Origin of the sequence: Promicromonospora sp. CA-289599 (genome assembly GCF_050936155.1) — a bacterium.
GTDB lineage: Bacteria > Actinomycetota > Actinomycetes > Actinomycetales > Cellulomonadaceae > Promicromonospora.
Window position 1 is genome coordinate 3,475,675 of the sequence record NZ_JBNJNI010000001.1, and the last position, 114,126, is coordinate 3,589,800.

Sequence of the window (114,126 nt, forward strand, 5' to 3'; positions counted from 1 at the left end):
GAGACACCGACTACGCCACCAGCCACTCGCACAACGCGGTGTGGCGGGTGCACTGGGCGCTCGGCGGGCAGGGCGAGCAGGCGGTCGAGCAGTACGACGCCGCACCGACGGGCGAGCAAGGGCCGCGGGCACCGCTCGTCGAGGGCAAGCTCACCAGGATCACGCACGAGGGAACAGCGGAGGCGGCGGACCGCCGCTGGTGGCGCGTCGTGAACCCCGACGTGCTCAACGAGGACGGGCACGAGATCTCGTACCAGGTGGACCTCGGCGCGACGACGCCGTTCGAGCTCACCCAGGACCACCATCACGACGACGCCGACGATGCCGGGTACGCGATCGCGTTCACCGAGGCCGACGACTGCCAGCTGTTCGCCTCGGCGAACAAGGAGGGCACGTGCGGGTCCGGCGTGCTCGACTTCGCGCAGGACGAGGCGGAGCTGTCCGACGTCGTCACATGGGTCGCCGTCGGCTTCCACCACGTCGCGCGCGACGAGGACCAGAGCCCGATGGAGATGCACTGGCAGGGCTTCACCCTGACGCCGCGTGACCTGACGGCCCAGCGGATCGACCCGCCGTCGGCCCGCCAGGACGTGAACGGGAAGCCTGCCGAGTCGCACCACTGACCCGGTCAGGAGGCCACGTAGCGGTCCTCTGCCGCGTAGTCGAAGCGGCCGTCGAAGAACGGATGGTTCAGCGCGCGCTGCTCGTCGGCCGTGCGGACCAGCCAGTCGACCGCCTCGCGGACCGTCGTGGCATGGTCGCCCGCCGGCCGGTAGCCGAGCGACTCGGCCGCTGACATGTCGAGCACGATCGGGTTCGGTGCGCTCCAGGGTGTGCGTCCGAGGTCGGCCGGTCCGCCACCGTCTCGACGAGGCGGGCCAGGTTGGCAGCGGCCGTGGGGTGGTCGACGCCGCGACCGCCGTCGGCCAGGAGCAGTACCCGACGACGGTCGAGAACACGCCGCACGAAGACCCACTCCCGTGCCGGCACGGCACCTGCACCGTGGATCTTGGACGCACGGACCACTGTCACGGGGTGCCCGGAGTCGAGGAGCACCCGCTCGGCGGCGACCTTGTTCGCGCCGTATCCCTCGGCGGAGTCGTACGCGCCGCTCTCGTCGGGCGGCAGGGTGCGCTGTTCCTCCCGGACGGCCCCGTCGAACTTCGGCTTGACCGGCGAGTTGACGTGATTGCCGTCGCCGTCGATGTAGACGGCCTTGCTGGAGAGCATGACCACCGATCCGACGTCCGGCAGGACCGGAAGCAGGCCGCGAGCGTTCGCGGCCGTGAAGCAGAGGCAGTCCACGAGCAGGTCGGCACCGGAGCCGACGAGCCGTGCGGTCGCCTCGGCGTCGGACCGCTCGACCGGGTGGAACGATGCACCGGCAGCAGCCAGATCCTGGGGCATCCTGTTCGGGTCCCGCCCGGTCAGGTCGACCCGCCAACCTGCGTCAACGAGGCGACGCGTAACAGCCCGCCCCACCAGTCCGGTCCCACCGAGGATCACTGCTCTGCGCATCGGCCGATCCTAGACGTCTCCCCTCACGCCTTCCGTGCCTCGACCAGCGTGCGCCGGCTGTGGCAGACGAACGAGCCGCGTTCCGCGATGTGGTCGCGCAGTGCGCGCAGCCGCTCGTCATATTTCTCCACCGAGAAGTCGGGCACCGTCCACAGGACCTTGCGCAGGAAGTGCACCACCGCCGCCAGGTCGAAGAACTCGACCCGGGTGAGCGCGTCCTGGAGCCGCACCACGTCGAGCCCGACGGCGCCCACCTGCGCGCGCACGTCGTCCAGATACTCGGCGTCCCGGTTCTCCTGGGGACCCATCAGGAACTCGTACAGGGCCCGGTTGGAGCCCGCTCCGACCTCCTGGACCAGGACCGTGCCGCCCGGCGCCAGCACGCGGGCGGCCTCCGCATAGGGGAACGAGACCGGATGGCGGGCCGTGACCAGGCCGAACCTGGAGTCGTCGAAGGGGAGCGGGGCCGCTGAGTCCTCGACCAGGGTCACGACACCGTCGAACGGTTCGAGCCTGGCCGAGGCGAGCGCGTGGTTGGGCGCCCAGCCCTCGGTGGCCCGCACCGTGGCGGGCACGTGTTCCGCCAGCCCCAGCGCCTCCGCGAACACCTCGCCGCCGCCGGTGTCGACGTCGAGCACCGAGTCGACCCGGCCCAGCCGCTCGCCGCGGAGCCGCACGAAGCCCCAGCCGGGTCGCTCCTCGGTGGCCCGGCCCGCGAACCAGGAGAAGTCCCAGCCGTCGGTGGGTACGGCCAGCCCTTCGGCCAGCTCCTCGTCGAACGTCACACCGTCGCGCGTCATACCGGCGAACGTATCCCCGCGTATCCCCCGGCCACCAGCCGATATCCCCCGGTCGGGGGAGGGGGAGGGCACCTCGTGGACGGGAGTGTGAAGGCATACCGCACGACCGACCGGAAGGAACCGTCATGGAACGCCTGCCCCGCGCCACGCTCATCGGCGCCACCATCGCGAGCGGCGTCACCGCGCTGCTCGGCCTGTCCTGGCTGCTCGGCCTCTCGCCGAACGTCTACGCGGACCCCGCCACCGCGCTCCTGGCCCGGCTCGCCGGACAGGAAACCGCGACCATCGTGCACGTCGTCACGGCGCTGTCGGGTGTCGCGGGCGGGATCGCCGCGCTCGCCGGCGTCCTGGGCGTGCGTGGCCGGGTCTCGGCAGCAGTGCTGCAGCTCGTCGTGTTCGGCGTGGTGCTGCAGGGCGGCGGCCCGCTGTCCACGATGGGCTACCTCGTCGCGATGGCGATGCCGCTGGCCGTCGTGGTCCTGCTCGTCCAGGTGGTGCGCCGGTGCCGGGTCGCCCGCTGGACGGTCGGCGTACCAGGCCTGGCCCTGCTCGTCGTCGGCGGGTTCCTGGCACGGGACGCCCTCGCCGGGATCGTGCGCATGCTGGGCGCCGGCCTGTACGAGAACCGCGCAGGCCTCCTGCTCACCCTGCTGGTGCTCGCCGCCGGGACCCTGTGGGCCGCCGCCGGGGTGCAGGCCCTGGCGGGCACGCCGGTCCTGGAGCGCACCACGGACTGGGTGTTGCGGCACCGTAAGGCCATCACGATCGTCGCCGCCACCGGACCGCTCCCGTACGCCCTGGTGCGGCTCACCTGGCTCACCCCGTGGCCGCAGCTCGGGTTCGACCTGGACCTGTCCACACGGATCTGGGGGCTGGCGCTGTCCAGCGGCGCCTGGCTCGGCGTCTTCCTCACGCTCGGCCTGATCCGCCCCTGGGGCGAGGTGTTCCCCCGCTGGATGCCGGGCCTCGCAGGCCGTCGTGTACCGATCGCCGCGGCCGCAGTGCCCGGCGGGCTGATCGCGGTCACGCTGATCTTCTCGATCGTCCCCATGCTGGTCATGTTCGGCGGACAGACTCTGGTCCAGGGCATCGCCGGCGCGCTCACCTTCCCGTGCTGGTACTGGGGGCCGACCCTGGCGCTCGCCGTCTGGGGCTACGTGGCCCACCGGACCCGGTCCGAGCGCAGTACCCCGGCGCTCGACGCCGGGACGCCGGCCAGGGAACAGCTCCCGGCCGTCTGACGCGGCGCGTGGCCTGGCGGGCGGACCCGAGGACCGGAGAGGATGACGGCATGCAGGCGACGAGGCGGCAGCTCACCGGGGATCGTGCCCGGTATCGCGCCGGAGATCTCACGCGGTATCTCGCCCGGCGGTTCGCCTGGCAGATGCTGGGCGGGGCGATCGGGCTGGCCCTGGTGCTGCTCGTCTACAGCCTGCTGAACATCGTCGCCGAAGGGCTTCCCGCCTGGTTGGTGGCGGTCGCGACGGTCGCGGCCGCCATCGGGCTCGGGCTGGTGCCCGGCGCACGGGAGCTGGAGGTCACCGCGGCCCGCGCCCTGCTTGACGTGGACGACGAGCTGGTGGTCCCAGCCCGGCCCCGCGCCGCGCACCGGCTCCGGACGGCGGCCTGGGTGGCGGGACATCTCGCCTCGGGTCTGCTCGTGGCGGCCGGCCTGTTCGCGGGCATCCCGATGGCGGTACTGATCGGCGCTGAGGCCGTCGCCGGGGAGGCGTTGCGCTCAGGGGACTCGTTCTACACCGGGCTGCCCCTGCCGACCGGGCCGGTGTCGCTCGCACTGCGGCTGGTCCTGTGCGCCGCCCTCGCCCTGCTGGCGCTGATCGCTACCTGGCCGCTGGGCGCCGCCGCCGCGGCGCTCGCCGGCCGGGTGCTCGGGCCCACGCCGCACGACCGCATGGAGACGGCGCTCGCCCGGGCTCGCCGCGAGGCGGAGCACACCCGCCTGGCGCGCGAGCTGCACGACGGGATAGGCCATGCGCTGACCGTCGTCAGCGTCCAGGCGGCAGCCGGCCGTCGAGTGGTCGCGGTCAACCCCGACGCGGCGGCCGACGCCCTGGCCGCCATCGAGGAGACCGCACGGTCGGCGCTCGCCGAGCTCGACCAGCTGCTGGCGGTCCTCCGCGACGACGCCGACGACGACGCGCCGGTCGCGCTCACCCCCGCCCTGGACGACGTCGTGTCGGCGCACCGCCGTGCCGGGCTCGACCTGAGCGCTCACCTCGACCTGCCCGCCGGGCTGCCCGCCCTCCTCGGCCGGACCGTGCAGCGCATCGTCACGGAGGCGCTCACCAACGCCCACCGGCACGGTGCTCCCGGCCCTGTACTGCTCACCGTGGGGCACGGCGGTGACGAGGTGCGGATCGAGGTGGTGAACCCGGTTCGCCCCGGCTCGCGTCCCGGCAGGCGCTCGACCGGGGGGCGCGGCCTGTCGGGTATCCGGGAGCGCGTCGCCCTGTTCGGCGGAACCGTCCACGCGGGGCCGGACGGCGACCGGTGGACATTTCGTGCGACGCTGCCCTGCGCACCCCGGGCAGCCGCCGGGGCCGACCGGAAGGATCCAGATGCCTGACACCCAGGTCCGGGTGCTCGTCGCCGACGACGAACCGCTCGTCCGCAGCGGCCTGCGCCTCATCCTCGACGCCGAGCCCGACATCGAGGTCGTCGGCGAGGCCGGCGACGGCGCCCAGGCGGTCGAGCTGGCGCGTGCGCTGCGGCCCGACGTCGTCTGCATGGACGTACGGATGCCGGGTGTGGACGGGCTGCGCGCGACGGAGCTGGTGCTGCGGCTGCCGGAGCCGCCCCGCGTGCTCGTGGTGACGACGTTCGAGCACGACGGCTACGTGCTCGACGCGCTGACGGTCGGGGCGTCCGGGTTTCTGCTCAAGCGGGCGGGCGCCGACGAGATGGTGCAGGCGGTCCGGACGGTCGCCGTCGGGCAGAGCCTGCTGTATCCACAGGCACTCCGTGACCTGATCCGTACCCGTCCGCGTGCGACGGCCGGTGCGCCGGTGCTGACGCCGCGCGAGCGGGAGGTGCTGGGGCTGGTGGCGCAGGGCATGACGAACGCGGAGATCGCCGCCGCGCTGGTGGTCGGGGTCGAGACGGTGCGCACGCACGTGGCGTCGGTCCTCGCCAAGCTGCAGGCCCGGGACCGTACGCAGGCGGTGGTGCTCGGGTACCGAGCAGGGCTCGTCGACCTGTAGTCGTTCCTGAGGCCGTGCAACCGGTCCGGGAGTCAGCCCCGGGGGAGGGCCATCTCGACCTCGTCCGGGAACGGCGCGTACTCCGCCGCCTTGGTGCGTCCGGTACGGCGCCAGCCGAGGTGCTCGTAGAAGCCGATGGCCTGGTCGTTGTCGACGAGGCACCACAGGCGCGGGTCGCTCATCTCGGCGACCGCGGCGTCCATGGCCGCCCGCGCGAGCCCGGAGCCCCAGCGGGCCGGGTGCACCGCCAGGTGCCGCAGCAGCCGCCCGTCGTGGGCGACGAAGCAGGCCAGCCGGGAGCTGTCCACGTCGTCGTCCAGGACGAGCACGCGGACGCCGGGCTCGGCGAGCGCGGCCTCCCACTTGGCCCGCACCTCGTCGGACGGGAACGGGTACATGTGCGGCGGGAAGATGTGGCCCAGTGCCGCGATGCCGGCGGCGCGCTCGACGTCGAGGAGCCCCTGCGCGTCCTCGGGCGTGGCCTGCCGAAAGCGGGTCTGGTCCATGGCCAACAGCGTATGCCCCGCCTGAGCCGCGGGCACCACCGTCGAGATTTGCGGAGGGCCGCGATCGACCGGGCGGCCCACCTGGCTGAAAGATCGGCTGCAACATTTCCCGGAAGTGCTGTGACCTTCGCGCGGTTCGAGCGTCAAGGCTGCATGACAGATACAGCATTCAGTGCAGTGATGTCCCGCCTGACGGCGCTCGACACGCTCTCGCTACGAGTGAGTCAGGACTGGCTCGCGTTCGGCCTGGACCGGGTCGACGTGCTGGTCATCGACATCCTGACGGTCAGCGAGCTCACGGCCATGCCGCTGGTGAGCAAGCACAGGCTGATCGCCGAGGAGACCGACCCCGGAAGGGAGCTTGGCCTGACGAGGGTGTGGACCGGCTGGCTCGGCGACGCCTCGGACGTCGTTCCGGTCGCCATGCGGCTCACGCTCGCCCCCAGTGAGGACTGAGGAGAAGGGGGCCGCCGCCTCGGCGGCGGCCTCCTGAGCCTCAGCGCGGCAGGTGTGCCTCGATCTCGCCGACGATCGCCGGGTCGTCCGGCAGCGTCTTCGGCGAGTAGCGGCGCACGTCGCCACCGGGCAGGACCAGGAACTTCTCGAAGTTCCACCGGATCTTGCCCGAGTGTCCCTCGGCGTCCTCCGCCTTCTTGAGCTCGACGTACAGCGGGTGAGCGTTCCGCCCGTTCAGCCGGATCTTGTCGAGCACGGGGAACGTGACGCCGTACGTCATGGAGCAGAACTCGGCGATCTTGTCGTTCGAGCTCAGCTCCTGCAGGAACTGGTTGCTGGGGAAGCCCAGCACCGTGAAGCCCCGGTCCTGGTACTTCTTCTGCAGTTCCTCCAGGGTCGCGTACTGCGGCGCCAGACCGCATCGCGAGGCCACGTTCACGACCAGCACCACGTCGTTCTTGTGCTCGGCCAGCGAGATCTCGGTGCCGTCCATCGTGTGGAAGGGGATGTCGTAGAGGTCCATTCCCGCATCGTCCATCTTTGTTGCACTCACTGCAAGGTTTCAGGCGGGCTGGTTCGCCGGAGTCGCTGTGGTGTTGGACTCATCGGCGTCCGGCTCGTTCTCGTCGGCGGAGGCGTCGCTCTCCGCGACCGTCTTCCGCTCGTCGTAGACGTCGCGGTCGATCTCGCCGGAGGCGTTCGCGACGAGCATCGCGACGAGCGTGTCGCCGTTGACGTTGAGGAACGTCCGGAAGATGCCCGTGAACCAGTCCACCGCGATGAGCAGCCCCACTGCCTCGAACGGGAGGCCGAGCGACGTCGCGAGGAACATCGCGACCACCGGGAAGCCACCTGGGACCGTGATGGTGCCCATGTTGAGGAGCACGGCGAGCGCCATGCCGAGGACGAGCTGTCCCGGCGACAGGGTGACGTCGCCGGCCTGGGCGAGGAACATCACGACGATCATGTAGTTGAGGACGGCTCCGTAGGAGCCCATGGTCAGGCCTACCGACAGGGTGAAGCTCGCGACGCGCTTGCTGATGCCGACCTTCTCGACGGCGTTGCGCAGCACCGTCGGGTAGGTGACCGCGGAGCTCGTCGTCGTGACCGCTATCGCCGTCTGCTCCGCGAGCTTGCGCGGCAGGCGCCACGGGCTCAGCCGCGTGCGCAGCGAGACGACGGCGACGAACAGGACGAAGAGAACGACCACGCCGAGCAGCGTCGTGCCGAGGTAGCTCAGTGCGGTCGTCACGACGGCGAACCCGACGTCTCCCGCGAGCGCCGCGAGCAGGCAGAACACTCCGACGGGCGCGATGTACATGACGAATCGGATCATCGTGAGGACGATCTGCTGGAGCTGGTCGAAGAAGCCGAGCACGAGCCGGTTGCCGGTCCGGGCGATGTACGCGTTGAGGGCGGCGCCGAACAGGAGCGAGAAGACGATGATCGGCACCATGGTCGCCGTCGACATGGCCTCGAAGATGTTGGTCGAGACGAAGCCGAGGACGGTGTCCTGCCAGCTCGTCGGCTCGGGTGGGGTGAGTGCGGGGTCGAGCTTGCCGTCGAACACCATCCCGGCTCCGGGGCGCAGGAGGCCGCTCAGGCCCCAGGCGAGCAGTGCGGCGACGACGGAGAAGGAGATCATCCAGCCGAAGGTCCTGGCTGCGAGCCCGCCGGCGCCCTTGCCGCTCATGGATCCCGTCGCGACGATCACCGAGGCCATCACGAGCGGCACTATCGACATCTGGATGAGCCGGATGAAGAGGTCGCCGACGAACTTCAGGTTGCTCGCCCACTCGCCGGCGAGGAGCCCGAAGGCGATTCCGGCGACGGCGGCGATGCCGATCTGCAGGGCGGGGTGCTTCAGGGCCTTCACGGTTCCTCCGGTGTCATGTGCCGCACGACCGCGCGGCTCTGCTGCGAAACTAGGCGGGCGCCGTTAGGCCGGTGAGGACTGCGCGTTGCATTCCTGTTTCAACTTCGACGGGTTCTGGCACAAATGTTTCGGGATGATGACCGCAGGTCGTGCGGGGTTAGGTTGACGGCGTGAGCCACCCGCCCTCCGGCACCGGACGCAGGCCCGGACCCAGCAAGCACCGACCGCCGCTGCCGGTGCGGGACGGGCTCAACCCGACCCGGATCGTGCTGCCGCACGATCCGGAGGTGGTCGCGCGGTTCCCGTTCGCGCTCGACTACCTCCTGGACCGGTTCCGCGACGACGAGGTGCGCCTGCGCGAGAAGCTGGGCCTGGGCGAGATCGTCACCGGCAGCGGGGAGCCGCTCACCCCGACGACCCCGTACGCGCCGCGCGGCTTTCTCTACCTGTACCGCGACCCGCCCGCGCACGAGGACAAGATCCCCTTCGAGCCGGAGGTGCTGTACCGCGACGAGAACCTGCTCGTCGTCGACAAGCCCCACTTCCTCGCGACGATGCCGCGCGGGCGGTGGATCCGGGAGACCGCCCTGGTCCGGCTTCGGGTCGCCCTGGACCTGCCGGAGCTCTCGCCGGCGCACCGGCTCGACCGCGGCACCGCGGGCGTGCTGGTCCTCACCGTGCGGCCGGAGGTGCGCGGCCCGTACCAGGAGGCGTTCGCCCGCCGCGAGGTGCGCAAGGTCTACGAGGCGGTGGCACCGCTCGCTCCGTCGGACGGCGCTCCGCCCGACGCCGCACTGGTCGCCCGGGGTGAGCCCGTCACGCTGCGCAGCCGCATGGTGAAGCGGCGCGGCGTCACCAGGGCCGAGGAGGTGTCCGGCGAGCCGAACGCCGAGTCCCTGATCGCCCTCTCTGCGGCCTCCGATGCACGTGGCCTGGGTCTCTACCGCCTGGAGCCGCACACCGGCAAGACCCACCAGCTCAGGCTGCACATGGCGTCGCTCGGGCTGCCGATCCTGCACGACCCGTTCTGGCCCGAGCTCCGCGAGTCCGAACCCGATGACTTCGACCGGCCGCTGCAGCTCCTGTCCCGGTCGCTCGAGCTCACCGACCCGCTGTCCGGGCGGCTCCGCCGCTTCGAGTCGCGGCGCACGCTCAGCGAGTGGACCTGTCAGACACCCCCGGACGTGTCAGACGCTCAGGTCACCCGAGTGACCTGAGCGTCTGACACGTCCGGGGGCGTCTGACAGGTGCAAGAATCTTCTGGATGAGCACCGCCCCCGACCACCCCGCCCGCGCCGTCGTCGACCTGGACGCGATCCGCGACAACGTGCGCGCCCTGCGGACGACCGCCCCGACCGCGCAGGTCATGGCAGTCGTCAAGGCGGACGCGTACGGGCACGGGCTCGCGCCGGCGGCCCGTGCGGCACTCGCCGGCGGTGCCACCTGGCTCGGTACGGCACACGCCGCGGAGGCGCTGACGGTCCGCGCCGTCGTCGGACCCGGGGCGCGGATCCTCACCTGGCTCTACGCACCCGGCGCCCCGTTCGCGGACCTGATCAGGAACGACGTCGACATCGCTGTCGCCGCCGCCTGGGCACTGGACGAGGTGGCCGACGGCGCCCGCGCCACCGGCCGGACCGCGCGCGTTCACCTCAAGGTCGACACCGGGCTTGGCCGCAACGGGATCATGCCGGAGGACCTGCCGGCGGTGCTCGACCGGGCAGCGACGCTGCAGGCCGAGGGATCGCTCGCGATCATTGGGCTCATGTCGCACTTCGCGCTCGCGGACGAGCCCGACCACCCCTCGGTGAAGATGCAGACCCACGCCTTCGAGGACGCGATCAGGGCGGCCGAGGAGGCCGGGATGCCCATCGAGGTGCGGCACATCGCCAACTCCGCGGCGACCCTCACGAACCCGTCCGCCCACTACGACCTGGTGCGCGCGGGCATCGCCGTCTACGGGCTGTCGCCCGTGCCGCACCTCGGCGCGCCCGGCGACTACGGCCTGCGCCCGGCGATGACGCTCGAGGCCCGGCTCGCCACGGTCAAACGCGTGCCGGCGGGCCACGGCGTCTCGTACGGCCACTTCTACACCACCACGCAGGACACGGTGCTCGGCGTCGTCCCGCTCGGGTACGGAGACGGGATCCCCCGGCACGCCTCGGGCGGCTCGCTCGGCCCCGGCGGCCCCGTCCTGGTGGGCGGCGGCGTCGACGACGTCGCGGCACCCGACACCGGGCTCGGCACCGCCCGCGTGCTCCGGATCGCCGGCCGGGTGTGCATGGACCAGGTGCTCCTCGACCTCGGTCCCTACGCACCCGAACAGGCAGGGGACGTCGTCACCCTGTTCGGAGCCTCGGACGGGCTCGCCCGCGCCGGCGCACCCAACGCGGAGGACTGGGCACAGGCCGCCGGAACCATCAGCTACGAGATCGTCACGCGCCTCGGGGCGCGTGTGCCCCGCGTGTACGCGGGAACCGCAGGAAGGGAGACCGCGTGAGCGGGGCAACAGGAGGACAGAGCGACATCACGACGTCGGAGGCGGTGACGCTGGAGCTGCCCGACGCCGACTCGACACGGGCACTGGGCGCGGCCCTCGCCAGGCAGCTCCGCGCAGGGGACCTGGTGATCCTCACGGGCGACCTCGGCGCCGGGAAGACCACCCTCACCCAGGGGATCGGCGCCACCCTGCACGTACGCGGCCAGGTCGCCTCGCCCACGTTCATCGTGGCGCGTGAGCACCCGGCGCTGCCGCGGGAGGACGGGACGCGCGGCCCCGGCCTGGTGCACGTCGACGCCTACCGGCTCGGCGGGCTGAGCGAGCTCGACGCCCTCGACCTCGACTCGTCCCTCGGGGACTCCGTGACGGTGGTGGAGTGGGGGCGCGGCCTGGCCGAGGCGCTCGCGGACGACCGGCTCGAGATCGACCTGGAGCGCCCGCGCGGTGCGCCGTCGTTCGACCCCGGCGTGACCGCGGAGGAGGACCCGGAGGCGGGGACGCGCAAGGTGACGATCCGCGCCGTCGGGCAGCGCTGGGCCGGAATCGACCTGGGTGCCCTGCTGAGCTGACGCGCCCGGGTCGGTACCCTGGTCATGTGGCCGTTCTTGCTCTCGATACCTCAGCAGCCGTCGCCGTCTCCCTCGTCGATGAGGACGGCGCGCGCCTCGCGTCCCGGACCTCGGACGAGCGGCGGCGGCACGCCGAGTCGCTCGCGCCCCTGATCGAGGAGGTCCTCGCCGAGGCGGGGGTCGAGCCCAGCGGCCTGACCGCCGTCGTCGCAGGTACGGGGCCCGCTCCCTTCACCGGCCTGCGGGTCGGGCTGGTGACCGCGCGCACGCTCGCGCTGACCATCGGCGTTCCCGTGCTGGGCGTGCCCAGCCTCGACGCGCTGGCCGTGCAGGCCGTCAGCGACCTCGGGCTGCGGCCGGGCACGGAGATCCTCGCGACCTCCGACGCGCGCCGCAAGGAGGTCTACTGGGCCCGGTACCGCGTGATCTCGCACGAGGGCCCGCACGGGGTCCCGGTGGTGGAACGCCTGGCCGGGCCGGACGTCGACCGGGCGGGCTTCGTCGCACAGGCGCAGCTCGCCGCACCCGAGTCGGCGGACGGGCAGCTGCCCGTCGTGGTCGGCGAGGGGGCGATGCTCTACCCGGAGTTCCTGCCCGTGGCCGACGACGCGCCGCTCGTGCCCGACGCGACCGTCCTGGCCCGGCTGGCGCTCGTGCGCCGTGCGGCGGGCGAGGAGCAACCGTCCGAGCCCCTGTATCTCCGGCGTCCGGACGTGCACGAGCCGGCGCGGGTCTCGACAGGCTCGGCCATCGGTTCGGGCTCGACCGCAGAGGCGGCCACGGCCGCTGGCTCAGACGGGGGAGTCGCATGATCACCGAGGTGCGGCTCCGTCCGCTGCGGAACGCCGACTTCGACCGCGTGCTGGAGCTGGAGCGCCAGCTCTTCGGCCGGGGCGCCTGGACCTACGGGATGCTCGCCGACGAGCTCGCCGGCCTCGGCCGCTGGTACATCGTGGCCGAGCCGGAGCGGCTCGACCGGGCCGGGAACCAGCCCGTCGTCGGCTACGCGGGCCTGTGGTTCGACGGCGACGTCACGCAGGTCATGACCATCGGCGTCGACCCGGCCGTGCAGCGGCACGGGGTCGGCCGGCAGCTCCTGACCGCGCTGATCGAGCGCTCCCGCAAGGTCAAGGCCGGGGCGGTGCTGCTGGAGGTGCGGGTCGACAACGTGCCGGCCATCGAGATGTACCGGGAGTTCGGGTTCGAGGTCCTCGGCGTGCGCAAGCGCTACTACCAGCCCGAGGACATCGACGCGTACACGATGCGCCTGGACCTGGCGGCCCCCGCGGACGCGAACGCTCCTACGGACGCCCCGGTGGAGAGCCCCGCGGACGCCCCGGACGACAAGGCGGGGGACGCGGCCTGAGGCTGCCGTCGACCACGGAGCGCGGACGCCGCTGCCCGTCGTTCACGAGGCTGGCTCCCATTCAGCAGGCGCGAGACGGCCGTTATCAGGCGGGTTGTGGCTCTGCCTGCACCTGCTGAACGTGGGTCAGCTGCCAGCCGCTCTACCGGGTGGCAGTTCCGTCAGGGGTTTTGTAGGTTCTCGATCGCTTCTGCCTGGACAGCCGCGACGGCTCGATTCACATCCCGCAGGACGGGAGCGAGTGCCTCGAGCCGGTCGGCGAGCTCAGGAGCGACCTCTGCGTCGGGACCCTCGGTGAAGACGCGCAGCCCGGTGAGCTTGTCGGCCATGGCCGCGGTGACGCGTTCGAGGCTTTCGAGGATGATCCGAGCGGCTATGCCGTAGGAGTGCTCGATGTCGACGAGGCTCAACAGATGCAGGTCGGCGACCTGTCCGGCGACCTCCATCTGCTCGAACGGCCCGAGCTGCCCCAGCCAGGCCCGCAGGAAGCGTGACCCGGCGTCGCCGTGCTCGTCGAGGAAGTCCTCGTCCAGCGCCTCCAAGACGTCGCGCAACGGCAGCGACGACGCAGCACGCAAAGCGTCGGCCTGCGTCTGGGCCCCTGCGGTGACGAGTTCGCGCAGTTGGACGTGGACGCTACTTGACCCAGCCATTGGACACCTTCCCTGTGCTCTTCGAGTAAGTGACCTCGATTGTCTTGCCCTTGTGCTTCCACACCGCGACCATCGCCTTGCCGGATGACCCGTAGGCTTTGTGCGACCCTTCCGCCATCGCCCGGCCCATGAGGTCGGCGACCTGTTCACGGCTCTTGGCTCCGACCGAGCCCCACTTGTGCTTCGGCGCCATGATGTGCGTCCACTTGGCCTTGCTGATGCTGTTCAGCAGGTAGGACTTCACGGCCTTCTTAATCTGCTGCTTGCCGTACCACTTAATGATGTGCTTGATCCCGAACCGGGCCAAGATCCCGAGCAGGACGAGGACGGGCACAGCCTGCTGCTGCGCCATGGTCGTGTTGATCGTCAAGGTCTCACCGGTCTCCGCGACCCGCAAGGTGGCGACGAAGTCTTCGCCGCCCATGGGCATGAAGCTTTCGACGACGAGATCGGCCCGGTAGTGCTCGCCGTCGACATGGGTGTCGATCTCTACGACCGTGGGATGCACCGCACCGTCGGTGTCCTGTTCGACGGATACCTTGACCTTGCCGGTGACACCCGCAGCGTCCTCGATGGTGGTTTCGACGTCACCGTCGGCGAGGAGCCGTGACTCGACGCCTGCTTCGCTTTCGAAGGTGTCGACGAGTGTGGAAGTGGTCAGTTCGTCGTCCTGCAGGGCCGTATCGGAATCGGTAGCAGCCGCCGTCGTTGCGCCGAGGCCGAGCATGAGGGCGACGGTCACGGTTCCAGCGATGGCCGTTTCGATCCCGGCGCGGATCGGGGATGTCATCTATTTCTCTCCTTGTTGTGCGATAGGCACTCCAGGACGGGCACGGGCCCATCCGGGAAGGGCACTGAGGTTCTGGTACCCAGGTCTGTGTCGTCCTCCGGTACGAATGGGGTGCAGCAGCTAACGATCTGCCCTGCCGCGATGCCGGTAGCGATGGAGGTGCCGCTGACTGTCTCGTACCCGCCGCCGGACGATGGTGCGAGCACGTCCATTCCGTCAGCCGCGATATCCGCATCTCGCCCATTTGCCAGCGAGGCCGGGCTGCCCCGGCCGTCATGGCCGGTCACGCCGATGACGCGGTCGTAGGCGGCTGGGTACGCGTCGAAGGAGCCGATCCCATTGCCGGTTGCCGCGACAACGCGGACATCGTGCTCGATGGCCACTGCAACTGCCTGACGAAGTTCTACATCGTCGTGTTCGAGAGCCAGGGCGATCACCACGGTGTCCGCCTCCTGCTCGACCGACCAGTCGATCCCCTGTGCGATCGCCTGCGCGGTGGCATGCCCGTCCGCGTCTGCCACGACGACGTCCATCAGCTGCGCACCGGTTCCGGCTCCGCCGGGGAACTTACCGGTCTTGTGTCCGACGAGGACGCCGGCCACTTGTGTGCCGTGGGCAGCGTCGCCGGGAATGACCCCCGGAACCACCCACCGCTGCGAGACCGTTCCCTTTAGCGCTGGGTGGCTGTCGTCGATGCCGCCGTCCAGGACAGCGACCCGCACGTCGTCAAGCGGTGCGCACGCCGAAGGGGGCGTGAGCCGGGGAGGGGGAGAGCACGCCGAGAGGGCGATCGCGATGAACAATGGGACCGCGACACGCCATATCGGACGCGACAAGCGTCGCGTCACGGCCAGCGTGACCGGGGCTGAGAAGCGGCTCATTCTTGCAGGACCTCAAGCTGGACAAGGAAATTTTTCTGGTGTGGTAGTTCTGTTACACCTCATCCGGCGTAAGGGGCTCATCGTAGTAGAAATTTTGCACCCTCGCTGAAACCGTTTTTGTTGCTGTGCTCCTTGGAGTCGACTCTCGCTGAGTGTCGAACACTGTCGGTAGCACAGATTCAGGTTGACGACGAGGAGTTCCGGTTCGAGATCGTCGGGGTGCCCAAGCGGCACTTCCAACCGAAGAACGTGGACGGGCTCACGATGCGGCTCCGCCTCGCCGCGATCGAGGACGCTCCTGCGGAAGCCCCGGTGGAGAGTCCTGCGGATCGCCCGGTCGGCAGCCCCGTGGCGCGCTCCCGGCGGCAAGGCGGCGGTCTTGGCCTGAGGCTAGCGAAACTACTCGAACCTGCTAAACGTACTAATATGAGCCCTGGAATAGTACGTTTAGCAGGTTCGCTAGGAGGTTTTATGCGCTCGTTCATAGATCTTGACGAGCTTATAGGGCGCGTACCATTTGACATCGTCCACGACCTGAGGGTGATCGACACCGGCCGCGGAAGCGAGGCGCTGTATCGCGACAAGCTCCCCGCTCTGCTGACGAGCCTCGCGCAGCGTGCACGTGTGGCCAGCATCGAAGCCTCCTCTGCGATCGAAGGCATCGTGGTCGAGAGTCGCGAGCGTGCGGACGAGATCTTGAGCGGGGAGCCGATGGTTCTCCGGGATCGCAGCGAACAGGAGCTAGCTGGCTACCGGGCTGTGCTGGACTACCTCTACCAGGAGGATTGGCGTCCGCTGAACACGGGACTCGTCCTGCACCTGCACAGGCTCCTCTTCGCGTTCACGGACGTGCCCGGCGGCGGGTTCAAGACCTCGGAGAACGTCGTCGTCGACAGGCTTCCGGATGGAACCCAGGTGAAGAGATTCACCACGGTCGCCGCAGCGAGGACACCTCAGTTCGTGGACGAGCTCGTACGAAGGTACTCAGTGGCGATTCGGGAGGACCGACATCATCCCGTTCTCCTCGTGGGGCTCTTTGCGTTGGACCTGTTGACGATTCACCCCTTCCTCGACGGCAACGGACGGATTGCACGTGCTCTGACGAACGCCCTGCTGGAGGACAGCGGTTACGAGGTGACGCGCTACGTGTCGCTGGAGTCGTCGATCGCGGGATCCGCTGACCAGTACTACGACGCGCTTCAAGGTTCGACGAGGGGTTGGCACGAGGGCGACCATGAGCCGTGGCACTGGCTCCGGTATTTCGTGCGCGTAGTGCGAGGCACTTACAACGAGTTCCAGCGTGTGACGGACACAGCCCGCGTTGCGGGGAGCAAGAAGGAACGCGTTCAGCTGTACGTCCGGGACCACGCTCCGGCGTCGTTCAGGATGGCCGACATTCGGGCCTCGCTGCCGGGTGTCAGTGATGCAACGATCAGAAACGCGCTGGAGACACTGCGAGAGGACGGGATCGTCGAGGTCGACGGCACCGGACGCAACGCGGCCTGGAACCGGCTCGGCAGCCGACGATGAGAGGTATTGCAACATGAGGGAACGAGTTCTGGTCGACGCTGAGAGCCTGGCGGCCGACCTGCAGATCGGCGGGGGAACGGACCCGGTGGCGGGACGGCCGGTCGTGCTCGACGTCCGGTGGGCGCTCGGCATGGCCGACGGCCATGACCAGTACCGCGCCGGGCACATTCCCGGCGCCGTGTACGTGGACCTGGAGACCGAGCTGGCCGCGCACGCGTCGCCGGCCGCGGGACGGCACCCGCTGCCCTCCGCGTCGGGATTCCAGCAGGCCGCGCGCAGCTGGGGTGTCTCGGGCGGCTCGCGCGTCGTCGTCTACGACTCAGTGGGCGGGACGTCCGCGGCCCGTGCCTGGTGGCTGCTGCGCTACTTCGGCGTGGCCGGTGTACGCATCCTGGACGGCGGCCTCGCCGCCTGGACCGCGGAGGGCCTCGCCCTCGAACCGGGGGACGTGACCGCCGAGCCGGGCGACGTCGTCGTACGACCGGGTGGGATGCCCGTGCTGGACGCGGACGAGGCAGCCGCCCTGGCCGACGGCGAGGGCCTGCTCCTGGACGCACGCGCCGCCGAGCGCTACCGCGGCGAGGTGGAGCCCGTGGACCCGCAGGCGGGGCACATTCCCGGCGCGGTCAGCGCACCGACCACCGAGAACCTGCGTGCGGACGGGCGCTTCCTGTCGACGGCGGAGCTGAAGCGGCGGTTCGGGGACCTGGGGGTCTCGACGGGCTCGGCCAACGGTGGGGTCGGCGTCTACTGCGGCTCCGGTGTCACGGCGTCGCACCAGGTGGCAGCGCTCGCCGTCGCCGGCGTGGACGCCGCGCTGTACCCGGGCTCCTGGTCCCAGTGGTCCAACGACCCGGCGCGGGAGGTGGCGACCGGCGCCTAGCCGGCCTGGCCTCAGGCCTTCGCCGTGCGCTCCTCGCTGAGCACCGTGATCTTCTGCCACACCTTGCGCGACATGCCCATGGTCAGCGTCTCGATGGTCGACACGGTGTTCAGCACTATGTCGTCCTGGGACTCCTCGGCGCACAGCGCAGCGGCCTTGCTCACCATGGACAGGAGCTCGGTGCAGTACTCCAGGTAGTACTCGATCTGCTCGGGCGTGAGGCCGCGGTCGCCGCTGTCGGTCCCGCCCGCGAAGGCGTCCCGGAGGCTCTCCGGCTCCTTGGTGAGCTGGTGCATGTCGACGATGTGCGCCAGGGAACGCAGGCGGTGCAGCTTGGCCAGCAGGTCGGCCCGCTGGACGCGCTCCGGGAACGAGTACAGCAGCACGACGGCGATGGCGACGAACACTATGTCGTTCACCGCGCTCTCGATGAGCGGGAGCCAGTCGAGGCCGTTGTCCGGAGCGTCGGTGAACGCGGCCTCGACGGCGAAGCCGAAGGCGACCAGCGCGACGAGCACCACTACGCAGATGACCGCGTGCGACGCGGTGCGGACGAGGCGGCTCCGTCGGCGGGACCCGGCGGAGGTGTCCGCCACCTGCTCGGTCAGGGAGACGAGCTCCTGTGCGACGCGGTGGATACCCCGGTCGGGGAACCGTGCGCCGATGCGGTCGCGCAGGCGACGCGCCGTCTCGATGACAGGGACGGGCTCGAGCTTCTCCAGCGTTCTCGCGGTCACGGGAGGCAGCGTAGAGCCAGGGGCAGGTCTCGCGGTCAGACGGTGATGTCAGACGGTGATGGTCGTGAGCGGCATCGACGAGTCCACGGGGATGTCCAGGCTGCTCGGGGCGACCCCGGCGGCGACGACGGCGGAGCCTAGCGCCGCGATCATCGCGCCGTTGTCGGTGCAGTACCGGATCGGCGGGATGCGCAGGTCGATGCCGGCCTCGGCGCAGCGCTTGGCCGCCATCTCGCGGAGCTGGCTGTTGGCCGAGAACCCGCCGCCGATCACCAGCGTGTCGACGTCGTGCTTGTGGCAGGCGGCGATGGTCTTGGCGGTGAGGACGTCGGCGACCGCCTCGGCGAACGACGCGGCGACGTCGTGCACCGGGCTGGGCTGACCGGCGTCGGTGCGGGCCTCCACCCAGCGGGCGACCGCCGTCTTGAGGCCGGAGAACGAGAAGTCATAGGCGTGCTTGGCCTGGTCCTTCGCGGCCGTGAGGCCGCGGGGGAAGCGGATCGCCGCGGGGTCACCCTCGCGTGCGAGCCGGTCGATGTGCGGGCCGCCGGGGTAGGGCAGTCCCAGCAGCCGGCCGACCTTGTCGAAGGCCTCGCCCGCCGCGTCGTCCAGGGTGGAGCCGAGCTCCGTGACGTCGGTGGCGATGTCGTTCACCATGAGCAGCGAGCTGTGGCCGCCGCTCACGACGAGCGCCATCGCGCGTTCCGGCAGCGGTCCGTCGACGAGCTGGTCCACGCACGCGTGCCCGATGACGTGGTTCACGCCGTAGAGCGGCTTGTTCAGGCCGATCGACAGGGCCTTCGCGGCGGACGCGCCGATGGTGAGCGGTCCGACGAGCCCAGGCCCCGCGGTCACGGCGATCGCGTCGACCTCGGACAGGTCGATGTCTGCCTCGCCGAGCGCACGCTGGATGGTGGGGATCATCGCCTCGAGGTGGGCGCGGCTGGCGACCTCGGGGATGATGCCGCCGTAGCGGGCGTGCTCCTCCATCGAGCTGGCGACGGCGTCGACCAGCAGCTCGTTGCCGCGGACCAGCGCGACACCGGTCTCGTCGCAGGAGGTCTCGATACCGAGCACCAGGGGTTCTGCCATGGGGTCCAGCCTAATTGGTCGCGGTCGCGCAGTGGTGTGCTGCCGACTGTGTGTCCCGCCTCATAGTTGAATCTGGAACTTTCGCCCGGGGCAACCTTGTTGACGCGTGCATGACCCAGACTCTTGAGGCTTCGGGCCTCGCCATCGACGACGCCACCGCCGACCGGCTGTTCCGCACGGCGCGCACCGTGACGACCTTCGCCGAGTCCGAGGTGACCGACGAGCAGCTCGCCGCCGTGTACGACCTCATCAAGTGGGGCCCCACCTCGATGAACGTCAGCCCGCTGCGGATGCTGGTGGTCCGCACGCCGGAGGCACGGCAGCGCCTCGTCGCGAACATGCCTGAGGGCAACCAGGAGCGTGTGACGAACGCGCCCGTCACCCTCGTGCTCGCGTACGACCCGGAATTCCACGAGCGCCTCGACAAGCTGATCCCGCACATGCCGGGTGCGCGCGACATGTTCGCGTCCGACGACGAGGCACGGGCCACCGCCGCGCGCACCAACGCGTTGCTGCAGGCCGGCTACCTGATCGTCGGCCTGCGCGCCGCGGGCCTGTCCGCCGGGCCGATGCACGGCATCTACGACGGGATCGACGCCGAGTTCTTCGCCGAGAACGGCTGGAAGGGCTTCCTCGTCGTCAACGTCAGCTCGGCCGACGGCGCCGACACGACCCGGCCGCGCGCCCCGCGCCTGAACTTCGACGAGGCGGCGCAGGTCATCTGACGCCGCGCCGATGGTGGTCAGGGAGCCAGCGGGTGGCCCGCTCGCATCTCGTCCACCATCGAGCGCACGACCGGCACCAGGTCACCGCCGTGCGCGGCGGCCACCGCCTGCTGCCGCTGGTACGACGCACCCGTGCGGACGATGTCCCGCACGCCCGCCAGCTCCGCCGTGCAGCCGAGCCGGTGCGCGACAGGCTCCAGCTCGACCAGCAGCTTGCCGATCGCGTCGACGATCGGCCCCTGGTTGCCCTCGGCGTCGAGGATCACCGTGGCGTCGAGGCCGTAGCGGGCCGAGCGGAACTTGTTCTCCTGCACGAACCACGGCGGCAGCACGGGCAGGGTCCTGCCCTGGTCCAGCTGGGTGGACAGGTGCTCCACCAGGCAGTGCACCAGCGACGCCAGCACGAGGGCTTCCGACAAGTTGGTCGGGCCGTCGCAGACCCGCACCTCGAGCGTGCCGAACGTCGAGGGCCGCACGTCCCAGTGGACCTCGTTGAACGCCTCGACCGCGCCGACGTGCAGCATGTCGCCCGCGTACGCCTCGAGCTCCTGCCAGGTCTCGAACGGGACCGGCAGTCCTGAGCTGGGGATCTGCTGGAACAGCAGCGACCTGTTGGACGCGTAGCCGGTGTGCTGGCCGGCCCAGTAGGGCGACCCGGCCGAGAGCGCCTGCAGGTGCGGGAAGTAGGTGAGCATCGCGCGCATCAGCGGCAGGGCCTTGTCCCGGTGCTCGATCCCGACGTGGACGTGCAGGCCCCAGATGATCAGCTGCGCACCCCAGACCCCGGTGCGCTCCATGATGCGCGCGTAGCGCTCCTTCTCGCCGACCTGCTGGTCGGCGGCGCGCGCGAACGGATGAGTCCCGCCACCCATGAGGTCGAGGCCGAGCGGGTCGGTCACCGTCCGCACCCGGCCGAGGAGGCGGTCGAGATCCGACCCGGCGTCCGCGACGGTGCGGCAGACGCCGGTCACCAGCTCGATGGTGTTCTTCATGAACTCGCCGGCCACGTGCGGGGCATAGCTCGCCGACCCGTCCGGCGGTTCGACGGCGGTGCGTGCGAGGGCCTCGAGCACCTCCGGGCCGGACTGCGAGAGGTCGGCCGTGCCGGAGCCGACCAGCCCGATCTCCCACTCGAGGCCCACGGTGGAGCGCGGCGACTCGCCGAATCCGAGGCGGGTCGGCGAGCTCATGCGGCTCCCAGCGGTTCGACGAGAAGTACCTGTTGGTTGCCTGCCACGCGTGTGAGCACGATCGTCGCCTCCTCGGTCCCGGTGAGCACGAGCTGCTTGCGAAGTTGTTCAGGCACCACCGCGGTGCCACGCTTCTTGATCGTGAGGCGTCCGACGTTGCGGTCGCGCAGGTACGCCTTGAGCCGCTTCAGGCCGAACGGCATGGTGTCGAGCACCCGGTAGCCGGTCGCTATCGGTGCCGGCGCCCCTACCGAGTCGGTGGGCCGGGCCGACGGCAGCCCGGCAGGGCTGTCCGTGGTGACGTACGCGATCGTCGGGTCGACGAGGCGTCCGCCCAGCTCAGCGGCGGCCTGGCCGACCAGACCCGCGCGGATGACCGCCCCGTCGGGCTCGTACAGATACTGTCCGACGCCGCCGACGTCGGGCACGACGTCGGCGCCCCGGACCGTGCGGCTCAGCGTGTGCTCCTTGCCGTCGTCGTCGGTGAACGTGCGCAGCACGAGCGCCGACCGCCCGGGGCCGTCGAGGGCGAGCGGCCCGAACCAGAGGCCGGCCTCGACCACGTCGCCGTTGACGGAGACCCACTGGGTCTCGGCGTCGTCGGGCAGGCCGTCGTGCGGGATGCCCGGGCCTACCTTGATACCCACGGCGGGCACCGTCTCGCGCAGCGCCCAGACGGAGTCGAGCGGGGGCTCGTAGGCCCGCGGGTCGAAGACCCGCCTGCTGCGTGCGCCCGATCCGCCGCTCACCCGGCGGGCGGGGTCGGCGTAGACGCCCTCGATGCCCTCGGCACGCAGGTCGAGCCCGAGCCCGTCGGCGTGCCGCACGTCCGCCTCGGGGAAGTGGCGCAGGTTCCACTGCGCGATCGTGGCGGTGCACTCGTCCAGGTCGGTGGCGACGACCCTGAGGCCCGTCCCCGCGAAGGCGAGCGAGTCGGCGCCGATCCCGCACGTGAGGTCGGCGAGGACGGAGACGCCGGCGTCGAGGTACCGCCGGGCGTGCAGGGCGGCGACGAGGAGCCGTGTCGCCTGCTCCAGGCCGTCCGCGGTGAAGAGCATCCCGTCGGCGAAGTCGCCGAACTTGGCCCGGGCCCGCGTGCGGAGCCTGGACTGGGTGACCAGCGCGGCCGCGAGGTCCGGCGCGACGCCCTTCGCCCGCAGCGCGCTCACGGTCTTCATCGCCTGTCGCTCGTCGTAGGGCGGAAGGGCGCCAAGCAAGGCCCAGCCGTCGGGGCTGAGCAGTTTGCTCAGAATCGCCGCATCCATGGGAAGATCTTTCCACGTTTGTCCTGGTCGTGACGAGCGACGCGACGGAACCTTTTCGTGTGGATGGCGAGATTCCGGTGTGGCGACGGCGCGTCGGCCCCGCGGAGTGTGAGCCACTCCACCCGATTGGCACTCGCCTTGACCGAGTGCTAGCGCCGACCTAGATTTGGGGTTGTTCACCGCTGCGGGAACCCGGTCCACGGGCCCGCGGGGGAGAACCCAGACGTTCGTGCCCGCCGGCACCCGCGACGACGGCGGACGGTCGAACGTTCGAGCCACTTACGCCCATCACGCAGCTGATCTCTCGATCCGCTCACGAAAGAGGAGGTCCGACGTGTCGGTCCCCATCAAGCCGCTCGAGGACCGGATCGTCGTCAAGGCTCTCGAAGCCGAGACCACGACCGCTTCCGGCCTGGTCATCCCGGACACCGCCAAGGAGAAGCCCCAGGAGGGCGAGGTTCTGGCCGTTGGCCAGGGCCGCATCGACGACAACGGCAACCGTGTGCCGCTGGACGTCGCCGTCGGTGACAAGGTGATCTACTCCAAGTACGGCGGCACCGAGGTCAAGTACGCGGGTGAGGAGTACCTGGTGCTCTCCGTTCGCGACATCCTCGCCGTGGTCGTGAGCTGACTCCAGCTCACCCCAGGTAGACGACGAGGGCCCCGCACCGACAGGTGCGGGGCCCTTGCCTTGTCCGGACCAGGCGGAGCTCAAGGAGGCGGAGGCAGGATCAGGCTATGCCTGGATCAAGCGGAGACGGACTTGCCGGCGAGGATGGCCGAGCGCTCGTCCTCGCTGAGTCCACCCCACACGCCGTACGGCTCGCGCACGCGGAGCGACTGCTCGCGGCACTGCATCATCACGGGGCAGGAGCGGCAGATCGCCTTGGCGGCCTCGGCGCGCCTGCGGCGGGTCGACCCACGCTCGCCCTCCGGGTGGAAGAACAGGGTGTCGTCCGCGTCACGGCACGCTCCCGTGTACTGCCATTCCCACAGTTCCATTACCGGACCGGGAAGCCTCGAGATCTCCGTCATGCCGAACAACCTACAAGTTGTGCAGAAGTTGTTCAAGGGGCAATTTTCCGACGGACGGCCCGAATCGGGTCACGACAAGCGCGCCAGGGCTGACCGGTTTTGCTCCGATCTGAACCGGATTCCACCGAGATCGGCGGCACGCCGGGTTTCGCAGTGGCGCGGAGAGGTCCAGGTCGGCAGAATCGAGTCCATGACATCTTCGCGGCCTGCCGAGAGCTCGGGCGGGTCACGTGCATCCAGCCCCGGACTGGCCGTCGCCGCAGTGGCCAGACGTCTCGGGGTGGCGCCAGCCACCCTCCGTACATGGGACCGCCGGTACGGGCTCGGGCCCTCGGGCCGGACCGCTGGATCGCACCGCCGCTATACCCCGGACGACGTCGCTCGCCTGCTGGTGATGCGCCGTCTGACGCTCGAGGGCGTCGCGCCGGTGGATGCCGCGCGGGCCGCTGTCGAGGCAGGGGACGCGGAGCTCGAGGTCGCCACCCGGTCGGCGCCCGCGCTGCCTGCCGTGCAGGTGGAGAGCGACCTGGACGACGAGGAGCCGGAGGAGTTCGCCGAGACGTTCGTCGGCACCCTCCAGGCACCCGAGCCCGGCGAGGAGTCGACCCCACCGCCGAGCGGCGAGCCGAAGGAGGAGCCGCGCGGCAGGGCACGCCTGCGGGCGCTCCCTGGTGGCGCCACCGGTGGGGACGCTCCCGCTGTGGCAGGACCGCGGTCGGCCACGGCCGCCGCGCCGACGTCGGGCCGGGTCTCCGCCCTCGTCGATGCCGCTCTCGCGTACAGCAGGACCGCCTGCGACAACCTGCTCGTGCTGGGCCCCGACGGGGACCCGGCGACGTGGTGGACCGACCTGGTCGAGCCCGCGTGGCTGCGCCTGTCCGAGCGCACGGTGCTCGCAGGGCCGGGCGAGATGCCCGAGGTGGTGCTCGCGACCGCCGCGCTGCGGGCGCTGCGCCACTACACCGAGGAGTTCGAGCGGGCGATGGTCGAGGCGGGCGGCCCGCCGGCCAACCACCCGAGTCGCATGCGCAAGATCGTGCTCGTGTTCGCGGCGCCGGACGAGGTGGTGCCGCTGTCCGCGCACGCGCTCGCCGCGGCGCTGGCAGCACAGGGCGCGATGGCGCGGATCGTCACCGGCCCCGCGAGCACGCACCGTTCGGTCGAGCTGGTGACGATGGTCCGGCCGACGGCGGTCGTCCTGGCCACCACCCAGAACAAGCCCGACCTCGACGTCGTGCACGCGGTGAACGAGAGCCATCCGGACCTGCCCATCTTCGTCGGCCTCCGGGCCGATGCCGCGGCGACGGACCTGCCGTTCGGCCCGACGGTGCAGCGTGTGCGCTCGTTCACCGGCCTGTTGCACGAGGTGCTGGCGGTCATCAAGGCGAGGTGACGCACGCCTCGGGCCGCTACCACTGTCCGACCAGGATCCGTGGCCGCACCGGTCGTAGACTTGCTGCATGACGGACCAGACCTCGCCGGCCGACCCGTTCGGGTTCCTCGGGCTCACCTATGACGACGTCCTGCTGCTGCCGGGTTACTCCGACCTGGCGCCGTCGGACATCGACACGACCTCTCGCCTGACGCGCGAGATCTCGCTCAAGATTCCACTGCTGTCAGCGGCGATGGACACGGTCACCGAGTCGGCGATGGCCATCGCCATGGCTCGTCAGGGTGGCCTCGGTGTCCTGCACCGCAACCTCTCCATCGAGGACCAGGCCCAGCAGGTCGACCTCGTGAAGCGGACGCAGACGGGCATCATCACGAACCCGGTCACGATCGGGCCGGACGCCACGCTCGAGGAGCTCGACACCCTCGCGGGCCAGTTCCGGATCTCCGGCTTCCCGGTCGTCGACCTCGAGAACAAGCTCATCGGCATGGTGACCAACCGGGACCTGCGCTTCACGCCCGTCGCCGAGTGGGCAACCACCAAGGTGGACGAGGTGATGACGCCGCAGCCGCTGATCACCGGCCCCGCCGGCATCTCGCGTGACGACGCCACGCTGCTGCTGCGCAAGCACAAGCTGGAGCGGCTCCCGCTGATCGACCCCGACGGCCGCATCACCGGCCTCATCACCGTCAAGGACTTCGTGAAGTCCGAGCAGTTCCCCCAGTCGTCCAAGGACGGCCAGGGCCGCCTCATGGTGGGCGCGGCGATCGGCTACTTCGGTGACGCGTGGCAGCGCGCGACCGCGCTCATCGAGGCCGGCGTCGACGTGCTCGTCGCCGACACCGCGCACGGCAACGTCCGCATGCTGATCGACATGGTCAAGCGCCTCAAGACCGACCCCGCCACCAAGGACGTCCAGGTGATCGGCGGCAACGTCGCGACCCGCCAGGGCGCCCAGGCGTTCGTCGACGCCGGGGCCGACGCGGTGAAGGTCGGCGTCGGGCCGGGCTCCATCTGCACGACCCGCGTCGTGACCGGCGTCGGTGTACCGCAGATCACCGCGGTCTACGAGGCGTCGCTGGCCTGCAAGCCGGCGGGCGTGCCCGTCATCGCCGACGGCGGTCTCAAGCACTCCGGCGAGATCGGCAAGGCCCTCGTGGCAGGCGCCGACACCGTGATGCTGGGCTCGCTGTTCGCGGGCTGCGAGGAGACGCCGGGCGACCTGGTGCTCGTGAACGGCAAGCAGTTCAAGACGTACCGCGGCATGGGCTCGATGGGTGCCATGTCCTCGCGGGGCAAGAAGTCCTACTCCAAGGACCGGTACTTCCAGGCCGAGGTCACGAGCGACGACAAGATCGTGCCCGAGGGCATCGAGGGTCAGGTCGCCTACAAGGGGCCGCTGTCCACCGTGGCCCACCAGCTCATCGGCGGCCTGCACCAGACGATGTTCTACACCGGCTCGCGCACCGTCCCGGAGCTGCAGGCCGAGGGCAGGTTCATCCGCATCACGTCGGCGTCGCTCAAGGAGAGCCACCCGCACGACGTGCAGATGACCGTCGAGTCGCCGAACTACAGCGGGTTCTGACCCGCCTGAGTTCCGCGAGGTAGAGCGCCTGTCCGTGTCTCCCAGGTTTCGTCAGGGAGACGCGCACAGGCGCTCTACCTCGCGGAACACGGCTGTGTCAGGTCGACATGACGCGCTCGTGCAGGGTCTGGACCGCGTAGCGCGCCGACCAGAAGGCGCCGTGCTGCCACGCCGAGATCTCCGACATCCAGTCGCCCGCGAAGTACACGTTGCCCGCGCCCTGCTGCAGCAGCTTGAAGCCGGCGGACGTGGTGTTCGGGAAGGCCCAGGCGCCCTCGATGTGGGGGACCTTGTGCCAGGCGATGGAGAACGAGCTCTCCAGCTCGGTGCGGTACTTCTCCCCGTGGATCTTCACGCCCTGCTCGACGGCGCGCAGCTCGCGCTGCCGCGGCGCCATGTCGGCGTACGCGCGGGCGTTGGCGCCCGTGTTGTAGTAGCCGACGATCAGCCCCTTCCGCTCGCCGTACCCGTAGGACGGGTACCACAGGTGCGCGAGGTCCATGTCGGTCTCGGTGATCCCGCCGAAGATCCGATGGTCGTCCTCCCAGAACCGTGACCGGTACTGCAGGCCGATCTTGCCGGCCGGAGAGCCCACGGCGAACTCACCGAGCGCCGCGTCGACCTCAGGTCCCCAGTTGGTGTCCCACCGCCGCATGATGCCGGCGGGCGCCGCGACGACCGCGAAGTCCGCCTCGATCTGCCGGTCCCTGCCGTTCCTGGCCTTGTAGGTGACCCTGACCCCGCGGCTGGTGTTCTCCACACCCGTCACGGGTGAGCGGAAGTGGACGTTCTGCGTGCCGATGGCCCGCACCAGGTACTGGTAGGTCGTGTCCATGCCGCCCTTCGGCTGGAACATGAGCATCGACTGTTCCCAGTTGATCTCGAACGGGAAGTACTGGCCCACCTTGGAGGCCAGCACCTCGGAGACCGTGCCGGGTCCGGGGAGCGGCGTTCCGTGCTCGTTCCACGCCGACGGATAGGTCTCGAAGCCGCGGTTGCTCCCACCGGCATAGGTGCCGTCGGGCCCGAGCGAGCCCCAGCTGCGCAGGAAGGAGCGCAGGTTCTCCTTGTCCTCTTCCGTCAGCCTCTGGTCGAGGGCGCCCTGGTCGGTGGCATGGTGCAGCAGCTCGGAGGTGTAGCCGAAGACGTCCGCCTTGGCGGTGCGGTAGCGGACCGGGTTGCCCGGTGTCGCGCCCGACCTCTCGTTGTACAGGTAGGCGTCGGCGTTCGCGTTCGTGAAGACCTCGTACGGCACCCCGAGCTCGCGGATGTAGTCCATGGTGACCATCCACTGGGCGATGCGGGCCGCGCCGGCGTTCAGGTAGATGCCGTCGGAGAACCTCGCGGTCTGCCTGACGCCGTCGAGGTCGGTCTCGGAGTCCCCGCCGCGGATCGTGAGGGTTCGCCCGCCGGGCCGGTGACGGGCCTCGAGCACCGTCACCCGGTAGCCGGCCTTCTGCAGCTCGTAGGCGGTCGCGAGGCCCGCGGGGCCCGCTCCGACGACCACCACCTTCTTCGCGGAACGGCCGGTCAGCGAGAAGTCGCTGCCCTGTGGGGGGACCCATGCCTCTGCTCTCGGCTGGGCGGCGGCGGTGGGGGCAAGGCCCATCGCGCCCATGGTCGCGAACATGACGCCGGCGCTGGAGCCCGCGCCGACGGCCTGGAGGAAGTTGCGGCGGGATACGCCCGAGGTGCTCTTCTCGATGACCACTGTGCCTACCTCTCGTTCGAAAGGTCTGACGGCCGCGGAGCCCGGCCTGGAGTCCGGACGTCGCCGTCAGCACCGCTTCGGACGTTATGGAGGGCAGGTCACGGTGACGGGTCTGCACCGTTTCTATGCAATTGCCCGCAGTAACCATGTTGTTTCGGTGCTTTCGCAAGATCCAGCGTTCTCCCAGGAGGAGCCGGGCATCGAGCGCGCGACCGTTCCCGACGCGACCCGCGACGGTCATCCCACGGAAACGCCCCGTCGCTAGCGTCACGCGCCACCCGGTGTCGACCGCCGGGCCACCGCACCTGGGCTCCGTCAAGGCGCCCGGCCGGCTAGCTGGAGGAGCACCATGAAGAACCGCACGAAGCTCATCGCCGCCGTCGTCGTCACCGCTGCCGTAGCGGTCCCCAGCACCGCGTTCGCCGCCGGGCACGTCTTCCGGCCGGACCCCTACCGCGCCCACTCCTTCGTCACCGGAGACACCCCACTCATCGCCGACGGCGTCGCGATCGGCAAGAACCTCTCCTGGTACAAGTCCTCAGGCCTCGGCCCGGCGGCGAGCAACACCGCACCCGGTGCCTCCGCCGAGGAGCGGTACATCCCGACCGACGTCTTCCCGGGCGCCGAGCTGCCCGACGGCGTGACCCTCACCGAGGCCCAGGGCATCAATGCCCTTACCCGTATCGGTACGAACCTGGAGCGGGCCGGCCTGTCCTACGACGACGTCGTCTCCATGCGCGTGTTCCTGCAGAACCCCGAGGGCGAGGAGGAGATGGACTTCGCCGGGTGGAACCGGGCCTACCGGCAGTTCTTCGCCAACACCAACCTGGCCACGGGCGAGGTGCTCGACGTGCAGCTCGGGTCGGCGACGACCGGACCTATGGTCGTCAACAGGGCTCGCCCGTCGCGCTTCGCCCTGGAGGTCGAGAACCTCCCGGTGGACGGCTGGCTCGTCGAGGTCGAGGTCGACGCCGTGTACTCCCGCTGAACCAGGCCGCGCCCCGGGGTGCCCGGGGCACGGCCGCTACGCCGGGCGCCGGATCAGAAGCCGGCCGAGTACTGCACCGGCCAGACGCCCGACGCGCCGGGGCCGACGAGGCCCTGCTCGCGCCGCCACTCGTTGAAGCTCACCGCCCACTGGCGGTGCGCGCCGATCTGCTGCTGGTGCAGGTCGGTCAGGGGCATGCGCTCCAGCTGCGGGAACCGGCGGGCCAGCGCCTCCAGGACGTCGAGCGTGGCGAGCACGTCCACCTCGGCGGTGTGCAGGTCGCCGTCAGAGGTGATGCCGTACCACTGCGTCAGGTCCCCGAGGCGACGCTTGCCCGGGCGGTACCGGTCCAGCCAGCGGTCGATGACGAGCGGGTCGATCACCGGCTCCACCGGGCGGCCCAGCCGCTGGGGGAGGGTCTTGAGCCCGTGCCGCAGCAGTTCCGAGTCGAGCAGCGAGAGGTCGAAGGCCGCGTTGTAGGCGACCACGGGCACGTCGTCGGCGAGCTGGGTGGCGAGCTCGGACGCCATCTCCTCCAGCGCCTCCCTCGGCTGGACGCCGTAGGCCCGGGCGTGCTCGGTGGAGATACCGTGGATCGCCGCGGCCTCCTCGGGGATCTCCACGCCCGGGTCGATCAGCCAGGTGCGGACCTCGGTGCCCACTCCCGGCGAGCGCAGCACGAGAGCTGCCGTGACGATCCGGTCGCCTGCGACGTCCACCCCTGTGGTCTCCGTGTCGAAACCCAGCAGCGGCCTCTTGATCCAGCTCTCGTTCATGGTGTCCTCCCTGCTCGTCCGGGGTTTCCGGGCCGTTTCATCCAGCTGTTGTCCAGCTCTTGCCCGGCCACCCGGTGCGTCCATGGAGAACCTTGCCACCGGTCACTGACACTCTGGTGCGGCTCGGTCGACGGCGGGCAGCACTGTGGCTCGTCCCACGACCGCACATCACCGGAACCTGCGCGCCGTGTCCGGTGCGATGGGTAGGCTTGGCGGGTGAGCAACGAGATCGAGATCGGACGCGGCAAGCGTGGGCGGCGCGCCTATTCCTTCGACGACATCGCGGTGGTGCCTTCCCGGCGCACCAGGGACCCGAAGGACGTCTCGGTCGGCTGGCAGATCGACGCCTACCACTTCGATCTCCCGATCGTGGCGGCCCCGATGGACTCCGTGATGAGCCCGAGCAGTGCCGTCGCGCTGGGCCGGTTCGGCGGCCTCGGCGTGCTCGACCTCGAGGGCCTGTGGACCCGCTACGAGTCGCCCGAGCCGCTGCTCGCCGAGATCGCGGCGCTGCCCGGTGACGAGGCGACACGGCGCATGCAGGCGATCTACTCGGAGCCGATCAAGCCAGAGCTCATCACGCAGCGCCTCAAGGAGATCCGGGCGGCCGGCGTGACGGTGGCGGGTGCGCTCACCCCGCAGCGCACGCAGGAGTTCTACAAGACGGTGGTCGACGCGGGTGTCGACCTGTTCATCATCCGCGGGACCACGGTCTCGGCCGAGCACGTCTCGGGCAACGCCGAGCCGCTCAACCTCAAGCGGTTCATCTACGAGCTGGACGTGCCGGTCGTCGTCGGCGGGGCCTCCACCTACACCGCGGCGCTGCACCTCATGCGTACCGGTGCGGCCGGCGTGCTCGTCGGGTTCGGCGGCGGCGCCGCGCACACCACGCGCGTCAGCCTCGGCATCCACGCGCCCATGGCCACCTCGGTGGCCGACGTCGCGGCGGCGCGTCGCGACTACCTCGACGAGTCCGGCGGCCGGTACGTGCACGTCATCGCCGACGGCGGGGTGGGTCACTCCGGCGACGTCGTCAAGGCGGTGGCCTGCGGTGCGGACGCCGTCATGCTCGGTGCCGCACTCGCGCGCGCGGCGGAGGCGCCGGGCCAGGGCTTCCACTGGGGTCCCGAGGCGCACCACCCGCAGCTCCCGCGCGGCGAGCGGGTCGAGGTCGGTTCGGTGGGCACGCTCGAGGAGATCCTCTTCGGGCCGGGCAAGCAGGCCGACGGCACCCTGAACCTCGTCGGTGCGCTCCGCCGTGCCATGGCCACCACCGGCTACTCCGACCTCAAGGAGTTCCAGCGGGTCGAGGTCGTCGTGTCGCCGTACCAGCCGCGGTGAGCGTGGTCCCCGACGGCGAGCCGCTCGCGCCCGTCCTCGCCGCTGCGCCCGTTGCCGACGGCGAGTTCGTCGACATCACCGATGCCGACGTCGAGCAGGTCGTCGAGCTGTGGAAGGCGTGCGGACTGACCCGGCCGTGGAACGACCCGTACGTCGACATCGCCGACGCTCGTGCGAGCGGCGGCTCGACGGTCCTGGTCGCGCGGGCCGACGGCAGGGTGGCCGCCACGGCGATGGCCGGCCACGACGGGCACCGCGGCTGGCTCTACTACGTGGCGGTCGCGCCGGAGCTGAGGAGCACGGGCCTGGGCCGAGCGGCAGTGGTCGCAGCCGAGGCGTGGCTGGTCGCTCGGGGCGCACGCAAGATCCAGCTCATGGTGCGGACCACCAACACGGACGTGCTCGATTTTTACGCTCGGATGGGCTACACCGACCAGGAGTGCACTGTTCTGGGGCGCTGGGTCGAGCCTGCCTGAGAGTGCGTCGTGCGAGGTGAACGCGCTATGGCGACCCTGCTGTGAAAGTCAGTTTCACACACCCATCAATACATGGTGCAGGGTTTTGTGCGTAGGGTGGGCGCCATGATCGACGACGCAGCAGCCGACGCAGCGGCTAGTGGTGCGGTCGGCGGCGTGCTCGACCCAGAGCACCCGCAGGGGACTTTTGTCCTCGAGCCAGGGGTCATGGCCCCGCTCGTGGCTCGGATCGCAACCTCCGAGGGATCGGGTACGCACCGGTCCATGTGCCCCTTCACGGGCGCTCCGCTCGTGACGTTCCCGGTCTCCTCCGCCGAGGACGTCGCCGCGTGCGTCGTCCGGGCACGCGTGGCGCAGCGAAGTTGGGCCCGCGTGCCGGTGCGCGACCGGGCCGGGGTCCTCCAGCGGCTCGGTCGGATCGTCCTGGAGCGGCAGTCCGAGGCGCTCGACCTGATCCAGCTCGAGACCGGCAAGTCGCGCCGCGCCGCCTTCGAGGAGATCGCGGACATCGCGCAGGTCGCCAGGCACTACGCCGTGCGCGGCGCGCGCTACCTCGCGTCCCGCAGGGTCCCGGGCATGGTTCCGGTGCTCGTCGGCGCGCAGGTGCACCGCAGGCCCGTCGGCGTGGTCGGTGCGATCTCGCCGTGGAACTACCCGCTGGTGCTCGCGCTCTCGGAGGCTCTGCCCGCGCTCCTGGCCGGCAACGCAGTGGTGCTCAAGCCGGACCCGCAGACCACGCTGACCGCGCTGTGGGCGGCGGAGGCCCTGGACGACGCCGGCCTGCCGGCAGGTCTCTTCCAGGTCGTCGCCGGCGGCCCCGAGGCGGGCCAGGCGCTGATCGAGAACGTGGACCACATAGCCTTCACCGGCTCCACCGCCACCGGCCGCAAGGTCGCCGCCCGAGCGGGCGAGCGTCTCATCGGCGCCACGCTTGAGCTGGGCGGCAAGAACGCGCTCTACGTGACCGACGACGTCGACGTCGACGCGGCCGTCCCTGGCATCGTGCGGGCCTGCTTCTCGAACGCCGGCCAGCTCTGCGTGTCCATCGAGCGCCTGGTGGTCCACACGGCCGTCGCGGAGGAGTTCGTCGCGAAGTTCGTGCGGGCCGTCCGGAACCTGCGGCTCAGCCCGGCCCTCGACTACTCGGCAGACGTCGGGTCGCTCACGTCCGCCGCGCAGCTCGACAAGGTGACGGCGCACGTCGACGACGCGCTCGCACGGGGCGCCCGGGTGCTCGCCGGCGGCGTGCACCGCGCCGACGTCGGCCCGTACTTCTATGCACCGACGGTGCTCGACGACGTGCCGGCGCAGGCAGTGGTCGCCCGCGAGGAGACCTTCGGGCCGGTCGTGACGATCTCGCGCGTCGACTGCGACGAGGAAGCCATAGCCGTCATGAACGACACCGAGTACGGCCTGCACTCCGCGATCTGGTCCCGGGACGTCGGCCGGGCGCGCCGTGTCGCAGGTCGGGTCGAGGCCGGCTCGGTAGCGATCAACGACGGGTACATGATGACCTGGGGCTCGGTCTCCGCGCCGATCGGCGGCTGGAAGGCCTCCGGTCTGGGCGGCAGGCACGGCGCGGCGTCGATCGACGGCCTCACCCGGCAGCAGACCGTCGTGACGTCGCGGGGCGCCGGGTTCGGAGCCACTCTCGACAGTCTGTACGGACTGGGCGGCGACACCCCCAGCCGGGTGCTGACCACTGCCCTGGAGGCGATGCGCAGGCTGCGCATGCCGTGAGGTGAACGGTCGTCACCGCGCCCGGTACGCTCGCGCGCATGACGACGCAGCTCCATGCCTTCTGGAAGTCCGCCAACGCACTGCCGGTCATCGGCGGGCTGTTCGGCAAGCGGATCTTCTCCCTGGTCTACTCCTTCAAGGCGCCGTACTTCGGCAGCTTCGCCCCGCGGGTGGTCGACATGCGGCCGAACTACGGCGAGGTGGTGGTGCCCAACCGGTGGCGCAACCGCAACCACATCGGCACCGTGCACGCCATCGCGGTCTGCAACGGGCTCGAGATGGCGATGGGCTCGCTCGCCGAGGCCACGGTGCCCGACGACAAGCGCTGGCTGCCGAAGGGTATGGAGGTGTCCTACCTCGCGAAGTCGACGGGCGACGTCAGGTGCGTGGCCGAGACCGAGCAGGCGCACTGGGACAGCGACGACAGGGACCTGCCGGTGCGCGTCCGGGGCGTCCTCGCGGACGGGACCGTGGTGGTCGAGGGCACCATCCACCTGTGGGTCACGCCGAAGAAGTAGTGACCAGTCAGACGCTCCGCGACGTGTCAGACCTACAGGTCACCCGGGTGACCTGAGTGTCTGACACGTCGGTGGGGGTCTGACAGGTCAGCGGGGCCGACGGTGGGGCAGGGAGCGGACCGCCGCCTTCCAGCTCGCGGGCAGCTCCCGCACGTGCCACCAGGCGGCCCGCACGGGTACCACGGTCGCGGCGCTCACGCCCACTCCGACGGCGTCCAGCCCGGCCTCTACACAGGAGTAGAGCGTGCGGCGCAGGTGGTAGTCCTGGGTGACGACGACGGCGGTGCGCACACCGAACAGGTCATGGGCGCGCCGGCACGTGGCAGTGGTGTTGAAGCCCTCGCGGTCCAGCACTATCGCGTCGTCGGGGACGCCGAGGTCGTTGTCCAGGAGCCAGGCGCGCATCGAGCCGGGCTCGTCGTACCGGGTGCCGTCGGCGTTGTCGTGCGCATCGCCGCTCAGGATCACCGTGGGCGCGACGCCCGCACGGTAGAGCTCGGCGCCACCCTCGACACGACGTCGCAGGTACGTCGACGGCGTCCCGTCGGCGCGGAGCCCGGCGCCGAGCACGATGACGGCGTCCGTCTTCTCGACCTCGCCCGGGTCGTGCCGCACCCGGACGTGCCCGGTGCCCTGCACGACGGCGACGGGAACCACGAAGGCGACGGCAAGCACGCCCGCGACGACGGCGGCGGCCTTGAGGGGAGTCACGACCGGAACGCTACCGCGTCCAGGCAGGGGCGTGGTCGGCAACTCGTCACAAGATCGGCAGCTCGGACTGCCGACCACCTGACGCTTTGCCGACCACGCGGCCGCCCTTCACGCTGCCAGGGCCGTCAGCTCGTCGCGGAGGTTCGCTTCCGCCGCGGCCTGCCAGCGGGCGACGCCGGGGGCGGTGCGGAACAGGGGACCGCCGTCCAGGAGCGTGCGGAGCACCTGCGACCGGCCTGCGCGGAACAGCGTGTCGGGCACGTCGCAGTACTCCGCGCGGACCTGGTGCGTGTACCGCGCGTAGCCGGCGGGGGAGGCGCCGAGCACCGCGAGGTCGGCGTCGCTGACCAGGCCGCCGACGACATCGTCCGGCGCGGGGTCGTGGTCTGCCGTGACCATGACCAGGCGTGCGACCTCGTCGACGTCGTCGGCCGCGACACCTGACCCGGCGAGCGGGCCGAGCAGCTCGGCGACCAGCGCCGCCGACCGCTCCTCGTCCTGCTGCGCGACGCCGTCGTGCACCGCGTCGTGGAACCACAGGGCCAGGCGGGCGCGCCAGAGGGCACGCTCGGAGAGCCTGCTGTCGGGGGCTGTCGAGTCCAGCGCGTCCAGGGCCGTCGCCAGGTGCAGCGTCGAGTGGTAGACCCGGTGGGGCTCGCGCCAGCGGTCCACCAGCTCCTCGCCGGCCTGGTATGCCAGGCCCGGGTCGGCCCACAGGTCGGCCCAGCGGATCAGGAGCGCCGCCCGCTTGGCGCGGTTTCGTTCGGCGCCCGAGACCCGCAGACCGGAGGTCGCCAGCCGCCGGGCGAGGTCGCCGCCCTCGACGGGCACGGCGCCGGCGGCGACGAGTGCGTCGTACCGCTCCGCTGGAACGTCGTAGTGGTCCAGGTCGAACGCACGGTCCGGGACTCCGGCCGCCCGGGCGAAGAGGCGGAGCTCCTGCAGCGACCCGTCCGAGACCAGGTGGGAGAACAGAGTCCCGTGCGCGGGCCAGGCGGGTGGGTCGATGAAGACGGTCACGGGACGAGACTAACGGTCGGTGGGGCGGGTGAAGTCAGGGCATTTCACCCGCCTCGGGCTGGACTTTGGTCATCACTGCCTCATTCAGCCCTTTAGATTCCTTCTCGGTCTGATGCGTCACGGGGTGTGGCGTCCTTCAGCGAGATGCGTGGCGATGGCTGTGCGGATTGGTTGAAATGCAGTTTCTCTTTGACAAGGATCAGAAATGAACGACATCGGGTTTTACGTGTTCCTCGCACTCGCCATCGCGGCCAGCCTTGCCGTGGCGCAGTGGCTCCTCCGTCGGGCGGCAGCCAAGCGCTCCGGTTCCGGCGTCGTGCAGATCGTGGTCTGGGCACGCTCCGGCAAGGTTCCCGGACTCAAGCGACAGAAGAAGTGGGTCAAGGCCAAGGTTCGCGTGGGCGAGTCCGGGCAACTGGTCTGGGTCAAGCCCGCAGGCGATCCGGTGGCGGTGACTCTGCAGAGCCATGAGCCACGCCCGCGGAACAAGAGCGACCTGTGGTTCCTCGACCCGGGCACGCCGGTCTGGGAGGCGGTCACCGCCGACGGCCAGGAGCTGGGCATCATGATCCCGCAGGCGCGTGAGCACTGGATCATCAAGCAGTTGCCGGCCGCGGATCAGCCCGCACCGCTCTGGTAGGTAGGCAACGCCTTCGTACAGCAAACGTCGTACAGCAAACAGAGCGGCCCCGCCGGAAATCCGGCGGGGCCGCTCTGCATGAACAACAGTCAGGTCACGACCCGACGACCTGCCACGGTCCGAACCGGTCCCCGGGCTCCTGGTTGCGGGTCCACCACTTCGCCCGGTACTGCTCACCGTCGTGCACCACGACGTCGCCCCGCACGAAGATCCGCGACGGCGTCCAGACGGCGGTGCCGTCCCCGGACCGCAGGACCTCCTGCCATGGTCCGTACGGTGAGCCGCCCGGCTCCGCCTTGGTGGTCCACGCGGCCTGGTAGTACGTCCCGTCGTGGAAGACCTCGTCACCCGAGCGGTACCGCACCGACGACTCCCAGACCGGTGATGCCTCACCGGGCACCTTCGCCAGCACCTCGATCTCGCTGACGATCATGTGCACGTTCTCCTGGGCGGTCATGACCACCCGGACGGCGTCGGTACGCAGGTCGGCGGGGAGGTCGATCACCGGCGCGGCGCCGTCGGACGTCACGGGGACCGGGTCTCCGACGGCCTGCCACTCGCCGTCGACCGACGCCTCGAGCGCCACCTCGCGTGCCCAGCTGAGGTGGCCGCCGTCGCGGAAGAAGCGGGTGACGACGCGCGTCACGTCCCGCTCCGCCGGCAGCGTGACGGTCAGCGTGTCCTGCGCGTTCTTGGTGTCGGAACGCCAGTTGGACCAGCCCTTGTCGTCCAGGTCGCCGTTGATGACGTTCTCGGCAGGGTATCCGGGCTCGGTGTAGGTGGCCGACGCCGTGGTGCCCTCCGTGAGGGCCACGTTCGCCTCACCGGGCTCGGCGACCAGTACCCGGACGAGCGCGGGCAGGGTGTTCGAGTCTCCGGCGTCGGCGATGCCCTGCAGCTCGACGGCGCCGATCGTGTCGAACGCGCCGTCGGGCGCCTCCTCCCACGTGACCGGGCGCTCCACCGAAGCGCCACCGGCGGCGATCGCGGTGACCGTCGCGGGCAGCTCGGCGGAGCCGCCGATGTAGGCGGCGCCCTGGGCGGGCAGGGTCCGCTTCAGGATGTCGACGACGACCGTGGCGGTGGCCTCGACGGTGCCACCCGCCGGGATGGCCACGGTGCCGGCGACCTCGACGATCCCGGCCTGCGCCCACGCGTCGTCGCCCGGCATGTCCCAGGTCACGGGCAGCGCGCCGCGCGCCCCGTCCGGGTAGATCGGAACGACGGTCTCCGGCAGCTCGGGCGTGGTCCCCGGGCGGGTGAACGCGTAGACCGGCGTGGTGCCCAGCACCGTCTCGTCGACGATCGCCCAGCGCTGGTTCGCGTTCGAGTTGGCGAGATAGGTTCCGACGGGTGACCCGTCGGCCCTTGCCTCGCCGCCCACCTCGAGTACCGTGCGCGCAACCACGTTGACCAGCGTGTACGAGCCGTCCCCAGTGGTGGACAGCACCCAGCGAGCGGCGTCCGGCGTATCGGCGACGTCGGCAGGGGCGTCCATGAGCACCGCGGACGTGTCCTCGCTGACCGCGAGCTGTTCCCCGGTGTCTACGTTCGTCACCGCGTACCGCGTGCGGTGGGTTCCGGAGCCCTCGGGAGCGCCCAGGTCGGTGAGCGTCCACAGCTGCCCGGCCGCTGCCGGGTCGTCGGTGGAGATCTGCACGCCGCCGTCGCCGTCAGGCGCCAGCGACAGGTCGGACTGCACGCCGTCGATCCGGTACACGTGGCCGTCCTGCGCCAGCGGGGCGTCGTCCGCGATACCGGAGACGCCGTCGACCAGGAACGTCGTGACGGACTCCGCGGGTACCGTGAGCGTGGCGGCGGCATCGGCCACAGCCACGGGCTCGCCCTCGACGAGGTAACCGTCGACGCTGGTGACGACAGGCGTGACGGTCGCGCCGGACGCGACGCTCCCGAAGCCGGAGAGGTCGAGGGTGACGTCGCGGTCCGCGGTGGTGTCGTTGACGTGCACGACGGTCGCAGCTTCACCCGAGGCGGACACGGCGGCGGTGCTGTCGGTGTTGTCGACGCCGATCAGGCGGTCGCCGGGCGTGATGTAGTGCGTGAAGTTCTGGGTGACCCAGTACTTGGTGTTCGTGTAGATGGGGCAGGTCTCCAGCGTGTCCTCAGCCGTGCAGGAGAACGGGATCTGGATCTCGCCCCAGTTGCCGCCCTCGGGGCTCTCGCCGCCGGGCGCCATGTTGTCGTAGTCCTCGACGGGCTGCCAGAACACCCACGCGGACGGCTCGAGCTCGCGCAGGTCGTCCATGATCTGGTGCGCGCTGCCCAGGCCGGACTCCATCGACTCGAAGTTCTGCCCGGTGGTGGACCAGGAGCCGCCGACCTCGCTCATCCACAGGGGCTTGTCCTCGCCCTTGGCGATGTCACGCACCGTGGTGCGCTGCCCGGTGCCGTAGGTGTGCACGTTGAGCTGGGACACCTGGTCGCGCACCGCGTCGGGGTACGAGTTCCAGTTCCTGGCGAACGTGCCCGGGTTCGTCTCGTCCATCGCGGCGATCGCGGCGTCGGTCGTGGAGCCGCCGATCGTGTCCGCGAGGGCCGGGATCACCTGCTGCTGCAGCTCGGGGCCCATGTGGGCACCCTCCTGGCGGCCGCCCGTCGGGTTGCCGTCGGCGCCGAGCCTGGTGCCCCAGTAGTTCGTGTTCGGCTCGTTGAACGGGTCGATCGTGTCGACGTCGATGCCGTGCGCGTCCTCGAGACGTTCGGTCGCGCCGACGACGTAGGCGGCGAAGTCCTCGATGCTCTCGGGCTTCAGCTGGTCGTCGTTCGCGTCGAAACCGCCGGAGACGTAGCCGCTGACCGTCTGGAACCACGGCGGGGAGTTGCTGAACGTCTCCCAGTGCGTGATGTCGTCCTTGATGCGGTCCACCCACCAGCGCTGTGTGGCGTCGGCGTCCGGGTTCCAGTGGTCCGGGTTCGCCGGGTCCCACCAGTCGACGTCCTCGCGCGTGGTGCCCTCGGGCGCCTTCCACCAGCCCTCGACGTCGGCTCCGGCGCGCAGATAGTCCGGGACGTCGGGGGCGTTGCCGCCGCCGATGTTGTACCGGGCGATGTTCAGGTTCATGCCGTCCTCGCCGAACAGCATGTCGGCGAGCTCGTTCCGGATCTCGTCCGGGTAGTCGCCGGTGGCGTTCGCGAACCAGACGAGGCTCGTGCCCCAGCCCTCGAAGGGCTCGCCCGCGTACGACGGGTCGGGGCGCACGGTCACCCCCGGCGCGCTCGTCGTGGAGGCGGCTTCGGTGTGGGCGGTGGCCGGCTGAGCGGCTGCCGACGCCGGGGTCAGCCCGGCGGCCAGCAGGGCGCTCGCGGCCACGACGACGCCTGCGCGCCGTCGTCCTACGTTCTTTCTGTTCGAGCTCATCGTTGAGCCCTCCTCTCGCGTCAGTGCGACGGGTCCGGGCGTGCTGGGTGGATGTTGGCGTCAACACTCGATCGTTGCCGGACGGATGTTGACGTCATCATGGATGTGCCGATCCTCCTCGGCGCGGCCGTGGACGTCAAGCCCTCGGCGTGCACGGCCCCGCGATACCGATTCGGTGCGACAGCGAGCCCGTGGCGAGCAGTGCTCGCCACGGGCTCGGGACGTCTGGGGTCAGGGCTGCGGAGGTCCCGCCGGTGTGTCGGTGTCGGGATGCGCAACGGGGGTCGCCGCCGCCATGCGCCTGCGTGCCATCCGGATCGCGAAGAACACCAGGCCGACCACGAGGCCGACGCCGGCACCGATCAGCGAGTCGCCGAGCAACGAACCCCAGAAGCCGCCCTGCTGGTCGGACGTACCAACCGCCGCCGCTGCTGCAAGCTCGGCCGAAGGTGAGGCCGAGGGCTCGGCTGCCGCAGCCGCCTCCTCGGGCGAGAGCGCCGCCCCGCGTGCCGTGAACTTGTTCTCCTCGCCGATCTTCGCGGCCCAGGTGACGGTGTTGCCGTCGATCGTGCCGTTGGACTCGCTGACCTCCCCCGGGAAGGCGACCGTGACGTTGACGTCGAAGGTGTCGAGGAAAGGCTTGACGTTGGGGTCTGACAGCTCTTCCTCGGTCATGCCCAGCTCCTCGGCGGTGAGCGGCAGGGTGCCGTCGACGACGAACTCGTCGCCGACGCGACTGATCTGCAGGGTCTCGTCGGATACCTCGCTCAGCGTGGAGCCCTCGAAGACGTACCGCTTGCCCGTGAAGCCGTCCTCCGCGTAGTCCTGCACCTCGGCGGCACCTTCACCCAGATCCTCGCTGTCCATCTCCTTGAACATCTCGGCAGACGTCATCCCCACGGCCTCGGCGGCCCGGTCCGACACGGCCAGCAGCATCGTGCCCGTGGCGGTGTCGTCGCTGTTGAGCGTGAGGTCCACGTCCATCTTCATGCAGGCGGAGAGGAGCAGTGCGCTCGCGGCCAGGGTGGCGGCGCCGAGCGCGCGTCGTGCGTTGTTCATGCGCGAACGATGTCAGCCGAAATCGTGTGGAATAAACGTTTTCCTTGAGCCGGCGCCCTTTTCACCCGGCCGCGGTCCGGATCGTTAGGCGGCCGTGACCGGCAGCGCTACGCCTCGACCAGGTCCATGGCCTGCCGGGCGATCGCCAGCTCCTCGTTGGTGGGCACCACCATGACCAGGGGCGCTTCCGCGGCGCCGGCTGAGATCACGCGAGGCTCGTCGGACCTGGCCTCGTTGGCCGCCGGGTCGATCGTCAGGCCGAGAAACTTCAGCCCGTGCACCACTCCCGAGCGGATCCGGCGGTCGTTCTCGCCCACGCCCGCTGTGAAGGTCAGCACGTCGATACCGCCGAGCACCGCCGTGTACGCGCCCACGTACTTGCGCAGCCGGTGCAGGTAGACGTCCAGTGCCAGCCGCGCGCCGGCGTCGCCGCTCGCGACTAGCTGTTGCAGCTCCCGCATGTCGCCTACCCCGGACAGGCCGAGGATCCCGGAGTGCTTGTTCAGCAGGGTGTCGACCGCCTCGGCCGACATTCCCTCCCGGATCAGGTGGAACACGATGCCGGCATCGAGGTCGCCGGAGCGGGTCCCCATGACGAGGCCTTCGAGCGGCGTCAGGCCCATCGAGGTGTCGACCGGCGCGCCGCCCAGCACCGCCGACGCCGATGCCCCGTTGCCCAGGTGCAGCACCACCTGGCGCAGCGTCTCGGGGCCGCGTCCCTCGGCTGCCAGCTTCTCGACGACGGCGGGGTGCGCGGCCACCGCCGACGACACGAACTGGTGCGACGTCCCGTGGAACCCGTAGCGGCGCACGCCGTGCTCGGCAGCGACCTCGCGGTCCAGCGCGTACGTCGAGGCGGCCTTCGGGAGCGTCGTGAAGAACGCGGTGTCGAACACGGCGACGTGCGGCACGTGCAGCAGCTCACGAGCCACCTCGATGCCCGTCACGTTGGCCGGGTTGTGCAGCGGCGCCAGCGGGATGAGATCGCGGACGCCGGCAACGACGTCGTCGTCGATCAGGGTGGGGGCGCTGAACACCTCGCCGCCGTGTACCACCCGGTGCCCGACGGCGGCGATGCCCACCTCCGCGAGGGACGGACCCACCTCGTCGAACAGGCCCATGACGATCCGGAGCGCCTCGCCGTGGTCGGGTACCGGCAGGTCACGCACGATCTCCTCGCCCTTGGCCTCGTGCTTGACCCTCCCGTTGGCCTCGCCGATGCGCTCGACGATCCCCCCGGCGAGAGCCTCGCCCGACGCGGGGTCGACCAGCTGGTACTTCAGCGAGGAGGAGCCGGAGTTGAGGACGAGGACGGTGGTCATGCGGACTCCTTGGTCTGGGCCTGGATCGCCGTGATCGCCACCGTGTTCACGATGTCCTGGACGAGCGCGCCGCGGGACAGGTCGTTCACCGGTTTGTTCAGGCCCTGCAGCACCGGGCCGACGGCGACCGCACCCGCCGACCGTTGCACCGCCTTGTAGGTGTTGTTGCCCGTGTTCAGGTCGGGGAAGACGAACACGGTGGCACGTCCGGCGACGTCGGACCCGGGCAGCTTCGACGCGGCGACCGAGGCGTCCACCGCAGCGTCGTACTGGATGGGGCCCTCCACGTCGAGCTCCATGTCGGCCTGGGCGATGCGCTCCCGGACCAGCTCGGTAGCGGTGCGCACCTTGTCGACGTCGGCGCCCGTTCCGGACGTGCCGGTGGAGTAGGAGAGCATCGCGATGCGTGGGTCGACGCCGAACTGCCGGGCGGTGGCCGCCGACGAGACCGCGATGTCGGCGAGCTCCTCCGCCGTCGGGTCGGGGATCACCGCGCAGTCGCCGTACACGAGCACCCGGTCCTCCAGGCACATGAGGAAGACCGAGGACACCGACGACGTGCCGGGCTTCGTCTTGATGATCTCGAACGACGGCCGGATGGTGTGGGCGGTCGAGTGAGCGGCGCCCGAGACCATGCCGTCGGCGAGGCCGAGGTGCACCATCATCGTGCCGAAGTAGGAGACGTCGGTGACGATCTCCCGCGCGCGCTCGACCGTCATGCCCTTGTGGGCGCGCAGCCGGGTGTACTCCGCCGCGAACTTCTCGACGTGCTCCGGATCGTGCGGCGACAGCACGCGGGCGGCCTCGATGTCGAGCCCCAGCTCGGCGGCGCGGGCGCGGACCGACTCGGCGGAGCCCAGGATCGTGAGGTCCGCGATGTGGCGGGCCAGCACCGTCGACGCGGCGCGCAGGATCCGGTCGTCGCTGCCCTCGGGCAGCACGATGTGCCGGCGGTCGGCGCGAGCCCGCTCGATCAGCTGGTACTCGAACATGAGCGGCGTGACGACCTCCGGCCGCGGCAGATCGAGGCGGGCGGCGAGCGCGGCGGAGTCGACGTTCCGCTCGAACAGGGCGCGGGCCGTCTCGACCTTGCGCACCGAACCCTTGTCCACGCGGCCGCGGGTGTCCGCCGCGGCACGGGCCGTGCGGTAGGTACCGAGCTCGGTGGTGATGATCGGCAGCTTGGGGCGCATCGCCTCCAGCAGCTCGGCCGGGCGGCCCTGCGGGTAGAACCCGCCGTTGAGGATGATGCCGGCCAGCGACGGGAACGACGGCGTCATGTGCGTGGCGAGCAGCCCGATCAGCAGGTCGATCCGGTCGCCGGGCGTGATGACGACCGCGCCGTCGGTCAGCCGTTCGAGCAGGTGCTCGAAGCTCATGGCGCCGACCTGCAGCTCGAGCGCCTCGCGGCCCAGCAGCTCGGGGTCACCCAGGACGAGCGTGCCGTCCACGGCCTCCAGGAGCTGGCCGACGGTCGGGGCCTGCAGGAACGGCTCCTCGGGAATCGTCCAGACCGGCAGGTCGGGCTGCGCCTCGGCCAGCAGGGTCCGCACGTCCAGGGCACTGTGGGTGTCCGCGCGGTTGACGACCAGCCCGATCGCCTGCGCGTGGTGCGCCGCCAGCTCGGCGAGGCTCACGTCGGCCAGAGCACGGATGCCCTCGGGGGTGCGCTCGCGGCCCGAGACCACGAGCAGCACCGGCGCACCGAGATTCGCCGCGATACGCGCGTTGAACGAGAGCTCGGTGGGGCCCGCGACGTCGGTGTAGTCGGTGCCGAGGATCACCACCGAGTCGCAGCGCCCGGCCAGGTCGTGGAACCGGGACACGATGCGGCTCAGCGCGGCGTCGGGGTCGGCGTGCAGGTCCGCGTAGGTCACGCCGACGGCGTCGTCGTAGGCGATGTCGACGCCGTCGTGCTCCAGGAGGAGCTCGAGGACGTGGTCGCGCTCGCCGCTCGTGTCCTCGGCCTCGGTGGCGCGCGACACGGGCCGGAAGACCCCGACCCGCTGGCCCTTGCGGACCAGCAGGTCGAGGACGCCCAGCGCGACCGTCGACTTTCCGCTCTCGCCCTCCGGGCTCGCGATGACGATGCTGCGGGTTGCGCCGGTCACATGTGGCTCCGTGTTCACTACGTGATACTTGCTGCTACTCGTTGTCTCCACCGGTGCCGAGCGTAGCGTCAACCTGGCCGCCGTCTGCCAGGTCCTGGGCATCGGGCCAGACCCAGTCGCGGACCTCGGGGATGTCGTCGCCGTGCTCGCGGGTCCAGGCACGCGCACGGATCCGCGCGTCCTGCATACGCTGACGCAGCCCGGCCTGCGCAGCGCCGAGGGAGGGGACCCGGTCGATGACATCGATCACCAGGTGGTACCGGTCCAGGTCGTTGAGCATGACCATGTCGAACGGCGTCGTCGTCGTGCCCTCCTCCTTGTACCCGCGCACGTGCAGGTTCGGGTGGCCCGCGCGACGGTACGTGAGCCGGTGGATCAGCCACGGGTAGCCGTGGTACGCGAAGATGACCGGCCGGTCCGTGGTGAACAGGCCGTCGAACTCGGAGTCCGTCAGGCCGTGCGGGTGCTCGGTCGAGTCCTGCAGCCGCATCAGGTCCACGACGTTGATCACCCGGACCTTCAGGTCGGGCAGCTCACGGCGCAGGATGTCCGCCGCGGCCAAGACCTCCAGGGTCGGCACATCACCCGCACACCCCAGGACCACATCCGGCTGCTCGCCCGCCTTTTCGGTGCCGGCCCACTCCCAGATGCCCAGCCCGCGCGTGCAGTGCTCGACAGCCTGCTCCATGTCCAGGAAGTTCGGCGCGGGCTGCTTGCCCGCCACCACCACGTTGACGTACTGGCGGCTGCGCAGGCAGTGGTCGTACGTGGACAGCAGAGTGTTCGCGTCCGGCGGGAGATACACCCGCACGATCTCGGCCTTCTTGTTCACGACATGGTCGATGAACCCGGGATCCTGGTGACTGAACCCGTTGTGGTCCTGGCGCCACACATGACTGGACAACAGATAGTTCAACGACGCGATCGGCCGCCGCCACGAGATGTCGTTCGTGACCTTGAGCCACTTCGCGTGCTGGTTGAACATCGAGTCGATGATGTGGATGAACGCCTCATAGCTCGTCAGCAGGCCGTGCCGACCCGTGAGGAGGTAGCCCTCCAGCCAGCCCTGGACCTGGTGCTCGCTGAGCATCTCCATCACCCGGCCCGCCCGCGCCAAATGGTCGTCCACCTCCGGGCCGAGGTACTGCGCGTTCCACTGCTTGTCGGTCGTGTCGTACACGGCCTGCAGACGGTTGGACGCGACCTCGTCCGGCCCGAAGATCCGGAAGCTGGTCGGGTTGCGCCGGATCACGTCGGTGAGCCACTCGCCCAGCACCCGCGGCGCCTCCGAGACCGAACCGCCGGGCACCGGGACGTCGACCGCGTAGTCACGGAAGTCGGGCAGGCGCAGGTCCTTGAGCAGCAGGCCACCGTTCGCGTGCGGGGTCGCGCTCATCCGCAGCTCCCCGTCCGGCGCCAGCGAGGCGATCTCCGGCAGCACCCGGCCGTCGTCGTCGAACAGCTCCTGCGGGCGGTACGACCTCAGCCACGCCTCCAGCACGCGCAGGTGCTCGTCGGTGTCGCGGGCGTTCGCGAGCGGCACCTGGTGCGCCCGCCACGACCCCGTCGTCTTCTTCCCGTCGATCTGCGCCGGGCCGCTCCACCCCTTCGGGGTGCGGAACACGATCATCGGCCACGCGGGACGACTCAGGTCGCCCTGCGCGGCACGCGTCTTGATTGCGGCGATCTCGTCGAGGACCTCGTCCAGCAGGGCGGCGAACCGTGCGTGGAACACGGTGGGCGACTCCGGTGAGTCGTCCTGCACGGTGAAGAAGTACGGCTTGTGCCCATACCCGACCATCAGGTCACGCAGCTCGCCCTCCGGGATGCGCGCGAGGACCGTGGGGTTGGCGATCTTGTAGCCGTTGAGGTGCAGGATCGGCAGCACGACACCGTCCTGGGCGGGGTGGAGGAACTTGTTCGAGTGCCACGACGTCGCCAGCGGACCGGTCTCGGCCTCACCATCGCCTACCACCGCCGCGACGAGCAGGTCGGGGTTGTCGAACGCCGCACCGTAGGCATGGCTCAGGGAATAGCCCAGCTCACCGCCCTCGTGGATCGACCCCGGTGTCTCCGGCGCGACATGACTCGGGATCCCACCCGGGAAGGAGAACTGCCGGAACAAGCGCTTGACGCCCTCGGCGTCCTCGGGGATGTCGCTGTAGACCTCGGAGTAGGTGCCGTCCAGGTAGGCAGAGGCGACCAGACCCGGCCCGCCGTGGCCAGGGCCGGTGATGTAGATCGTCTTCTGCTGCCGCTCCTTGATCGCCCGGTTCAGATGCGCATACAGAAAGTTCAGACCCGGTGTCGTGCCCCAGTGGCCCAGCAGCCGGGGTTTGACGTGCTCCCGGGTGAGCGGCTCGCGCAGGAGCGGGTTGTCGAGGAGGTAGATCTGACCGACCGAGAGGTAGTTCGCGGCCCGCCACCACGCGTCGATCCGCTCCAGGTCGGCGGGCTCCAGTTCGGCGACACCGGTAGCGCGCCATCCGGAGGTGGTGGAGTCGGGGACTGCTGTCGTGGTCATCGCATCTGCTCCTACGGGAGGGACGTGCGGGGTCTGTGCCGGGGTTGTCTGCTCATTCATTCGAACGCAGAACTGCTCGGCACGCGATAGGACCGTCCGGACCCGGTGTGTGAGATCTGAGCCGTCGAGCACACAGGGGCGACCCGTGCGTCTGACACCTTGGCGAGCGGCTACCGTTGACGTCATGCCTGTCAGTGCCCCCAGCACACTCACGCAGACGGCGTCCGACGCCGATGCGCACCCCGAGCGCCGCACCTTCTTCCAGGTCGCCCGGCAGCCCCGCATGATCGGCCTGCTGCTCGTGTTCGTGCTGGCGGCGCTCGTGTGCGGAAGGCTCGGCGCATGGCAGCTCGACCGCGCGTACGAGCGGGCGGAGCTGGCCGCGCAGCAGCAGGCCGCGGAGGCCGTGGCCGCCGGGCCGTCGTGGCTGGGTGACGTGCTGGCGCCGCAGGAGAGCTTTCCCGGCGAGCTCGTGGGACGCGAGGTCCGGGTGGCCGGCGAGTTCGAGGACTCCGGCTCGCTGCTCGTCCCCGGCCGTGCCCTGGAGGGGCACACCGGCTACCTCGTCCTGACCCCCTTCCGCGTGACGGACGACGGGACGGGCGGCGCCTCCTGGGCCGACCTCTCGGGTGCGCCGGTGCTCGCCGTGGTCCAGGGCTGGGTGGCTGCGCCCGCCGACGCCGCCGCGCTGGCCCTCCCCGACGGTGAGGTGACACTGACCGGATGGCTCCAGGTGGGCGAGTCGACGTCGGGCAGCGCCGCCGTGGTGGACGGGCAGACCGAGCAGATCGCCCTCAGCGCGCTCGTCAACGAGTGGGGTGGGCCGATCTACACGGGCTACCTCGTCGCGAACGGAGGGCCGGGCTCACCCGAGAGCGGGGGAGTCGCGGCCCTGCCGCGACCCACCATCGACGGCGGGTCGGGTGCCAACCTGCAGAACGTGTTCTACGCGCTCCAGTGGTGGGTGTTCGGCGGGTTCGCCGTGCTCCTGTGGATCCGGCTGGTGCGGGACGAGATGGCCGGCGGACGCCGGGGCGGCGAGCCCACCGATGCCGACACGGGCATCGCGGGACTGCCGTCCGCGTGACCGACGCTCGCGTCAGCGGTCCACGCTCTCCAGCATCTGGCCGACCGCCTGCTCCAGGAGCGGGCGGGACATCGCAGCGTTCAGCCGCACGAAACCCCGGCCGGCATCGCCGCACTTACTTCCGTCGACCAGGACGACGCCCGCCTGCTCGCGGAAGTGGGCGGCCGCGCCCGCAGGCCCGCCCGGGAGCTCCAGACCCCGGCAGTCCAGCCAGGTCAGGTACGTCCCCTCGGGCGCGCGGTAGCCGATCCCGGTCCCGTCGAGCAGCTCACCCAGCCGCGTGACGTTGCCGTGCAGGTAGGCGACGAGGTCGTCCAGCCACTCCCGGCCCTCGGCGTAGGCGGCCCGGTTGGCCAGCATCCCCGGCGTCGACGCGCCCTCCTCGACCCGTTCGCCACCCGACCCGTTCCACAGCTTCACGTCCGTGTCGTTGGACAGGACGACCTGCGCGCACTTGAGGCCCGGCAGGTTCCACGCCTTCGAGGCGGAGGTCGCGGTGAGGGTGTGGCCCGCCGTCGTCTCGTTCAGGGACGCGTACGGGACGTGCCTGCGGCCCGGGTGGACCAGCGGGGCATGGATCTCGTCGGAGAAGACGCGTCCGCCGTGGCGGTCGACGACCTCGGCGACGGCCAGCATCTCGTCGGGCTCGAGGACCCGGCCGACCGGGTTGTGCGGGTTGCACAGCACCAGCAGGTGACCGCCCGCGCGGAACGCGTCGTCGAGCGCGTCCAGGTCGTACGTGTACCGGCCGTCGGCGTCGCGCAGCATCGGGACCTGGATGAGCTTGCGGCCCAGCTCGCCGGGCAGGGTCTGGAACGGCATGTACGAGGGGGTGGGCACGATGACCGGCGAACCGGGGCGCGAGAAGTGCATGATGGCGTGCACCAGCGCGGTCAGCACGTCGGACACCGGGCGCACCCGTGCCGGGTCCACCGTCCAGGAGTACCGGTCGGCGGCGAACGACGCGTACGCCTCGGCCATGCCCGTCACCAGGTGCCGCGGGAGGTAGCCGAACATGCTGCGGTCCACGGCGTCGTGGAGCGCGGCGGCGATCGGCGGCGCGATCGGGAAGTCCATCTCTGCGACCCAGGCCCCGATCTTGCCGGGAAAGGCCGTCCACTTGAGGCTGCCGTTGTCGCGTAGACGGTCGGCGGTGAGGGCGTCGAAGTCGTAGGCGTTCACGTTCGCATTGAACCAGGCGCCGGTTGTGTCCCGTTCGGGCGTCCGACTCAGGCCAGGTAGCGCTTCTCCAGCGCGACGAGCTTCGCCTCGGCCTCGGAGTGGATCTTCTTCTCGAGCACGAACGACATCACCGGGACGACGCCGGCGATCACCATCGTGACCAGGCGGCCGAAGCCCCAGCGCATCTTCGACCAGAGGTCCGCGACGGTGACCAGGTACACGACGTAGATCCAGCCGTGCGCGAACGGCACCCACGCGATGAACGGCATGACGCCCTCGACGTCGGTCACCGCACCCAGGCCGTACTTGATGCCCAGCTCGACGCAGAGGATCAGCAGCATGACACCGGTGACGAGCGCCATGAAGCGGTAGCGGGCCATGGCGCTGCGGGCCTTGCGGATCGCGACGATCGCGGCCTCGGCGGAGATGTCGGGAGTGGTCTGAGGGGTACTCACAATCATCGAGGATATGCCTCTTCCGGGGGTGCTCCCTGCCGTCGGCTCTGCCGCCTGCTCTGCTGTCCGGATAAAGCGTGGATCGATGTCAGTGGTCCTCCGTACGGTGTTGGTCGTGCGCTCCCTCCCCTTCGCCGATCCCGGCACCCCGCCGTTGCGCGGACCACTCACCCTGCTCCTGTGGCTTGCCCGGAAGCAGGTCCGGGTGCTGCTCGGCGCGATGCTGTTCGGCGTCGTGGGCTTCACCTGCAGCGCCTTCCAGCCGTTCTTCCTGGGGCGGATCATCGACAGCGCCTCCGCGTCCGGGCTCGACCGGACCACGTGGAGCTGGGCCGGTCTGATGCTCGGCGTCGGCCTGGTATGGATCGCGGCCAACGCGATCGGGCACCGGTGGGACATCGCGGCGTGGATGCAGGCGGCGTTCCGCACCTCCCAGCTGGTGACGCGCACCGTGTCGCGGTCCGGGCACAACATCACCAAGGAGCTGCCCACCGGTGAGGTGGTGTCGTCGGTCGCCAACGACACGATGCGCATCGGGGAGATCTTCGGCATCGCCGCGCAGACGATCGGCAGCATCGCCACCTACGGCATCGTCGTGGTGCTGATGCTCAACCAGTCGCTCACCCTCGGCCTCGTGATCGCGCTCGGTCTGCCGGTGGTCGCAGCGATCCTCGCCCTGCTGGTCAAGCCGCTGCAGAAGCGCCAGAAGCAGCAGCGCGACGCCCAGGGCCGGCTCACCACGCTCGGCGCGGACACCGTCTCCGGCCTGCGGGTCCTGCGCGGCATCGGCGGTGAGAAGGTCTTCACGGGCCGGTACCGCGCCCAGTCGCAGAAGGTGCGCCAGACCGGCGTCGACGTTGCAGGCACCCAGTCGGTGCTCGACGCCCTGCAGATCCTGCTGCCCGGGCTCTTCATCGCGCTCGTCGTGTACCTCGGCGCGGTCGAGGCCATCGCCGGCCGGATCACCACGGGCCAGCTCGTCGCGTTCTACGGGTACGCGTCCTTCCTGTCGTGGCCCGTCCACCTGCTCGTGCAGTCGGTGAACGTGGTGACCAAGGCGCACGTCGCGGCGGGCAAGGTGATCAAGGTGCTGCAGGTCGTCCCGGCCACGGGCGCGGACGTCTCGACCGCTCAGATGCCGCCGGCCGACGTCCCGCTGGTCGACGAGACGTCCGGCGTCACGCTCCCGCCCGGTCGGGTGGTCGCCCTCGTGAGCGCGGACCCCGACGAGTCGGCGGACGTGGCGATCCGGATGGGCCGGTTCGACGACGAGGGCGAGGCCGGCACCCCGGTCACGCTCGGTGGCGTCCGGCTGGCCGAGCTCGACAAGGACGAGCTGCGGGAACGCATAGTCGTCGCGGACGCGACGCCGGCGCTGTTCTCCGGCCGGCTCGCGGGCGAGCTCGACGTGCGGGACTCGGCGACCGCCGAGGCCCTGCTGCGCGCCATGTACATCGCCGACGCGCACGACGTGCTGGAGTCGCTGCCCGACGGTATCGAGGGCGAGATCCCGGAGAAGGGTCGCTCGCTGTCCGGCGGCCAGCGGCAGCGGGTCGCGCTGGCCCGGGCGCTGCTCACCGACCCCGAGATCCTGGTGCTGATCGAGCCCACCTCGGCGGTCGATGCCCACACCGAGGCACGCATCGCGCAGCGGCTCACCGAGTGGCGTCGTGGCAGGACCACCCTGATCGTCACGGCGAGCCCCCTGGTGCTCGACCACGTGGACGACGTGATCTTCCTGGAGGACGGGAACGTCGTCACGCACGGGACGCATCGCGAGCTGCTGGACCTGCCCACCGGTGCGGAGGGCGGGCGTGAGGCGGCTCGTTACCGCCGGGTCGTGGGCCGATCGCTGGACGACGACCTTGATGCCGAGCTGGACGCAGAGCTCGACGAGCTGCTGGACACCGCTAACGCACAGGAAGGAGGCACGGCATGAGCACCGGAAAGATCCTGCCGATCGCGGACGCCGCAGAGACCTGGCGCTACACCCGCGGGCTGCTCGCGCGGCACCGGGCGCCGCTGGTCGTCATCACCGTGGCGAACACGGTGGCCGCGGTGGCCGGGCTGGTCGGCCCGTTGATGCTGGGCAAGCTCGTCGACGCGGTCATCGGCGGGACCACCGTCGAGGTGGCGCGCAACCTGGTGCTCGTCGCGGCCGCCGCCGTGGTGCTGCAGGCGCTGATCACCCGGTTCGCGCAGCGGCGCGCCATGGTGTTCGGCGAGACGGTGTTCGCCGACATGCGCGAGGAGTTCGTCGAGACCGTCACGGCGCTGCCGCTGTCCACCGTCGAGACGGCGGGCACGGGTGACCTCATCGCCCGCACGACGCGCGACGTCGGCCGCATCCAGAACGCCGTGCGGTTCGGCGTACCGCGCCTGGTGATCGCCGTGGTCACGCTCGTGCTGACGGTGGTGATGAGCATGATCGTGTCGCCGCTGGTGGCGCTGGGCATGTTCGTGGGCGTCCCGGTGCTCGTCACGGTGGCGCGCTGGTACCTCAAGCGGGCGACGCCTGCCTACCAGCGCGAGTCCGCCGCGTACGCGCGGCTCGATGGAACGGTCACCGAGTCGGTGGAGGGCGCACGCACCATCGACGCGCTCAGGATCGGCCGCCGGCGGACCACGCGTGGCGACGAGGACCTGCACGAGGCGTTCGAGGCGGAGCTCGGCACCCTCAACCTTCGGACCGTGCTGTTCCCGGGGGTGGACTTCGCGTTCATGCTCGCGCCCATCACGGTGCTCGTCTGGGGCGGGTTCCTCGCGTCCGAGGGCACGGTGACCATCGGCATGGTCGCCACGATCGTCATGTACGCCTACCAGCTGCAGGGGCCGATCTGGGAGCTCATCTTCTGGCTCGACGAGATCCAGGTGGCCGCGACGTCCCTGTCGCGGATCATCGGCGTCCGCCTGGTGCCGGCCGACCGCACGGCGGGCGACGCGGTACCGGCCGACGAGGAGGTGCGCGGTGTCGACGTCCGTTACGCCTACCGGGCGGGCACCGACGTGCTGCACGGCATCGACCTCGACCTGCGGGTGGGGGAGCGGCTGGCGATCGTCGGGCCCTCGGGCTCGGGCAAGTCGACCCTCGGCCGCATGCTGGCCGGCATCCACCCGCCCACCGGCGGCACGGTGAAGGTCGGCGGCGTCCCGCTCGTGGACCTGCCCCTGGAGGACCTGCGCAAGCACGTGGCGCTCGTGACCCAGGAACACCACGTGTTCGTGGGGTCGCTGGCGGAGAACCTGCGGCTCGCGAAGATCGACGCCGGCGACGACGAGCTGATGGACGCGCTGCGGGCGGTCGACGCGCACGGCTGGGTCGAGTCGCTCGACGACGGTCTCGCGACGGAGGTCGGCTCGGGCGGGTACAAGCTCACCCCGGCCCAGGCGCAGCAGATCGCACTCGCCCGGCTGGTGCTGCTCGACCCGCACACGCTCGTGCTCGACGAGGCGACGTCGCTGCTGGACCCCCGTGCGGCCCGGCACCTCGAGCGCTCGCTCAACGCGGTGCTCGACGGGCGCACGGTGGTGGCCATCGCGCACCGCCTCCACACCGCGCACGACGCGGACCGGGTGGCGGTGCTCGACGGCGGCCGCATCACCGAGATCGGCCCGCACGACGAGCTGGTCGCCGCGGGCGGCGAGTACGCGAAGCTCTGGCAGAGCTGGCAGCACGAGTGACCCCGGATGTCCAGGGGTAGAGGTACCCAGGATTTTTGTGTGCGCGAGGGCCTGGGCTGTGGCACGTTCGCCTCGGTCGATCTCGACGAGGTCAGATATCCACGAGAGGGAGCAGCATGAGGCGAACGTCGGGTCGAGTTGTCGCACTGGTCGTGGCGGGAATGCTCGCGCTGAGCGCCTGCACCGGTGAGCCGGGGGACGAGACGGCCGGGAACGACACCGCAGCGGGTGACGCGGCAGGTGGCGATGCGGGCAGCGACGCGACGGAAGCCATCGGGTCGGCCCGCACCGTCACCGGGTCCATGGCCGAGACGACGTCGGACACCCCCGGCGACGCGGAGGCCGGTGGCACGGTGACGCTCGTGCTGCGGTCCGTCGAGGTGTCCGAGCAGACCATGACGGTCCGGTGGGCCACCCGCTGGGACGACGACGACGCGACCGAGCCCGACGCCGCCGTCTCCTACTACGACCTGGGCCTCGGCGCGGCGGCGACCGTGATCGACGCCACCAACCTCAAGGCCTACCGACCGTTCTGCACGGAGGGCTCGTGGCAGGGCGGCGGTGTGGCGGAAGCCAACGAGTGCAAGTCCTCCATGCTCACCTCGGTGCGCGACCAGGTCTTCACCAAGTTCCCCAACCACGGCACGGTCGAGGGATGGGCGGTCTTCCCCGCCCCGGAGGGCAAGCCGGCCACCGTGGACGTGATCCCGGTCGAGGGCCTCGCGGGGTTCACCCAGGCCGAGGTGACCTACCTGGACGGTGACTCGTGACGCTCGCGTCCCGAGTGCTGGTCGTGGCGCTCGCGGCCGGCCTGGTGGCCGGTGCGGACGGATCTGCACCGCCCTCGCCGGACCCGACCCTCATGGCGGAGGTCGCCGAGCAGCAGCAGGCCGCCCTGGAGGCGCTGGATTCGGTGACGCTCAGCGACGCCCAGCGGGCCGACGCCACGTTCGACCTGCGGCCGGACGACGCCGTGCGGGACCTGGTCGCTGCGGACGCCACGTTCGACCTGCGGCCCGAGGACTCCACCACCCCGCTGGAGACGGTGATCGAGGAGGGCGAGGAGACCACGGTGCGCCTGACCTCCGACCTGCTCTTCCAGTTCGGCAAGCACGAGGTCACGAAGAACGCCGCTGCCGCCGTGCGCGACCTGCTCGACGACATCCCCGAGGGCGCGAAGGTCACCGTCGACGGGCACACCGACTCGATCGGCGACGACGCGTCCAACGACAGGCTCTCCCAGCGGCGGGCTGACGCCGTCGCGGGCATTCTCCGGGAGGCCCGGCCGGACCTGCGGCTGACGGTGAAGGGCCACGGCGAGCAGCAGCCGATCGCGGAGAACGAGATCGAGGGGAAGGACAACCCTGCGGGCCGGGCCAAGAACCGACGGGTCGAGGTCGGCTACGACCGACCTGCGGACTGACCCGTCCGTGCCGCCGCCCGGCGCCGCGCCGTGCGGCACCCGGCGCGGGAGTTCTCAGCCCCGCCAGCCGAGGCCCGCCGAGATCCGGGCCGCGGCGTCGTGCACGATGGGCGCGAGCGTCTCGAGGCGTTCCGGCGGCATGTAGGGGCGGGTCGCCGTGACGCTGATGGCCGCGACGATCGAGCCGGACGTGTCCCGCACCGGCGCCGCGACGCAGAGGATGCCTGGTTCGTTCTCCTCCAGGTCGAACGCCACCCCGCGGCCGGCCGAGGCGTGCATGACCTGCACGAACGCGTCGACCGTCAGGACGTCCTGCGCGAGGCCCTGCCCGGCAGTGACCGGCCGCTCCGCGAGGAACCGGTCGCTCCAGCGCTCGGGGCCGTCCAGGAGCAGCGCCTTGCCGATGCCGGTCCGGGTCAACGGCATGCGGTGCCCGATCTGCGAGCGCATGACCGCCCCGCGGGTGCCGGGGATCTTGTCCAGGTAGAGCACCTGTCCCCGGTCCTCGATCGCGAGGTGGACGGTGTCGTGGACCCGCTCGGCCAGTGTGCGCAGCACGGGCGCCGCGATGGAGGTCACCGGGTTCTCCTGCAGCGCCTGGTAGCCGAGCTCGATCAGGGCGGGGCCGAGCGCGTACGCGCCGTCGTCGAGCTGGCGGAGGTATCCCGTCGCGAGGAGCAGCTGCAGCAGGCGATGTGTGGTGCTGCGGCCGACTCCGGTCTCCTCCGCGATCTCGCGCAGCCGGGATCTGCCGCGGGCCACCGCGTTGACGACGGCGATGCCTCGGGCGAGCGTCTGGGTGCCCGGGGGCGCGTCTGATAGGCCGGTCACCAGTTCACGCTATCCCGATAATAGGGACGTGGTTCGCATAGTCGGGACGTTCCTCCTACCGTCCAGAACATGGCTGACGACGGACCGAGGTGCGACGCCGCGCTGGTCGCACTCGACTGGGGCACCACCACGTTCCGCGCCTGGCTCCTTGACGGCACGGGTTCGGTGCTGGACAGCGTCCGGACGGCCGACGGCGCCCTCACGATCTCCGGGCGATCCGCCTCGGCCCGGGCGCGGGCCCTCGCGTTCGAGGACACGTTCCAGCGGCTGTGCCGGTCCTGGCTCGACGGGCACCCCGGGGTGCCCGTGCTGTGCGCGGGGATGGCGGGGTCCAACCACGGCTGGGCCGAGGCGGGCTACCTCGACGTCCCGGCGGAGCTCGGCGAGCTGGCGGAGCACCTGACGGTGGTGCCCGCCGGGGAGTCGGTGGTCCACCTGGTCCCCGGCCTGCGGGTCGACCACCCCGACCCGGACGTCCTGCGGGGCGAGGAGGTACAGCTCGTCGGAGCGCTGGCCGAGGTCGCGGAGGGCCCGGCGACGGTCGTCCTTCCCGGCACGCACTCCAAGTGGGTGCGCCTCGACGGCACCCGCGTCACGGGCTTCACCACCGCGATGACCGGTGAGCTCTACGGCCTGCTGATGCGGGACAGCATCCTCGCGCGGCTCGCGACGGGAGACCCGGGTACCTCGGTCACCGAGGCGTTCACCCGCGGGCTCGATGCCGAGGACGCCCGCGGCGAGGAGCGCGGTCTGGCCGCCCTGCTCTTCACGGCGCGGCCGCTCGCCCTCGCCGGCCGGCTCGACCCCGCCGAGATCGCCGACTACGTCTCCGGCCTGCTGGTCGGCTCCGAGGTGCGGCACATGCTGCGCGGCACCCCGGCCGGCGTCGTCGCGCTCTGCGGGCCACCGGCGACCGAGCACCGCTACCGCTTCGCGCTGGAGCGCGGTGGTGCCACCGTCCGCACCGTCGGGGAGGGCGCCGCGGCCCGCGGACTGTGGGGCATCGCCCTCGATGCGGGCCTTGCCGTACGGCTACCGGGGAAGTCGGCCACCTCGGCGAGCACCCCGCCAGGCGACCCGACAAGGAAGGACCAGCCCGCATGATCTCCCGCCCCACAGGCCTCGTGGCCATCCTGCGCGGGGTGACACCCGACGAGGCCGTCGCCGTGGCCGAGGCGATCTTCGCCGCGGGGTTCGCCGCCGTCGAGGTGCCGTACAACTCCCCGGACCCGCTCGAGTCGATCCGCCGGATCCGGGCCGCGGGCCCGGCAGACCGCCGGGTCGGGGCCGGGACCGTGCTCACCCCGGACGACGTCCGCCGGGCGGCCGACGCCGGTGCCTCCCTCATCGTCTCGCCGAACACCCGGCCCGACGTCGTCGCGGAGACCGTCCGGTTGGGCCTCGAGAGCTACCCCGGGGCGGCGACGCCTACCGAGGCGTTCGCCGCGCTCGATGCGGGGGCGCGTGCCATCAAGCTCTTCCCCAGCTCGGCGGTCGGCATCGACGGCATGCGCGCCTGGGCGAGCGTCCTGCCGGCAGGCACCGCGCTCGTGCCCGTCGGCGGCGTCGATGCCGGGAACCTCGCGGACTGGGCGCACGCGGGCGCTGCGGGCGCGGGCATCGGCACGTCCCTCTACCGCCCGGGCGATCCGCCGGACGTCGTCGGCACGCGGGCCGCCGAGCTCGTCCGGATCTGGAACGACAACTGAGAGGCCTGCCGTGAAGATCACGTCGATGACGACCTATGCCGTCCCGCCCCGCTGGCTCTTCCTCAAGATCGAGACCGACGAAGGCGTGGTGGGCTGGGGCGAACCGGTGCTGGAGGGGCGTGCAGCGAGCGTCGCGGCCGCCGTCGAGGAGCTGTCCGACTACCTGATCGGCCAGGACCCCCGACGGATCGAGGAGCACTGGACGGTCCTGTACCGCTCCGGGTTCTATCGAGGCGGCGGCATCCACATGAGTGCGCTGGCCGGGATCGACCAGGCACTCTGGGACATCAAGGGCAAGGCGCTCGGCGTCCCGGTGCACGACCTGCTCGGTGGCCGGCTCCGTGACCGCATCAAGGTCTACTCCTGGATCGGCGGCGACCGGCCCGCCGAGACGGCGGCCCAGGCCAAGGCCGCCGTCGAGCGCGGCTTCTCGGCGATCAAGATGAACGGCCCCGAGGAGCTGCAGTACCTCGACTCACGCGACAAGGTGGAGAAGGTGGTCGCCAACGTCGCGGCGGTGCGGGAGGCCGTCGGCCCGGACATCGGCATCGGCGTCGACTTCCACGGCCGGGTGCACCGCCCCATGGCCCGCGTGCTGCTCGACGCGCTGGCGCCCTATCACCTGATGTTCGTCGAGGAACCGGTGCTCACGGAGCACGTTGACGGGATCGCCGACGTGCTGCGCAACTCGGCCACGCCGATCGCGCTCGGTGAGCGGCTGTACTCCCGGTGGGACTTCAAGGACGTCATCACCTCTGGGGTGGTCGACATCATCCAGCCGGACCTCTCGCACGCCGGTGGCATCACCGAGGTCCGCAAGATCGCGGCCATGGCCGAGGCGTACGACATCGCCGTCGCCCCGCACTGCCCGCTCGGCCCGATCGCGCTCGCGGCCTGCCTCCAGCTCGACGCCGTCGCCTACAACGCGGTGATCCAGGAGCAGAGCCTCGGCATCCACTACAACACCTCGAACGACCTGCTGGACTACCTGGTCGACCCGGCGGTCTTCGCGTACGAGGCAGGCTCCGTGGCGATCCCGCAGGGCCCGGGCCTCGGGATCGAGGTGGACGAGGACTACGTGCGCGAGCGCGCGGTGGAGGGCCACCGCTGGCGCAACCCCGTCTGGCGGCACGCCGACGGCTCGTTCGCGGAGTGGTGAGCGCCGCGCGCGAGGGACCGTCGTCGGGCCGACGGCGGGGTGCGGGACGTTACACGGACGTGGAGCGCCCGCCCGCCGTCCGGCATCTAGACTTGCCGGGTGTCGTCCACCGCCCCTGACAGCCAGCCACAGACCCCCCGCCCGGTCATCGTCGTCGACTTCGGCGCGCAGTACGCCCAGCTGATCGCGCGCCGGGTGCGCGAGGCGAAGGTGTACTCGGAGATCGTGCCCCACACGTTCACGGTCGAGCAGATGCTCGCCAAGGACCCGGCGGCCATCATCCTGTCCGGCGGGCCCTCGTCCGTGTACGCGGCAGGCGCCCCGTTCGTCGACCCCAAGCTGTTCGAGGCCGGCGTCCCGGTCATGGGCATCTGCTACGGGTTCCAGGCCATGGCGCAGGCGCTCGGCGGCGAGGTCGCCCAGACCGGCCTGAGCGAGTTCGGCGGTACCGAGGTCGAGGTGTGCTCCTCCGGCGTGCTGCTCGCCGGCACCCCCGAGCACCAGACCGCGTGGATGAGCCACGGCGACGCCGTGCACAAGGCCCCCGTCGGGTTCGAGGTGCTCGCGACGTCGGTCGGCGCGCCCGTCGCCGCGTTCGAGGACACGCGCCGCCGTCTCTACGGCGTGCAGTGGCACCCCGAGGTGAAGCACTCCGCGCACGGCCAGACGGTCCTGGAGCACTTCCTCTACGAGGGCGCCGGGCTGAAGCCCGACTGGACACCCGGCAACGTCATCGCCGACCAGGTCGCCGCCATCAAGGCGCAGATCGGCGACGCCCGCGTCATCTGCGCGCTGTCCGGCGGTGTCGACTCCGCCGTCGCCGCCGCGCTCGTGCAGCGGGCCGTCGGAGACCAGCTGACCTGCGTGCACGTGGACCACGGCCTCATGCGGGCCGGCGAGGTCGAGCAGATCGAGGACGACTTCGTCGCCTCGACCGGCGTCCGCCTCATCGTCCGCGACGAGAAGGAGCGCTTCCTGACGGCGCTCGCGGGCGTCAGCGACCCGGAGACCAAGCGCAAGATCATCGGCCGCGAGTTCATCCGCGTCTTCGAGGACGCGCAGCGGGACATCGTCGCCGAGGCCGGCGAGCACGGCGAGGATGTGAAGTTCCTGGTGCAGGGCACCCTGTACCCGGACGTCGTGGAGTCGGGTGGCGGTGAGGGCGCCGCCAACATCAAGAGCCACCACAACGTGGGCGGCCTGCCCGACGACCTGGACTTCGACCTCGTCGAGCCGCTGCGCACCCTGTTCAAGGACGAGGTCCGCGCGGTGGGCCGCGAGCTCGGCGTGCCCGAGGAGATCGTCTCGCGCCAGCCGTTCCCCGGTCCCGGGCTGGGCATCCGCATCGTCGGCGAGATCACCGCCGAGCGCCTGGAGATCCTGCGCCGTGCCGACGCGATCGCCCGCGAGGAGCTGACGAAGGCCGGCCTGGACAACGAGATCTGGCAGTGCCCGGTCGTGCTGCTCGCCGACGTCCGCTCGGTGGGCGTCCAGGGCGACGGCCGCACCTACGGTCACCCGATCGTGCTGCGCCCGGTCTCGTCCGAGGACGCGATGACGGCGGACTGGACCCGCCTGCCGTACGACGTGCTGTCGACCATCTCGACGCGCATCACCAACGAGGTCCGCGAGGTCAACCGCGTGGTCCTGGACGTGACGAGCAAGCCCCCGGGCACCATCGAGTGGGAGTAGCGCTCACGCGCATCGAGAACGGGGTTGTGTACCGCTGAGCCATCAGGCGGTACACAACCCCGTTCTCGTTCGCGCCATCTGCCTACCAGCCGGTGAGGCGGGCCCACGTCAGCCCGAGCATGGCTCCGAGCAGCATGTACGGCCCGAAGGCGATGCCGGTCTTCCAGCCCGCGCGCCGCCCCAGGAGCAGGACTATCGCGACCACACCGGCCAGGAGGTGCGCGGCGAAGACGCCGACCAGGAGCGTGGTCCACGAGTGCCACGTGAGGACCGCGCCGAGGCTCATGGCGAGTTTGACGTCGCCGTACCCGATGCCCCCGCGCGGCGCGACGAGGTAGAGCACGTGATAGACGGCGAAGAACGCCAGGCCGCCCAGTGCCGCCCGCCCTAGCGAACCCCAGTCGCCGGTGCCGAGCGCGGCGAGGGCGAGCAGCGCCGCCGTCGCCCAGGTCAGGGGGAACACCAGCGCGTTCGGCAGCCGGTGGGTGTGCGCGTCGATGACGCCGAGCGCCGCGCCCGCGACGGCAAGCACGAGATACGCCGGGGTGAGCCAGCCGGGGCCGCTCGCCCAGAGAGCCCAGGCCACGGCCGGCACGGCGGCCACCGTGATGGCCCGCGGGTACGGCGTCACCTCGGCCCGGGCCCGCCGGTACAGCCGGACGGCGAAGGGCGCGGCAGGGCTGGTCGCGGCAGGTTCGGTGTGACTCACCGGGCGAGGCTATCGGCGCCCGTCCCAGCCTGCACCACCTCGGACGACTGCAGACCTGGCCGTGGGTGCCGCAGCCGACTGCAGACCTGGTTGCGGTTACGGACCCTCAGACCGCAACCAGGTCTGCAGTCGGCTGCTGGGTCGCCAGCTAAGTCTGCAGTCGGCACCGCAGGCCGCGTGGCGGGTCACGCCCGCGTGAGCGCCGCGGCCTCCTTGTACGCCCGCTCCGTCGCGGCCAGCACCTCCGGCCAGGCCACACCGGACGGCGGGGTCGCCGCCCGCGCCAGCAGCCCGTCGAGCAGGTCCGGTTCGGTCGCGAGCCGCACGAGCGCGGCGGTGAGCGCCGCGTCGTCGGGCACGACGAGGCCCGTGGCGCCGTCGACCACCCGCTCGGCCACGCCGGAACCCGCGCGGGTGACCACCGTCAGCCCCGCGGCCTGCGCCTCCAGCGCGGCCAGCCCGAACGCCTCGGCGACGGCGGGCGCGGCGAAGACGTCGGCACGCGCGTAGAGCCGCTTGAGCTCGGTGCCGGTGAGCCGCCCGGGCAGGGAGACGACGTCGCGCAGCCCGTGCTCCGCGACGAACCGCCGCGCCGTCGTGCGTTCCGGGCCGTCACCGGCGAGCGTCACGAACAGTGCGTCCGCGGGGAGCCGGGACGCGGCGTCGGCGACGGCGGTGAGCAGCGGCAGCATCCGCTTGCGCGGCGCGAACCGCGCCGCGGACACCACGTGCACCGCCGAGCCCTCGGGCCGGGCGGCGCGTTCCGTGCGCGGCACCCGCCAGGCGTCCAGGTCGAGGCCGTTGGGCAGGATCGCGACGTCGGCCACGCCGGCTCCGGCTCCAGCACCCGGGCCCACGAGCCGCCGCAGCGGCTCCGCCGTCAGCTCGCTCACCGCCGACCAGCGCACGGGCAGACGCGACCAGCGGGCTACGGCGTCGGCCGCGGCGAACAGGCGCCAGGCCGCGCCCCACACGCTGTGCACGGTCAGCACGGCGGGCAGCCCCAGCCGGGTCACGGGCCCCAGCGCGGCCTGCGCGGTGGGGGCGAGGACACCCATGTGCAGGTGCACGACGTCGGGCCGCTCGTTCCGCGCGATCGCCGCCCGGAGGCGGGCCGCCACGTGGGCGGTGGAGCGGGGGTGGACGGGCCAGCCGCCCGGTACGCGAGCGGCGATGCGGTGCACGGTGACGCCGTCCCGGACGGCGGTGCTCACTCCGTGCGCACCGGGGGTGGCGGGGGTGGTGGTGATGACCTCCACCTCGTGACCGGCCGCCGCCTGCTGGCCGGCGAGGCGGCTCACCTGGGCCTCGATCCCGCCGAGCAGCGGAAGGTAGGTGTCCGACACGTGGGTGATACGCACGCTGGTCATCCTCGCACCGAAGGCCTTGTGGGGTCTGGCGAAGTAGAGCGCCTGTCCGGGTCTCCCCGTGTCGCCAGGGAGACTCGGACAGGCGCTCTACTTCGCCAGACCTCGCAGGAGCTCAGCGTCTGCGGATGCTCGAGACCACCGATCCGACGACGAGGATCACGCCCGCCGCACCCAGCAGCAGGATCAGGGCGACGCCCACGTCGAACATCACACCCGCGGAGACCGCGAGGATGCCGAGGCCGACGGCGATCACTATCAGCCCCCACACCGCCGTCCCGACGCGCGGTCCGCGCTTCGTGGCGGCCTGGGCCGGCTCCGCCTGGGCGGGCCGCGCCTGCTGAACCGGCTGCGTCTGGGCGGGGGCGGACGCCGGAGCGGTCGCCCCGGGCGTGGCCGGCACCTCGGGCGCCGGGTCACGCAGCGTGGCGAGCGGGTCGGAGTCGTCGCGCACCGGGGCGTCCTGGACGGCGGTGGCCGCCCCTTCCTGCTCCTGTGCCCGTGCCGCGGCGATGCCGTAGGCCGGGTGCACCTCACCCTCGGGCGCGGGACCGTCGGGCGCGGGGCCCTCGGGCAGCCGCTGGGTGGCCTGGGCGATCTCCTGCGTCGGCGGGGTCTCCGCCGCGGGCAGCACCTCGGTGGTGCCCGGGTCCTGCGGGTCCTTGTTGTCCATGGTTTCGCTCGTGTCCTGGCCCTCGGGCCGGCTCGGGTTCTTGCTCGGGTTCTCGTGGTCGCGCGTGTGCTCGGTCATGGTGTGCTCCCTCACTTGATCTCGCTCACGATGACTTCGCCGGCGCCGGCCTCGATGTCGAGGGTCAGCACCGCGCCGTCCTCTCCCACCTCGTCGCTGGCGAAGTAGGTGTTCGATCCGACGCCGCTCGCGGCCCGGTCGTGCTCGTCCACGTTCCACTGGACGTGCCCGGCGGCGACGTAGGCGTTCGCGTCCACCGCGATGTCCGTGGGCACGTTCACGACGGTCTGGCCTGCGCCGAGCTGGATCGGCACGACCACCGGGTCGCCCGGCTCGACGTCGGACAGGTCGAGCTCGGTGAGGTCGATGACGGGGTCGCCCCACTGGACGTAGAAGCCGTTCTCCGCCTCCCGCACGGTCTGCACCATGATGGTGCCCTCCGTGATGGTGGCCGCGTCCGGGTTGTTGGACCCCGACACGTAGCCCTCGATCTCACGGCTGCTCGTCATGGCGTCGTCCACCCAGCGCGGGCCCACGGCGTCGGCGACCGCCACGTAGGCGCTGCCGAACAGCATGGCGACGATGGCGAAGAACCCGAGCACACCGCTGGTGCGGCCGCGCATGGCCGAGACGAGGATCGCGACGCCGAGCGTCACGGTCCCGAGGCCCAGCCAGACGGAGCCGAGCTCGCCGATGCCGTCGGGCAGGCCGGAGGCGTTCATCCGCTGGAGGCCCAGGAGCAGGGCCCCGGCCAGCAGGATCACTCCCATCGTGACCCCGACGGTGGTGCCGCCCGGGCCGCGGTGCACGCGGGGCGCAGGCGGTGTGTAGGCGGGCTGCGGCGGGATCACCTGGGTCGGGTTCGACCGGTAGGGCGCCTGCGTCTGTCGGTAGGGCGCAGGGCCGGAGCCGGTCGCGTAGACCAGACCGTCCGGCCGGCGGTACTCGACCGGCGGTGCGGGTGTGAACTGGGCGGACGCGCCGGGCTCGCCGGGACGCTGCGGGGCGGAACCGAGAGGCGCACCCGGAGCCTGCGGGCCAGGAGTGCCCGGGGTGGGCACACCAGGGTTCCCCGGGACCGCGCCGGTACGGAGGGCGGTGTTGTCCCTGCGCCGCTGCACGCCCTGCACGATCAGGTAGAACACCACACCGAGGACGGCCAGCCAGAAGAAGAAGGCGAGCCACTCCCAACCGCTGTCGTCCCACCAGCCGGACGGTCCGCCCCAGGCGAAGCCCGTGAGGAACACGGCCACCGAGCCGAGCATCGCGACGTCGAAGTTGCCGCGCGTCGCCTCCTGCAGATGGATGCGGCCGTCGCGTTCGGGCAGCAGCGCCCAGCCGATCCCGTACAGGATGAGGCCGAGTCCGCCGAGGAAGAAGCTCACGACCAGGATGCCGCGGACCAGCAGCGGGTCCCAGCCGATGCGCTCGGCGACGCCGCCCGCGACGCCGCCCACCCAGCGCTGCTCGGAGCGCGGGAAGAGGCCGCGGCGGATGGATGCGAAGAAGCCGGACTCCGGGTAGGGCTTCTGCCCGGGTGCGACAGGTGCAGGATCGACCATCGGGTCGGTCGCTGGATCGACTGCTGGCTCGAAGGCCGGGCCGTCGTGCTCAGTGTCCGGGCCGACCGGCCTGGCGTCGGCCTCCGGCTCAGGCGTGGCGCCCTCTGGACGCGTCTCGTCGGTGCTCATGCCTCAATGCTGCGCGCCCGGCGCCCCGTGCGGCATCGGGACCTGCCCTGAACCAACCCTGGTTAGCCCCGCGCAGGACCCTGAGATCCAGGCTCAGGCGTGTTCAGGGGAGGCCGGACATGTGACGATCGGTGTGTGAACCAGAGACTCACCCTCCGCCGGCCCAGCACCGCGGGCCCTGGATACAGCGGCCGCTGGGTGGCCGGCGTCGCCGCAGGCCTGGCGGCGCACACGGGCGTACCCGTGTGGCTGGTCCGGCTCGCGTTCCTGATCCTCGTCTGGTTCGCCGGGGCCGGAGTGGTGGCCTACGTCTTCTGGTGGGTCACCGTTCCCGCAGGTGTCCCGGCAGTGGCCACCGGCACCGTGCCGACAGAACGCCGTCGGCTCGCGCCGCGGCTGACGACCGACGCGAACGCCGACGCCGGTGCCGCTGACCGGGCGGCGTCCCTCGTCGAGCGTGTGCGCCTCTCCGGCCCGGTGTCGCGGCTCGCGGTCCGGGACATCTGGATCGGCGTGGTCCTGCTGTCCAGCGCCGCGCTCCTGATCGCGCTCCGCGCCGACTGGGACCCGGTCGCATCGTGGGTGCTGCCCGCGCTCATCGGGCTCGGCGGCGTCGCCCTGGCCTGGAGTCAGGTCGACGTGACGGAGCGGGATCGCTGGGTAGGCGGCTCGGGCAGGGGCCTCCGGTCGCGGACGGCGCTGCTGCGGCTCGCCGGCGGCGTCGTGCTGACCATGCTCGGCGTCCTCATGCTGGTGGGGCAGGACACCCCGGTGAGCGTGCTGATGCAGGTCGCCATCGCCTCGGTGGCCATGGTCGCCGGTATCGCACTCGTCTCGCTGCCCTGGTGGTTCCGGCTCGTGCGCCAGCTCGGTGACGAGCGCGCCGCCCACGCCCGGGAGGCCGAGCGCGCCGACATCGCCGCCCACCTGCACGACTCGGTGCTCCAGACCCTGGCCCTGATCCGCGCCCAGGCCGCGGACCCGGAGGCGGTGTCCCGCATGGCTCGCGCGCAGGAGCGTGAGCTGCGCGGTTGGCTGTACGACGACCGGCAGGAGCCCGGCACCTCGGTGGCGGCCGAGCTGAAGGAGCTGGTCGCCGAGATCGAGGACGCCGTCGCGCCGCTCACCGTGGAGACCGTGGTGGTGGGCGACTGCCCGCCCACCGAGTGCACCTCGGCTCTGCTGCAGGCGGCGCGCGAGGCACTGCTCAACGCCTTCAAGCACGGCGCTCCGCCCGTGTCCGTATACCTTGAGGTCACTGACGCCGTGGCGGAGGTGTTCGTCCGCGACCGCGGCGACGGCTTCGACCTCGACGAGATCGCGCAGGACCGGTTCGGCGTCCGGGAGTCGATCCTCGGCAGGGTCCGCCGTCGCGGCGGCACCGCCGAGGTCGTCAGCCGGCCCGGCTGGGGTACCGAGGTGCGGCTGCGGATGCCGCTCGAGAAGCCCGCGAACGGCGACAAGAAGAACGAGAAGAACGGCAGGGCGCGGGCCACGACGGCCCCCAGCGCTGCGCCCACCACTGCGGAAGGTGCGACGAGATGACAACCCAGGCGACGGCGTCGGGCGGCGGGCTGGTGCCGCTCCCGGTGCCCGTGGTGCTCGTGGACGACCACCACCTGTTCCGCACGGGCGTGCGCGCCTCGCTGGACGACCGGGTGACCGTGGTGGGCGAGGCGTTCGACGTCGACTCCGCGGTCGCCAAGGTGCACGAGCACCGGCCGCCCGTCGTGCTGCTCGACGTGCACCTCCCCGGCGGCAACGGCGGTGGCGGTGCCGAGGTGGTGCAGCGCTGCACCGACCTGCTGGCGGAGGGCGTGCGGTTCCTCGCGCTGTCCGTCTCGGACGCGGCCGAGGACGTCGTCTCCGTCATCCGTGCCGGCGCCCGTGGCTACGTCACGAAGAACATCGCGCCGTCGGAGCTCTCGTCGGCGGTGGTGCAGGTGGCAGGCGGGGACGCCGTCTTCTCGCCGCGGCTGGCCGGCTTCGTGCTGGACGCGTTCGGCGCGTCTGCGAACGACATCGCCGTCGCCGACGACGAGCTGGACCGCCTCTCGAAGCGCGAGCAGGAGGTCATGCGCCTCATCGCGCGCGGCTACTCCTACCGGGAGGTCGCGAGCGAGCTGTTCATCTCGATCAAGACGGTGGAGACCCACGTCAGCGCGGTCCTCCGCAAGCTGCAGCTCTCCTCGAGATACGAGCTGACCCGCTGGGCGGTAGCCCGCCGCCTCCTCTGACCCCCCCGTTGAGTGCTGGGTATTTGCCCTCTCGACGGCTTCGAAAGGGCAAATATCCAGCACTCAACGGGGCTGGTCTTCCTGTGAAATCTTGGGGGGATGAAGATGGGCGGAACGCGATCTAGCTGCTAGGTCGCGTTGGTACGCTGCTGTGCCCCAGCGGGGGAGCGTTTGTCGGAGGGGGCTTCGGCGGGGGTGGTTCGCTGCTCGTGCCGAGCTGATGATGGCTGACCCGACCGATTCGAGACGAAGAAACCAACCTCCATGCGGACCAGTCGACTAGTCAGCCTCATGATCGCGCTGGTCGCCGCCATCATCTGGGTGGTGAGCACCTATGCGAACGCATCGAACGCCTGGGACCCCCTGAACTTCGCCCTGCGGATCGCCGCGGGTGCCGTGACGGTCGCCGCCGCGGCCGAGTGGCTGGTGCTGAGTGTCCGCGAGAGCCGGCGGGAGAGGTTCCGCGACGGCCGGACGACGGGCGCCCACGCGGGCGGTCCCCGGAGGAAAGCCCGACGCGGCGCGCCAGCGGATCCCGGTCCGGAGCCGGTGGTGCAGAGTCCCGAGCCCGCGCTGCCCGGCCAGGAGCCGGTCGTGCCGAGCCCCGAGCCGGTCGTGCCGAGCGCCACTGCCGCGGTGCGGCGCAGCGCGGGCTCCGCGACGGTCGCCGACAAGCTCCTGTCGGTGTTCGGCCGCCGCCGCTCGCCGGCCCAGGACCTGGCCGCCGTCGCGGCCGGCGGGGCCGTGCTGGTCGTCGCGTACCTGATGGAGCGCAAGGTCCGGCGGGTGGTGGTGCGCGTCGGCCTGGACGCGGCGTCGGTGGCGTCACTGGAGTCGATGCTGGGTGCGGCGCCGCACCGGGTGTTCGGGACGCAGCCACCCTCCCGAGGGCTGTTCGAGCGGTCCGCGTACACGCAGCTCGAGGGCGCCTCCCGGTCCGGGGCCTGGAGCATCGCGGTCCCGACGGCCGACGTCGGCCTGCTCCGGTACGTCCTAGCGCGAGCGGAAGAGGTGCGCTGAGGCGGGACCACCTGGTTGGTGGTCCCGCCCCGGTGCTGCGGCTAGGTGCGGATCACGACCCCGACGAGAGGGGCGGCGTGATCTGGATCAGGGCCGACGTGTTGCCCTTGAACGCCTTCTTGAGGTGGATCACGGTGCCGTAGCCGACGCCGTCGTCCTCGGGGTTGCCGGTGCCGGTGATGGCGCCGATGCCGAAGTCCTCCCCGAACAGCTCCGGCAGGAGCTGCCCGCGCTCGTCGACCATCCGCACCGAGTAGGGCGCGTTGCCGACGGACGGCACGACCGTCGACGCGTCGTTGTCCCGGTAGTACAGGCTGCCGTTGTCGTTCAGCTCGAGCCCGGGGTACCAGCCGGCGTCGTCCCTGAACGTGCGCACCGGTGCCTGTGCGCCGAAGTCCGTGCAGAACTCCTCGGTGGTGTCCTCGCCCGTGATGCACTCGGTGAACGGGTACGTCGGCTTGAGGCCGAACGCCACGTTCGACGACTGCGCACGGGACGGGACGTTCTTCAGCACCGACGTGTCGGGCGTGGCCGAGTCGTCGCGCCGCAGCGGGTCGAAGTGGCTGTCCACCAGCAGCAGGCCACCCTTCGGTCCGGCGCTCGGGAGCGCCGACAGGTTGCTCAGCACGAGGTTGGCGTTGCCGTACGTGGTGTCGCGGTACCAGACGAGCATGCCGGGCGCGTTGTACGCGACCTTCTCGACCTTCCACGCGTCGCTCTGCGGCGCCGCGTAGGTGGAGTCGTACCCGTACTTCAGGCCCTTGTCGAACCCGTCCAGGTTCCGCCACTCGACCAGGTAGTACTGCGCCTGGACCGACGAGCCGGAGGTGGTCTGCCAGCCGGCGCCGGTGGTGTCGACGAACGTCGACACCTCGGTGGTCCAGCCGGGGTCCGTCGTCTCGACGTCGTCGCTCCACACGACCGTGTCACCGCTCGTGAGCTCGAAGTCGTCGGAGAACCAGCCGCGCTCCTGGAAGGCGGCATCCGTGGCGTAGCGCAGCCGGACGTCCACGGTGGTCCCCGCGAACGCGGACAGGTCCACGTTCAGGTGGCCCCAACCCTCGGTGGTGCCGGTGAGGCCGTACTTCTTGCCGCCGAAGTCGGCCATGCGGCCGTTCGGGTCCGCGTACCCGTCCGGTGTGGTGATCTCGTTGCCGTCGTCGTCGACGACCTTCTGCTCCGTCCAGGTGGCGCCGCCGTCGGTGGAGACCTCGACGAAGCCGTAGTCCCAGTCCGCCTCGATGACGTAGTCGGCCCAGAAGGAGAACGTGGCGTCGGCCGGCACCTCGACGGTGCGCGACAGCCGCACGTCGGCCCAGTCCTGCTCGGCACCGGAGTACCACATGCTCTCACCGCTGTGCGGCGTGCCGAGCGTGATCTCCTTGTCCGGCAGGTTGACCTTGACGCCGTCCGCGGTGCCCTTCAGCGGGCGGGACGCCTGGCCCACCTTGACGCTGGTCCGGGCGTCTCCCGGGTTCACCTCGACCGGGTCCACCCAGCCGAGCACCCACTTGTCCCAGATGCCCATGTGCGTGGGCATCGACTGGAAGATGGGGCCCGAGTGCGAGCCGGAGCTCATCAGGTCCCAGAAGTCGACGTCGGAGTCGCCGCCGCTACCGGTGTCGTACAGGTCGGGCAGGCCGAGGTCGTGGCCGTACTCGTGCGCGAACACGCCGACGCCGGAGTCCTCCGGCTGCACGATGTAGTTCGAGAGCTTCAGGTCGGTGCCCGGGATGTCGGCGCCGCCCGCGACGGCCGAGGAGTGGGCCCAGAGGGCGTAGGTGCCCTGTTCGCCACCGCCGCCCGACTTGTCCTCACCCGCGTGGACGAGCACCACGTGGTCGATCACGCCGTCCGGCTCGAGGACGTTGCCGTCGTCGTCGCGGTCGCCCTGGTCCTCGATGTCGTAGTCGGCCCACGGGAAGTCGGGCTCCATCTCGGCGAGCTTCGCGACGGCGTCGATCGGGAGCTGGCCCGGCCCGAGGGGGTTGTCGGGGTGGCCGTTCATGGACTGGTAGGCGCCGGCCTCCCACTCGCCCTCGTCGTTCTTGAAGCAGCGCTGTGCGCCGTAGTAGCCCTCGGAGTGCGGCACCTTGACCCACGGTGTGGCCTCGCCCGAGACGGTGTAGGCGCCCCGCGACATCTCCTCGTACATGTTCTTCATGGTGTAGCCGGAGATGTCGATGCCCCGCTTGCCGTCCGGCCCCGTGAGGTCCGGGCGGACCCGCTTGGTGATGCCCTTGTCGCTGAAGAGCATCTTGTTGAAGTGGTCGGACGAGAAGTCCTTGACCCACATCGAGTTGTTGTCCGGCTGCGAGGCCTTGGCCGGGTTCGGGATGTTGTTGTGCAGGGGGCCGTTCTGGACGTTGCCCGGCATGCACTCCGACGAGCCCCAGTAGGTGGGCACCATCTGGTCGGTGAAGTCGTCGTTCGCGTTCTCGTCGAACTCGACCAGGATCGTCAGGAGCTTGGCCTCCTGGGTCTGCGGCGCACGCTTGTAGCGCGACTGCTTGATCTTCTTGGGGCTCGAACCCGTGACGACCGCCTGGTTCTCGAGCTCGGCCAGCTTCCGCGCCGCCGTGGGGTTGCCGCCGGCGAACTTCTTGTCGAGCTCGTCCGAGGCGGCCTGGACGGAGGTGTCGACGCCGACGCCGGTCGCGCCCTCGGCCTTGTGGAGGACGGTGCGGCCGCCGGGCGTGATCTCGACGTCGTCGTCGATCTCGGGCTGTGCGGCGACGTCCGCGTAGTTGATGTAGTGCTCTGAGCTCTGGATGGCGGGTGCATCGCTGCCGGTGGCTACCGCCGTCGTCGCACCTCCGGTCGCGGCGAGCCCGGCGACGGCGAGCGCGATGGCCGGCATCGCGGCTACCGTGCACCGCAGCGCACGTCGTGTCCTTGTTCTCATGCGTTCTCCCAGATCAGGCCGTCGGCATTGGTCGTGTGACGGCAGGGCAGAAGGCCACCGAGTGTGGTGGCGTGTGCATGCCTACCGGAACTTGACCTACGGCGGAAAGGGAGTTGGGGCATCTTCACCCGGGAAGAGATCCGTTGAGCGCTGGGTATCTGCGGGGTTGATGGCCTTCGCGCCCGCAGATACCCAGCACTCAACGAGCTTGTTGCGCCCAGGCGGGCGAGAGGCGGACTACCGCGCCCACCACGATCACCGCGGGCGGTCGGACGCCGACGGCGGTGGCCCGCTCGGCGATGTCCGACAGCGTGCCGACCGTGACGCGCTGCCGGGGCCCGAAGCCGTCCTCGACGAGGGCGACCGGGGTGTCCGCGGGGCGGTCGGCGGTCACGAGGGCGTCCGCCGTCTCGGCGAGCCGGGTGACGCCCATGAGCAGCACGAGCGTGTGATCCGGACCGCCAGGCACGTCGGCGGCGCCGTCGTGCCCGGTCAGGACACTGAAACCGCGCGCGACACCGCGGTGCGTGACCGGGATGCCGGCCGCCGCGGGGACGGAGACGGCGCTGGTCACGCCAGGCACCACCTCTACCTCGACGCCTGCCGCGTGGCACGCGGCGAGCTCCTCGCCGCCGCGACCGAACACGTACGGGTCGCCGCCCTTGAGGCGTACGACGTCGCGCCCCGCCAGGGCGTGCTGGACCAGCAGCGCGTTGATCTCGTGCTGCGGCACCGGATGGTTGCCGCTCGTCTTGCCCACGTCGATGACCTCGACGTCGGGCGAGAGCTCGTGCAGCAGAGCGCGCGGGCCGAGCCGGTCGATGACCACGACGTCGGCCTGCGCGAGCACCGTGCGGCCGTGTGCCGTGATGAGGCCGGTGTCGCCGGGCCCGCCGCCGACGAGCCAGACCCGGCCCGTTCCGGTGGTTGAGGGCCGATGGCGGCGGAGCGGCAGCGTGCCGGTCTGGAGCGCCGCCGCGACCGCGTCCCGGATCGCCGTGGCGCGGCGCGGGTCGCGGCCCGCGGTCACCGAGACGGTCACCTCGGCGTCGTCGGTCAGGGCGGTGCGGGCCACCGCGGGGACCCACGCGCTGCCGACCGAGGCGTCGCCCGCGGTGACGCAGAAGACCCGGGCGCGCTCTGCGTCGTCGGCCACCTGCTGGTCCACGGCTGAGGAACCGGTGGCCGTGTGCACGAGCCATGCCCCGTCGAGGTCGCCCGCCCGGTAGGCGTGGGCGACGAGCTCCACCGCGCCGGGCGCCGAGACGCGGGCCAGCACCGACAGCTCCTCGCAGGCGTCGGGCGCGACGACGCGCACCCGCGCACCCGCCTCGACGAGCGAACGGGCACGGCGCGCGGCGACCGGCCCGCCGCCGACCACCACGACGAGCCGCCCGGCGACCTTCAGCCCCAGCGGGTAGATCTCGTGCGCCACCCCTCCATCGTGCGCCCCGGCGGTGGGCAACGGCGCGACGTCAGACATGGAGACCGCACTCGTCCTTGTCGAGCCCTGCCCACCGGCCGGAGCGTGCGTCCTCGCCCGGCAGCGGCCGGGCGGTGCACGGCTCGCAGCCGACCGACGGGTAACCGTCGGAGAGCAGCGGGTTGATCACGAGGCCATGGCGGTTGGCGTAGTCCGCGACCTGCTCCTCGGTCCACGCGGCGATCGGGTTGATCTTGACGACGCCGTTGCGCTCGTCCCACGAGACCAGCTGGGCGTTGGCGCGTGCGGCGGTCTCCTCGCGGCGGACGCCGGTGGCCCACGCCTCGTAGTTCTCCAGCGCCTTCTTCATCGGCGCGACCTTGCGCATGGCGCAGCAGGCCTCGGGGTCGCGGTCGTGCAGCTTGGGCCCGTACCGGGCGTCCTGCTCGGCGACGGTCAGCTCGGGGCGGACGTCGACGACGTTCACGTCCAGCTCGATCTCGACGGCGCCGCGCGTGCCCAGCGTCTCGGCGAAGTGGTAGCCCGTGTCGCCGAACAGCACGTCGACGAACGGGAACTGCTCGGCCACGAGGTGCGACAGCACGGTGTCCTGCATCGAGGAGGCCACAGCCATGTACGGCCCGAACTCACGCACGGCCCACGCGATGACCGCCTGCGCGTCCGCCTCCGGCGTGTCCCCGCAGGCGTTCAGCTGCGCCTGTCCGCGCTCCACGACGGCGCGCAGCTCCTCGGGGGTCCGACGGCGACGCTTGGCCCGCGCGGCCGGTCGCATGGCACGGATGCTCTCGCGGGCGGCGGCCCGGGCGCGGACCCGTGCGAGGCGCGGGTTCACCCCCGCACGCTGCTCGGAGAGCGAGAGAGAGGAAATCGGTGCTGCTTCCGTCGTGGTCATCGAAGAGCCTCCTCGTCGGCGCGGTGTGCCCACTCTGCGAACGTCTCTTCACCGTCGTGGTCGGCGTCGTACCTGCGCACGACCCGCTCCACGTAGTCGCCGATCCCGTCGGCGGTCACCTTGAGGCCGCGCACCGTGCGTCCGAGCCCGGCGTCGTCCCGGTCCAGCGACGTGAGGCCGCCACCCAGGTGGACCTGGAAGCCGGGGACCTGGTTGCCGTCGTCGTCCAGCACGAGCTGACCCTTGAGGCCGATGTCGGCGGTCTGGATGCGCGCGCAGGAGTTGGGGCAGCCGTTGACGTGCAGGCTCAGCGGCTTGAGGTTCTTCAGGTCCCCGAGGCGCTCCTCGAGCTGCGTGATCGCCACGGCCGACGTCGCCTTGGTCTCGACGATCGCGAGCTTGCAGTACTCGATGCCGGTGCAGGCGATCGTGTTCCGGCGGAAGTTGCTGGGCCGGGCCTGCAGCCCGAGCTCGGCCAGGCCGGCGACCAGCGGCTCGACCTCGTCCTTCGCGACGTCGAGGACCAGCAGCTTCTGCTGCGGCGTCAGGCGGACCCGGCTGCTGCCGTGCGCCTCGGCGAGGTCGGCGAGCTGCGCGAGGGTCTCGCCCGAGACGCGGCCCACCGTGGGTGCGGCACCGATGTAGAAGCGGCCGTCGTGCTGCTCGTGGACGCCGATGTGGTCACCGCGCTCGTCGAGGCCCAGCGACGCGGGCGACGGCGGCTCGATGCTGTCGCGCAGCTTGTAGCCCAGGTACTCGTCCTCCAGGACCTGGCGGAACTTCTCCACGCCCCAGTCGGCGAGCAGGAACTTGAGGCGGGCCTTGTTGCGCAGCCGGCGGTAGCCGTAGTCGCGGAAGATGCGGACCACGCCGTGCCAGACCTCGGGGGCCTCCTCGGGGGAGACGAAGGCGTTCAGGCGCTCCGCGAGGCGCGGGGCGGTCGACAGCGCGCCGCCCACCCACACGTCGTAGCCGATGCCCAGCTCCGGGTGGTCGACGGCGACGAACGAGATGTCGTTGATCTGGTGCACCACGTCGAGGCTCGGGTGGCCCGTGATCGCGGACTTGAACTTGCGCGGCAGGTTCGCCAGCGCGGGGTCCCCGATGAAGCGCTCCTGGATCTCCTCGATCACCGGCGTGGGGTCGATCAGCTCGTCCTTGGCCACACCCGCGACCGGGCTGCCGAGGATCACGCGCGGGACGTCGCCGCAGGCCTCCGTGGTGCTCAGTCCCACGGCCTCCAGGCGGCGCCAGATCTCCGGCATCGCCTCGACCTCTATCCAGTGCAGCTGCAGGTTCTGGCGGTCGGTGATGTCGGCGGAGCCGCGGCCGAAGTCGGTGCTGATGCCCGCGATGACGCGCAGCTGCTCGGTGGTGAGCGCCCCGCCGTCGATCCGGACGCGGAGCATGAAGTACTTGTCCTCGAGCTCGTGCGGCTCGAGCGTGGCGGTCTTGCCGCCGTCGATCCCGGGCTTGCGCTGCGTGTACAGGCCCCACCAGCGGAACCGGCCGTGCAGGTCGTCGCCGGGGATGGAGTCGAAGCCCTCCTTGGCGTAGATCCGCTCGATGCGGTCACGGACCTCCAACGGGTCGGACTCCGCCTTGAACTCCTCGTTGTGGTTCAGGGGGGCGGTGCCGTCGATCTTCCACTGGCCGTTCGGACGAGCTGGGCGCTTCGTCGTTCGGGGCTGGGCAGGGGCAGTGTTGACCATGTGTGGGGTCCTGTTCGTGCGGTGCGCGCGGGCATGGAAGCTGTGGCTGGGGGGAGTTGTGCGCGTCGTACGGCACAGGCGGCCGATTCCCGGGTGTGACCAGGGACTCAGTGCTGCGGACCGGCGGCGCGCGCTGACCTTGCAGGGGCGAGGGGCGCGTCAGAGCTGACAGCTGCGACAGCAGTCGCAGGCACAGGTCGGCATGGCACACATGGGCATCTCGTGACGGGTGGTCACGAGGAAGATGCGCGCTGCCTTGGTCATGGCGATGACGTTAACCGCCGGTGGTACAGGGCGGAAGAGGCCGTCCACATAGTGGATGCCTATCGCTCGCATCGATGTTGCCTATGCATTTCCCGACCTTTCTGGTGGGGTACCGAGCGACTCCTGGTCAAGGGAGCCTTGCGGCGGGCCATGCATGTGTAACGAGTTCGTTAACGGTTATCCACAGACTGTGGGCGAGGTCATGCAGGGTCAATCCCTGATATTCCAACCTTCTCGGATTTCACCCTGTGGACGCATCGGGTGAATTTTCACCAGTGGATGGTTGTGAACGAACTGTTCCGCGGTGGCATATTGCTTGACGGCTCATTTACCTCGCTGTCAGTGTCGAGCCCGGCTGGCATGGGCGAAGTCTCGCGAAACAGGGCGAAATGGCCTTGGGGTCGACCCGCGCCAGCGTGTTTCGTCGTCGCGGTGGGGAGTCGTCTGATGCAGGTGGATACGCGCACATCCGGTGCTGTGGGAGCGCGCGCGTCGCGCTTCCTGCTGGCGATGCCGCTGGCGGTGATGCTGGCCGCGAGCACGGCGGCGGGCCCTGGTGCGGCACAGACCACCGCGCCCGCGGAGCTTGGCACCGAGCTCGCCGCGGAGACGGAGTGCCCTGCGCAGGTGGAGTCCATCGACGAAGCGATCGATGCCGCTGTCGATTGCGGCGGCCAGACTCGCGTCGGCGAGACGATGTCGGAGTTCGCGACCGGCTTCGCGACCGCCACCGGAAACGTGCGCATGGAGTACTCGACCGCTGCGGTCCGCCAGGACAGCGACCGTGACGGCGAGTGGGCCCCGGTCGACGTACAGGTGCAGCCCGAACCGGAAGCCGACGGCGAGCTGGCCGGAATGATCGCGGTCACCGGTGGGGTCGAGCCGGTGTGGCTGAACCCCGGCGGTGCGGCGGGCGCGGACCTGCCACTGGTCGCGCTCGGTGCACCAGAGAAGCGGGTGAGCATGTTCTCCGCGTCACTGCCACCGTCGGAGGCCTCCGCGGGCGTGGTCGACGAGGACGGGCGCCGGGTGACGTACTCGTTCGGGCAGGGCGTCGACCTGATCGTGTCGGTGAACCCGGACGGCACCACCGCGACGCCGGTCGTCCGTGTTGCCGACCGGGACGCGTTGAATCACCTCGCGGATGACCTCTTGGGTGGTTCGCCGGATCTCGCGCTGGAGTTCCCGTTGCGGACGGCGGAAGGTCTCCAGGTGCGCGACGCCGAGACAGGGCCGGGGTTCGAGGTAGCCGAGTCCGACGGTGTGACCGTGTGGGAGTCGGGGACCCCGCTGATGTGGGACTCGGCAGGTTCCACCGACTGGGACCAGGCGGGCGCCGGCGACGCCGGACCCGCACGCCTACGGTCGGCGACCGCGCAGGGTGCGGAGCCGGATGACGGCAAGGTCCGTCTGGAGAATCCGGTGGCCGGTGACGCGGTCGCGACGATGGATGTCGCCGTGCGTGCGACCTCGGACGGCGGGGCGGTGACAGTAGTTCCGGACGCGGAGATGCTCGCGGACCCCGACCTCGCCATGCCGCTCCTGCTGGATCCGAAGATCGGGGCACCGGACCCGGCGGGCTGGGCGATGGTCCAGAACTACTCGGCGTGGAAGAACACCCCCCACTGGAGGTTCTCCGGATCCGAAGGTGTGGGCCTGTGTGATCCGAACGCGCACACCGAGTGCACCCAGCGCAACGTGCAGCGCCTGCTTTGGAGGTTCAGCGCGCTGCGCCAAGGCTCCGACGGGGTGTGGCTGGGCGACCTGAAGGGCAGCGAGGTCATCCGTGCGGAGTTCTCCGTCAGCGGCTCGCACGGCTTCGACTGCAGCGCTCGTTCTGTCGATGTCTACGGGGTCGGGACGTATGTGGACTCGGGCACGGTGTGGGACGACGTCGACTGGAACGGGAAGCAGGACCGGTGGACGGGTACGCACCGGGACGGCTGCTCGACACGTAAGACGCGGGCTGAGTTCGATGTCACCGCGCGAGTTCGCTCCGCTGCCAATGCCGGAGACTCCTGGATCTCGCTCGGCATGCGCGCCGCTGACGAAGGCTCGATGAACTGGTGGAAGCGGTACAACGGCTCCTCCGGAACCCTGTCGATCCTGTTCGACCGGCCGCCACTGCCCCCGACGACGTCGCAGACCGAGATCGTCCCGGGTACGGGCGCAGATCCGGTGGACTGCCCGAGCTGGGCGAATCGCGTTCAGGTGCGTGACGCCACTCCGCAGCTCAAGTCCAGGGGGCGGGAGCCGGACGGGACCACGGGCGTGAAGATCCGGTTCCGCGTGCAGTCCCACGAGACAGCGAGCTCCATCTGGTACTCCGGCTGGTCGGCCGCCGCAGGGGCGACGACCTGGCGGTCGGTGACCGTGCCGGGTTCGGTCGGCCTCGTGTCGGGCAAGACGTACCGCTGGCAGGTCCAGGTGACCTCGACCGATCCGGTCAGCGGCCACAAGGCGACCACGGCGTGGAGCGATTCGCCGTTGTGCTTCTTCGTGGTGGACACCACCTACCCGAACCCGCCGAAGGTGACGAGCTCCAACTACCCGGAGCGGCAGATCGCTGGTGGGGTGGGAACGTCGATCGCGGTGACGTTCGCACCGAACGGCTCGGGCGATGTGGCGCGGTACTGGTACTCGCTGAACACCCAGACGTTCGAGCACCGTAGGACGCCCGGCTCCGTCGGAGGTTCGGTGACCTTTGGGATCCCGATCAGTCGACCAGGGTTGAACTACGTAGCCGTGTACTCCGAGGACGACGCGGGACTGGTCTCGGATCCCACGATCTACGAGTTCTACGTCGGTTTCGCCTTCACCACAGGGCACTGGCAGCTCAACGACGCCGACTGGGCCGACGGAGCGGCCGCCACGGCCGGCGTGAACACCGACCCGGAGTCGATCGCCGGTGACTTCGCCGCCACCGGTGGGGTCACCTGGACGCCGGGTGCGGAGCCCCAGGGGCTCTGGCCGCCGGACCCGTCCGGAGACCCGGAAGGACGGGTACCGGACGGGGCATGGCTGTTCAACCCCGACCCCGCCACTCGTGACGACGTCGCCACGAGCGTCGAACCCGTGGTCAACGGCACCGAGTCGTTCACGGTATCGGCGTTCCTGCGGGCCGACGACACGTCTGCCTCGAGTGCCGCGGTGACCCAGGTGCCCACACCCGCCGAGACGGTCGAAGGCGACTACCGGTCGAGCTTCCACCTCGGCTTCTCCACGTCCCAGGACTGCCCCACCGAGGTGGACCCCGGATCGGTGGACGACGATCCGGACACGGACAACAGGGTGCTGCCGTGCTGGGCCTTCTGGCACGTGCGGGACAACGACTCGAACTCCGACAACGTCATCTCCCGTACGCCCGTCGCGGCGCTCGAGGGCGAGTGGACGCACGTCGTAGGTGTGTACGACGCAAACTCCAAGTCGTTGCAGGCGTGGGCCTGTCCGCTGTTCGCCTTCCCCGCCCAGCGGCCCGCTTCGGGTCCGGTCTCGGCGTTCGAGATCGACGCCAACGGTGACGGTGACCTCACCGATGACGGCGACGAGACGTGGGAGCCATGGAACGTGGCGGGCCATCTGCGCCTGGGCTCCGGGATGAAGAACGGCAACCCGATCTGGCCGTTCCACGGCGCTGTGGACGAGGTGCGCATCGCGGCAGGGCACATCTACGACGAGACCGCCCTGGACGACATCTGCAAGGGAGCGGACGTCCCATGATCCGCACCCCGGGTGGCCTTACGGCAGTCACAGCGAGCTGGAACAGCGGGATGACGGATGAGGGGGCGCGGCGATGACGGGAAAGTACGAACGACGGGCGATCGGCCGGAGGACGGCGCACGGCCGGTGGAGCGGTCGCGGTGCGAGCGTGGTGGCCGGGACACTGGCGTTGGTGCTGGCGGCCCCGGTGGTCGCGCCCGCGCTCGCGGCGGAGCTCGCCCCAGCCGAGGTCCAGGACATGTCGCTGGAGGAGTGGCGCGACTACACCGACTCCCTCGGGTTCGACACCCAGGACGCACGCATCACCCACACGGAGGCCCTTGGCACCGAGGACGTGGACCGTGCCCCGAAGGTCAGGCGGATGCCCGGCGCGCCTGCGCAGCGGGTTGAGCGTCCTGCGGCCGGCGACACCACCCTCGTCCTTGAGCAGGGTTCTCGGCCGGGCACGGACTCGGCACGCGACCGCGCGAAGGGTGGCGACCGGCGGGTCTCGGGGAAGGCTGGTGGTCTGGCGGTCGGCCTGCGTCCCGTCGAGGGCGGTGAGGACCTGCCGGACGCGCTCGAGGTCACTCACCTCGGCCGCGGCGCAGCCGAGCGGGTCGGTGCCGCAGGACCGGTGATCACGCTCGACGCCACCGCCTCGGCGTCCGGGGGCAAGGCGCGTTCCGCCGCGGGGAGTCCGGAGAAGGCCCCGGGTGTGCGGATCGACGTCGACGTGTCGCACCTGATGCCTGCCGGCGGTGACCTCGTGCACCGGCTGCGCCTGGTGCAGCTGCCCGCCTGCGCCCTCACGTCGTCGCAAGTGGCGTCGTGCCAGGTGCAGCACCCCGTGACGGATGCGGATCTGGAGGTGGACGAGAAGGCGGGAACCGCGACCATCTCGGGAACCGCCGAGGTTCCGACCACGTCGTCGGACGCTTCCCCGAACGCTGCCAAGGACGCGTCGTCGGGCATGGCGGTGCTGGCAGTGATGGCCGGCACGGCTGGTGGCGCGGGTGACTGGGGTGCGACGTCGCTGTCGTCGTCGGCGTCGTGGAACGTGGCCACGCAGACTGGCGCGTTCTCCTGGTCCTACCCGCTGCGGACCGCGCCTACCGCGGGTGGTCTGTCCCCGGACCTGTCGCTGTCGTACTCCTCTGCGAGTCATGACGGGCGAGTGGTGTCGGCCAACTCGCAGGCGACCCAGGTGGGCGACGGCTGGGAGGCGAACCTCTCCGGCTACGTGGAGCGCAAGTACGTGCCGTGCAGCGAGGACCGGTCCGCCGTCGACGGACAGGCACCGAACAACGCCTCCCGGGCCACCGGGGACCTCTGCTGGAAGTCGAACAACGCGACGCTGGTGTTCAACGGGTCGTCGACCGAGCTGGTCCGGGACGGTGCGACGAACACGTGGCGGCCCAAGAACGACGACAACACCAGGGTCGTCCGTGCCACCGGCGGGTCCGGGGAGGGACCGGACGGGGAGCACTGGGTCGTGACCACCGCCGACGGCACCACCTACACCTTCGGTGGCGGGGTCACCGGCGGTGGGGCGGCGTCGAACTCGGTGCAGTACGTGCGGGTGTACGGCAATCACGCCGGCGAGCCGTGCCACGCCGCGTCGTTCGCGTCGTCCTCCTGCGCCCAGATGCCATACCGATGGAACCTGGACCTGGTCGAGGACGTGTCCGGGAACACGATGTCGTACACGTACCAGCGGGCGACCAACCGCTACGGGCACAACCTGAACGCCGGCACCACGGAGTATGTGCGGGCCGCGCGCCTGAACCGCATCGACTACGGAACCCGCGCCGGGTCCTCGACCGCGGCTCCCGCTCGAGTGACGTTCGACTACGCCGAGCGGTGCATCCCGGGTGACGGATTCAGCTGCGCGGCGGGAGATCTGAACGAGGCCAACAGCTCCCACTGGCCGGACGTTCCCCGCGACCTGATCTGCACGTCGAGCTCGTCGTGCGCCCAGACGTCGGCGGCGTTCTTCGACCGATGGCGGCTGACCGGCATCACGACTCGGGTCCGCGAGGGCACCGGCTATGTCCCGGTGGACTCCTGGGCGCTCGGCCAGTCGTTCCCCGACCCGGGCGACGGCTCGGACCCGGCGCTATGGCTCGACTCGATCCAGCACACCGGTCAGGGCGGCACCACGAGCACGTCGGACGACGTGAAGCTGCCTGCGGTGACGTTCCACGGCGCACAGAAGGACAACCGGGTCGACACCACCGGTGATCTGGGCCCGGCGATGACGCGTTACCGGATCGACGAGATCCGCTCCGAGTCCGGCGGAATCACCACGGTCGCGTACTCGGGCATGGAGTGCACCACCGCCAACACCGCAGGTCTGGACCCCGCGTCGAACGACAAGCGGTGCATGCCGGTGTTCTGGACGCCCGAGGGCGCCGCCGAGCAGGTGCGTGAGTACTTCCACCACTACCGAGTGGTCTCGGTGACGCAGGACCCCAGGATTCACGGCACCGTCCCGATCGACACCACCTACGACTACACCGGTTCCCCGGCGTGGCACTACGACGACAACGAGCTGACCAAGCCGAAGTACCGCACCTGGGGCCAGCTGCGCGGCTACTCGAGGGTCGACGTCTACACCGGTGCGACGAGCCAGGCCGGGCAGCCGCGCCTGCGCACGGCTTACAGGTACTTCCGCGGCCAGCACGGGGACCGCGACGGTTCTGGCGGCACTCGCGACGTGGCTGTCGACGGGATCGACGACCTGGACCAGTTCTCCGGGATGCTGCGCGAGGAGATCACCTACGACGGCGACACCGTCGTCGGACGGGCCCTGAGTACCCCGTGGCGGTCGGTGGCGACCGCCGTCGATCCGGACGATGCCTCGAAGAAGGCCTTTCACACCAGTACCTCCGCGACCGAGACCGTCACCCCGGTCGCGGGCGGTGGGACCCGCACGTTGCGGACCGAGACCACGTTCGACGGGTTCGGTATGCCCACCGAGGTGACCGAGCGCGGTGACACGTCGTTCTCCGGGGACGAGCTCTGCACGCGTACCACCTACAACCGGAACACGGGCAAGAACATCCTGACCACCGTCGACCAGGTCGAGACGGTCGATGTGCGGTGCGACCAGACGCCATCCCGTCCGGGCGATGTGATCAAGGTTGTCCGGCACGGTTACGACACCAAGGCCGTCGGAGTTGCTCCGACCCAGGGGCGGGTGACTCTCACCCAGGAGGTCGACCGCTACGAAGGGTCCACGCCGGTGTACGTGGACGTGAACCAGACCCGGTACAACAGCTACGGACAGCCGATCAGCTCGACCGACGCCCTGGGGAACGTGACCAGGACCGCGTACGACAACACGGCCGGCGGCGGAGGACTCACGAAGTCCTCCACGGTCACCACCGCTGACCCTGACGACAGTGGGCAGCTGACCCCGCACACCGCGACGACGGAGGTGGATCCGGCGTGGGGCGTGCCCGTCAAGGCGACCGATGCGAACGGGAAGGCCACGCACGGTGCGTATGACGCCCTGGGGCGTCTTGTGCGGGTGTGGGAGCCGGGCCGGGTGCCCAACGTGGACGACCCCACGTCGAAGTTCACGTACGGGGTGAACGCCTCAGGCCTGAACAGCGTGGTCACCCAGACGCTCAACTGGGACGCATCGGGGTACGTGGCCTCGAGCGTGATCTACGACGGGCTGCTGCGGCAGCGGCAGGCTCAGAGCCCGTCCGCCTCCGCGGCGGTGGCCGGCAAGGTCATCTCGGAGTCGTTCTACGACACCCGCGGGCTGAGCTGGGTCACTCGTGACGGGTGGGCCACCACGGGTGCGCCCTCAGGACAGCTTGTGACGTCGGCGTCGGCTGTCGACTCCCGGGTCGTGCACGCCTACGACGGGGCGGGGCGACCCGTGTCGGAGACGTTCCAGGTGGGTGAGGGTGAGGCACCCGACGACGAGGAGTCGTACCTCGACACGTGGACCACCACCACGACGTACCAGGGCGACCGGGTACACACGAACCCGCCCACGGGTGGGACACCGACCACGACGGTGATCGACGCCCGGGGCCGCACCAAGGAGCTGTGGCAGTACGAGGGTGCGTCCCCGACGGGTACCCACCACACGACGTCCTACGAGTACGACGGCGCAGACCGCCTGGTCGGCGCGACCGACTCGGCGGGCAACGAGTGGACCTACGGGTTCGACCTGCGCGGCCGGCAGGTCTCGACGTCGGACCCGGACAAGGGTGAGGCGACCACGAAGTACGACGCGACGGGGAACGTCGTCAGCACCACCGACGCGCGCGACGAGCTGCTGGCGTACACGTACGACCACCTGAACCGTCCCACGACGTTGCGTGAGGGCGGTGCCAGCGGGCCCGTCCGGTCGAGCTGGACCTATGACCTGCTGGGCGACGGCAAGGTGGCGAAGGGGCAGCAGACTTCCTCGACCCGTCATGATGGGGGTGTGGAGTACACCACGAGCATCGAAGGGTTCACCGACCGGTACCTGCCGACCTCGACCACGGTGAGCATTCCGGAGTCGGAGACGACGCCGGAGGGGCTGGCCGGTGAGTACACCTACGAGTTCACCTACACCGAGGACGGCCGGGTGCATACCCAGACCGTGCCTGGGGTCGGTGGGATCGCGGACGAGGGCCTGACCACGTACTACTCCGACACCAACGGCGGCGTGGCCGATGGCCTGACCGGTGGGTTCGGGTGGGGCAACTACGTGGGGCGGGCCGACTTCCTGCCCACCGGCGAGCTTTCCTACCTGCGGACGGGCAACACGCACGCCTATCAGGAGTCGTTGTACTACGGCTTCGGCACCCGCCGCCTGGACGGGGTGACCACGACGCAGCAGACGGGACGCGAGGACGACCAGCTCCACGAGCTGCGCCATGCGACCTACTCGTATGACGACGCGGGGAACGTGCTCGGCATCTCAGACACCCCTGACCCAGCACTGGGTAGCCAGCCGGCCGATCAGCAGTGCTTCAGCTACGACTGGGCTCGCCGGTTGACGGGGGCCTGGACCCCTGGCTCGGGTGACTGCGCCACGGCGCCGTCCGTGGCCGCTCTGGGTGGCGCGGAGCCGTACTGGAAGTCCTACGGGTACGACGACGCGACCGGGAACCGCACCTCGACGGTGCTGCACCGGGCGAGCGCGGACGGCGGGAACGTGACGTCTGCGTACACGTACCCGCAGGCGGGCGACGCGCGGCCGCACGCGGCGTCTACCGTGACCGCCACGTCGGGCAGTGCGACGTTGGGTGAGTCCGCCTACACATGGGACGCGTCGGGGAACCTGACGGGGCGCGCCCTCGCGGGCAAGCCGGCCCAGGAGCTGTCGTGGGACGTGGAGGGCGAGCTCTCCGCAGTGGCCGAGGACGCCGACGGCGACGGCACGATCGACGACGCCGAACGTGCCGAACAGGACGGGTACGTGTACTCCGCTGACGGCGACCGGCTCCTCCGTACGCAGGGCGGGGACACCACGCTGTACCTGCCCGGCCAGGAGGTGAGGCTGGACGGCGAGACAGGCGCGGTGTCGGCGCAGCGCTACTACTCGTTCGCGGGTGAGACCGTGGCGGTACGCACGGGATCACGGTTCTCGGACGTCACGACGATCTTCGCCGACCACCACGGCACCGGGACGATCCAGGTGGCGAACACGACCAACCAGGTCACGCGGCGGTACACGGATCCGTTCGGAGCGCCGCGGGACGAGGCTGTTGGTGTCGATCCCGAGCTGGACCCGGCCGGTGGGGAGTCCGTGCACGAGGTCGGGGACCCGTCCGGCTGGGTGGGTGATCACGGGTTCCTCGACAAACCTCAGGACTCGACGGGGCTCACGGCGGTCGGGGCGCGGATGTTCGATCCTGCGCTGGGCAGCTTCGTGAGTGTTGATCCGGTGATGGACCTGACGGATCCGCAGCAGTGGAACGCCTATGCGTACTCGAACCAGAACCCGACTACGTGGTCGGACCCGACCGGTCTGTTGTTCTCGGAGTGCCACGACGGGTCGCATTCGTGCAAGGTGGGCAAGGGCGGGAACATCTCGGCGAAGCGAAACTGGGACAAGTGTGAGCGCGGCGCCATCAGCTGTGTGAAGAAGAAGAAGGGTTCGGGCGGTAGCCCGGTCTATGTGCGTGAGTGCTACACGGCGTACGCGTGCAACTTCTACTCGAAGAACAAGGATGGCTTCGAGACGAGTTCAGGTTCAACGGCCGCGCTGGTGGACAAGACAGTCTCGGCAGCCGAACGTGCGCGTCGGGTTGCCGCAGCGCAGAGGGCGGCCAAGATCGCGGAGGAACGCGAGGCCGCGGCAGCGCGGGAGGCCGCGCAACACAAGCGTGAGCAGGAAGGCGGGTGGCTGCAAAACCTTCGAGGCATTGCAGGATCGGATGGTTTTAACAACTTCCTTACGGGTGCGGGATTCGTTGTAGCTGCTGCAGGTTTGGTTGCGTGTATCGCGGCCACTGCTGGATTATGTGGCGCTGCAGTCCTGGCGGGCGTGGGATTCAGCGCTGCATCGAACGCGGCAAAGGCATTCGGTGGAACACAAAGTTGGGCGCAAGCGGGCGCCGGTTTTGGCGTAGACCTCGCTTTCGCCAGTATTCCAGGAGCACGGCTGATCAGAAATAGCGGGCTCGGCCGTTTGGGGAAGCACGCGGCGCTTGGTGCATATGCCAAGGCCGGTCGACATTTCAAGGGGGACCCACAACGGACACTTCCGCTTATGGAGGCTGCGTTCCATCGCCCTGTTGAGACGTCGGCGAGGGCGCTCGGCATCACTGCAGGAGCGCTCCCTGGCCTCTCTGGGGGAGATATCAACTACACTTCACCACTCTTTAGGTGATGGATTCCTTGGATGCGGTCCGTATAGCCGTAGCGCTCGTGAGTGGCGTGTCCGCTGTGTGGTTGGCATTTGTTTCGGTGGCACTCTCGCAGGGGCTCGTTGTTCTGGAGGCGCCACGCCGACTAGCAGTTCTTGCAAGGTGGGTGACTGCTGTCGCTGCAGTTGCCGGTGGGGCGGTCGTGGCGATTATTGGTGATGTGCAGCCGCACGTTGGTGCTCAGGTGGTGTCGTGCATCGCAATCGCGCTGGGGTCGTATGCGGCGATCGCCTGTGGCCGCGCGTTCCGTGATGCCCGCGATCGCGGTGAAAGGCGGTCCTTGCTGCGTATGACCCGCTTTGGTTTGGCAGCCGTATTCTTGGGGTCTCTCGGGTTGATCGCAGCGCACCTGCTGGTGTGAATCAGGACTCTTCAGCCACTTGTCGGAGTACATTCCCCGGCTGGCAGTCGAGCGCCGTGCACAGCGCGTCCAGCGTGCTGAACCGCACCGCCTTCGATCGCCCGTTCTTCAGGACGGCGAGGTTCGCCGGCGTGATGCCCACCCGGTCGGCGTGCTGAGCCAGATCAGGAGGCCGAGCGCCGAGGCACCGGCGGCGCCCGTGGCGCCGATGATCACGTCGACCCACCGGAACGCACTGGTGGAGAAGACGGTGTCGTGCCGCACCATCGTGAGCAGGCGCCATGCGCAGACCAGCACCACGTGAGCCGCGGTCAGGCCGATGATCGACACGGTCAGGGCCGGGGTCCGCAGGTGATCGACCTCTGGATACCTGGTCGCGAGCGACCGTGCGATGTCGGGGAGGACCCACGCCTGGGTGATGAGCACCCCCAGGAGCATGAGGAGAATCACTGCCCGGAGCAGGCGCACGACAAAGGTGTTCATCTGAGACTCATCTCTATCGATAAACGATAGAAACCTGTCGCTGTGCGAGCGGTACCGCAAGGGGTGAACGGTGCAGATCTGGCCACTCCCGCACGCATCGCGCATATAGCATCCAGGCATGGAGTTCCTCTACAACGTCTTCGTGTTCCTGCACTTCGCGAGCTGGGCTCTCGTGTTCGGCGGCGCCATCGCGTCGATGCGGACCAAGGCCCTCTACAAGGGTGTCTCGCACGGTGCCTTGGGAGCCGTCGTCGCCGGCGTCATCATGGTCGGCATCGCCGAGATGGGCGGTCTCTGGGATGACGGCGGCCCGTCGATGGCGAAGATCGGCGTGAAGCTGGTCATCGCGCTCGCCGTCGCCGTGCTCGCCGTCATCGCCGTCCGCAAGGGTGAGGACGTCTCGAAGGGTCTCAAGGGCGCGGTCCTGGGCCTGACCCTGGTGAACATCCTGGTCGCCGTCTTCTGGAACTGACCGGCTGACCGCTAGCCGGCCGCCCTGGTCGCCAGCCACTCCCGGTGGGCGGCCAGGCTGCGGTCGAACAGGCCGCGCAGGGCGTCGTCGTCGATGCCTTGCGGCGCGATGCCCAGGGTCCGGAGCCCGTCCCGCCAGTCGTCGTACGCCGTGAGCTCGACCCGTTCCGTGCGTGAGCCGGTGCGGGTGAACAGGCAGCCGCGCAGCGTCGCCGCGGCGTCGGGCAGACGCCGTTGGACGACGAGCTTGCGCGCGTAGGCGCCGTCCGCCGGGTCGGTCAGGCGGCGGTGCGCCGACTGCTCGCGCTCCGGTGTCAGCTCCTCGTCGAAGAGGTCGACCGCGCCGAAGCTGCCCTGGGTGTCGTGGTGGAACGTCCAGCCACCGTCGCGCAGCTCGAGCCGGTAGGTGAACGGGCCCTGCCGGTACTCGCCCGCGAGCAGCGGCAGCGGGTCGTGGAGGCCGTCGCCGCAGCCGACGTCGGGCCACCAGAGGCCGCCGGGGTTGTCGTCGGTGGGGAGACCGCGGACGTGCATCGCCAGGTGTCCGACGTGCACGTCCTGGCGCTCGGCGTCGTCGTCCCAGTTGTGGCCCCACGCGGGCACGACGTCGTAGCCGAGCTCCCGGAGCACCACGGTCAGGATGCCGTTGTGGTGGAAGCAGTAGCCGGCGTTGCCGCCGGCCGCTACCCGGGCCAGGGTCGCCGCCGCGTCGACGGCCGGCGGGCTGCCGAGCATGGTGTGCAGGTTCTCGTACGGGATCCGCTCTGCGTGCCGCCGGTGGAGCTCGAAGAGGGTCTCGACGGTTGCCGGCGGGCGCTCGTCGAGGCCGAGCCGGGTGAGGTAGCCGACCACGTCACGCATCATGGTGAGCAGGGTAGACGTCCTGCGTCACGCTCAGTCTGGTCGTTCGGCCGAGTTTGGCCGAGCCGACGTCGTGGGACCGCTAAAGTTCGCCCGTGGACGTTTGGGCAGAGGTACTCGTCGGTGTGGCCATCCTGGTAGGACTGATCGGCATAGTCGTCCAGGTGTTGCCTGGCTCCGTGCTCGTGCTGGGCGGCATTCTCGTGTGGGCGATCATGACCGGCGGCGTGCAGGCCTGGGTGGTCTTCGGCGTCGCGGTGGTCGCCATCGCCATCGCCGAGGTGCTCCAGTGGATCCTTGCCGGCAAGCACATGCGCAAGGCCGAGATACCCATGCTGACCCTTGCGGTGGGCGGCATAGCGGGGATCATCGGGTTCTTCGTGATCCCCGTGCTCGGCCTGTTCCTGTTCTTCGTCGGCGCGGTCTTCCTGCTGGAGTGGGCGCGCCGCAAGGACGTGCGGGCAGCCACGAGCGCCACCAAGGCCGCCGTCCAGGCGACGCTGATCACCATCGGCGTGCAGCTCGTGGGCTCGCTGATCGCGGCGGGCGCCTGGCTGATCGGCACGTGGGTGACCTGACCCAAAGCGGACCTTGAGTGCGGGGTTCGCGTCAGGCGCGCGCCGGCGGGAGGTCGAAGATCAGCAGCGTGCTCGACGCCGTCGCCACCACCGCGCCGCTCGCGTCCCGGACGACGCCCTCGGTGAAGCCGACGCGCGAACCCGCCTTGACCACCGTGCCCTCAGCGGTGAGCTGGCCGCTGTTGCCGCGCACGGCCTTGACGTAGTTGACCTTGATCTCCACCGACGTGTAGCCCTTGCCCTGGGGCAGCACCGACTGCATGGCGCAGCCGCACACGGTGTCCAGGAGCGTGCAGAGGACGCCGCCGTGGATGGTCCCGATCGGGTTGAAGCCGGACTCGTCCGGCGCGCACCTGAACGTGACCCGGCCCTCCTCCACGACGTCGATGTCGAGGCCGAAGTGCGCGGCGATCGGCGGCGGCGGGATGACGCCCTCGCGCATCCGGGTCAGGAACTCGAGGCCCGACATCAAGGGCGCCTGTGCGGCGATCTGCACGGGGTCGAACCAGGTCAGCTCGCGGGTACGCGGCTCGCCCCAGGCCTCGTGAGCGCTCGCGGGGGCGTCGGTCTGCTGTGTTTCGGACATGTCGGCAAGGGTAATGTCCGGCTCATGCAGGCCACTGACCTCCCGCTGATCCGTACCGTCTCCCGGCCCGCCGTCCATCCGGACGGCACCTGGGCAGTCGTGTCGGTGACCCGCCCCGATCTCGACGCCGACGCCACCGTGGGGCAGCTCTGGCGGGTGCCGCTGGGGTCGGCGGGCGACGAGTCCCGGCGTCTCACCCGCGGCTTCCGGGACACCGCCCCGCGCATCTCGCCCGACGGCGCCCTGATCGCCTTCCTGCGCGCCCAGCCGCAGTCGGCGCCGCAGCTCTGGGTGCTGCCGACCAGCGGCGGCGAGGCCGTGCAGGTCACGGACCGCAAGCTGGGCGTCACCGACTTCCGCTGGTCGCCCGACGGCGGGCGCATCGCCTTCCTGAGCCGTGAGCCCCAGCCGGGCCGGTACGGCTCGGTCGAGGGCATCGCGCCGGGTGCCGAGCCGCCGCGCCGCATCACCGAGTGGAGCTGGACCCGCAACGGCCTCGGCTATCACCGGGACCGCCCGCAGCACGCGTTCCTGGTCGACGTTCCCGACGTCGCCGCCGAGCCGGTGGTGCAGCCGGTCCCGACCGCGGAGGGTGAGCCCGAACCGCGGCCCACTGTGCCGGAAGCGCGGCGGCTGACCACCGACGACGTCGACCACAGCGGTATCGCCTTCACGCCGGACGGCGGATCGATCGGCGTCATCGCCGAACGCGAGCAGGGCCCGGGCCAGGTGCCGAGGGGCGCCCTGCGCGTACTCCCGCTGGGCGTCCCCGCGACCGGTGGTGGCTCCGAGATCGACCTCGGCACGCTCGCCCCGCAGGCGATCGCGTTCGGCTCCGGCGGCGAGCTGTACGTCGTCGCGCAGGACGTCGGCGCGGAGGGCAAGGACTTCGTCGCGCGGAACGCCGCGCTGTACGTGCTGTCCGCGTGGGCAGACGCGGCGCCGCGCCGGCTCACGGACCCGGAGACCCAGGAGGTCGGGGGCGAGCCGCTGCTCCTGCCTGACGGCGGCGTGCTGCTCGCCCTCGCGAGCCGCGGCACGCAGCAGGTCGTCCGCATCTCCGACGACGGGGTCACAACCCAGCTGACCAGCGGCGATGTAGTCGTCTCGGAGTTCGACGCCGCGGGTGGCACCCTCGCCGTCTCGTATGCGGACCCCGGTACCTACGGCGAGGTCGGCGTCGTGGAGCTGGCGGGTGCCGAGGGCGGCGCGCCCCGCCGTCGGACGGACTTCTCCGCGCCTCTGCGCGCGACCGGAGTCGTGACCCCGAAGGACCTGACCGTCACCGGCCGTGACGGGTACCCGGTGCACGGCTGGATCGCGGTTCCCGAGGGCACCGGCCGGTTCCCCACCCTGCTGATGATCCACGGCGGCCCCTACGCCTCGTACGAGGTGGGCCTGTTCGACGAGACGCAGGTGCTGGTCGACGCCGGGTACGCGGTCGTGTACTGCAACCCGCGCGGCTCCGCCGGCTACGGGCAGGCCCACGGCCGGGCGATCCGCCAGGCGATGGGCACCGTCGACCTGCACGACGTGCTGGACTTCCTGGACGGCGCGGCGGCAGCGGACGGGCGGCTCGACCCGTCGCGGGTGGGGGTGCTCGGCGGTTCGTACGGCGGGTACCTCACGGCGTGGACCATCGCCCACGACCACCGGTTCGCCGCCGCGATAGTGGAGCGCGGGTTCCTCGACCCGGAGGTGTTCTTCGGGACCAGCGACATCGGCTCGTTCTTCGGCACGGAGTACGTGGGCGAGGCTCCTGAGCAGATCGCCACGCAGTCGCCGCAGGCGGTTGCCGGGCAGGTGCGTACGCCCACGCTCGTCATGCACTCCGAGCTCGACCTGCGCTGCCCGCTGTCCCAGGCGGAGCGCTACTACTCGACGCTCAAGCGGCACGGTGTCGAGACGGAGCTGGTGGTCTTCCCCGGCGAGAACCACGAGCTGTCCCGCTCCGGCCGCCCCCGCCACCGGCAGCAGCGCTTCGACCTGATCCTGGACTGGTGGAAGCGGCACCTGCCGGTGGGATGAGAGCATCGACCCCGTGCAGATCATCACCGCCCCCCTTGACCAGCTCGACGTGACCATCGCCTACGGGGTCTGGAAGCTGCGCCAGGACGTGTTCGTCGTCGAGCAGGACTGCCCGTACGAGGACCTGGACGGGCGCGACCTCGAGCCCACCACCGTGCACGTGGTGGGCGTCGGGGAGGCGGCGCCCGACTCGGTGTCCGACGGCGGGACCCGCGTGCTCGGCACCGCGCGCGTGCTCGACGACGGCGACGTCTGGCGCATCGGCCGCGTCGCCCTGGTCAAGGGCGCGCGGGGCAAGGGGCTGTCCGACGAGCTGATGCGTACGGCGCTGCGGTACGTGGACGACTCGGGCGACACCCGCGACGTGGTGCTGGACGCGCAGTCCCCGCTCACCCGCTGGTACGGCAAGCACGGGTTCGAGCAGGACGGCGCGGAGTTCCTGGAGGACGGTATCCCGCACACCCCGATGCGCCTGACCCGGGCCTGACCCAGAGGGTCAGTAGGCGCCCCGGGCCGAGACCACCGCGCGGGCCGTCTGGGCCAGGATCAGCAGGTCCAGGAACGGCGTCCAGTTCTCGGCGTAGTAGACGTCGAGCCGGACCGACTCCTCCCAGGACAGGTCCGAACGCCCGGTGACCTGCCACAGGCCGGTCATGCCGGGCTTGACGAGCAGCCGGCGCTTCATCCGTTCCTCGTAGGCCGCCACCTCGTGGGGCAGCGGCGGGCGCGGACCGACGAGGCTCATGTGCCCGCGGAGCACGTTGAAGAGCTGCGGCAGCTCGTCGAGCGAGTAACGGCGCAGGAACCGCCCGACGCGCGTGACCCGCGGGTCGGAGCGCATCTTGAACAGCGGGCCCTCGGCCTCGTTGACGGCGGCCAGCGCGACGACGTCCCGGTCCGCGTCGACGTACATGGTGCGGAACTTGACCATCGGGAAGAGGCGCCCGCCGCGGCCGACGCGGTGCGAGAGGTAGAACACCGGTCCACGGCTGGTCAAGGCCACGGTCAGCGCGATGGCCAGCAGGATCGGTGAGACCAGGACCGTCAGCACCGCGGTCAGGCCCCAGTCCATGACCTGCTTCACGGAGAACTTGGGTCCCTCGAAGCGGGGGGTGTCCACGTGCAGCAGCGACATGCCGGGGGCCGGTGAGACGGTGATGCGGGGGACGGCGACGTCGGCCAGCTCGGCGGTGAGCATCAGGTCGACGCCGTACCGCTCGAGCTCCCAGCCCAGCCGCCGCACGACGTCGGCGGTGATCTCGTGCGAGCTGCACACGGCGACGGCACCCGCGCCCATCTCGTGCGCGGTCAGCCCGACATCGCTGAGGTCGCCGAGCACCGGGACGCCGCTCAGGCGCTCGCCCGCCTGGGCGCCGTTCGTGAGGCAGACGCCCGCCACCACGAACTCCTGCTCCGGGGCGCCGTTGAGCAGCCGGATCAGCCGCGACGCCTGCTCACGGTCGCCGATCGCCAGGAGGATGGTCAGGCCGCCGTCGCCGCGGCGGCGCTGCCGCAGCAGGTGCTGCCGCCAGAGGTAGCGCGACGCGACGAGGCCGACCATACCGAGCGGGAAGGCGACCAGCAGCAGTACGCGTGCCTCGGAGTAGGCGGTCACCCATGCGATCAGGACGATCAGGCTGAACGACTTCCAGGTGGCGTCGAGGACGCGCTGGTACTCGGACATGCCCCTGCCGAAGAAGCGCACGTCGTACGCGCGGTTCGTGGCGAGCGCGGCGAGCCAGGCAGTGGCGAGCAGCAGGCCGACGGCCGCGTGCAGCGGGCCGATGGCGGACCACTGCGAGGTGCCGCTGAGCGCGAGCTGCGCGCCGTAGGCAGTGATCAGGGTGACGCCGACCACCGCGGCGTCCGTGAGGCGGAGCCGCGCCTGGTAGCCGGCCTGCCAGCCGGTCCGGGCGCGGGGCATCGCTGCGGCCCGCAGCTGCCGGACCCGGGTGCCCTCGGACTGCGCACCGACCGGTTCGCCGTGGGTCATCGGCTCGCGGTTCTCGGCGGGGTCGTCCGGTACTGGAAAGAGGTGTGGCGGCTCGTTGTCAACCGAGTATGCGGTCACTCTCGATCCCTTCGGTTCCTGCTGGCGTGGTTGGCTCCGGACACGTGCGGTCGCGGCGTCAAGGACGTCGTGGGGTGTTGGTGGAGGCCTGGCGGTCGCTGTGCGCCCCGTGGCTGTGAACAAGTTACGGTGAAGTAGGGGACATCGCGGCGTGAACCCATAGAAGTCACCCGGTAGTTCTCAAGTTTCACCTCTCGGGCGGGCTATTTCGGCAGAATCAGCAATATTTCGCCCATCCCCTTCCTGTCCTGCTCCCGATCCCGGAGTTCACCCGGTCCGAGATCTCCTGTTTAGTGTCCGGCTGGCACAGTTGGCGATCATGACGACGGTTCTTCTCGCGCACGCCTCCGTGGAGCTCTACGGCTCCGACCTCCAGCTGGTCGAGACCGCGGCCGGATGTGTCGACGCCGGTGCGGACGTCGTCGTCGTGCTGCCCGGCGACGGACCGCTGGCCGGGCGGATGCGCGACGTCGGCGCGCGGGTGGAGACGCTCGACATGCCGGTGCTCCGCAAGGCGCACCTGACGCCGCGGGGCATCGTCGCCCTGGGGCTCGGCACGCTGCGGGCGCTCGGCCCGATGACGCGGCTGATCCGCCGCGTGCGCCCGGACGCGGTCCTCGTCAACACGCTGACCATTCCCGCGTGGCTGGTCGCCGCCCGGCTGGCCGGGGTCGCACCCGTGTGCCACGTGCACGAGGCGGAGGCCGACGCGCGGTGGGCGGTCCGCGTGGGACTCGCGGCACCGCTCCTGCTCGCGCGGGACGTCGTCGTGAACTCCGCCGCCGCACGTGACGTCGTCGTGTCGGCGGTCCCGGCGCTGAGGCGGCGCACGCGCGTGGTCTACAACGGCGTGCCGGGGCCGCCGGATGTCCCCCTGTCGGACGGCGGTGCGGAGGGCGGTGCGGCCGCGGCCCCGGGGTCCGCGCACGTGGTCCTGGTCGGACGCCTGTCGCCGCGCAAGGGGTCCGACGTGGCGCTCGAGGCGGTGGCGCTCCTCCGGGGCACCGGCCGGGACGTGCGGCTGACGCTGTGCGGCTCGGTGTTCGCCGGCTACGAGTGGTTCGAGGACCAGCTCCGGGTCCGTGCCTCCGCGGACGACCTGGCCGGCGCCGTCGACCTCGTGGGGTACGCGGACCCGTGGGAGTGGTTCGCCCGGGGCGACGTCGTCGTCGTGCCGTCTCGGGTGGAGCCGTTCGGGAACGTGGCGGTGCAGGCGATGCTCGCCGGGCGGCCCGTCGTGGCGAGCCGCACCCAGGGGCTCGCGGAGATCGTCGCGGACGGGGAGACCGGCCTGCTCGTGCGGCCCGACGACCCGGTGGCCCTGGCCGACGCGATCGCCGAGCTGCTCGACGACCCGGCGCACGCTGCCGCGCTGGCGGACGCCGGCCGGCGGGACGCCGCCGAGCGGTTCGGCGCGCAGCGGTACCGGGCGCAGATGGGGCGTCTGCTGGTGAGCCGGCGGTCCGTCGTGCGAAGGCTGTCGGGGGACGAGCAGCCGGCTTGAGACGGGCAGCACCTCGCGAATGTGCCGCTGGGCACAAAGCCCGTCTGGCGCGGGTGAAATAGGTGCTACGGGGTTTTCCAGGCATCTGACGCGATCTACGCTCCCGGCATGTCCCCTAGAACCCTCCGCATCGCGATGGTCGGCACACGCGGTGTTCCAGCGCGCTACGGAGGGTTCGAGACCGCCGTGGAAGAGATCGGGTCCAGGCTCGTGGAGCGCGGGCACCGGGTCCGGGTCTACTGTCGACAGGGCCTTGGCGCGCGGGACGGCGTCGCACCGCCCCTCACGCACCACCTGGGCATGGAGCTCGTCACGCTGCCCGCTCTGCGGCACCGCACCCTGGAGACGCTGAGCCACACCGCGTTGTCCGTCGCGCACCTGGCGGCGCGGCGCACCGACGTCGCGTTCGTGTTCAACGCGGCCAACGCACCGTTGCTGCCCGTCCTGCGCACGGCGCGCATCCCGGTCGCCACCCACGTCGACGGGCTGGAGTGGCGCCGCGCCAAGTGGGGACCGACCGGCCGGAGGTACTACCGGGCCGCGGAGACGGCGGCCGTGGGGCTCTCGGACGCCCTCATCGCGGACGCGCCGGGTATCGCCGACTACTACCGCGACGAGTACGACGTCGACAGCCGCCTCATCACCTACGGGGCGCCCGACCTGACCGGCATGGGGCACGAGCGCCTCCATGAGCTCGGCCTGACCCCTGACGGCTACCACCTGGTCGTCGCCCGGTTCGAGCCGGAGAACCACGTCGACGTGCTCGTCGAGGGGTACGCGGCAAGCGGCGCGTCCCGTCCGCTCGTCGTCGTCGGCTCCGCGCCCTATGCGCATGAGTACACGGAGCGGATCGCCGCGCTCGCGGCGAGCAACCCCAAGGTGCGCCTCCTGGGCGGCGTGTGGGACCAGGGACTCCTCGACCAGCTCTACGTCGGTGCCCTCACCTACCTGCACGGGCACTCGGTCGGCGGGACCAACCCGTCGCTGCTGCGTGCCATCGGGGGTGGGACCGCCACCGTCGCGTACGACGTCGCGTTCAACCGCGAGGTCCTCGGTGACGCCGGCCGCTACTTCCGCACGGCGGGCGACGTCGCCGCGCGGGTCGCCGAGGCCGAGAGCGACCCCGCAGGCTGCGCCGACCGGGGCCGAGCCCTGGCCGAGCGGGCGACCCAGTACGACTGGGACGAGGTCACCGACGGCTACGAACAGCTCGCGTTCGACCTCGCGGACCGGCGGACGCCTGGGCCGAAGCGTCTCGCACGACGTCGGCACGCCGCCGAGTGGGCCGCCGACGCCGAGCGGCCCGCCGACGCTGAGTCGAGGAAGAGCTGAGCGCACGTGGACCCGCATGACGGGCCGTCGAGGCCAGGAAGCGGTTATCGGCTGATCCGCCCTCGGATGGGTACCCGCAACGTTCTGATCCCGTCCGGGTCGCGCCGGGGCGCACTCGCCGGCATCTCGCTGATCACGCGGTCCAGGCGTCCTGCGCTCGCGGCGCAGTGGGGCCTGTACTACGCGGTGGCGGTGCTCGGGCCGGGGCTGGTCCCTGGCGAGCGCGTGAGCTGGGAACCGCCCGGCGGCCCGGTGCTGTGGGGCACGCTGGCGGTGCGCCTCGGGTCGTTCGACGATCTCGCCTTCTACGAGCGCCCGCAGGCGTCTCGCACGGGCCTGGCGGCCCTGCTGCTCAGAAAGGGGCGGTCGGTGGGCTTTCTCAAGCTGCGTGAGGAGCCGGGAGAGCTGGACCGGGAGCACCAGGCAATGGTCGCGCTCGCAGAGGCGCGGCCTGAGACCTTCCGGGTGCCGCGCGTACTCGACCGCGGGGAGACGGACGGCTGGCACTGGATGGTCCTGGAGGCAATGCCGCCTCTGCCTGCCGCACCGGCGCGTCGCGTCGCGCTGCCCCGGATCGTGGCTGATATCCAACGTTGCCTGGGTCCGCTCCTCCCGCGGCCGCAGGACGTACCCGAGCGCTGGCTTCCGATGCACGGCGACCTGACGCCGTGGAACCTGAGGCGCTGCGGCCGCGGTCTGCCGTGGCTCATCGACTGGGAGGACGCCTCCTGGGCGCCGCCGGGTGCGGACCAGGTCTACTACGAGGCCACCAGTGCCGCGGTTCTGGGTCGGCGGTCCGCCTCACCGCCCGAACCGGAGCACGTCGAGGCGGCCCGGTTCTGGATCGAGCGCCTGACTTCCAGGTCTCGTGACGACCACGACGCGCCACTCACCGCTCGACTGATCACCGAGCTGCGGTCGAGGGTCAGTCTCCCCGCGTCCCGCTGACGTGCTCGGCGAGACCGGGTCGGGTCCAGGGAAGCTCGCGACCCAGCAGCTCCTTGAGGTCCGCGTTGAAAGGTGCGTAGTGCTCCGCGAGGCTCTGGCGCGTGGTGTCCGCCAGCTTGCTGCTCGGGGCGGCGTTCCACGGCTCGGCCACCGATGGCGGCAGCGGTGCATGGCGCAGGCCGAGGAACTCGGCTACCGCGTCGCAGGCGGACTGCGGATCGGCGTAGAAGTCCTCCGCAGCGAGCACGTGGAACTGCTCCCGGGCGAAGTGGTCCATCCAGCGGCGGAGGTGCGGGGCGTACTCGCCCTGCGCCCGGTAGGACTGCTGCTCGTGCGCGTAGCTCAGGTATCCAGGCTCCGTGACTATGCGCTCGCGCTCACCGGCGAGCCGTTCGTCCTCGGCGGCCAGTGCCTCCTCGAACGTCTCGAGCTCCTCGGCGTTCTGTCGCCGCCGCTCCCGGTAGTGGGAGAAGGCCCGTTCGACGGGGTCGCGCAGGACCAGCAGGATCTTCGCGTCCGGCACGTCCTTCGCGGCACGCTCCGCGGCAAGTGGGTGGAAGAGGTAGTACGGCGAACCCTCTCCGACCACCTTTCCGCCACGCCGAACACCTGCCGGGAAATGCGACCGGTACCAGACATCACCCATCGAGTAGTGGGAGTCGAAGTAGTGGACGCCCTTAGTGTGGTTGTCCTTGGGCAGCAGCCGCGCGCTCGGGAACAGTGGCATCACCGACGGATGCTCCAGCAGCGCGAAGTACAGCGACGTGGAGCCGCCGCGCTTGGCGCCGATCAACAGAAAGTCCGGCCCGGCGCGAAAAGACGCGGTGAGCATTCCATACCCGCGAATCAGTCCGCGTCCAGCCGACACGACCGCCGAAGGCAGTGCTGATTTGTCCACAGAAACGAACGTTACGGGCTGCGTGAGCGCAAGCCCAGATCGAAGAAAGAACATCGAGGGTGATTCCTGTGGCTGACGGCGGATCGGGCGTACGCCCGGTGAGCGTGCTCGACGACGTGGCGGTGGTCGTCGTCAACTACGGCTCGGTAGACCTGCTCGCCGCGAACCTGCCCCGGACGGCCGGCGACAGTGCCGCGCGGGTCGTGGTCGTGGACAGCTTCAGCGGCGCGGGGGAGCGGGCAGCCGTGACCCGCCTGGCCGCCGAGCGTGGGTGGACACTGCTGACCCCCGAGGCGAACGTCGGATTCGGTGGCGGGTCGAACCTGGGCGCGGCGCACGCGCTGGCGGCCGGTGCCCGGATCCTGGTGTTCCTCAACCCTGATGCGTGGACCGATCCAGCCGGCCTGGAATCGCTGGCCGACGCGGCGCGGTCCGAGGCTTCGGCGCTCGTCGCACCCCGGATCCTTCGCCCAGACGGCGGTGTCTACTCCCGCGGTCTGACCTACCTGCACCTCGCGGACGGCACCATGAGCGGTCGCCGCACGTCGCCCGACGACGTCCCGTGGCTCAGCGGGGCCTGCCTGGTAGTCGGGGCCGAGCTTTGGGAGGAGCTCGGCGGCTTCGACGAGGACTACTTCCTCTACTGGGAGGACGTCGACCTGTCGTGGCGGGCGACGGCGCTCGGGGCCCGGCTCAAGGTGGTCGACGGCGCCCACGTGGTGCACGACGAGGGCGGCACCCAGGAGTCGCGAGGCCGCGCCAAGAGTGAGACGTACTACCGGTACGACATCCGCAACCGGATGTTGTTCGCGTGCAAGAACCTCGACCCGGCCGCCGTCCGGCGGTGGCGGCGCGCACTGCCGCAGGCCGCGCGGGCCGTTGCACTGCGCGGTGGACGCCGGCAGTTCGTCGAGGGTGTCGGGCCTTGGCGCGGAGTCGCGCTAGGCGTGCTCGACGCGATGCGGATGCGATGAGGCGGTCCAGCAAAGCGATGTGACAGGGTTGCCCGATACTTTCGGCCCGCCGGGAGCCGGCCCTGTCCCCCGCGTCCCCGGATCGTGACGCCATGAACCTGCGGGTCAGCGCACGAACTCCCTGCAGATCAGCAGGGCCTCGATCTTCCGCCTGCCGCGCTCGGCGCCGAGCAGTGACGGAAAGGGGCGAGCAACCTCACTGTGGCGGTGGCAACTTCTCATGCGCACTACCCCGATGACACTCGTGACGATATAGTTACAATCCACCGTGAATCGGTCGAAACCGTGATGATTCGCTGTCGCGCATGTCGCATCAAGGTTCACCGATTAAGTTCGCCACGCTGGGAGGGTGGATGGCTGAAGTGCGCGGTTCGACTTCGACTCGATGGGCATGGCTTCAGCAGGTGGTGACCGTAGGTCCCCTCGTCGTGTCGCTTGCGGGCGGTGCCGTAGCGGCTTTCCTCCCCGAAGTAATAGATCTGTCAACCGAACAGTTGCAGCAGTTGACATTGGCGTTGCTTTCAGCGATTGGTGGGTCTCTGCTGGCAGAGAAATTGGTTGAAGAAAAGATTCGCAATCAGAATATGGCGACCTTGCACACCGACGTCCTGCGCGCTATCGACAGTCACGCCGAGATAACCACTCCTCGTGTGGACGCTGTCTTTCGGCCGAAAAGGGGGCTCCCTCCGTTTGAGGATAGGGCCGAGGGGGCGCACAGCCTCGCGATCTCCGGTGGCTCGCTCTTCCGGCTGACAAATGAATACCGCGGATATTTCGAGCAGGCGCTACAACGGGGCGTCACCATGCGCTTCTTGGTCACCTCGGCCCAAGGTGCAGGTGCAGATTACCTGGCCTCGTACGTTTCGTACGAATCCACAAGTGTCCAGTCCTATCAGGAGAACATGGCGCGCGCGATCGAGGGGATTCAGGACCTTTGTGAAAGATTCCCAGACTCGAGTGAGATTCGTACGCTTCCATTTGCGCCTCCTTGCAGTCTAATTGTTGCGCGTAGGCGAGGCGGCTCATCGACCGCGCATGTGGAGTTGTACACGATCTCAACGCCCGCGAGAGATCGGCCGGTGTTTGTGGCTTCCGAGTCGCGCGATCCGCGATCATTTGCTTTCTTTGCAGATCAATTCGAGACAATGTGGTCATACGGTTCAGGCCAAACTGATCTCGCTCCTCCGGATTGAGGCGGGGGCTACGTGGCCGCGCGCAGCCGCCGGCGTACCCACAGAGCGTTCGGGATCACCTGGCACACCAGCACTGACAACGCCGTCGCCCAGACCGGCCCGGCCGCGCCCAGGTACGGGATCGACCACCACGCCAGGCCCAGGTTCAGTGGCACCATCAGGACGATCGGGAGCACCTGCGCCCGTAGGCCCGCGCCGTCGGTCATGTACATGCCCACCGGGTACTTGGCGGCCTGGACGATCGTGAACACGACGAACGCCGCAACGAGCGGCAGGCCGAGTCCGAACTCGCCGTCGGTCACGAGCGGCACCAACCACGGGAGCAGCGCTGCGAGCAGCAGGGCGAGCACGACGCCGGCGGCGGTGAAGACCAGGGACGCCCGGAACGGCGAGGCCTTGACCGACTGGCTACGGGCCCTCGCGAAGTGCGGCCACAGCGCGAGCCCCGCCGTCGACACCGCGGCGAGCACCACTCCGAAAAGCTGCGCCCCGAGGTTGTACTGCGCGAGGTCAACCGCGCTGCCCTGGTGACTGAGCAGGATCCGCCCGGTCTGCATGGCGATCGGCAGCGAGATCATCTGCACCAACATCGGCCATGCTATGTCGAAGACCCGCACCCCCGGCACGGTTCGCAGGCGGGGCACATCCCGCAGTGCGGCGCCGACCTGGGGCCGGACCAGACGCGCGGCGGTGACCAGCAGTGTCACGGCGACGACGGCAGCCGCTCCGTAAGACGCGATCGCGAGGAACGAGCCCGATCCGTTCACCGCGAGGACGACGAGCACACCCGCCATGACCAAGGGCGCGGTGAGCCCGGTGAGCGCGGTCTGAAGCGGGTTGCGGCCGAGCCCCACCAGGATCCGCGCGCCGACTCCGCACGGCAGCGCCAGTCCGAGGATCGTGACGCACACCGTCGCGGCGAGCGCCCCGCCGTCGAGCAGGCCAGGGCCGAGCGCCACCGGCCACCAGCCGAGCACGCCCAGCAGCACACCGATCGCCGCAATGGTGAGGCCGGAGCACATGAGGATCCGGAACGCGCTGGTCAGCGTCCTGCGGACCGCGGGATCAGTGTTCGCCCGCTCGGACGAGGCAAGCACGTTGACCACCACGGCGGCCATGCCGAGGTCGGCGAACGGGATCAGCGACGGCAGGGACGCCAGGAGTCCGTACTGGGCGTACTGAGCCACGCCGAACTGCTCGATGATCAGGCGCGCGGTCACCATGCCGAGCAGCCCCGACAGCCCCGTCACGACCACCTGGACGACGGCGCTGTTCCCGACGGAACGCCAGGGCGCGGACGCCGGTGCACCGGTCACGTGCGTACCCCGCCGCTGCGCCCGGACCGTCCGGCGCGGGACAGCGCCAGCCGGTAGACGGTCAGGTGCGCTTGGCCGGCGTCCGCCCATTCGCGGGCGCCCAGGTCGGGTGCTGCTGGGCGCGGCTTGCGCGCTGCGGTCAGCGCTGACTCGATTGACTCTGCCGTGACGTCGCCGGTGAACGTGTGGATCCAGCCGGGCCCGACCTCGGCGGCCAGGTCCGCGTTGACCGGCGTCTCGGGGACGAGGACCGGCCGGTCCAGCGAGAGTGCGGCCAGGACCATCCCGGAGTTGTGCATGAACCGGTAGGGCAGCACCACGAGCTCCGCGGTGGTCACGGCGGCGACGAGCTCGTCGCTGGACAGGAAGTCGAAGCGCAGGCTGACGCGGGGGTCACCGTCGGCCAGCGCCGTGATGGTGGCCGCGAGCTCCGGGGTCGACGCAGCCCCTGCGATGCCGAGCGTGAGCGAGTCGTCGGCGACGGAATGGAACGCCTCGACCAGGCTCTCGATACCCTTGTACCGCCGGACGAGGCCGACGTACTGGAGGTGGCCGGGGACCACAGCCGTGCGCGGGCCCGTGTACCAGTCTCGGTAGTGGCCGTGCAGGATGGTGGTGGCCGGACCCGGGCACTCGGTGCGGTCGTTCAGCACTATGCGGTGCGTGGTGAGCCCGTCGAACCAGCGCAGCAGGAGGCGCTGGGCGCGGTTCGCATCCGCCGGGAGCTCGACGTTGTGCATCGTGCGGACCACCGGCGTGCGGGTCAGGCTGAGCCGGACCAGCAGGAGCGCGGCGAGCGCCCAGCGCGCGAGGCGCCCGGAGAGTCGTCGGCCGCCCTGGCCGAGGACGGTCTCCGGCCAGTGCAGGTGCACCACGGAGTACCGCCCGAGCAGGGCCGCCCGGTAGGAGAAGGTGACCACCTCGACGCCTGGGGTCGCGCGCAGCGCGGCGGTGAGCATCGTGATGTACGGGTTGGTGGTGCTGCGCGGCTCGCGGTTCGAGGTCAGGACGCGGACGGGGGTCATATCGGGCTGCCCTCCGCCGTGGGGCTCACAGAGAGGGCCTTGCGGTAGAGGCCCTCCACGACTGCGGGCAGGCGGGTGGTGGACCACCGGTCCGACGGGGTGCCCGGTTGCGTCGCGGTCTCCACGAGGCGGGTCGCCAGGTGACCGACGACGTCGCCCGCCAGATCGGCCGGCCGTGCGTTCGGCCCGGCCAGGAGCGGCACGCCGCCCAGCGGCAGGCACACCACCGGGCGCCCGAGCGCGCTCGCCTCGGCGGCCACCCAGCCGGCCTGGTCGTGCATCGACGGGAACAGCATCGCGTCACAGCTGGCGACGGCGTCGAGCACCTCGACCCGGGGCCGGTGCCCGTGGAAGACGACGCGGTTGCTCAGGCCCCGCCGTGCGGCAAGCCGTTCGAGTGTGGAGCGCTCGTACCCGGTTCCGTAGACGTGCAGGTCCCATCCGGGTGTGTGGGCGATCGTCTCGATCGCTAGCCTGCCGCCCTTCCAGGCCAGGAGCCGGCCCACGAACACGGCTTGCCGCTGCCCGGGTGCCGACTCAGGCCGGGACGGTTGCGCCCGCCCCGGTAGGTCGTCGTCGAGCGCGGCGTTCGGCTCCACGACGACGTGTCGGGCCCGCCGGAACCGTCGCGCGACCGCTTCGTTCTGCGCGACGACCACCGCGGCGCGCCGGGCGGCGGCGTCGCCCCAGATGGCTCGTAGCGGCGCGGTGAGCAGCTCGCGGAGCAGCTCGGTGACCACACCGCGCAGCCCGAGCCACCGGACGAGGCGTGCCGGGACGACGCTCGCGCCGCCGACCGGTCCCCACACGACGGGTAGGCCCTGGACGCGCGCCAGGCCGCAGGGCAGCCAGTCGTTCGCGAACGTCACGTGGTGTCCGACATCGAACGGCATCGCCCGGTGCAGCTCGGCGGCGCGGCGAGCCAGAGCGCGCTGCCAGAGCATGTAGTACCAGTACACGTCGGTGCCGCGGCGCTTGAGGGCGAGCACGCGCTCGGACAGGTCCAGGTACTCGATGGTCAGCGCGCGCGCCAGCTCGGGGTCGCGTTCGAGCTCGGCGGTGATCGCCGGCGCGAACCGGTGGCGGGTGATGACGTGCACCCGGTGTGACCGGGCGGCGGCGCGCGCGAAGGCCCATCCGGCGGCTGCCTCCGGCTCGTCACCGGGTCCGCACGCGTAGGCGCTGACCAGGACACGCGGGTGAACCTGCTGCACGGGTCTCGTCTCTCGGGAGGATCAGGGTCGGGCCACGCTACGGTAACTGCCGGATCAGCCGTCGTGGTGGCGTGGAAAGGGTGATTGTGGTGGGTGAAGTCGGGACCGAGCGGTTGGTTGTCGCTGTGCTCACCTATCGGCGCCCGGACCGGATAGCGGCCCTCGTGCCGGTGCTCGTCGAGCAGGCGGCCGAACTGGCCCGCCGGGTCGAGGGGGTCGCGGTGAGCGTGCTCGTGGTCGACAACGACGCCGCGGGCACGGGCGCCGACGCGGTGGCCGAGGCCGCGCGGACGCACGGCGACGGCAGCGACTGGCCGGTGACCGCTGTCGTCGAGCCGGAGCCGGGGATCTCAGCCGCCCGGAACCGTGCGTTGCGTGCCTCCGACGACCAGGACCTGCTCGCGTTCGTGGACGACGACGAGGTGCCGCGCGCCGGCTGGTTGGGCGCCCTGTACGAGACGTACCGGACGACCGCCGCCGCCGCCGTCTCCGGGCCTGTGACCTCCAGGTACGCGGTGGAGCCCGAGCCGTGGGTGGTGGCAGGCGGCTTCTACGACCGTGCCCACCGCGTCGGCCTACGCACCGGTACCGTCATACCCACCGCCGCGACGAACAACCTCCTGCTCGACCTGCGCGCGGTCCGGCGGGCAGGTCTGACGTTCGACCCGGCCCTCGGACTCTCCGGAGGTGAGGACACGCTCTTCACGAGCGCGCTGACCGCTGCGGGCGGACGCATCGTCTGGTGTGCCGAGGCCGTCGTGTCCGATGTCGTGCCCGCCGACCGGCTGACCCGCGCATATCTGCTCGCGCGCACCGCGGGTCTCGCGAATGCTTCGGCACGCGTGGCGCTCATGCTTGCGCACGGCAGGGGGCGGCGGGCCGCTCTGCGGGCACGCACGCTGTGCGCGGGCACAGCCCGGGGGGCGCTCGGCATGCTGCAGGTCGCGTGTGCGTCGGCGCGAAGCGACGTCGCCCTCGACGCACGGGCTAGGCGCACGCTCGCCAGGTCCCGGGGCGAGCTGCTCGCGACGTTCGGACGGGTCCTGCTGCCGTACGCCAGGTGAGGGTGAACTCCGCCGGAACGCAGGGGTGCGGGCCGACCCGAGACTACGCTCCAAGATCATGCCTGCATCCCCTCTTGTCACCCGACGCCGCCTCCTGCTGGCTCTCGTCGTGCTCGTCCTGGCGGTTGCCGCAGTTGTGGCCGTGGTGAACCTGCGGTCGGACGCGGAGCCGAACGCCGGCGGTACGCCGTCCGCGAGCTTGGCGTCGGGCGCGGGCACCGAGGACGACGCCGCCCCAGAGGCGGGCGAGGCCGACCCCGCGGACCCCGAGTCGTCGGAGTCGCTGTCCGCCGGCGACGACCCGACCGGCGGCGACGCGGAACCCGGCACCGACGAGGGGGAGTCGCCCGAGTCCCGCGAGACGCTGGAGCCCGCACCCTTCGGTGCCGAGGCGACCCCCGAACCGGGCGTCACCGTGGTTGTGCCGAAGGTCGAGAAGGTGACCGGCGAGGCGAACGTCCCCGGTGAGGTCGGCGGCCCGGCGCTCCGGTTCGCCGTCGATCTCACCAACGGCACGGGCAAGACGCTCGATCTGCGGACCGTCGTTGTGAACGCCTACTACGGGCCGGACCGCACGCCGGCCACGCCTCTGCTCAAGCCGGGTGGCAAGGCCTTCGCGTCGGAGGTTGCCACGGACGAGACAGCCCGCGGCGTGTTCGTCTTCAACGTACCCACCGAGTTTCAGGACCAGGTCGAGCTCGAGATCGATCCCCGGATCGGCGCGGCGATCGTGATCTTCACCGGCGCCTGAGGCGCCTCAGGCTGTCGAGATCACCCAGACTTCACCCCGTTTCGACATCGCTGCCCGCGTCGCCCGCTATTAGCGTATTGAGCGATCGGTTCCACAGGTCCACATCGTCCGACGGTACAGCGGTCCGGCGGGTCCATATCTCTCCAGTGAGGTGCTCGTGCCCTATCGCTCCCTGCCCGGTCGGCGGGCCTCGGCTCTCCTCGCGAGCCTCGCGCTCGTCGTCACGTCGTTCGTGGTCACGCCGTCGGCGTCCGCCACTGTGGCCGCCCAGGTGGCCACCGACGTCGCCGAGCCGACCGCCGACCCTGTCTCCGTGTCCGCGGACGCCCTGCCTACCGTGCAGATCGACGGCATCGTGTGGAAGCAGGTGATCGTCGGCAACACCGTGTACGTGGGTGGTGAGTTCCAGAACGCCCGCCCGGCCGGTGCCGCGCCGGGGACGAACCTGGTCCCCCGCACCAACCTGCTCGCGTACAACCTGACCACCGGCGCGCTGATCACGTCGTTCAACCACACGCTCAACGGCAACGTCTCCGACATGGCGGCCTCGCCGGACGGGACGCGGCTGTACGTCGTGGGTGGGTTCACCACGGTCAACGGCGCCGCCCGCAGCCGCATCGCCGCCTTCAACCTGCCGACCGGCACCCTGAACACGTCGTTCGCGCCGAACCTGAACGGCACCACGAAGGCCGTCGCGGCCACGAACACGACCGTGTACGCGGGTGGCCACTTCTCCGCCGTGAACAACACGGCGCGCTACCGCGCCGCCGCCATGAACGCGTCGAACGGTGCCCTCCGGCCCGGGTTCGTCCCGGTGGTCGACGACCGGCAGGTCCAGTCGATAGTCGTGTCGCCGGACGAGCAGTCGGTGGCCATCTCCGGCACGTTCACCTCTGTCAACTCCAACTCTGCCAACGCTTACGGCATCGCGTGGCTCGACGCCGCGACGGGCGCGACCCGCCAGCTGCCGGTCAACTCCCGCGTGCGCAACGCGGGCGACAGCGCCAGCATCATGCGGCTCACCGCCACCGACGAGGCCTGGTACGGCGTCGGCTGGCACTACGGTGCCGGCGGCACGACCGAGGGCACCTTCAAGGTCAGCTGGACCGACGGGACCCTGGTCTGGATCGAGGACTGCCACGGCGACACGTACGACGTGGCGGCGCTGGGCGACGTCGTCTATACCGCCAGCCACAAGCACTACTGCGGCAATGGCGCGGGGTTCCCGGAGACGAAGCCGCGGTCCTACTACCACTCGACCGCCTTCACCGACGAGGTGCGCGGCACCAACACCGAGGACATCTGGGGCTACCCCGACCACCCCGGTACCCCGCGTCCCGACCTGCTGACCTGGTACCCGAAGACCGACATCGGCACATACAGCGGCAAGCAGCAGGCCGTCTGGACCGTGACCGGCAACGCGGACTACGTCCTGTACGGAGGCGAGTTCCCGAAGGTGAACGGCGTCGGTCAGCAGGGTCTGGTCCGGTACGCCAAGCGGGAGATCGCCCCTAACAAGCAGGGCCCGATGGCTTCCGGTGCCGCGCTCAACCCGACGGCGGCCTCGGTCTCGGCCGGCACCGTCCGGATCAACCTCACCACCACGTGGGACCGCGACGACGAAGCACTCACCTACCGCGTGTACCGCGACTCCGAGGCGGCGGCGCCGGTCTTCCAGGAGACGATCGCAGCGAAGTTCTGGTCGCCGAAGAAGCGGACCGTGCGCGACACGGGACTTGCGCCCGGCTCGGCGCACCGTTACCGCCTGACGGTCACGGACCCGTCGGGCAACGTGAAGCGGTCGGAGTGGGTCGACGTGACGGTCTCCACCGCCGCCCGCAGCGACTACGCCGACACCGTCGTCCAGGACGGCGCTGAGCACCTGTGGCGCCTCGGCGAGCCGGCCGGCTCCACCAGCACCTACGACTGGGCGGGCGGCGACGACCTCACCGTGCCGTCGAACGTCCAGCTCGGCACCGCCGGAGCGATCACCGGTGACCCGAACACCGCTGCCACCTTCCGCAACTCGGCGTTCAGCAGGCTCGTCTCCACCGAGAACATCGCCGGGCCCGACACGTTCTCCGTCGAGACCTGGATCAAGGGCACCGGCAGCGGACGGATCGTCGGCTTCGGCAACAACAACTCCGCCTCCGGTACCTCCAGCTCGACGGACCGCCTGCTCTACGTCGACGCCGGCGGCCGCCTCTCGTTCGGTGTGAACAACGGCAGCAGGAGCACCCTCCGGTCGCCCGGCAGGGTCGACAACGGTGCCTGGCACCACGTGGTCGCCACGCTCGGGTCCGGCGGCATGCAGCTCTTCGTCGACGGCGTCCGGGTCGCCAGCCGGGCAGACATCACCGCCGGCCAGGCGTACAACGGCTACTGGCGGATCGGCGCGGACACCCTGAGCGGGTGGCCCAACCGCTCGCTGCTCGGTGGCGACCGCTACACAGGTGCCATCGACGACGTGGCCGTCTACCCGACGGTGCTCTCCGCCGCCAAGATCCTCGACCACCACACCGTCGCGAGGGACGGTGGCCGGCCGAACCAGGCGCCGGTCGCCGACGCCTCGGCGGAGATCCACGGCTTCGAGCTGACCGCGGACGGCGGCGGGTCCGCCGACCCGGACGGCAACATCGCCTCCTGGGCCTGGAACTTCGGTGACGGCACCACGGGGACCGGTCAGCAGGCCACCCACACCTACGCCGCCCCGGGGACGTACACCGTGACGCTCACGGTGACCGACGACGAGGGTGCGACCGCCCAGGACACCGTCCAGGTCGAGGCGTCTGCGCCCGCCGAGTTCGCCGCCGACGAATTCGCTCGCTCCGAGACGGGCGGCTGGGGCGCCGCAACGATCGGCGGTCCTTGGACCGTCTACAGCGCGGCCTCGAACTACTCCGTCACAGACGGCGAGGGCGTTATGGCTCTGAGCGCACCGGGCGCGAACCGTAAGGCTCAGCTGCGGGACGTCACGGCCACCGACGTCGAGATCACCGGCGTCCTTTCCCTCGACGAGATCTCCGACGGCAGCGGCACGTTCGTCTCCCTGGTGGGACGCACCAGTGGTTTCGCCAGCGAATACCGGGCCAAGGTCTGGGTCAAGTCGACCGGAGCGGTTCAGCTCCAGCTCAACTCGCTGCAGTCCGTGGAGACCACCCTGGCCGCCGCGAACATCGCCGGGCTGAGCGTCACGGCCGGCGAGCGCCTCGCTGTGCGGCTGCAGCTGACCGGCTCGTCGCCGACCACGGTCCGTGGCAAGGTGTGGAAGGCGGGCACCTCGGAGCCTGCCGCGTGGCAGCTGACGGCCACCGACTCGACGCCTGAGCTGCAGGACGCCGGCGGCGTCGGCTACGCGATCAGCCTGGCCGGCAGCGTCACGACCGGTGCGAACGTCGTTCGGCTGGACGACTTCTGGGCGGGTCCGCTCGCACCGTGACGTCGACCCCCTCCGCGTTCGTCCCAGCCCTGTCGCCCCGTGAGGGGCGGGAGGGCTGGGACGTTGTCACGACCGGGTTGGCACTGCTCTGCCTCGTGCTCACGGGTATGCGCTACGACCTCTACTTCGGCCTGACCGCGGGGATCGTGATCGCCGTCGTGCTGCTGCCGCTGTGGGTGCCCTGGGTGCGCAGCTCCCGGTGGATCACCTGGACGACCGTCCTGGCCGGGGTCGCGGCGGCGTGGAGCGTCTGGCTCACCGTCTGGCACAGCGACACACGGAGCGTGTCCTCGGTAGGGACCTTCGAGTCGGCGTTCCTCGTGCTCGGCCTCGCGTGCGGCGTCGGCTGCGTCCTGTGGGCACGCAGCCGCATGTCCGTGACCGCCGTGGGCGCTGCCTTCGGTGCGGGGATGCTGCTCGGCATCAACCCGGACGGCGGTGCGTTCGCAGACAGCCCCTGGCGCTTCGGGTTCGCGCTGCCGGTCACGGTCGTCGTCCTCGCCGTCGCGGCGCGGTGGCACAAGCGGTGGGTCGACGTCGTCGCCCTGCTCGCGCTCGCCGGCGTCTCGGCGGTCAACGGCGGGCGCTCCTCGAGCGCGATCCTGCTCATGGTCGTCATGCTCGTGCTCTGGCAGTCGTGGGGGAAACCGGCGTCGTCCAGGCTCTCGGCCCTGCGGACGCTGGTCCTGTTCGGGTTGCTCGCGCTCGGCACGTACCTCTCGGTCCAGGCCGCCATCCTGGACGGCGTGCTCGGCGAGGGTGCGCAGGACCGCACCGAGCTCCAGCTGGCGACGTCGGGCACCCTGATCACCGGTGGCCGGCCGGAGATCGGCGCGACCGCAGCCCTGATGGGCGCGTCACCCGGTGGATTCGGTGGCGGGAGCGTCCCGTCCATGACCGACGTGCTCGTGGCCAAGTCCGGCATGGCGGCACTCGGGTACGACCCGAACAACGGGTACGTCGAGAACTATCTCTTCGGCAGCGGGTTCGAGCTGCACTCGGTGATCGGCGACTTCTGGGCCTGGTACGGGATACCGGGGCTCGTCCTGGCGATCCTCGTCGCGGTGTTCTTCGTGAGCCGGGTGTCGGTGCTCGTCACGGCGCGCTCCGCGTCCGCGCTCGTGCTGTTCCTGGCGATCAAAGCCATGTGGGACCTGATGTTCTCGCCGGCTGAGACGTCGCTGACGACCCTGGTGCTGGGGATAGCGCTGCTGGCCCCGCTGGCCGTGCGCCGCCCTCAGGAGGCCCCGGCCGGAGCCCCGTAGCGGTCCAGGAACGTGGTGACCGCCTCGTCGGCGATGGTGTCCAGCTCCTCCCGGCTGTAGCGGGCTGCGCCGGCGGTCAGGGTCAGCCGGTTCAGGGGTGCGGCCAGCGCGAGCCAGGTGAGCTGCTCGGCGGCCACGTCCGGGTCGTCGATACGCAGCAGGCCGCGCGCGCCCAGGTGCCGTAGGGCATCGGCGAGGAGCCCCTGGTTGTGGTCCCAGCTGCGCCGCACGTAGTCGGCCGCCACCTCGGGGAACCGTTCGGCCTCCGCGGCGATCAGCGTCCGCATCTGGAGGACCGGTGGGCTCAGGACACCGGCGTGGAGGATCTGGGAGAGCTTCAGCAGCCCCTGCCTGACGTCGTCCGCCTCCATCAGCCTCTGCAGGTGCGGCCTCATCGAGTCGCGGCCACGGTCGACCCAGTCCCGGACGACCGCGCCGAACAGGACCTCCTTGGACGGGTACTGCCGGTAGAGCGTCTGCTTGGAGACCCGTGCTCCCGAGGCGACGGCGTCCATCGTCGCGCCGGCGTACTGGTGCGTGAGGAAGACGTCGCGCGCGATGGCGAGCAGGTCGGTGCCCTGGCTGCCGCCTGGCCTGCCACGGCGCCGGGCGGGAGAGGCTGAGGTGGTCACGCCGAAAATAGTACTGGACGGTACTCGCTGTGCCGGGCTACGGTACTGGTCAGTACTAAAAGGAGGATCGTCATGATCTCTTGGGGTATCGCCGCCGCCGTCGCGGCGTTCGTGCTCAGTTCCGTCTACTACGTCGTCACCACTCCGCTCGAGCAGCGGGCGCTCGGCGACCGGGCCCCCGGCCGTGGCCGCCCGGCTCCCTGGAAGGCGGTGACCGAGCTGCTGCGGACCGCGGTGGTCGGCGCGGGCTTCGCCTGGATCGCCACGCAGAGCGACCTGCTGGCACTGCCCTCGACGCTGCTGCTGTCGCTCGTGCTGTGGGTGGCGTTCCCGGTCGTGCTGCTCACCGGCTCGATCATCTGGGAACGCGTGCCGTGGCAGACCGCGGCCATCCACGCAGGGGACTGGCTGCTCAAGCTCATGCTCGTGGCGCTCGCCATCGGGCTCATCCACTGATCCACTGATCCGAGGGAGTCCGACCATGTCCGAAGCCACCAGCGCGGGCCCGCTCGACCGCACCTTCACCGCGGTGCTGCTCCAGAGCGAGGCGAAGGGCGGCTGGACCTATCTCAAGCTCGACGGCTCTGCCGAGTACTTCGGCACGCGTGGCCTCGTCAAGGTCACCGGCACCGTCGACGGCGTCCCGTTCACCAGCTCCTTCATGGCGCTCGGCGACGGCACGCACAAGCTCCCCGTCGCCGCCGACCTGCGCCGCAAGATCGACAAGCAGGCCGGCGACACCGTCACGGTCCACCTGCTGCGGCGCTTGAACTGACGTCCGTCGAGGTACTGGGTCGGGACACCGCTTGGCTTGCTGCTCATGGTCCGAGCAGTGCGGCGGGTATGACGGCGATACCGTCCTCGCGCCGGAATGCGGCGGGGCCCGTCGTGATGACTGCCGCGTCGAGGAGATCGTCGCCGAGCTGATCGCGGAGCCATTTCAGATGCTTCACGTCGCCGTTGTCCGGCCTCGCGGCCAGCTTGACCTCGATCGCTACCACGCGCCCGTCAGGTCGTTCGACGATGAGGTCGATCTCGTGCTCTCCCTTCCTTGTGCGGAGGTGGCTGACGCGCGCGCCGTTGGCGTCGGCGTAAACCTGGACGCAGAGCGTCACGAGGCTTTCGAACAATGCGCCGACGAGAGGTGTCGAGCGTGGGAGAGGAACGCCTGAGGGGTCCGGCTGGTGGAGAAGCGCGTCGGCGTCGACGTTCAGAAGACGCGCGGCGAGGGCAGGGTCACAAAGGTGATGTTTCGGCGTGGCCGCCAGCGCTTTGAGCATGCTCCCGATCCCGGTCCAGGCAGGGACCTCTTCGATGAGCCACATGCGTTCAAGAGTCTCGCGGTATGACAACGTCGTGGATCGTGCGGGCTTGTTGGCCTCGCCCGCTGTCGCGGCGTCGGTGATCGATGCATAGTCCGCTGTTGTCGCTGATGCTGCGGCGAACGCGCGAAGCCATGCGCGCAACGTACGTGGGCGCCGGACGCTGTGTCCTGCCTCGGGGAAGTCTCGCTCGACGACGGCGTCCAGGTATCCGTCGAGCAGGTCGCCTCGGGACCGCTGCGCGGCGGCTCGTACGCCCGGTAGGCCTGATGCGATGATCTCGTCGACATACTTGGACAGGGGCATGGGCGACTCGCCGCTGACTCGGTCCTTCTCGCCCGTGAGAAGCGTCGCCAGCGATACGGTGGGCGCGGCCAGCCCGCGTTCGGCGAGCGACAGCGGGCGCATCCTGACTTGCACGATGCGCCCGGCTCCGGAGTGCATCGGTCTCTTCGCCGGCGTCGCCGATCCGGTCAGGATGAACGATCCCGGGGCGGCGCCACGGTCAACTGCCCGTCTTACCCGGTCCCACACGGGCGGGTGCATCTGCCACTCGTCGATCAGCAACGGACGCGGGCTTTCGTCAAGGCGTTCGGGATCACCTTTGATGAGGTCGAGCTCGAACTCATCGACGAGATCGATCACCGCCTTGGCTCGGCGCCGTGATGTCTCGGTCTTGCCCACGGCCTTCGGTCCTACGACCGCGACTGCGGGTACGTCTTCGAGCAAGCGGTCGAGGCGCTCGTCCAGGATTCTCGGGAGGTACTCCACGCCTCTACGCTACACATGTTCCGGTCTCTACGCTTCATTTGTACCGATCGCTACGCTACACATGTACCGATCGCTACGCTTCATCTGGACCGAGGCTTTCCCTCCCCGTGGCCCCGCGTCGGCCGCACTCGACGACGTCGTGTGATGTCGTCAGAGCGTGCTCAGCACCCTGTCGCTACGCCCGGTCGTAGCGGTCGCGCGCGACCAGCACCTCGGCGATGTGTGCCTCGGCCCACTGCCCGAGCGCGCTCAGCGGTGCCTGCAGCGTGTGCCCCAGCTCGGTCAGCTCGTACTCGACCCGCGGCGGGACCTCGGCGAACGCCTGCCGGCTGACCAGCCCGTCGCGTTCGAGGTCACGCAGCGTCTCGGTGAGGACCTTTCCGCTGATGCCCTCGACCGCGCTCTTCAGGTCCCCGAAGCGGGCCGGGCCCCGGCTCAGCACGATCACGATCATCGCCGTCCACTTGTTGGCGATCCGCGCCAGCGACGTGCGCGACGGGCAGGTCACGGAGAAGACGTTCCAGTCAGGTTCGTATGACATGGGTCACAGCACTCCGTTGGTTACGTTGAGGTGACTGGTTTCGAATAGTGACTATAGGCGGGAAGCCGGAACGCCGACAAAAGGAGAGTCTGATGACCGAGTCCAGCACCGCCGTGATCGCCCAGCAGTACTACGAGGCCATGTCCGTCGGCGACGTCCCGGCGGGGACCGCGCTCTTCGGCGCCGACATCGTCTGGCACCAGCCGGGCCGCAACCGCTTCTCCGGCGCGCACGACGGCGGGGCGGCCGTGGGCACGCTGCTCGGCGGGATGGGGGCCACGTCCGAGGGGACCTTCGAGCTGCGGTTCACCGGCGAGCCGATGGTCAACGGCGACCTGGCCGCGATCCCGGTCCACTTCTCCGGCAAGCGCGCGGACGTGGCGATGTCGATGTCGGGCGTCGACGTGCTCCGTGTCGAGGGCGACAAGATCGTTGAGATGTGGCTGTTCTCGGCCGACCAGGACGCCGAGGACGCCTTCTGGGGCGAGGCCTGATCGCTGAGCAGGTCCTAGGCCTTGACGACCGTGCCCTCCAGCGCGAGGCCGGTGCCGAGGCCGACCATGGCGACGCCGCCGGTGACGCTCAGGTGGTCGAGGCGCTGGGGGTTGCGGGAGAACCACGTGCGGGCCTGGCTCGCGACCAGGGCGAGGATCGAGTCCTGGCAGAGCGCCAGGATGCCGAACAGCAGCCCGAGGAACAGCAGCTGCGGGGTCGCCGGAGCGGCGTCGTTCATGAACTGCGGGAGGAACGCCGCGAAGAAGACGATGGTCTTCGGGTTGGTCGCGCCGACGACGAACCCGGCCCAGACCGCGCGCCACGGACTCACCGTGCGGGTCTTGTCGGGTGCGGCCAGGGCGAGGCGGGCGTCGGCACGGTG

The 114,126-nt window shown here is 70.6% G+C and carries 99 protein-coding genes (2 of these 99 cut by a window edge); 53 read left to right on the forward strand and 46 right to left on the reverse strand.

From position 1 onward, the window contains the following. Positions 1-623: the 3' end of a copper amine oxidase gene (locus ACQEVI_RS15450; RefSeq protein ID WP_432900337.1), read on the forward strand. Its footprint begins 826 nt before the window's first position; 623 of the gene's 1,449 nt are visible here — the last part of the coding sequence; its start codon lies beyond the left edge, outside the window; its stop codon occupies positions 621-623. A 67-nt stretch (positions 624-690) separates the two neighbouring features. Here ACQEVI_RS15450 and ACQEVI_RS15455 read toward each other — a convergent pair whose 3' ends face one another. Both ACQEVI_RS15455 and ACQEVI_RS15460 read right to left on the reverse strand, forming a co-directional pair. After that, positions 691-1,518: an NAD-dependent epimerase/dehydratase family protein gene (locus ACQEVI_RS15455; protein ID WP_432900339.1), complete on the reverse strand. Its 828-nt coding sequence runs from the start codon at positions 1,516-1,518 to the stop codon at positions 691-693. Between the two features lie 23 nt (positions 1,519-1,541). Continuing rightward, positions 1,542-2,318, reverse strand: a complete 777-nt coding sequence (locus ACQEVI_RS15460) for a class I SAM-dependent methyltransferase (protein ID WP_432900341.1) — start codon at positions 2,316-2,318, stop codon at positions 1,542-1,544. A 125-nt stretch (positions 2,319-2,443) separates the two neighbouring features. Between ACQEVI_RS15460 and ACQEVI_RS15465 the strand changes: the two genes are divergently transcribed. From ACQEVI_RS15465 to ACQEVI_RS15475, 3 genes are read left to right on the forward strand one after another with little or no spacing between them, the layout of a single operon-like run. Further along, positions 2,444-3,559, forward strand: coding sequence for a hypothetical protein (locus ACQEVI_RS15465; protein ID WP_432900343.1), 1,116 nt, complete (start codon positions 2,444-2,446; stop codon positions 3,557-3,559). 50 nt (positions 3,560-3,609) lie between these two features. Further along, positions 3,610-4,905, forward strand: coding sequence for a sensor histidine kinase (locus tag ACQEVI_RS15470; RefSeq protein ID WP_432900345.1), 1,296 nt, complete (start codon positions 3,610-3,612; stop codon positions 4,903-4,905). Beyond that, positions 4,898-5,539: a response regulator gene (locus ACQEVI_RS15475; protein ID WP_432900347.1), complete on the forward strand. Its 642-nt coding sequence runs from the start codon at positions 4,898-4,900 to the stop codon at positions 5,537-5,539. The genes ACQEVI_RS15470 and ACQEVI_RS15475 overlap by 8 nt, the downstream gene beginning before the upstream one ends. 32 nt (positions 5,540-5,571) lie before the next feature. Here the strand turns inward: ACQEVI_RS15475 and ACQEVI_RS15480 are convergent, their stop codons facing one another. After that, entirely contained in the window at positions 5,572-6,045 is a 474-nt protein-coding gene (locus ACQEVI_RS15480) for an N-acetyltransferase family protein (RefSeq protein WP_432900349.1), read from the reverse strand. A gap of 180 nt (positions 6,046-6,225) precedes the next feature. Between ACQEVI_RS15480 and ACQEVI_RS15485 the strand changes: the two genes are divergently transcribed. After that, positions 6,226-6,501 (forward strand): hypothetical protein, encoded by a 276-nt coding sequence (locus ACQEVI_RS15485; protein ID WP_432900351.1) that lies wholly within the window; start codon positions 6,226-6,228, stop codon positions 6,499-6,501. Positions 6,502-6,541: 40 nt separating this feature from the next. Here ACQEVI_RS15485 and ACQEVI_RS15490 read toward each other — a convergent pair whose 3' ends face one another. Both ACQEVI_RS15490 and ACQEVI_RS15495 read right to left on the reverse strand, forming a co-directional pair. After that, positions 6,542-7,024 (reverse strand): glutathione peroxidase, encoded by a 483-nt coding sequence (locus ACQEVI_RS15490; protein ID WP_432900353.1) that lies wholly within the window; start codon positions 7,022-7,024, stop codon positions 6,542-6,544. 39 nt (positions 7,025-7,063) lie between these two features. Beyond that, positions 7,064-8,377 carry a dicarboxylate/amino acid:cation symporter gene (locus tag ACQEVI_RS15495; protein WP_432900355.1) on the reverse strand — a complete coding sequence of 438 codons (1,314 nt, stop codon included), beginning with the start codon at positions 8,375-8,377 and terminating at the stop codon, positions 7,064-7,066. Positions 8,378-8,547: 170 nt separating this feature from the next. Here ACQEVI_RS15495 and ACQEVI_RS15500 point away from each other — a divergent pair, with 170 nt between their 5' ends. From ACQEVI_RS15500 to rimI, 5 genes are read left to right on the forward strand one after another with little or no spacing between them, the layout of a single operon-like run. After that, complete coding sequence (locus ACQEVI_RS15500) at positions 8,548-9,594, forward strand: pseudouridine synthase (RefSeq protein WP_432900357.1); 1,047 nt, start codon at positions 8,548-8,550, stop codon at positions 9,592-9,594. A gap of 47 nt (positions 9,595-9,641) precedes the next feature. Then, positions 9,642-10,877, forward strand: coding sequence for an alanine racemase (alr, locus tag ACQEVI_RS15505; protein ID WP_432900359.1), 1,236 nt, complete (start codon positions 9,642-9,644; stop codon positions 10,875-10,877). Beyond that, positions 10,874-11,446: a tRNA (adenosine(37)-N6)-threonylcarbamoyltransferase complex ATPase subunit type 1 TsaE gene (gene tsaE / locus ACQEVI_RS15510; RefSeq protein ID WP_432900361.1), complete on the forward strand. Its 573-nt coding sequence runs from the start codon at positions 10,874-10,876 to the stop codon at positions 11,444-11,446. The genes alr and tsaE overlap by 4 nt, the downstream gene beginning before the upstream one ends. A 26-nt stretch (positions 11,447-11,472) precedes the next feature. Next, on the forward strand, positions 11,473-12,258 hold the full coding sequence (tsaB, locus tag ACQEVI_RS15515) for a tRNA (adenosine(37)-N6)-threonylcarbamoyltransferase complex dimerization subunit type 1 TsaB (protein ID WP_432900363.1): 786 nt from the start codon (positions 11,473-11,475) through the stop codon (positions 12,256-12,258). Continuing rightward, the gene (gene rimI, locus ACQEVI_RS15520) at positions 12,255-12,812 is read left to right on the forward strand and encodes a ribosomal protein S18-alanine N-acetyltransferase (RefSeq protein ID WP_432900365.1); all 558 of its coding nucleotides are present in this window, start codon (positions 12,255-12,257) and stop codon (positions 12,810-12,812) included. Before tsaB ends, rimI begins: the two co-directional genes overlap by 4 nt. Positions 12,813-12,973: 161 nt before the next feature. Here the strand turns inward: rimI and ACQEVI_RS15525 are convergent, their stop codons facing one another. From ACQEVI_RS15525 to ACQEVI_RS15535, 3 genes are read right to left on the reverse strand one after another with little or no spacing between them, the layout of a single operon-like run. After that, on the reverse strand, positions 12,974-13,465 hold the full coding sequence (locus tag ACQEVI_RS15525) for a hypothetical protein (RefSeq protein ID WP_432900367.1): 492 nt from the start codon (positions 13,463-13,465) through the stop codon (positions 12,974-12,976). Beyond that, the gene (locus ACQEVI_RS15530; protein WP_432900369.1) at positions 13,449-14,255 is read right to left on the reverse strand and encodes an SAR2788 family putative toxin; all 807 of its coding nucleotides are present in this window, start codon (positions 14,253-14,255) and stop codon (positions 13,449-13,451) included. Before ACQEVI_RS15530 ends, ACQEVI_RS15525 begins: the two co-directional genes overlap by 17 nt. Beyond that, complete coding sequence (locus ACQEVI_RS15535; RefSeq protein WP_432900371.1) at positions 14,252-14,977, reverse strand: S8 family serine peptidase; 726 nt, start codon at positions 14,975-14,977, stop codon at positions 14,252-14,254. Before ACQEVI_RS15535 ends, ACQEVI_RS15530 begins: the two co-directional genes overlap by 4 nt. 630 nt (positions 14,978-15,607) lie before the next feature. On the opposite strand from ACQEVI_RS15535, the gene ACQEVI_RS15540 reads away from it, so the two are divergent. Both ACQEVI_RS15540 and ACQEVI_RS15545 read left to right on the forward strand, forming a co-directional pair. Next, a complete protein-coding gene (locus ACQEVI_RS15540) occupies positions 15,608-16,666 on the forward strand; it encodes a Fic family protein (RefSeq protein WP_432900373.1) in 1,059 nt (352 codons plus the stop codon). 13 nt (positions 16,667-16,679) lie between these two features. Further along, positions 16,680-17,549, forward strand: a complete 870-nt coding sequence (locus ACQEVI_RS15545) for a sulfurtransferase (RefSeq protein ID WP_432900375.1) — start codon at positions 16,680-16,682, stop codon at positions 17,547-17,549. A gap of 11 nt (positions 17,550-17,560) precedes the next feature. On the opposite strand, the gene ACQEVI_RS15550 is transcribed toward ACQEVI_RS15545, so the two are convergent. Beyond that, entirely contained in the window at positions 17,561-18,286 is a 726-nt protein-coding gene (locus ACQEVI_RS15550; RefSeq protein ID WP_432900377.1) for a hypothetical protein, read from the reverse strand. A 48-nt stretch (positions 18,287-18,334) separates the two neighbouring features. Beyond that, a complete protein-coding gene (gene tsaD / locus ACQEVI_RS15555; protein WP_432900379.1) occupies positions 18,335-19,378 on the reverse strand; it encodes a tRNA (adenosine(37)-N6)-threonylcarbamoyltransferase complex transferase subunit TsaD in 1,044 nt (347 codons plus the stop codon). A 110-nt stretch (positions 19,379-19,488) separates the two neighbouring features. On the opposite strand from tsaD, the gene ACQEVI_RS15560 reads away from it, so the two are divergent. Next, positions 19,489-20,103 carry a malonic semialdehyde reductase gene (locus tag ACQEVI_RS15560; RefSeq protein WP_432900381.1) on the forward strand — a complete coding sequence of 205 codons (615 nt, stop codon included), beginning with the start codon at positions 19,489-19,491 and terminating at the stop codon, positions 20,101-20,103. Positions 20,104-20,120: 17 nt separating this feature from the next. Here the strand turns inward: ACQEVI_RS15560 and ACQEVI_RS15565 are convergent, their stop codons facing one another. Both ACQEVI_RS15565 and ACQEVI_RS15570 read right to left on the reverse strand, forming a co-directional pair. Then, positions 20,121-21,293, reverse strand: coding sequence for a glutamate--cysteine ligase (locus ACQEVI_RS15565; RefSeq protein ID WP_432900383.1), 1,173 nt, complete (start codon positions 21,291-21,293; stop codon positions 20,121-20,123). Further along, positions 21,290-22,558 carry a THUMP-like domain-containing protein gene (locus ACQEVI_RS15570; protein ID WP_432900385.1) on the reverse strand — a complete coding sequence of 423 codons (1,269 nt, stop codon included), beginning with the start codon at positions 22,556-22,558 and terminating at the stop codon, positions 21,290-21,292. The genes ACQEVI_RS15565 and ACQEVI_RS15570 overlap by 4 nt, the downstream gene beginning before the upstream one ends. A gap of 334 nt (positions 22,559-22,892) precedes the next feature. On the opposite strand from ACQEVI_RS15570, the gene groES reads away from it, so the two are divergent. Next, positions 22,893-23,189, forward strand: coding sequence for a co-chaperone GroES (gene groES / locus ACQEVI_RS15575; protein WP_432900387.1), 297 nt, complete (start codon positions 22,893-22,895; stop codon positions 23,187-23,189). A 116-nt stretch (positions 23,190-23,305) separates the two neighbouring features. Here groES and ACQEVI_RS15580 read toward each other — a convergent pair whose 3' ends face one another. Further along, on the reverse strand, positions 23,306-23,593 hold the full coding sequence (locus tag ACQEVI_RS15580; protein WP_116673643.1) for a WhiB family transcriptional regulator: 288 nt from the start codon (positions 23,591-23,593) through the stop codon (positions 23,306-23,308). Between the two features lie 190 nt (positions 23,594-23,783). On the opposite strand from ACQEVI_RS15580, the gene ACQEVI_RS15585 reads away from it, so the two are divergent. Together ACQEVI_RS15585 and guaB are read left to right on the forward strand one after the other, a co-directional pair. After that, the gene (locus ACQEVI_RS15585; protein ID WP_432900389.1) at positions 23,784-24,986 is read left to right on the forward strand and encodes a MerR family transcriptional regulator; all 1,203 of its coding nucleotides are present in this window, start codon (positions 23,784-23,786) and stop codon (positions 24,984-24,986) included. Between the two features lie 67 nt (positions 24,987-25,053). After that, positions 25,054-26,568 (forward strand): IMP dehydrogenase, encoded by a 1,515-nt coding sequence (gene guaB, locus ACQEVI_RS15590; RefSeq protein WP_432900391.1) that lies wholly within the window; start codon positions 25,054-25,056, stop codon positions 26,566-26,568. A gap of 97 nt (positions 26,569-26,665) precedes the next feature. Here the strand turns inward: guaB and ACQEVI_RS15595 are convergent, their stop codons facing one another. After that, positions 26,666-28,279: an FAD-dependent oxidoreductase gene (locus ACQEVI_RS15595; RefSeq protein ID WP_432900393.1), complete on the reverse strand. Its 1,614-nt coding sequence runs from the start codon at positions 28,277-28,279 to the stop codon at positions 26,666-26,668. Positions 28,280-28,628: 349 nt separating this feature from the next. On the opposite strand from ACQEVI_RS15595, the gene ACQEVI_RS15600 reads away from it, so the two are divergent. Further along, entirely contained in the window at positions 28,629-29,267 is a 639-nt protein-coding gene (locus ACQEVI_RS15600; RefSeq protein WP_432900395.1) for a Rid family hydrolase, read from the forward strand. Between the two features lie 53 nt (positions 29,268-29,320). On the opposite strand, the gene ACQEVI_RS15605 is transcribed toward ACQEVI_RS15600, so the two are convergent. Then, complete coding sequence (locus tag ACQEVI_RS15605; RefSeq protein ID WP_432900397.1) at positions 29,321-30,043, reverse strand: exonuclease domain-containing protein; 723 nt, start codon at positions 30,041-30,043, stop codon at positions 29,321-29,323. A 216-nt stretch (positions 30,044-30,259) separates the two neighbouring features. Here ACQEVI_RS15605 and ACQEVI_RS15610 point away from each other — a divergent pair, with 216 nt between their 5' ends. The 4 genes from ACQEVI_RS15610 (at position 30,260) to ACQEVI_RS15625 (ending at position 34,118) form a co-directional block, all read left to right on the forward strand. Next, positions 30,260-31,384, forward strand: a complete 1,125-nt coding sequence (locus ACQEVI_RS15610; RefSeq protein WP_116673649.1) for a GuaB3 family IMP dehydrogenase-related protein — start codon at positions 30,260-30,262, stop codon at positions 31,382-31,384. Further along, positions 31,381-31,860, forward strand: a complete 480-nt coding sequence (locus tag ACQEVI_RS15615; protein WP_432900399.1) for a GNAT family acetyltransferase — start codon at positions 31,381-31,383, stop codon at positions 31,858-31,860. Before ACQEVI_RS15610 ends, ACQEVI_RS15615 begins: the two co-directional genes overlap by 4 nt. A gap of 105 nt (positions 31,861-31,965) precedes the next feature. Next, positions 31,966-33,600 (forward strand): succinic semialdehyde dehydrogenase, encoded by a 1,635-nt coding sequence (locus ACQEVI_RS15620; protein ID WP_432900401.1) that lies wholly within the window; start codon positions 31,966-31,968, stop codon positions 33,598-33,600. A 38-nt stretch (positions 33,601-33,638) separates the two neighbouring features. After that, entirely contained in the window at positions 33,639-34,118 is a 480-nt protein-coding gene (locus tag ACQEVI_RS15625; RefSeq protein ID WP_432900403.1) for a hotdog fold domain-containing protein, read from the forward strand. Between the two features lie 87 nt (positions 34,119-34,205). Here ACQEVI_RS15625 and ACQEVI_RS15630 read toward each other — a convergent pair whose 3' ends face one another. Together ACQEVI_RS15630 and ACQEVI_RS15635 are read right to left on the reverse strand one after the other, a co-directional pair. Then, positions 34,206-34,829 carry a SanA/YdcF family protein gene (locus tag ACQEVI_RS15630; protein ID WP_432900405.1) on the reverse strand — a complete coding sequence of 208 codons (624 nt, stop codon included), beginning with the start codon at positions 34,827-34,829 and terminating at the stop codon, positions 34,206-34,208. Between the two features lie 108 nt (positions 34,830-34,937). Continuing rightward, positions 34,938-35,849, reverse strand: coding sequence for a DUF4031 domain-containing protein (locus tag ACQEVI_RS15635; protein ID WP_432900407.1), 912 nt, complete (start codon positions 35,847-35,849; stop codon positions 34,938-34,940). 205 nt (positions 35,850-36,054) lie between these two features. On the opposite strand from ACQEVI_RS15635, the gene ACQEVI_RS15640 reads away from it, so the two are divergent. After that, entirely contained in the window at positions 36,055-36,489 is a 435-nt protein-coding gene (locus ACQEVI_RS15640; protein WP_432900408.1) for a hypothetical protein, read from the forward strand. Between the two features lie 94 nt (positions 36,490-36,583). Here the strand turns inward: ACQEVI_RS15640 and ACQEVI_RS15645 are convergent, their stop codons facing one another. The 5 genes from ACQEVI_RS15645 to ACQEVI_RS15665 all read right to left on the reverse strand — a co-directional run bounded on the left by ACQEVI_RS15645 (position 36,584) and on the right by ACQEVI_RS15665 (position 46,884). Further along, the gene (locus tag ACQEVI_RS15645) at positions 36,584-39,868 is read right to left on the reverse strand and encodes an Ig-like domain-containing protein (protein WP_432900410.1); all 3,285 of its coding nucleotides are present in this window, start codon (positions 39,866-39,868) and stop codon (positions 36,584-36,586) included. Between the two features lie 231 nt (positions 39,869-40,099). Next, positions 40,100-40,927 (reverse strand): LppM family (lipo)protein, encoded by an 828-nt coding sequence (locus ACQEVI_RS15650; protein ID WP_432900411.1) that lies wholly within the window; start codon positions 40,925-40,927, stop codon positions 40,100-40,102. Between the two features lie 107 nt (positions 40,928-41,034). Beyond that, on the reverse strand, positions 41,035-42,249 hold the full coding sequence (locus tag ACQEVI_RS15655) for an acetate/propionate family kinase (RefSeq protein WP_432900413.1): 1,215 nt from the start codon (positions 42,247-42,249) through the stop codon (positions 41,035-41,037). Continuing rightward, entirely contained in the window at positions 42,246-44,360 is a 2,115-nt protein-coding gene (gene pta / locus ACQEVI_RS15660; protein ID WP_432900415.1) for a phosphate acetyltransferase, read from the reverse strand. The genes ACQEVI_RS15655 and pta overlap by 4 nt, the downstream gene beginning before the upstream one ends. Positions 44,361-44,394: 34 nt before the next feature. Next, positions 44,395-46,884 (reverse strand): phosphoketolase family protein, encoded by a 2,490-nt coding sequence (locus ACQEVI_RS15665; protein ID WP_432900417.1) that lies wholly within the window; start codon positions 46,882-46,884, stop codon positions 44,395-44,397. 184 nt (positions 46,885-47,068) lie between these two features. Between ACQEVI_RS15665 and ACQEVI_RS15670 the strand changes: the two genes are divergently transcribed. Then, complete coding sequence (locus ACQEVI_RS15670; protein ID WP_432900419.1) at positions 47,069-47,971, forward strand: SURF1 family protein; 903 nt, start codon at positions 47,069-47,071, stop codon at positions 47,969-47,971. Between the two features lie 12 nt (positions 47,972-47,983). Here the strand turns inward: ACQEVI_RS15670 and ACQEVI_RS15675 are convergent, their stop codons facing one another. Next, the gene (locus ACQEVI_RS15675; RefSeq protein ID WP_432900421.1) at positions 47,984-49,153 is read right to left on the reverse strand and encodes a MalY/PatB family protein; all 1,170 of its coding nucleotides are present in this window, start codon (positions 49,151-49,153) and stop codon (positions 47,984-47,986) included. Between the two features lie 47 nt (positions 49,154-49,200). Next, the gene (locus ACQEVI_RS15680) at positions 49,201-49,614 is read right to left on the reverse strand and encodes a DUF3817 domain-containing protein (RefSeq protein WP_432900423.1); all 414 of its coding nucleotides are present in this window, start codon (positions 49,612-49,614) and stop codon (positions 49,201-49,203) included. Between the two features lie 79 nt (positions 49,615-49,693). Between ACQEVI_RS15680 and ACQEVI_RS15685 the strand changes: the two genes are divergently transcribed. From ACQEVI_RS15685 to ACQEVI_RS15700, 4 genes are all read left to right on the forward strand, one after another. Next, entirely contained in the window at positions 49,694-51,547 is a 1,854-nt protein-coding gene (locus tag ACQEVI_RS15685; RefSeq protein ID WP_432900425.1) for an ABC transporter ATP-binding protein, read from the forward strand. Continuing rightward, on the forward strand, positions 51,544-53,289 hold the full coding sequence (locus tag ACQEVI_RS15690) for an ABC transporter ATP-binding protein (RefSeq protein ID WP_432900427.1): 1,746 nt from the start codon (positions 51,544-51,546) through the stop codon (positions 53,287-53,289). The genes ACQEVI_RS15685 and ACQEVI_RS15690 overlap by 4 nt, the downstream gene beginning before the upstream one ends. A 116-nt stretch (positions 53,290-53,405) precedes the next feature. Then, positions 53,406-54,059 (forward strand): hypothetical protein, encoded by a 654-nt coding sequence (locus ACQEVI_RS15695; protein WP_432900429.1) that lies wholly within the window; start codon positions 53,406-53,408, stop codon positions 54,057-54,059. Continuing rightward, positions 54,056-54,712, forward strand: coding sequence for an OmpA family protein (locus tag ACQEVI_RS15700; protein WP_432900430.1), 657 nt, complete (start codon positions 54,056-54,058; stop codon positions 54,710-54,712). The genes ACQEVI_RS15695 and ACQEVI_RS15700 overlap by 4 nt, the downstream gene beginning before the upstream one ends. A gap of 54 nt (positions 54,713-54,766) precedes the next feature. Here ACQEVI_RS15700 and ACQEVI_RS15705 read toward each other — a convergent pair whose 3' ends face one another. Next, a complete protein-coding gene (locus ACQEVI_RS15705) occupies positions 54,767-55,543 on the reverse strand; it encodes an IclR family transcriptional regulator (protein WP_432900432.1) in 777 nt (258 codons plus the stop codon). A gap of 69 nt (positions 55,544-55,612) precedes the next feature. Between ACQEVI_RS15705 and ACQEVI_RS15710 the strand changes: the two genes are divergently transcribed. From ACQEVI_RS15710 to guaA, 4 genes are all read left to right on the forward strand, one after another. Then, positions 55,613-56,647: a 2-dehydro-3-deoxygalactonokinase gene (locus ACQEVI_RS15710; protein ID WP_432900434.1), complete on the forward strand. Its 1,035-nt coding sequence runs from the start codon at positions 55,613-55,615 to the stop codon at positions 56,645-56,647. Beyond that, positions 56,644-57,252, forward strand: a complete 609-nt coding sequence (locus ACQEVI_RS15715) for a 2-dehydro-3-deoxy-6-phosphogalactonate aldolase (protein WP_432900435.1) — start codon at positions 56,644-56,646, stop codon at positions 57,250-57,252. Before ACQEVI_RS15710 ends, ACQEVI_RS15715 begins: the two co-directional genes overlap by 4 nt. Before the next feature lie 10 nt (positions 57,253-57,262). After that, the gene (gene dgoD / locus ACQEVI_RS15720) at positions 57,263-58,411 is read left to right on the forward strand and encodes a galactonate dehydratase (protein ID WP_432900437.1); all 1,149 of its coding nucleotides are present in this window, start codon (positions 57,263-57,265) and stop codon (positions 58,409-58,411) included. A 99-nt stretch (positions 58,412-58,510) separates the two neighbouring features. Beyond that, positions 58,511-60,103 (forward strand): glutamine-hydrolyzing GMP synthase, encoded by a 1,593-nt coding sequence (guaA, locus tag ACQEVI_RS15725; RefSeq protein WP_432900438.1) that lies wholly within the window; start codon positions 58,511-58,513, stop codon positions 60,101-60,103. Positions 60,104-60,185: 82 nt separating this feature from the next. On the opposite strand, the gene ACQEVI_RS15730 is transcribed toward guaA, so the two are convergent. The 4 genes from ACQEVI_RS15730 to ACQEVI_RS15745 form a co-directional block, all read right to left on the reverse strand. Beyond that, the gene (locus tag ACQEVI_RS15730; RefSeq protein ID WP_432900440.1) at positions 60,186-60,812 is read right to left on the reverse strand and encodes a prepilin peptidase; all 627 of its coding nucleotides are present in this window, start codon (positions 60,810-60,812) and stop codon (positions 60,186-60,188) included. Between the two features lie 185 nt (positions 60,813-60,997). Continuing rightward, positions 60,998-62,173, reverse strand: a complete 1,176-nt coding sequence (locus ACQEVI_RS15735) for a glycosyltransferase family 4 protein (protein WP_432900441.1) — start codon at positions 62,171-62,173, stop codon at positions 60,998-61,000. A 121-nt stretch (positions 62,174-62,294) separates the two neighbouring features. Further along, on the reverse strand, positions 62,295-62,930 hold the full coding sequence (locus tag ACQEVI_RS15740) for a hypothetical protein (protein ID WP_432900442.1): 636 nt from the start codon (positions 62,928-62,930) through the stop codon (positions 62,295-62,297). An 11-nt stretch (positions 62,931-62,941) separates the two neighbouring features. Continuing rightward, on the reverse strand, positions 62,942-64,561 hold the full coding sequence (locus ACQEVI_RS15745; protein WP_432900444.1) for a PspC domain-containing protein: 1,620 nt from the start codon (positions 64,559-64,561) through the stop codon (positions 62,942-62,944). 135 nt (positions 64,562-64,696) lie between these two features. Here ACQEVI_RS15745 and ACQEVI_RS15750 point away from each other — a divergent pair, with 135 nt between their 5' ends. From ACQEVI_RS15750 to ACQEVI_RS15760, 3 genes are all read left to right on the forward strand, one after another. Beyond that, entirely contained in the window at positions 64,697-66,106 is a 1,410-nt protein-coding gene (locus tag ACQEVI_RS15750; RefSeq protein WP_432900446.1) for an ATP-binding protein, read from the forward strand. Next, positions 66,103-66,798: a response regulator transcription factor gene (locus tag ACQEVI_RS15755; RefSeq protein ID WP_357443862.1), complete on the forward strand. Its 696-nt coding sequence runs from the start codon at positions 66,103-66,105 to the stop codon at positions 66,796-66,798. The genes ACQEVI_RS15750 and ACQEVI_RS15755 overlap by 4 nt, the downstream gene beginning before the upstream one ends. A 264-nt stretch (positions 66,799-67,062) precedes the next feature. Further along, positions 67,063-67,818 carry a hypothetical protein gene (locus ACQEVI_RS15760; RefSeq protein WP_432900449.1) on the forward strand — a complete coding sequence of 252 codons (756 nt, stop codon included), beginning with the start codon at positions 67,063-67,065 and terminating at the stop codon, positions 67,816-67,818. Positions 67,819-67,870: 52 nt separating this feature from the next. Here ACQEVI_RS15760 and ACQEVI_RS15765 read toward each other — a convergent pair whose 3' ends face one another. From ACQEVI_RS15765 to ACQEVI_RS15780, 4 genes are all read right to left on the reverse strand, one after another. Continuing rightward, positions 67,871-70,723: an immune inhibitor A domain-containing protein gene (locus ACQEVI_RS15765; RefSeq protein WP_432900451.1), complete on the reverse strand. Its 2,853-nt coding sequence runs from the start codon at positions 70,721-70,723 to the stop codon at positions 67,871-67,873. A 199-nt stretch (positions 70,724-70,922) separates the two neighbouring features. After that, positions 70,923-72,206 carry a uroporphyrinogen-III C-methyltransferase gene (cobA, locus tag ACQEVI_RS15770; protein WP_432900452.1) on the reverse strand — a complete coding sequence of 428 codons (1,284 nt, stop codon included), beginning with the start codon at positions 72,204-72,206 and terminating at the stop codon, positions 70,923-70,925. Then, positions 72,199-73,059, reverse strand: coding sequence for a phosphoadenylyl-sulfate reductase (locus ACQEVI_RS15775; protein WP_432900454.1), 861 nt, complete (start codon positions 73,057-73,059; stop codon positions 72,199-72,201). The genes cobA and ACQEVI_RS15775 overlap by 8 nt, the downstream gene beginning before the upstream one ends. After that, a complete protein-coding gene (locus tag ACQEVI_RS15780) occupies positions 73,056-74,771 on the reverse strand; it encodes a nitrite/sulfite reductase (protein WP_432900456.1) in 1,716 nt (571 codons plus the stop codon). The genes ACQEVI_RS15775 and ACQEVI_RS15780 overlap by 4 nt, the downstream gene beginning before the upstream one ends. Positions 74,772-75,488: 717 nt before the next feature. Between ACQEVI_RS15780 and ACQEVI_RS15785 the strand changes: the two genes are divergently transcribed. The 3 genes from ACQEVI_RS15785 to ACQEVI_RS15795 all read left to right on the forward strand — a co-directional run bounded on the left by ACQEVI_RS15785 (position 75,489) and on the right by ACQEVI_RS15795 (position 85,982). Then, complete coding sequence (locus tag ACQEVI_RS15785) at positions 75,489-78,755, forward strand: hypothetical protein (RefSeq protein ID WP_432900458.1); 3,267 nt, start codon at positions 75,489-75,491, stop codon at positions 78,753-78,755. Between the two features lie 73 nt (positions 78,756-78,828). Continuing rightward, on the forward strand, positions 78,829-85,584 hold the full coding sequence (locus tag ACQEVI_RS15790) for an RHS repeat-associated core domain-containing protein (protein ID WP_432900460.1): 6,756 nt from the start codon (positions 78,829-78,831) through the stop codon (positions 85,582-85,584). Positions 85,585-85,727: 143 nt separating this feature from the next. Next, the gene (locus tag ACQEVI_RS15795) at positions 85,728-85,982 is read left to right on the forward strand and encodes a hypothetical protein (RefSeq protein ID WP_432900462.1); all 255 of its coding nucleotides are present in this window, start codon (positions 85,728-85,730) and stop codon (positions 85,980-85,982) included. A gap of 1 nt (position 85,983) precedes the next feature. Here ACQEVI_RS15795 and ACQEVI_RS15800 read toward each other — a convergent pair whose 3' ends face one another. Together ACQEVI_RS15800 and ACQEVI_RS15805 are read right to left on the reverse strand one after the other, a co-directional pair. Next, complete coding sequence (locus tag ACQEVI_RS15800) at positions 85,984-86,145, reverse strand: helix-turn-helix domain-containing protein (protein ID WP_432905963.1); 162 nt, start codon at positions 86,143-86,145, stop codon at positions 85,984-85,986. Beyond that, a complete protein-coding gene (locus tag ACQEVI_RS15805; RefSeq protein WP_432900464.1) occupies positions 86,091-86,465 on the reverse strand; it encodes a DUF2975 domain-containing protein in 375 nt (124 codons plus the stop codon). The genes ACQEVI_RS15800 and ACQEVI_RS15805 overlap by 55 nt, the downstream gene beginning before the upstream one ends. A 118-nt stretch (positions 86,466-86,583) precedes the next feature. Here ACQEVI_RS15805 and ACQEVI_RS15810 point away from each other — a divergent pair, with 118 nt between their 5' ends. Then, the gene (locus ACQEVI_RS15810; protein ID WP_432900466.1) at positions 86,584-86,937 is read left to right on the forward strand and encodes a hypothetical protein; all 354 of its coding nucleotides are present in this window, start codon (positions 86,584-86,586) and stop codon (positions 86,935-86,937) included. 11 nt (positions 86,938-86,948) lie between these two features. On the opposite strand, the gene ACQEVI_RS15815 is transcribed toward ACQEVI_RS15810, so the two are convergent. Next, positions 86,949-87,800: an arylamine N-acetyltransferase family protein gene (locus tag ACQEVI_RS15815; RefSeq protein ID WP_432900468.1), complete on the reverse strand. Its 852-nt coding sequence runs from the start codon at positions 87,798-87,800 to the stop codon at positions 86,949-86,951. A 92-nt stretch (positions 87,801-87,892) separates the two neighbouring features. Here ACQEVI_RS15815 and ACQEVI_RS15820 point away from each other — a divergent pair, with 92 nt between their 5' ends. Continuing rightward, positions 87,893-88,375: a DUF456 domain-containing protein gene (locus ACQEVI_RS15820; RefSeq protein ID WP_432900470.1), complete on the forward strand. Its 483-nt coding sequence runs from the start codon at positions 87,893-87,895 to the stop codon at positions 88,373-88,375. A 31-nt stretch (positions 88,376-88,406) separates the two neighbouring features. Here ACQEVI_RS15820 and ACQEVI_RS15825 read toward each other — a convergent pair whose 3' ends face one another. Beyond that, positions 88,407-88,961 (reverse strand): PaaI family thioesterase, encoded by a 555-nt coding sequence (locus ACQEVI_RS15825; protein ID WP_432900472.1) that lies wholly within the window; start codon positions 88,959-88,961, stop codon positions 88,407-88,409. Positions 88,962-88,985: 24 nt separating this feature from the next. Here ACQEVI_RS15825 and ACQEVI_RS15830 point away from each other — a divergent pair, with 24 nt between their 5' ends. Together ACQEVI_RS15830 and ACQEVI_RS15835 are read left to right on the forward strand one after the other, a co-directional pair. Further along, complete coding sequence (locus tag ACQEVI_RS15830) at positions 88,986-90,989, forward strand: S9 family peptidase (protein WP_432900474.1); 2,004 nt, start codon at positions 88,986-88,988, stop codon at positions 90,987-90,989. A gap of 13 nt (positions 90,990-91,002) precedes the next feature. After that, positions 91,003-91,476, forward strand: a complete 474-nt coding sequence (locus ACQEVI_RS15835; RefSeq protein ID WP_432900476.1) for a GNAT family N-acetyltransferase — start codon at positions 91,003-91,005, stop codon at positions 91,474-91,476. Between the two features lie 9 nt (positions 91,477-91,485). Here ACQEVI_RS15835 and ACQEVI_RS15840 read toward each other — a convergent pair whose 3' ends face one another. Beyond that, a complete protein-coding gene (locus ACQEVI_RS15840; protein ID WP_432900478.1) occupies positions 91,486-93,060 on the reverse strand; it encodes a sugar transferase in 1,575 nt (524 codons plus the stop codon). Between the two features lie 319 nt (positions 93,061-93,379). On the opposite strand from ACQEVI_RS15840, the gene ACQEVI_RS15845 reads away from it, so the two are divergent. The 3 genes from ACQEVI_RS15845 to ACQEVI_RS15855 all read left to right on the forward strand — a co-directional run bounded on the left by ACQEVI_RS15845 (position 93,380) and on the right by ACQEVI_RS15855 (position 96,844). After that, positions 93,380-94,564, forward strand: coding sequence for a glycosyltransferase family 4 protein (locus ACQEVI_RS15845; RefSeq protein ID WP_432900479.1), 1,185 nt, complete (start codon positions 93,380-93,382; stop codon positions 94,562-94,564). Positions 94,565-94,672: 108 nt separating this feature from the next. Beyond that, the gene (locus ACQEVI_RS15850; protein ID WP_432900480.1) at positions 94,673-95,896 is read left to right on the forward strand and encodes a DUF1972 domain-containing protein; all 1,224 of its coding nucleotides are present in this window, start codon (positions 94,673-94,675) and stop codon (positions 95,894-95,896) included. Between the two features lie 66 nt (positions 95,897-95,962). Beyond that, on the forward strand, positions 95,963-96,844 hold the full coding sequence (locus ACQEVI_RS15855; RefSeq protein WP_432900482.1) for a phosphotransferase: 882 nt from the start codon (positions 95,963-95,965) through the stop codon (positions 96,842-96,844). Here the strand turns inward: ACQEVI_RS15855 and ACQEVI_RS15860 are convergent. Continuing rightward, positions 96,822-97,676 (reverse strand): sulfotransferase domain-containing protein, encoded by an 855-nt coding sequence (locus ACQEVI_RS15860; RefSeq protein WP_432900484.1) that lies wholly within the window; start codon positions 97,674-97,676, stop codon positions 96,822-96,824. The two genes, ACQEVI_RS15855 and ACQEVI_RS15860, sit on opposite strands and share 23 nt — an antisense overlap. A 134-nt stretch (positions 97,677-97,810) precedes the next feature. On the opposite strand from ACQEVI_RS15860, the gene ACQEVI_RS15865 reads away from it, so the two are divergent. Next, complete coding sequence (locus ACQEVI_RS15865; protein WP_432900486.1) at positions 97,811-98,716, forward strand: glycosyltransferase; 906 nt, start codon at positions 97,811-97,813, stop codon at positions 98,714-98,716. Positions 98,717-99,069: 353 nt separating this feature from the next. Then, on the forward strand, positions 99,070-99,909 hold the full coding sequence (locus tag ACQEVI_RS15870; protein WP_432900488.1) for a hypothetical protein: 840 nt from the start codon (positions 99,070-99,072) through the stop codon (positions 99,907-99,909). A gap of 8 nt (positions 99,910-99,917) precedes the next feature. Here ACQEVI_RS15870 and ACQEVI_RS15875 read toward each other — a convergent pair whose 3' ends face one another. From ACQEVI_RS15875 to ACQEVI_RS15885, 3 genes are read right to left on the reverse strand one after another with little or no spacing between them, the layout of a single operon-like run. Beyond that, positions 99,918-101,225, reverse strand: a complete 1,308-nt coding sequence (locus tag ACQEVI_RS15875) for a lipopolysaccharide biosynthesis protein (RefSeq protein ID WP_432900490.1) — start codon at positions 101,223-101,225, stop codon at positions 99,918-99,920. Continuing rightward, positions 101,222-102,250 (reverse strand): glycosyl transferase, encoded by a 1,029-nt coding sequence (locus tag ACQEVI_RS15880; protein WP_432900492.1) that lies wholly within the window; start codon positions 102,248-102,250, stop codon positions 101,222-101,224. The genes ACQEVI_RS15875 and ACQEVI_RS15880 overlap by 4 nt, the downstream gene beginning before the upstream one ends. Further along, entirely contained in the window at positions 102,247-103,464 is a 1,218-nt protein-coding gene (locus tag ACQEVI_RS15885) for a glycosyltransferase (RefSeq protein ID WP_432900493.1), read from the reverse strand. The genes ACQEVI_RS15880 and ACQEVI_RS15885 overlap by 4 nt, the downstream gene beginning before the upstream one ends. Before the next feature lie 89 nt (positions 103,465-103,553). Here ACQEVI_RS15885 and ACQEVI_RS15890 point away from each other — a divergent pair, with 89 nt between their 5' ends. The 4 genes from ACQEVI_RS15890 (at position 103,554) to ACQEVI_RS15905 (ending at position 109,983) form a co-directional block, all read left to right on the forward strand. Further along, positions 103,554-104,528 carry a glycosyltransferase family 2 protein gene (locus ACQEVI_RS15890; protein WP_432900494.1) on the forward strand — a complete coding sequence of 325 codons (975 nt, stop codon included), beginning with the start codon at positions 103,554-103,556 and terminating at the stop codon, positions 104,526-104,528. 58 nt (positions 104,529-104,586) lie between these two features. Further along, complete coding sequence (locus ACQEVI_RS15895; protein ID WP_432900496.1) at positions 104,587-105,279, forward strand: hypothetical protein; 693 nt, start codon at positions 104,587-104,589, stop codon at positions 105,277-105,279. Between the two features lie 157 nt (positions 105,280-105,436). Further along, positions 105,437-108,718, forward strand: a complete 3,282-nt coding sequence (locus ACQEVI_RS15900) for a PKD domain-containing protein (RefSeq protein ID WP_432900498.1) — start codon at positions 105,437-105,439, stop codon at positions 108,716-108,718. Continuing rightward, positions 108,715-109,983: a hypothetical protein gene (locus ACQEVI_RS15905; protein ID WP_432900500.1), complete on the forward strand. Its 1,269-nt coding sequence runs from the start codon at positions 108,715-108,717 to the stop codon at positions 109,981-109,983. Before ACQEVI_RS15900 ends, ACQEVI_RS15905 begins: the two co-directional genes overlap by 4 nt. Here ACQEVI_RS15905 and ACQEVI_RS15910 read toward each other — a convergent pair. Beyond that, complete coding sequence (locus tag ACQEVI_RS15910) at positions 109,956-110,615, reverse strand: TetR/AcrR family transcriptional regulator (RefSeq protein WP_432900501.1); 660 nt, start codon at positions 110,613-110,615, stop codon at positions 109,956-109,958. The two genes, ACQEVI_RS15905 and ACQEVI_RS15910, sit on opposite strands and share 28 nt — an antisense overlap. Positions 110,616-110,687: 72 nt before the next feature. Here ACQEVI_RS15910 and ACQEVI_RS15915 point away from each other — a divergent pair, with 72 nt between their 5' ends. Then, positions 110,688-111,071 (forward strand): DUF1761 domain-containing protein, encoded by a 384-nt coding sequence (locus ACQEVI_RS15915; RefSeq protein WP_432900503.1) that lies wholly within the window; start codon positions 110,688-110,690, stop codon positions 111,069-111,071. 25 nt (positions 111,072-111,096) lie between these two features. Continuing rightward, a complete protein-coding gene (locus ACQEVI_RS15920; protein ID WP_432900505.1) occupies positions 111,097-111,390 on the forward strand; it encodes a DUF1905 domain-containing protein in 294 nt (97 codons plus the stop codon). Positions 111,391-111,433: 43 nt separating this feature from the next. Here ACQEVI_RS15920 and ACQEVI_RS15925 read toward each other — a convergent pair whose 3' ends face one another. Both ACQEVI_RS15925 and ACQEVI_RS15930 read right to left on the reverse strand, forming a co-directional pair. Next, on the reverse strand, positions 111,434-112,708 hold the full coding sequence (locus ACQEVI_RS15925; RefSeq protein WP_432900507.1) for an ATP-binding protein: 1,275 nt from the start codon (positions 112,706-112,708) through the stop codon (positions 111,434-111,436). A 175-nt stretch (positions 112,709-112,883) separates the two neighbouring features. Then, positions 112,884-113,249, reverse strand: coding sequence for a winged helix-turn-helix transcriptional regulator (locus tag ACQEVI_RS15930; RefSeq protein ID WP_432900509.1), 366 nt, complete (start codon positions 113,247-113,249; stop codon positions 112,884-112,886). 92 nt (positions 113,250-113,341) lie between these two features. On the opposite strand from ACQEVI_RS15930, the gene ACQEVI_RS15935 reads away from it, so the two are divergent. Beyond that, a complete protein-coding gene (locus ACQEVI_RS15935; RefSeq protein ID WP_432900511.1) occupies positions 113,342-113,743 on the forward strand; it encodes a nuclear transport factor 2 family protein in 402 nt (133 codons plus the stop codon). Between the two features lie 14 nt (positions 113,744-113,757). Here the strand turns inward: ACQEVI_RS15935 and ACQEVI_RS15940 are convergent, their stop codons facing one another. Next, positions 113,758-114,126: the 3' portion of a LysE family translocator gene (locus tag ACQEVI_RS15940; RefSeq protein WP_432900513.1), read on the reverse strand. 279 nt of this gene lie beyond the right edge of the window; the window shows 369 of its 648 coding nt (coding positions 280-648); its start codon lies beyond the right edge, outside the window; it ends in the stop codon at positions 113,758-113,760.

Bases quoted from the DNA above. Each gene is read 5' to 3' on its own strand.
- ACQEVI_RS15455 (WP_432900339.1), bottom strand. From the start codon at position 1,518: ATGCGCAGAGCAGTGATCCTCGGTGGGACCGGACTGGTGGGGCGGGCT.
- ACQEVI_RS15460 (WP_432900341.1), bottom strand. From the start codon at position 2,318: ATGACGCGCGACGGTGTGACGTTCGACGAGGAGCTGGCCGAAGGGCTG.
- ACQEVI_RS15465 (WP_432900343.1), top strand. From the start codon at position 2,444: ATGGAACGCCTGCCCCGCGCCACGCTCATCGGCGCCACCATCGCGAGC.
- ACQEVI_RS15470 (WP_432900345.1), top strand. From the start codon at position 3,610: ATGCAGGCGACGAGGCGGCAGCTCACCGGGGATCGTGCCCGGTATCGC.
- ACQEVI_RS15475 (WP_432900347.1), top strand. From the start codon at position 4,898: ATGCCTGACACCCAGGTCCGGGTGCTCGTCGCCGACGACGAACCGCTC.
- ACQEVI_RS15480 (WP_432900349.1), bottom strand. From the start codon at position 6,045: ATGGACCAGACCCGCTTTCGGCAGGCCACGCCCGAGGACGCGCAGGGG.
- ACQEVI_RS15485 (WP_432900351.1), top strand. From the start codon at position 6,226: ATGTCCCGCCTGACGGCGCTCGACACGCTCTCGCTACGAGTGAGTCAG.
- ACQEVI_RS15490 (WP_432900353.1), bottom strand. From the start codon at position 7,024: ATGGACCTCTACGACATCCCCTTCCACACGATGGACGGCACCGAGATC.
- alr (WP_432900359.1), top strand. From the start codon at position 9,642: ATGAGCACCGCCCCCGACCACCCCGCCCGCGCCGTCGTCGACCTGGAC.
- rimI (WP_432900365.1), top strand. From the start codon at position 12,255: ATGATCACCGAGGTGCGGCTCCGTCCGCTGCGGAACGCCGACTTCGAC.
- ACQEVI_RS15525 (WP_432900367.1), bottom strand. From the start codon at position 13,465: ATGGCTGGGTCAAGTAGCGTCCACGTCCAACTGCGCGAACTCGTCACC.
- ACQEVI_RS15530 (WP_432900369.1), bottom strand. From the start codon at position 14,255: ATGACATCCCCGATCCGCGCCGGGATCGAAACGGCCATCGCTGGAACC.
- ACQEVI_RS15540 (WP_432900373.1), top strand. From the start codon at position 15,608: ATGCGCTCGTTCATAGATCTTGACGAGCTTATAGGGCGCGTACCATTT.
- ACQEVI_RS15545 (WP_432900375.1), top strand. From the start codon at position 16,680: ATGAGGGAACGAGTTCTGGTCGACGCTGAGAGCCTGGCGGCCGACCTG.
- tsaD (WP_432900379.1), bottom strand. From the start codon at position 19,378: ATGGCAGAACCCCTGGTGCTCGGTATCGAGACCTCCTGCGACGAGACC.
- ACQEVI_RS15560 (WP_432900381.1), top strand. From the start codon at position 19,489: ATGACCCAGACTCTTGAGGCTTCGGGCCTCGCCATCGACGACGCCACC.
- ACQEVI_RS15565 (WP_432900383.1), bottom strand. From the start codon at position 21,293: ATGAGCTCGCCGACCCGCCTCGGATTCGGCGAGTCGCCGCGCTCCACC.
- ACQEVI_RS15570 (WP_432900385.1), bottom strand. From the start codon at position 22,558: ATGGATGCGGCGATTCTGAGCAAACTGCTCAGCCCCGACGGCTGGGCC.
- ACQEVI_RS15580 (WP_116673643.1), bottom strand. From the start codon at position 23,593: ATGACGGAGATCTCGAGGCTTCCCGGTCCGGTAATGGAACTGTGGGAA.
- ACQEVI_RS15585 (WP_432900389.1), top strand. From the start codon at position 23,784: ATGACATCTTCGCGGCCTGCCGAGAGCTCGGGCGGGTCACGTGCATCC.
- guaB (WP_432900391.1), top strand. From the start codon at position 25,054: ATGACGGACCAGACCTCGCCGGCCGACCCGTTCGGGTTCCTCGGGCTC.
- ACQEVI_RS15600 (WP_432900395.1), top strand. From the start codon at position 28,629: ATGAAGAACCGCACGAAGCTCATCGCCGCCGTCGTCGTCACCGCTGCC.
- ACQEVI_RS15605 (WP_432900397.1), bottom strand. From the start codon at position 30,043: ATGAACGAGAGCTGGATCAAGAGGCCGCTGCTGGGTTTCGACACGGAG.
- ACQEVI_RS15620 (WP_432900401.1), top strand. From the start codon at position 31,966: ATGATCGACGACGCAGCAGCCGACGCAGCGGCTAGTGGTGCGGTCGGC.
- ACQEVI_RS15625 (WP_432900403.1), top strand. From the start codon at position 33,639: ATGACGACGCAGCTCCATGCCTTCTGGAAGTCCGCCAACGCACTGCCG.
- ACQEVI_RS15640 (WP_432900408.1), top strand. From the start codon at position 36,055: ATGAACGACATCGGGTTTTACGTGTTCCTCGCACTCGCCATCGCGGCC.
- ACQEVI_RS15645 (WP_432900410.1), bottom strand. From the start codon at position 39,868: ATGAGCTCGAACAGAAAGAACGTAGGACGACGGCGCGCAGGCGTCGTC.
- ACQEVI_RS15650 (WP_432900411.1), bottom strand. From the start codon at position 40,927: ATGAACAACGCACGACGCGCGCTCGGCGCCGCCACCCTGGCCGCGAGC.
- ACQEVI_RS15655 (WP_432900413.1), bottom strand. From the start codon at position 42,249: ATGACCACCGTCCTCGTCCTCAACTCCGGCTCCTCCTCGCTGAAGTAC.
- ACQEVI_RS15665 (WP_432900417.1), bottom strand. From the start codon at position 46,884: ATGACCACGACAGCAGTCCCCGACTCCACCACCTCCGGATGGCGCGCT.
- ACQEVI_RS15670 (WP_432900419.1), top strand. From the start codon at position 47,069: ATGCCTGTCAGTGCCCCCAGCACACTCACGCAGACGGCGTCCGACGCC.
- ACQEVI_RS15680 (WP_432900423.1), bottom strand. From the start codon at position 49,614: ATGATTGTGAGTACCCCTCAGACCACTCCCGACATCTCCGCCGAGGCC.
- ACQEVI_RS15685 (WP_432900425.1), top strand. From the start codon at position 49,694: ATGTCAGTGGTCCTCCGTACGGTGTTGGTCGTGCGCTCCCTCCCCTTC.
- ACQEVI_RS15690 (WP_432900427.1), top strand. From the start codon at position 51,544: ATGAGCACCGGAAAGATCCTGCCGATCGCGGACGCCGCAGAGACCTGG.
- ACQEVI_RS15695 (WP_432900429.1), top strand. From the start codon at position 53,406: ATGAGGCGAACGTCGGGTCGAGTTGTCGCACTGGTCGTGGCGGGAATG.
- ACQEVI_RS15710 (WP_432900434.1), top strand. From the start codon at position 55,613: ATGGCTGACGACGGACCGAGGTGCGACGCCGCGCTGGTCGCACTCGAC.
- ACQEVI_RS15715 (WP_432900435.1), top strand. From the start codon at position 56,644: ATGATCTCCCGCCCCACAGGCCTCGTGGCCATCCTGCGCGGGGTGACA.
- ACQEVI_RS15740 (WP_432900442.1), bottom strand. From the start codon at position 62,930: ATGACCGAGCACACGCGCGACCACGAGAACCCGAGCAAGAACCCGAGC.
- ACQEVI_RS15745 (WP_432900444.1), bottom strand. From the start codon at position 64,561: ATGAGCACCGACGAGACGCGTCCAGAGGGCGCCACGCCTGAGCCGGAG.
- ACQEVI_RS15755 (WP_357443862.1), top strand. From the start codon at position 66,103: ATGACAACCCAGGCGACGGCGTCGGGCGGCGGGCTGGTGCCGCTCCCG.
- ACQEVI_RS15760 (WP_432900449.1), top strand. From the start codon at position 67,063: ATGCGGACCAGTCGACTAGTCAGCCTCATGATCGCGCTGGTCGCCGCC.
- ACQEVI_RS15765 (WP_432900451.1), bottom strand. From the start codon at position 70,723: ATGAGAACAAGGACACGACGTGCGCTGCGGTGCACGGTAGCCGCGATG.
- cobA (WP_432900452.1), bottom strand. From the start codon at position 72,206: ATGTCTGACGTCGCGCCGTTGCCCACCGCCGGGGCGCACGATGGAGGG.
- ACQEVI_RS15775 (WP_432900454.1), bottom strand. From the start codon at position 73,059: ATGACCACGACGGAAGCAGCACCGATTTCCTCTCTCTCGCTCTCCGAG.
- ACQEVI_RS15780 (WP_432900456.1), bottom strand. From the start codon at position 74,771: ATGGTCAACACTGCCCCTGCCCAGCCCCGAACGACGAAGCGCCCAGCT.
- ACQEVI_RS15790 (WP_432900460.1), top strand. From the start codon at position 78,829: ATGACGGGAAAGTACGAACGACGGGCGATCGGCCGGAGGACGGCGCAC.
- ACQEVI_RS15805 (WP_432900464.1), bottom strand. From the start codon at position 86,465: ATGAACACCTTTGTCGTGCGCCTGCTCCGGGCAGTGATTCTCCTCATG.
- ACQEVI_RS15810 (WP_432900466.1), top strand. From the start codon at position 86,584: ATGGAGTTCCTCTACAACGTCTTCGTGTTCCTGCACTTCGCGAGCTGG.
- ACQEVI_RS15815 (WP_432900468.1), bottom strand. From the start codon at position 87,800: ATGATGCGTGACGTGGTCGGCTACCTCACCCGGCTCGGCCTCGACGAG.
- ACQEVI_RS15825 (WP_432900472.1), bottom strand. From the start codon at position 88,961: ATGTCCGAAACACAGCAGACCGACGCCCCCGCGAGCGCTCACGAGGCC.
- ACQEVI_RS15830 (WP_432900474.1), top strand. From the start codon at position 88,986: ATGCAGGCCACTGACCTCCCGCTGATCCGTACCGTCTCCCGGCCCGCC.
- ACQEVI_RS15845 (WP_432900479.1), top strand. From the start codon at position 93,380: ATGACGACGGTTCTTCTCGCGCACGCCTCCGTGGAGCTCTACGGCTCC.
- ACQEVI_RS15850 (WP_432900480.1), top strand. From the start codon at position 94,673: ATGTCCCCTAGAACCCTCCGCATCGCGATGGTCGGCACACGCGGTGTT.
- ACQEVI_RS15855 (WP_432900482.1), top strand. From the start codon at position 95,963: ATGGGTACCCGCAACGTTCTGATCCCGTCCGGGTCGCGCCGGGGCGCA.
- ACQEVI_RS15860 (WP_432900484.1), bottom strand. From the start codon at position 97,676: ATGCTCACCGCGTCTTTTCGCGCCGGGCCGGACTTTCTGTTGATCGGC.
- ACQEVI_RS15870 (WP_432900488.1), top strand. From the start codon at position 99,070: ATGGCTGAAGTGCGCGGTTCGACTTCGACTCGATGGGCATGGCTTCAG.
- ACQEVI_RS15880 (WP_432900492.1), bottom strand. From the start codon at position 102,250: ATGACCCCCGTCCGCGTCCTGACCTCGAACCGCGAGCCGCGCAGCACC.
- ACQEVI_RS15895 (WP_432900496.1), top strand. From the start codon at position 104,587: ATGCCTGCATCCCCTCTTGTCACCCGACGCCGCCTCCTGCTGGCTCTC.
- ACQEVI_RS15915 (WP_432900503.1), top strand. From the start codon at position 110,688: ATGATCTCTTGGGGTATCGCCGCCGCCGTCGCGGCGTTCGTGCTCAGT.
- ACQEVI_RS15920 (WP_432900505.1), top strand. From the start codon at position 111,097: ATGTCCGAAGCCACCAGCGCGGGCCCGCTCGACCGCACCTTCACCGCG.
- ACQEVI_RS15930 (WP_432900509.1), bottom strand. From the start codon at position 113,249: ATGTCATACGAACCTGACTGGAACGTCTTCTCCGTGACCTGCCCGTCG.
- ACQEVI_RS15935 (WP_432900511.1), top strand. From the start codon at position 113,342: ATGACCGAGTCCAGCACCGCCGTGATCGCCCAGCAGTACTACGAGGCC.